We start from the raw sequence: 115,343 nt of genomic DNA, 5'->3' as shown, positions 1-115,343 counted from the left end.
CAACTCTTCGTTGAACAGGATGCCGTTGATCTCGGCTGCATCCTCGGCAACGCTGTCGAGCACGATGTTCAGGCCGCAGTGACCGGCGAACGCCATCTCTACAACGCTGGTCAGCAAGCCGCCGTCGGAACGGTCGTGGTAAGCCAGCAGGTGGCCGTCGGCATTCAGGCCCTGGATCACGGCGAAGAAGGCTTTGAGGTCTTCCGCATCATCCACGTCCGGCGCGTGTTTGCCGAGTTTGCCGTGGGTCTGCGCCAGGATCGAGGCGCCCATGCGGTTCTGGCCACGGCCCAGGTCGATCAGGATCAGATCGGTGGTGCCCTTGTCCATGCGCAGTTGCGGGGTCAGGGTCTGGCGGATATCGGTGACCGGGGCGAAGCCGGTAACGATCAACGACAGCGGCGAAGTGACGCTCTTGTCGCTGCCATCTTCGTTCCAGCGGGTGGCCATGGACATGGAGTCCTTGCCCACCGGGATGGTGATGCCCAACTCGGGGCACAGCTCCATGCCGACCGCTTTTACGGTGTCGTACAGGCGCGCATCTTCGCCCGGATGACCGGCGGCCGACATCCAGTTGGCCGACAGTTTGATGTCGGACAGCTTGCCAATACGGGAAGCAGCGATGTTGGTGAGGGTTTCACCAATGGCCATGCGGCCCGACGCCGGGGCGTCCAGCAGGGCCAGCGGCGTGCGCTCGCCCATGGCCATGGCTTCACCGGTATACACGTCGAAGCTGGTGGCGGTGACGGCAACGTCAGCCACTGGAACCTGCCATGGGCCGACCATTTGGTCACGGGCAACCAGGCCGGTGATGGTGCGGTCGCCAATGGTGATCAGGAAGCTTTTGCTGGCCACGGCCGGGTGGTGCAGCACGCGTTCGATGCTGTCGGCCAGTTCCAGTGTGCTTGGGTCGAAATCATCGCCCAACTCGGCTTCACGTACCGCCGAGCGGTGCATGCGTGGGGCTTTGCCCAGCAGCACTTCAAGGGGCATGTCTACCGGGCTGTTGCCGAAGTGGCTGTCGGTGACAGTCAGTTGCGGCTCGGCAGTGGCTTCGCCGACCACCGCAAACGGGCAGCGCTCGCGCTCGCAGATGGCCTGGAAGCGTTCGAAGTCCGCCGGGCCAACGGCCAGTACGTAACGTTCCTGGGATTCGTTGCTCCAGATTTCGTGCGGGGCCATGCCCGGCTCGTCGTTTGGAATATTGCGCAGCTCGAAACGGCCGCCACGGTCGCCATCGTTGACCAGCTCCGGGAAGGCGTTGGACAAACCGCCCGCGCCGACGTCGTGGATAAAGCTGATGGGGTTCTTGTCACCCAACTGCCAGCAACGGTCGATGACTTCCTGGCAACGGCGTTCCATTTCCGGGTTTTCGCGCTGTACGGAAGCAAAGTCCAGGTCTGCCGAGCTGGTGCCGGTGGCCATGGAGGAAGCCGCGCCGCCGCCCAGGCCGATCAACATCGCCGGGCCGCCAAGCACGATCAGCTTGGAGCCGACCAGGATCTCGCCCTTCTGCACGTGGTCTTCACGGATGTTGCCCATGCCGCCAGCCAACATGATCGGCTTGTGGTAGCCGCGCACTTCATCGCCACGGGGGGTGGTGATGGACTGCTCGAAAGTACGGAAGTAACCGGTCAGGGCCGGACGCCCGAATTCGTTGTTGAACGCGGCGCCGCCCAGCGGGCCTTCGATCATGATGTCGAGTGCGGTAACGATGCGCTCAGGCTTGCCGTACGGCACTTCCCACGGCTGTTCGAAGCCTGGGATCTGCAGGTTGGATACGGTGAAACCGGTCAGGCCAGCCTTGGGCTTGGCGCCACGGCCGGTTGCACCTTCGTCGCGGATCTCGCCGCCCGAGCCGGTGGCTGCGCCCGGGAACGGGGCAATTGCGGTCGGGTGGTTGTGGGTCTCGACCTTCATCAAGATATGCACCGGTTCCTGCACCGCGCCGTACTGGCGGGTTTCAGGGTCCGGGAAGAAACGGCCGGCGACGCTGCCGACGATCACCGAGGCGTTGTCTTTATAAGCCGACAGAACGCCTTCGCTGTGCATCACGTAGGTGTTCTTGATCATGCCGAACAGGCTTTTTTCCTGGCTCTGACCATCGATATCCCAACTGGCGTTGAAGATCTTGTGCCGGCAGTGCTCGGAGTTGGCCTGGGCGAACATCATCAGTTCGATGTCATGGGGGTTGCGCTGCAAACCGTTGAAGGCGTTGACCAGGTAATCGATCTCGTCTTCGGCCAGGGCCAGGCCCAGCTCGGTGTTGGCCTTCTCGAGGGCGGCGCGGCCACCGCCCAGCACGTCAATCGCAGTGAGCGGCTTGGGCTCGGCGTGGCTGAACAGGCCGGCGGCCTGTTCCAGCTGGCTGACGATGATCTGGGTCATGCGGTCGTGCAGGCTGCTGGCGATCAGCTCGGCTTCGGCATCGCTGAACTGGCCAGCCACGTAGAAGGCGATCCCGCGTTCCAGGCGCTGGATTTTTTCCAGGCCGCAGTTGCGGGCGATATCGCTGGCCTTGCTCGACCAGGGCGAGATGGTGCCAAACCGCGGCAGAACCAGGAACAAGCGGCCGGTCGGCTCTTGAACGGGAACGCTGGGGCCGTACTTCAGAAGGCGTGCCAGCACTTGCTGTTCGTCGGCGGTCAAAACGCCGTTAACGTCGGCGAAGTGAGCAAATTCAGCATACAAGCCAGTGACAGCTGGAACCTTCTGGCTCAGTTGCTCAAGGAGTTTGCTGTGGCGAAAGGCAGAAAGGGCAGGAGCGCCGCGCAGGATCAACATCTTCGGGACAGCCTCGGGAAGGGGGTGTGCTTTGAGGCCGTGCATTCTAGCGTAAACCTGCGCCAACGGCACCCGAAACGGCACCACTGGCCGCTGCCGAACGTCAGTTGGCCGCGATTGCACGGTATCGGGGCGTTTTCCAGGGTCGCCGGTGCAGTTTTTTTAACCGTCACAATTGCGCCCCAGGCCACGTTTCTGCGGGCTGCAGCACAGTTTCGCAGGCGCTAGCAGACAACGCCCATGCTGTCGAGATATGGCGCCGTGGGCCGTTTGCGTATACTGCGCAGATGTTCTCCCCAACTGCTTTGCGCCCGCGATGTGCCAAATGGCTCCTCGCCACCGGACTCTTCCTGATGCTCAGCGCCTGTGTTGATAAGCCCAGCACGCTCGAGCGAATCAAGGAGGATGGCGTATTGCGGGTGATTACCCGAAACAGTCCGGCCACCTATTTCCAGGACCGCAACGGCGAAACCGGTTTCGAATACGAACTGGTCAAGCGCTTTGCCGACGACCTGGGGGTGAAACTTGAAATCGAGACCGCCGACAACCTCGACGACCTGTTCGGCCAGTTGGGCAAACCCAACGGCCCGGTATTGGCCGCCGCCGGCCTGGTCAGCAGCGAACAGCGCAAACAGCAGGTGCGCTTTTCCCACGCGTACCTGGAAGTCACCCCGCAGATCATCTACCGCAACGGCCAGTCCCGCCCCACCAACGCGGCAGACCTGGTAGGCAAGAAGATCATGGTGCTCAAGGGCAGCACCCACGCCGAGCAACTGGCCGAGCTGAAAAAGCAGAACCCTGCGATTGAATACGAAGAGTCCGACGCGGTTGAAGTGGTCGACCTGCTGCGCATGGTCGACGAAGGGCAGATCGACCTGACCCTGGTCGATTCCAATGAAGTGGCGATGAACCAGGTGTACTTCCCCAACGTACGGGTGGCCTTTGACCTGGGCAACGCCAGCAACCAGAGCTGGGCGGTGGCTGCAGGTGAAGACAACAGCCTGCTCAACGAGGTCAACAGCTACCTCGACAAGGTCGAGAAGAACGGCACCTTGCAGCGCCTCAAGGATCGTTATTACGGGCATGTCGATGTACTGGGCTACGTTGGCGCCTACACCTTTGCCCAGCATTTGCAGCAGCGCCTGCCCAAGTACGAGAAGTTCTTCAAGACCTCGGCCAAGGAAGAAAAGGTCGATTGGCGGCTATTGGCAGCCATTGGCTACCAGGAATCGCTGTGGCAACCGACGGTCACCTCCAAGACCGGCGTGCGCGGCTTGATGATGCTGACCCAGAACACCGCCCAGGCCATGGGCGTGTCCAACCGCCTCGACGCCCGACAAAGCATCAAGGGCGGTGCCAAGTACCTGGCGATGATCAAGAGCGAACTGGACGACAAGATCCTTGAACCTGATCGCACCTGGTTTGCGCTGGCGGCCTACAACGTCGGCGGCGGCCACCTCGATGACGCACGCAAGCTGGCACAAAAAGAAGGCCTGAACCCGAACAAATGGCTGGACGTTAAGAAAATGCTGCCGCGCCTGTCGCAGAAGCAGTGGTACAGCAAGACCCGCTACGGCTACGCCCGTGGCGGCGAACCGGTACATTTCGTGGCCAACATCCGTCGTTACTACGACATCCTGACCTGGGTGACCCAGCCGCAGCTGGAAGGCAACCAAGTGGTGGAAGGCAACCTGCACGTCCCGGGCGTGGACAAAACCAAGCCGCCGGAAGACACCCCCCAACTCTAGCCCCCAGGCTTGCTGTGGCTGTGGCAAACAGGCTTGTTTGTGGCGAGCGGGCTTGCCCCGCGCTGGGCTGCGAAGCAGCCCCCAATAAGGCCACCGGATTTCTGCCTGACAAACCCCGATTGCCACAAGGGGCGTGGCATGTGCCGAAGCTCTGGCAACACAACCCAACACTCTGAAGACCACAGTCCTATTGTGAAAACCACTCTTACTGTGGCGAGCGGGCTTGCCCCGCGTTGGGCTGCGAAGCAGCCCCAATAAGGCCACCGGATTTCTGCCTGATAAATCCCGATTGCAGGTTTTGGGGCCGCTGCGCAGCCCAACGCGGGCGATGCGGCGTTCCGACAAGCCCGCTCGCCACAGGGGGCGCGGCATGGATCGAAGCTCTGGCACCACACCCCAACACCCTGAAGACCACAGGCTTACTGTGAAAACCACTCTTACTGTGGCGAGCGGGCTTGCCCCGCGCTGGGCTGCGAAGCAGCCCCAATAAGGCCGCTGAATTTCTGCCTGATAAACCCCGATTACAGGTTTTGGGGCCGCTGCGCAGCCCAACGCGGGGCAAGCCCGCTCGCCACGGGAGGCCGTTTGCCGCGGAGGCTGGCTCAGATTGATCGAATGCGGTCAGCTCAGGCCTGTGATCAGATGCACTACCCCGCCTGTCAATATCATCACGGCAGTAATTCCCGCTGCCTTCAGCCCCATTTCATCGACCAGGGTCGGGTCTTGTAGCTGCACACGGATCCGCGTCAAAGCCACTCGCTGTTGCGACTTCAGGTTTGTCGCCCCGCCCAGCGCACTCAACACCGCCGGCGCCAACATCGCATCAGCCGCAGGCTCGGCGTTCGGCGTTTCGGCCACCAGGTCCGGAGTCAGGGCTTTCCAGAACGCTTGCTGTAGTTTCTCGAACATGCTCAATGCTCCACGACAGGTAAAGTTTCTACAGTCGCCGTGTGGTAAAGGCGCAAGGCCTCGCGCACTTGGGCGGCTTCCTCCAGACCTAGTACCTGGCGGGCGATGATCTGGCAGTCCGCCAGGTCCAGCTCACGCACGGTGGCCTTGATACTGGGGATCAGCGGCACGCTGACGGACAGTTCGTCCACCCCCAGCCCGATCAGCATCGGCACCGCCAGCGCTTCGGACGCCAGCGCGCCACATACGCCCACCCACTTGCCGTGGGCATGGGCGGCCTTGACCGTGGTGGCGATCAAGCGCAGCACCGCCGGGTGAAAACTGTCGGCCTGACTGGCCAGGCGTGGGTGGTCGCGGTCCATGGCCAGGGTGTATTGGGTCAGGTCATTGGTGCCAATGGAGAAAAAATCCACATGGGGCGCGAACACATCCGCCATCAAGGCTGCCGATGGCACCTCGATCATGATCCCCAGCTTCGGCAGCTCGCTAAGCCCCAAGGCCAGCGCTTGCTCCTCCAGGATCTCGCGGGCCTGGCGCAGCTCCGACAGTAGGCTGACCATCGGCAACATGATGTGCAACCGCGCCAGGCCGGCGCTGGCCAGGATTGCCCGGAACTGCTCGCGCAACAGCTCGGGACGTTCCAGGCACAGGCGAATTCCGCGCAAGCCAAGAAAGGGGTTGGTCTCGCTGTCCATCGGCACATAGGCCAAGGGTTTGTCACCGCCCACATCAAGCGTGCGCACCACCAGATTGCGCTCGGTGCCCAGGACACCAGCAATGGCGCTGTAGGTCTGGGCCTGTTCCTGCGGGCTCGGCGCGCGGTTGCGGTCCAGGTAGAGAAACTCCGAGCGCAACAGCCCGACCCCCTCGGCCCCCAGCGCCAGGGCTTGCTGCACTTCTTGCAGCGAAGCGACGTTGGCGGTCACTTCAATATGATGACCATCGCGGGTGGTGGCGGCCAAGGCGGCCTGCTGCAGATCGCGCTGGTGGCGCACAACCTGCTGCTCGCGCGCGGCCCGCAGCGTCTCGATCACTACCGGGTCCGGGTCGAGGTGCAGTTCGCCTTTGTCGGCGTCCAGCAACACTGGCTTGCCATCGGGCAATGCCAGGACCTGGGCCGGCACACCGCAAATCGCCGGCAAGCCAAGGGCGCGAGCAAGAATGGCGACGTGGCTGGTGGCCCCTCCGGCAACGGTGATAAACCCCAACACCTTGCCCGGGTCGAGGCTGGCGGTTTGCGAAGGCGTCAATTGCTCGGCAATCAGGATGGCCTGCTCCGGCAAATCCCAGGCGCCGTCCTGGACCCCGAGGATCTGCTTGAGGACCCGCTGGCCAACATCCGCCATATCGGCGGCACGCTCGGCCAACAGTGGGCTGCCCGATTGCTCGAACAACGCAGCGGTGGCGAGTGTGGCGCTGTTCCAGGCGAAGGCCGCGCTCTTGCCTTGGGCGAGCAGGCCGTGGGCGTGTTCTAGTAGGGTCGGGTCTTCGAGCAATTCCTGATGGGCACGGAAAATCTGTGCCTGGGCGCTATCCCCGGCCTTGTCCTGCAGCGCTTGCAGTGCTTGGGCGGCAGCCTGTAAACCACACGTCAGAGCGGCACGTTCTGGCGTCTCGCCAGCGCCCTTTTCAGTCACGCTCAGCTCAGGCTCGGCGACCTGCACCACGTGGCCAAACGCCGAACCTGGCGATGCACACACGCCCCGCAATACCGTTGCCGATGACAGCGGGGCGATGGCTTCAGCCACCACCGCCACCGCTTCGCCGCACCCGTCGGCCAACAGCGCGACCAACGCCTCGATCGCCGCCGCCGCATCCGCCCCCGCCGCACTCACTTGCAGGGTATCGCCGCGCACCGTCTGCAAGCCCATGATCGCCACCAGTGATTTGGCGTTGGCGCTCTGGGTTTGCTTGTGCAGGCAGATGCTCGCTTTGAAACCTTTTGCGGCCTGGGCCAGCACCGCCGCCGGACGGGCATGCAGGCCGTTGGCATTGGGCAACGTCAGGGGCTTGGAAAACAGGGCCTCGCCCTCTTCTTCCGAGTCATTGGCGGCACGTGTTGCAGGCGTCACGTGCAGCAACGGTTGCCCGGCTTCAACCAGCCCCGTGTCCGCCGCCAGCAGCGTAAATGGCTCGCCGCTGACCACCAGCATCAGGGTCAGCAAACTGCGGGCATTGAGTGCGATGTAGTCGGCATCAAACTCAATCAGCGGCTGCCCTGCCGCCACCCGCTGGCCCTCCTCGACCAACCGGGTGAACCCCTTGCCCGCCAGGTTCACGGTATCCAGGCCGATATGCATCAGCACCTGCACGCCGTGGTCGTCAGTGACGCTGACCGCATGACCACTGTCCTGGATATTGCTGATCACCCCGGCCAGCGGTGCGCAGAGGGTCTGCGAGGTGGGATCGATACACACGCCGTCGCCAATCAGGCGGCTGGAGAACACCGGATCCGGCACCTGGTCCAGGGGCAACAGCACGCCCGCCAGGGGCGCCAGCAGTTCCAGGGGTTGAGTTGTGGTCATGACTTCACCTGCTGTTTTGTTCTGTAAAAATCAAAGGGGTGACGAAGGTTTATTTCCACCAGTATTCGACCTGCACACCGAAGTTGGAACCGTGCCGCGCACTGCCGTAGGAGCCGCTGTCGGACAACGCCGAACCCGCCGCCAGTTCATTGGCCGCACGCTTGGCCGCTTCGTTCCAGGTGGCATAGGTGTAGTACAACCGCACTTCCGGCCGCGCCCAGAAATCCGGGCCTTTGGGCGACCAGGTCGGGGCGAATGTGAACTTGCTGAGCTTGCGCGTGCCGCCGCTGGCATCCACTTGGTCATGGCCCAGTTCGGTGACCAGCTTGAACTGTTCGCTGATGGCATACGCCGGGCGCACACCAATGGACATCCAGGTTTGGTCCTGGCTGCCAGGACGCACATCTTTCTGGTACACCGCCTCGACCTGGCCGCCAAACCGCGGGGTCACTTGCCAGTCAAAAAACTCCACCGCGCGGTAGCTTTTGCTGCTGCGTTCCAGTGCCGTGTTGCCGGTGTAGCCAAGGCCAGTGCCCGGCCCTTCACCGTACTGCAGGGCAAACTTGTTCTTGCCGCCGAGAAAGGCCGCCTGCACATGCTGGGCTGTGAGGGCCCAGCCGCTGTGGGTATCGCGCCCGCCAGCCTGTTCGATATAACTCAGGCCCAGCTCCAGCTCCCCGCCGGGGTTAGTCTTGAAGCCGGCGACGTTGAAGTCGTGACGGGTGGCGTATTCCTTCTGGTACAGGTTGTCCTTGCGCGACAGGGCGTAGCTGTATTTCAGATCGCCAATCAGCACGTCCTCGATACCGCCGCCGGTGGCGCTCTGGTTCCAGTAGTAGAAGTCGGAAATATGGATGTCATTTCGTTTGTAGTAGCGCCGGCCGGCCCACAGTGAACCGCCGTTGAGGCTGGGCATGTTCGACCACTGCGCATACATCTGCGGCATGCGGGCCGAACCATTGTTTTCGCCCTGGAACTTCAGCTCGCGGTCGTACTTGTTGTACAGCGAGGCCATGGCATCGACGCTCAGCACCGAGCCGTCATCGAAGGTGAACAGGTCCTGGCGTAACTCCAACTCGGCATACTGTTCGCATTCGTTGCCCAAGCGGTATTTGGATTGGGCGCCCGGCAGTTGGAAACACTGCTGCGGGCCGCTGCCGGTCGAGGTGCCGGCGCCGCTGCGCAGGTAGCCTGCGAATTCCAGGGCGTGGGCCGCCAGGGGCAGGGTCAGACAGGATGCAGCGAGGCCCAGCTTTATTGTTGTTTTCATGAAGCGCTCCTTTTTCTTATTGTGTGTAACGCGATTCTGTAGGAGCGAGCTTGCTCGCGAAAATCGTCAACGATGACGTGGGCATTGCGGATGCACGCGGCGCTTTGAAGTTTTTCGCGAGCAAGCTCGCTCCTACAAAAAGGGGAATCTCAGTCGGTCAGGTGCAGCACAAAAGACTCGTATGGGCGCAAGGTGATGCTGTCGGTGCGCACCGGGCAGTCGGGGTAGTTGCTGATCAGCAGCCGTTGCGCGCTCGCTGCGCTGATCACGTGGTCCGGCAGCTGGATTTCGCAGGGCTGGCCATAGAAGTTGTTCAGCACCAGCAGGCGCTCGCCATGGCCTTCGCGCAGATACGCCCAGACCTTGGCGTGATCGAGCAGCAGCTGGCGGTAAACGCCCTGCTGAATCAGCGGTTCAAGGCGACGCAAAGCGATCAGCGCCCGGTAGTGATGCAGCACCGAATCCGGGTCATCCAACTGGCTCTGGACATTGATCTGCGCCGCATTGGCCGGGATGCCAATCCACGGTTCAGCGCTGCTGAAGCCGGCATTGGCCTGGTCGTCCCATTGCATTGGCGTGCGCCCGTTATCGCGGGACTTTTGCATGATGGCAGCCATGCTTGACGCTTCGGACTCACCCGCATCGCGCTTGAGGCGATAGATATTCAGGGTCTCGACATCGCGGTATTGCCCGATCTGCTCGAAGCCCGGATTGGTCATGCCCAGCTCTTCGCCCTGGTACACAAACGGCGTGCCCTGCAGAAAGTGCAAGGCGGTGGCGAGCATCTTGGCCGAGACCACGCGGTACTCGCCGTCATCACCAAATCGCGAGACGACCCGCGGCTGGTCATGGTTACACCAGAACAGCGCATTCCAACCGCCACCGGCCTGCATGCCCAGTTGCCAGTCAGAGAGAATCTGCTTGAGTTGCAGGAAGTCGAAGTCGGCGCGCACCCATTTTTGCAGGTTGGGGTAATCGACTTTCAGGTGATGAAAGTTGAAGGTCATCGACAGCTCTTTCGACTCTGGGCGCGAGTAGCGAATGCAGTGCTCGAGGCTGGTGGACGACATCTCGCCAACGTTGATCAAGTCGTGGCCTTCGAAGACTTCGCGGTGCATTTCCTGCAGGTACTCATGCACGTGCGGGCCGTCGGTGTAGAAGCGCCGGCCATCGCTGTTGTCTTCGGGAAAATCCGCCGGTTTGGAAATCAGGTTGATCACGTCCAGGCGGAAACCGCCCACGCCTTTGTCACGCCAGAAGCGCATGAGTTTGTAGACTTCGGCGCGCACCTGGGGGTTGTCCCAATTGAGGTCAGCCTGGGTGTGGTCGAACAGGTGCAGGAAGTACTGGCCGGTCTGCGCTTCGTATTCCCAGGCCGAGCCGCCGAACTTGGATTCCCAGTTGTTCGGCTGGTCGCGCCAGATGTAGAAGTCGCGATACGGGTTGTCGAGGCTGCTGCGAGCCTGCTGGAACCATTCGTGCTCGATGGAGGTGTGGTTGACCACGATGTCGAGCATCAGCTTGATCCCGCGCTTGGCGGCTTCGCTGATCAGCAGGTCGCAGTCGGCCATGGTCCCGTAGCTGGGATCGATGGCGTAGTAGTCGCTGATGTCATAGCCGTTGTCGCGCTGGGGCGAGCGCAGGAACGGGGTGATCCACAGGCAATCCACGCCCAGCCATTGCAGGTAGTCGAGCTTGTCCACGATGCCCAGCAGGTCACCGGTGGCGTTACCCGCGTGGCTGTGGAAGCTCTTGGGGTAGATCTGGTAGATCACCGAGTGTTGCCAGTCTTGCATGGTGGGTTCCTTCAGTTGATTTTTGTGCTGGCCTTGAGGGCCTCTTCGCGAGCAAGCCCGCTCCCACAAGGGGGAACGCATTTCAAATGTGGGAGCGGGCTTGCTCGCGAAGGCGGTAGTTCAGGCGACCCGGTATCCAGGCCGGACAATCTTCATGCTCAACCCACAGGTCAAAACAAACGGCACCACAATCGCCACCGCCATGCCGATCACAAACATTGGGATGTACTGCGGGATGATCGAGATAAACCCAGGCAAGCCGCCCACGCCGATGGCCGAGGCCTGGACCTTGTTCAGCGAGAGGAAAATGCTACCCAGGGCCGAGCCGAGCAACGCGGCGTAGAACGGGAACTTGAAGCGCAGGTTTACCCCGAACATCGCCGGCTCAGTGATGCCGAAGTAGGCAGAAATCGCCGAGGTCGAAGCCATGCTTTTGTCCCGCGCATTGCGGCTCATGTAGAACACCCCGAGTGCCGCGCTGCCCTGGGCCAGGTTGGACATGACAATCATCGGCCAGATAAATGTGCCGCCCTGGGTCGAGATCAGTTGCAGGTCCACGGCGAGGAACATGTGGTGCATGCCGGTGATCACCAGCGGTGCATACAGCAGGCCGAAAATCGCCCCGCCGACCATCGGCGCCAGGTCGAACAACGTGACGACGCCTTCGGTGATCAGGATGCCGAGGTGCCGGGTGACCGGGCCGATGATCGCCAGGGCCAGCACGCCGGTGACGACGATGGTGGTGATCGGCACGACGAGCAATTGGATGGCATTGGGCACGCGCGCCCGCAGCCATTTTTCAATCACGCTCATGACATAGGCCGCCATCAGGATCGGCAGGATCTGCCCCTGATAACCCACTTTCTCGATCTGGAACCAGCCAAAAATATCGAAGTACGGCAGGCTCTGGCCGTCGAGCCCGGCCACTGCCTTGCCATAGTTCCAGGCGTTGAGCAGGTCCGGGTGCACCAGCATCAGGCCGAGCACGATGCCGAGGATTTCACTGCCACCAAAACGCTTGGCCGCCGACCATCCCACCAGCGCCGGCAGGAACACGAACGAGGTGTTGGCCATCAGGTTGATCAGGCTCCACAGGCCATCCAGGTTCGGATAGGCCTCCAGCAAAGTCTGGCCCTCGATGAACATGCCTTTGGCGCCCATCAGGTTGTTGATGCCCATCAGCAGGCCGGCAATGATCAGCGCCGGCAGGATCGGCATGAACACATCGGAGAACACCCGAACCAGGCGCTGCAGGGCGTTGGTCTTGTCGGCGCCCTTCTTCTTCACATCGGCGATGGTGGCGGCAGCCAGGCCGGTCTGTTCGCGTAGGGCGGCGTAGACCTTTTCGACTTCGCCGGGGCCGATGACGATCTGGAACAGGCCGCCGGTGAAGAACGAGCCCTTGACCAGATCGACCTGGTTCAATGCACTGGCGTTGACCAGGCTCGGGTCCTTGAGCGCCAGGCGCAGGCGCGTCACGCAGTGGGCGGCTTGCTCAAGGTTGTCGCTGCCTCCGAGATTTTCGAGGATCTCGCGGGCAATAGTTGAATAGTCGTGGCTCATGCTTGTTCTTCCACTTTAGATTCTTGTTATTGGCAGCACGCCGAGGGCAAAAGTACTCGTACAGACGAGTTAAAGCAACAACTCGTCTGTACGAGTTACAAAAATATCCAATAACCTCTTTCCTGCAGGAGCGAGCTTGCTCGCGAAGAACCTGAGGGCAACGCGGGCTGTCCGGGTTCTCGCGTTATCGTTGACGTTTTTCGCGAGCGAGCTCGCTCCTACAGGGATTGGCGATATCTGAGGGTCCAATGGACAAAGCCCGCCTCTGCCACTAAGGTTCCTGCCTTGAACGCAAACGCGGCACAGAGCCCTCTCCATGAGTAAATACAACCAGATCTACACCGATCTGCTTGCCAGCATCACCACCGAACGCCTGCAACGCGGCACGCGCCTTCCCTCTGAAACTGAACTGATGGACGCCTACCAGGCCAGCCGTGGCACCGTGCGCCGGGCCATCGAGCAACTGCAGGAGCGTGGGTTCGCGCAAAAAATCCATGGCAAGGGCACCTTCGTGCTGTCAGCCAACCCGATTGAGTTTCAACTGGGCGGCATCGTCAGCTTCCACGAAACCCACGCCGACCTGGGCGATGACGTACGCACCGAAGTGGTCGAGTTCACCCAACTCCCGCTGGAAGGCTCGCTGCTGCAACATATCGAGGCCGAGCCCGGCACCCTGATCACCCGCATCAAGCGAGTGCGGCGCATTGGCGGCAAACGGGTGATCCTCGACATCAACCACTTCGTCGCCGACCTGATCCCGGGCCTGGACCAGACGATTGCCGAACAGTCGATCTACGCGTTTATCGAACAGACATTGCAGCTGCAAATCAGCTATGCCCAGCGCACCATCGAAGCCCTGCCCCGCAGCAAGGACGATCAGGCGCACTTGGACCTCGACGGCCAAAGCCACGTGATTGTGGTGAGTAACCAGACGTTTTTGCAGGACGGGCGGCAGTTCGAGTACACCGAGTCGCGGCATACGTTGGATAAGTTTTACTTTTCGGATATTGCGCGGCGCTGAAGCAGGAACGAGGAAAAGCCCTGTGAACACTCCATACAAATGGAGTGAACAGTTACCGCAAGCCATCGGCGAGTCACGGGATGACGTCCCCCAGCTACACAGGGACAACGGCACGGATCTCATAGAGGAAGAAAACCATGCTCACGAAGAGCCTGTTACTGAGTTTTTGCACTGTGTTATTGATTGGCTGCACAGGCAGAGGCTTTCAACCGCCGCCGCCGGAATTTACCAATTGGAAGAAGACCGGGGTCACTGAAAAGGGCGTCAAGAGCGCGATGACCGCATGCGGCTATACCAACCTAACAGGGACGGGAGACCGTACGCCGATTGACCAGGTACTCACGCAGTTTTATTGCATGAAAGACGCAGGCTTCAAACGCACAGACAACATTGACCTGTGCAAGGAAGGTCGCATCGGCGAATCACCGGTGTGCGAAGGCCGCCGGTAAACCAGTACGGCACCGCAGCTGGGCAGTTGCGCCACGAGCCTGGGTAGCCCCCAAAAAAGCCAAAAGCCCGCAATTACGCGGGCTTCAGGGCATTTCTTGTTAATGGGTGCCGGGCAATACCGGACGCCCCATCATTCCCACTCAATCGTCGCCGGTGGCTTGCTCGACACGTCATACGTCACGCGCGAAATACCTTCGATCTCATTGATGATACGGCCGCTGACGGTCTCCAGCAGTTCGTACGGCAGGTGTGCCCAGCGGGCGGTCATGAAGTCGATGGTTTCTACGGCACGCAGCGCCACGACCCAGGCGTAACGGCGGCCATCGCCTACAACGCCAACCGATTTCACCGGCTGGAACACCACGAATGCCTGGCTGACCTTGTGGTACCAGTCGGCCTTGCGCAGTTCTTCGATGAAGATGTGGTCGGCACGACGCAACAGGTCGGCGTATTCCTTCTTCACTTCACCCAGGATGCGCACGCCCAGGCCCGGGCCCGGGAATGGGTGGCGGTAGACCATGTCGTACGGCAGGCCCAGTTCCAGGCCCAGACGGCGGACTTCGTCCTTGAACAGTTCGCGCAGCGGTTCTACCAGCTTGAGGTTCATTTCCTCAGGCAGGCCACCCACGTTGTGGTGGGACTTGATCACGTGGGCCTTGCCGCTCTTGGCGCCAGCCGACTCGATCACGTCGGGGTAGATGGTGCCCTGGGCGAGGTACTTGATGTTGTCCAGTTTGTTGGACTGGGCATCGAAGACGTCGATGAAGGTGCGACCGATGATCTTGCGCTTCTTCTCAGGGTCCGACTCGCCGGCCAGGTTGTTGAGGAACTGGTCCTCGGCATTGGCGCGGATGACCTTGACGCCCATGTTCTCGGCGAACATGGCCATCACTTGCTCACCTTCGTGCAGGCGCAGCAGGCCGTTGTCGACGAAGACGCAGGTCAGTTGGTCGCCAATCGCCTTGTGCAGCAGTGCGGCAACCACGGAGGAGTCGACGCCGCCAGACAGGCCCAGCAGCACGTTGTCGGTACCGACCTGGGCGCGCACGTTGGCGATGGCGTCTTCAGCGATTTTCGACGGGGTCCACAGGGCTTCACACTCGCAGATGTCGAGGATGAAGCGCGACAGGATGCGCCCGCCTTGCTTGGTGTGGGTCACTTCCGGGTGGAACTGCACGCCGTAGTAACGACGCTCGTCGCTGAACATGCCGGCGATCGGGCAGCTCGGGGTGCTGGCCAGGATGTGGAAGTCTTCCGGCATCTTGGTGACCTTGTCACCGTGGCTCATCCAGACGTCGAGGCCGAACAGGCCGTCGGCGTCGACGTGGTCTTCGATGCCGTCCAGCAGGCGGCTCTTGCCGACCACGTCGACGCGGGCATAACCGAATTCACGCAACTCGGAACCTTCGACCTTGCCGCCCAGTTGCTCGGCCATGGTCTGCATGCCGTAGCAGATACCGAAGACCGGCACGCCCAGGTCAAACACCGCTTGCGGGCAGCGCGGGCTGTTGGCTTCGTGCACGGACTCGGGGCCACCGGCGAGGATGACGCCTTTAGGAGCGAATTCGCGGATCGCTTCGTCGTCCATATCGAACGGATGCAGTTCGCAGTACACGCCGATTTCACGCACGCGGCGGGCAATCAGTTGGGTGTACTGGGAACCGAAGTCGAGGATCAGGATACGGTGGGCGTGAATGTCGAGGGCCATGAAGTCAGTCTCGTCTAATGAATCAGAAACAACTCGGGGCTGAAAGAACAGCCCCGGTTACTTAACGTTTTGCTGGAAGCCTCAACCTACGCGGTAGTTTGGCGCTTCCTTGGTGATCTGCACGTCGTGGACATGGGATTCAGCCATGCCGGCGCCGGTGATCCGTACGAACTCTGGCTTGGTGCGCATTTCTTCGATGTCGGCGCTGCCGGTGTAGCCCATCGAGGAACGCAGGCCGCCCATCAGTTGATGGATGATGGCGCTCAGGGTGCCCTTGTACGGCACACGGCCTTCGATGCCTTCCGGGACGAGCTTCTCGGCGCCTGCCGAGGAGTCCTGGAAGTAGCGGTCGGAAGAACCTTGCGCCTGGGACATGGCACCCAACGAACCCATGCCGCGGTAAGCCTTGTAGGAACGGCCCTGGAACAGTTCGATCTCGCCTGGCGCTTCTTCGGTACCTGCGAACATCGAGCCCATCATCACGCAGGAAGCACCGGCTACGATGGCCTTGGACAGGTCACCGGAGAAACGGATGCCGCCGTCGGCGATCAACGGAACGCCAGTGCCTTCAAGGGCAGCGGCGACATTGGCGATGGCGCTGATTTGCGGCACGCCCACACCGGCGACGATACGCGTGGTGCAGATCGAGCCAGGGCCGATACCGACCTTGACTGCGTCGGCGCCGGCTTCGGCCAGGGCCTTGGCAGCTGCGCCGGTGGCGATGTTGCCGCCGATCACCTGCACGTCAGGGAAGTTCTGCTTGACCCAGCGTACGCGGTCGATCACGCCTTTGGAGTGACCGTGGGCAGTGTCGACCACCACCACGTCAACACCGGCAGCGACCAGGGCCGAAACGCGGTCGCCGGTGTCTTTACCGGTGCCCACGGCGGCGCCAACGCGCAGACGACCTTGGTCATCCTTGCTGGCCAGCGGGTAAGCCTTGGCTTTTTCGATATCGTTGACGGTCATCATGCCCTTGAGGGCGAATTTGTCGTCGACGATCAGCACGCGCTCGATGCGGTGCTTGTGCAGCAGTTCACGCACATCGTTCTTGTCGGCGCCTTCCTTGACAGTGACCAGACGCTCTTTAGGCGTCATCACTTCACGGACGGTGACTTCAAGACGGTTTTCGAAGCGCACGTCACGGGAAGTGACGATGCCGACCAGGTCGCCATCATGCAGCACTGGAACACCGGAGATGTTGTGCAGGCGGGTCAGGTCGAACAGGTCGCGTACGGTGGCGTCGGCTTCGATGGTGATTGGATCTTTCACCACACCGGCTTCGTAACGCTTGACCTTGCGCACTTCGGCAGCTTGCTGCTCGATGGTCATGTTCTTGTGGATGATGCCAATGCCGCCTTCCTGAGCCATGGCGATGGCCAAACGGGCTTCGGTGACGGTGTCCATGGCAGCGGAAACCAGGGGAATATTCAGCTCGATGCCACGGGTTAGGCGGGTCTTGAGACTGACTTCGTTAGGAAGCACCTCGGAGTAACCGGGCACTAGGAGAATGTCGTCGAATGTCAGAGCTTCTTGGCTGATACGCAGCATCGCGGGGGCTCCCGAGCGGGAAAATGGAAGCGCGCCATTATATACATGCGCCCTGTCGGGCTCAATGTAAAACTCTGACAAACTTGGTAATACTGATAGATGGGTAAAACGCACCGCTTATCTGTAGGAGCGAGCTTGCTCGCGAAGATCGTGAAGGCACTGCGCAAAACCAGACAGCCAGCGTTATCGTTGACGATTTTCGCGAGCAAGCTCGCGCCTACAATTCGACTTTGACCCAACTCATCTTCTGGTCGAGCCAGTCGGCAAATTCGTCGATAAAGCTCTGTTTGAAGCCCGCTTCCGCCCAGTTGTTGAAGATGAAGCCCAGGTTGGAAAAGCCGCATTCCTGCAGGAACAGGAAGCCGTTGATGTCATCTTCATGCCCACACAGCGGGCAGGTGAAGTTGTCGGTATGGCCGGGCATCCAGTCTTCGAGGCTCTCGAACAGGGCTTCGCCCACTTCTTTAAGGCACTCCGGGCAGCCGGCTTCTTCGAGAAAACCCTTGGCCGGGGTATAGATGCAGCGTTTGTAGATGATTTCCAGGCCATTGACCGGTTCATTGAACGGCAACGCCTCGGGGTGCAGCACCACAGCGCGGGCGCCGTCGGCCAGGGCATAGCCCATGCGGTTGCCGGTGCGGCCACAGGTGGTCAGTTCTTCCTTGATGATGTTCTTGCGCACCAGCCAGCGCACGATGGCCCGGGCGCGGGGTTCGTGGACGGGCAAGGTGGAGATTTTCGGGACAAGGATGCTTTGGGAGTTCATGGGAGTCCTGCGGTGTGGCGTCTGGCGCCTTCGCGAGCAAGCCCGCTCCCACATTCGACTGCATTCCTACAGGAGAAATGCAGTCGAATGTGGGAGCGGGCTTGCTCGCGAAGAGGCCCTAAAAGCTGGCAGCTTAATCCCTGACACCCAGAGGTCAAGTACTCAAATACCGCCCAATCAACGCTATGCCACTGGCCAGCACCAGCCACGTCACCAACCGCACAAACGCCTCGCGGGACATGCCCAGGGTCAATCGCCGCCCCGCCCACAGCCCGAGGGCCATCGCCGGCAGCAGGCACACCGCCAACATCAGCAACGGCAACTCGGCATACACCCCGGCGATCAAAAACAAACTCAGGCGCACCACCGTGCTCGCGCTGATCAACGCACTTTGGGTGGCTCGCGCACCGTCCTTGGGCAGGCGGCTGTTCAGATAGATCGCATATAAAAAGCCGCCACTGCCAAACAAGGCCCCGAACAGTCCGCCCACTACGCCCATGGGTACCGACCAGCCGGCAGCCAGGGCTGTGGGCTTGGCCTTTACCGCCAGGGTGTAGATGGCATAGGCGCTGATAAACAGGCCCATCAACAGCAGGAGCAGGTCCGAATGCAGGTTGAGCAAGAAGATCACGCCGAGGGTGCAGCCAATGGCCATGCACGGTAGTAAGCGCAACAGCTCCGGCTTGACCACGTCCCGCCGCGATTGCAGGAGGTTGCCAAAGGCCGCGACGAAATCCAGCAGCACCAGCAACGGAATGATCTTCGACAGCGGCATAAACATAATCAGGATCGGCCCGGCCACCAGCGCCGTGCCAAAGCCGGCGATGCCAAACACGATATAGGCCAGGGCGATCCCCAGGCCGATCACCAACCAGTCCACCGGACCAAACGACCACTGCCCCATCAATTCAACCAGACTCATGAAATATTCCTTGTCAGCGATGGCCCTCACTTTAGCCAAGCGAGTGGGTTGCGACTAATATCTTCAAAGCCCTCAACCTATCTCGAAAAGGCATGACTCGTGATTTCCATCCGGCAACTGCGTTACTTCGTCGAAATCGTCGAGAGCGGCAGTTTCAGCGCCGCTGCCGAACGGCTGTTTGTCGCACAATCGGCCCTCAGCCGGCAGATCAAGGAGCTGGAAAACCTCCTGCAAACCCCACTGTTCGAGCGCACCGCCCGGCAACCGCGCCTGACGGCCGCCGGCGAAGCGTTCTACCCACGGGCACGCAACCTGCTGGGCGAATTGCACAAGGCCAGTGAACTGGCGACCCAGGTCGGCCACGGCCAACTCGGCACCCTGCGCCTGAGCCACTCCAGCACGGTGCCCATGAGCGGGCGTGTCCTGCGCGGGATCAGCGCCTGGCTGGAGCAGTGTCCCGGGGTGTCGATGGATATTGTCAAACTGTCCTCTGAAGCGCAGTTGGAGGACATTGCCGACGGTCGGCTGGAGGTCGGCCTGCTACGCCTGCCGGTGCTGCGCCAGCGCGAAGGGGTGCGCATCGTGCCGCTCTATAAAGAGCCGCTGTTGCTGGCTGTGCCTCCTACCCACCCTTTGGCCCGCCACGCCTCGGCCATTGAACTGGCGCAATTGAAAGACGAAGCCTTTATTTCGATCCCCCACCCGCAACGCGGTGGCCTGAGTTACCTGTCAGCCGAGTTATGCATGCGTGCCGGATTTTTCCCCAAGGCCGCGCGGGTGATGTCGCGCAAGACCACCCAGTTGCAGTTGATCCAGGCTGGGTTTGGCATTGCCCTGCTGCCCGAGTCGATGCGTGATATCGCCCCGGCCAACATTCACTTCCTGCCCCTGGCCGATCCTGATTGCCACAGCACGGTGGCCCTGGCCTGCGCGCAGGCGCCGAGCACGCTGGTTGCGCAGTTCTGTCAAACATTGGCCGAATGCCTATAAACTGCCGCCCATGACTAAAGATCTCCTGCCATGATTAAAGACCCGTTTGCCCGCCTGGGCATGGACCGCGAAGTCCTGACTGTCAGCCAGCTCAACGGCCGCGCTCGGGTGTTGCTCGAGGACGTGTTCACCAATATCTGGGTCGAAGGCGAGATCTCCAACCTCGCCCGCCCGGCCTCTGGGCATGTGTATTTCACCCTCAAGGACAGCGGCGCGCAGGTACGGTGTGCGCTGTTTCGCAACAACGCCGCGCGCGTGCGCCAGGCATTGAAGGATGGCCTGGCGGTCAAGGTGCGGGGCAAAGTCTCGCTGTTCGAGGGGCGTGGCGACTACCAGTTGATCCTCGACACTGTAGAGCCAGCCGGCGATGGTGCGCTGCGCCTGGCCTTCGATGCATTGAAGGAAAAGCTCAGCGCCGAAGGGCTGTTCAGGGCCGAGCGCAAGGTGCCGCTGCCGGCCCATCCGCGCCGCATCGGCATTATCAGTTCACCCACCGGCGCGGTGATTCGCGACATCATCAGCGTGTTCGGCCGCCGTGCGCCGAATGTGCAACTGACCCTGATCCCCACCGCCGTACAGGGCCGCGAGGCCGTGGCGCAGATTGTCCGCGCCCTCAAGCTGGCAGATGCCCGGGGCTTTGATGCGCTGATCCTGGCCCGTGGCGGCGGCTCCCTGGAAGACCTCTGGTGTTTCAACGAAGAAGCCGTGGCCCGTGCCATCGATGCCTGCGTGACGCCCATCGTCAGTGCGGTCGGCCATGAAACCGATGTATCCATCAGTGACTTCGTAGCCGACGTACGTGCCCCCACGCCCTCGGCTGCCGCTGAGTTGTTGGCGCCGGACGCCAGCCATCTGGTCCGCCAGGTCGAAAACCTGCACCGGCGCCTGGTGATGCTGATGCGCAATCGCCTGAGCCATGATCGCCTGCGCCTGGAAGGCATGGCCCGGCGCCTGCGTCACCCCGGTGAGCGTCTGCGCCAGCAGGCCCAGCGCCTGGATGACCTGGATATGCGCCTGCGCCGGGCGTTCGAGCGCAGCCTCAATACCCGTCGCGAACGCCTGATCCGCCTGGAAACCCGCCTGGCCGGCCAGCATCCGGGGCGCCAACTGGCCCTGCTGCGCCAGCGCCTGGACAGCCTCGCCGAACGCCTGCCCCGGGCCATGCGCGAAGGTCTCAAGGCACGGCGCCTGCAACTGCAAAGCCAGGTGCAAACGTTACAGGTGGTCAGCCCTCTGGCGACCTTGGGCCGTGGCTACAGCATCCTGCTGGACGAGCGCGGCCAGGCCATTCGCAATGCCGCGCAAACCCACACCGGCCAGCGCCTGACTGCGCGCCTCGGTGAAGGCCAACTGCAAGTGCGGGTGGAAGACAACCACCTGACACCCGTCACCCTTTCATTACTGGATTGATTGATGCCTCGTCTATTTAGCCTGTTGCTGCTGCTGTGCCTCGCTTTTAACGCCCACGCCGACAGCTACATAACCCGCACCCTGAACAAGCCGGTGCCCGGTGGTGTCGCCGTGGTCGACCTGGGCCCTGGCGCCGACGCGCCAAAAGCCACGTATCAGGGCAAACCGGTGCTGGTGGTCAAGGAACAGGACAACTGGCTGGCGATTGTCGGCATCCCGCTGACGGTCAAGCCCGGCAACGAGCGCATCAGCAGTGGCGGACGTACCCTGCCGTTTATTGTCGGGTTCAAGAAATACCCGGAACAGCGCATCACCCTGAAGAACAAAAGCCAGGTCAACCCCGAGCCTGCGCAACTCAAGCGCATCGAGGGCGAGTTGGCCGTGCAGCTCAAGGCTTATCGTAGCTTCAGCCCGAACCTGCCGAGCAACCTGGTGCTGGACAAACCAGTGAACGGCCCGCTGTCTAGCAAGTTCGGCGTGCGCCGCTTCTTTAACGGTGAAGAGCGCAACCCGCATTCGGGCCTGGACTTCGCGGTGCCCGCTGGCACGCCGATCAAGACCCCGGCCAATGGCAAGGTCATTCTGGTGGGTAACTACTTCTTTAACGGCAATACGGTGTTTGTCGACCATGGCCAGGGCTTTATCAGCATGTTCTGCCATATGTCGAAGATTGATGTGAGGGTGGGCCAGCAACTGGTGCGTGGAGCGGTGGTCGGCAAGGTCGGTTCGACGGGCCGGGCGACCGGGCCACATATGCATTGGAATATCAGCTTGAATGATGCGCGAGTGGACCCGGCGATCTTTATCGGAGCGTTCCAGCCTTGATCTGATCGCGGGGCATACTGGCGTCATCGTGGGCTTGCACGCGGTGACGCCAGATCAGGCTCCACTGATTGCGCATCTGCAAACCCTCACGCAAATAAAACAAAGCTTCCAGACATTACCCACCATAAAATCTCGTTTTATCGAGCAATAGCAGAACTTCTCTCAATTTTTTCCGACTGCTTGCCATCTTTCACCCCGGCGGTTAGGGTTGGACCTATGAAAACCTCTCACACCCTCATTCAGCTTCGCCAGCACCGCAGCCTGTGCCTCGTCAGCGCACGACTGCCAGGCTGAATCGAACGGCCTCATCCCCGGTTTTATCTCTAATAAACGCTTTATGGCAGGCCGCCTTCTCTCGGCCCTACAACAAGGATTCTCCTGATGAGCATGCTCAAAGACCCGTCGTCGAAATACCGCGCATTCCCGACCATTGATATCCCGGATCGCACCTGGCCATCGAAGACCATCACCACCGCGCCGATCTGGTGCAGCTCCGACTTGCGCGACGGCAACCAGTCGTTGATCGAGCCGATGGACGCCGTGAAGAAACTGCGTTTCTGGAAAACCCTGGTCTCGGTGGGCGTGAAAGAGATCGAAGCCTCGTTCCCGGCCGCTTCGCAGACTGACTTCGACTTCGTACGCACCCTGATCGAAGACAACCATATCCCCGAGGACACCACCATCCAGGTGCTGACCCAGGGCCGTGAAGACTTGATCGCGCGTACTTTCGAATCCCTGCGCGGCGCCAAGAAAGCCATCGTGCACTTGTACAACGCCACCTCGCCGTCCTTCCGCCGTATCGTGTTCAATCAGGACAAGGACGGGATCAAGGCCATCGCGGTCGACGCCGCCAAGCTGTTCGTCAAGTACGCCGCCCAGCAGCCGGAAACCCAGTGGACTTTCGAGTACTCGCCAGAGACATTCAGCGCCACCGAGCTGGAGTTCGCCAAGGAAGTATGTGACGCAGTGATCGAGGTGTGGAACCCGACGCCCGAGCACAAGATGATCCTCAACCTGCCGGCTACCGTGGAATGCGCCACGCCGAACATCTATGCCGACCAGATCGAATGGTTCGGTCGCCATATCAACCGTCGTGACAGCGTGATCATCAGCCTGCACACCCACAACGACCGTGGCACTGGCGTCGCCGCCACCGAGCTGGGCCTGATGGCGGGTGCCGACCGTGTCGAAGGCTGCCTGTTTGGCAACGGCGAGCGTACTGGTAACGTCGACCTCGTCACCGTCGCCTTGAACCTCTACACCCAGGGCGTAAACCCTGAGTTGGACTTCTCCGATATCGACGGCGTGCGCAAAGTGGTCGAGGAGTGCAACCAGATCCCGGTGCACCCACGTCACCCGTATGTCGGCGACCTGGTCCACACCGCGTTCTCCGGCTCGCACCAGGATGCCATCCGCAAAGGCTTCGCCCAGCAGAAACCGGATGCCTTGTGGGAAGTGCCGTACTTGCCAATCGACCCGGCCGATATTGGCCGCAGCTACGAAGCGGTGATCCGCGTCAACAGCCAGTCGGGCAAAGGCGGTATCGCTTACCTGCTGGAACAGGAATACGGCATCAGCTTGCCACGCCGCATGCAGATCGAGTTCAGCCAGGTGGTACAGGCCGAAACCGACCGCGTGGGCCTGGAGATGACTGCTTCGCAAATCCATGCCCTGTTGCAGCGTGAATACCTGCAAGCCAACACCCCGTACGCGCTGGTCAGCCACCGCCTGCAGGAAGAGAACGGCAACAGCTCGGTAGAGGTTGAAGTCTCCGGCAAGGGCCAGGGCGAAACCAACCTGCGCTGGCACGGCAAAGGCAACGGCGCGCTGGAAGCGTTGGTGGCCGGCCTGCCGATTGGTGTCGAGATCATGGACTACAACGAGCACGCGATTGGCGCAGGTACTAACGCCAAGGCTGCGGCTTACATCGAACTGCGGGTGAACGGCGAGCGTCCGGTGCATGGCGTGGGGATTGATGAAAACATCACTACGGCCAGCTTCAAGGCCGTGTTCAGCGCGCTGAACCGCTCGTTGAGCCAGCAGGAAGCGAAAGCGGCGTAACTGACCGCTGAAAAGCCAAAGGCCCCTGGATGCGAATCCAGGGGCCTTTTTACTTTGGGGCTAGGGCGAGGCTGATGGCCCTTTCGCGGGCAAGCCCGCTCCCACAGGGGAATGCATTCCAAATGTAGGAGCGGGCTTGCCCGCGATAGCTATCTCCCATACACCAAAGATTTATCAGACAAACTGAAAGCTATCGGCATCCAGGTTCGCCGGAAACCTCTGGCGATACTCAGCCAATTGCGCCGCCTCCAGGCAGACCTTGAACACCCCGTCCGCCTCCCCGGCGCTCAACAGGCTTTCGCCCTGGAAGTCCAGGACCTGGCTGTCCCCCGTGTAAGCAAAACCCTTGCCGTCGGTGCCTACCCGGTTCACCGCCGCTACATAGCACAAGTTCTCGATGGCCCGCGCCGGCAACAGGCGGTTCCAGTGTTGACGCCGCGCGCCCGGCCAGTTGGCGGTGTACAGCAGCAGATCAGTGTCCTGTGCATCACGACTCCACACCGGGAAGCGCAGGTCGTAGCAGATCAGCGGGCGAATCCGCCAGCCCTTGAGCTCGAACTGCACCTGGCGCTCGCCGGGGGTGTAGTGATTGTGCTCGCCGGCCATGCGAAACAGGTGCCGCTTGTCGTAGTGCAACACCTCGCCATCGGGCCGTGCCCACAACAGGCGGTTGCGGTGAGTGCCATCGGCGGCCTGGATAATCACGCTACCGGTGATCACCGCGTTGTACTTGCGCGCCTGGGCCTTGAGCCAATCATGGGTCGGGCCGTTTTCCGCTTCGGCCAGGGCTTCGGACGCCATGGAAAAACCGGTGGTGAACATTTCCGGCAGCACGATCAAGTCGGCGCCCCTGGCTTGCTCCAGCAGCAACTCGAAATGCTCCAGGTTAGCCTGGCGGTCATGCCAGGCCAGGGTGGTCTGAACCAGGGCGATGTTCAGATCGGGTAACGCACTCAGATCACGCATAGTTTCTCGGCTGCTTGGCGCAGCGTCTCCTCGCGTTTGGCAAAGCACAGGCGCACCAGGCGCTGGCCTTGGGGTGGGTTCTGGTAGAACACCGAGACCGGAATCGTCGCCACGCCATGTTCGCGGGTCATCCACAGCGACATGGCCACGTCATCCAGATCCGGGCGAATCTGTGAGTAATCCACCAGTTGAAAGTAAGTACCGGCCACCCGCGTGAAACTGAAACGCGAGGGGGCCAGTAGATCGCAGAACAAGTCGCGCTTGGCCTGGTAAAAAGCCGGCAACTCCTCAACGTGTTCAGGGTGCTCGGCCATGAAGTCGGCCAGGGCGAACTGCAACGGCGTCACGCCGCAGAAGCTGACGTATTGATGCACCTTGCGCAGCTCCGCGCTCAAGGCCACAGGCGCAACCACGTAACCGGTCTTCCAGCCAGTGACGTGGTAGGTCTTGCCAAAGGAGCTGACCACGAATGCGCGCGGATACAGCTCTTCGTGGGCCAGGACGCTGACGTGGGCCACGCCATCGAATACCAGGTGTTCGTAGACCTCGTCGCTGACCAGATAGATATCGCGGTCACGGATCAGCTCGGCCAACTGATCCAGCTCGACGCGACTGATCAGGGCGCCGCTGGGGTTGTGCGGGGTGTTGAGGATGATCATGCGCGTGCGCGGTGATAGCGCGGCCTTGATCTGCTCGAAATCCAGGCTGAAGTCCACCAGCCCCAATGGCACATGCACACAACGACCGCCGGCCAACTCCACAGAGGGCTCGTAGCTGTCGTAGCACGGGTCGAAGACGATGACTTCATCACCGCTGCGGATCACCGCCTGGATCGCACAGAAGATCGCCTGGGTGGCGCCGGGGGTGATGGTCACCTCGCTGTCGGGATCAACCTGCACGCCGTAGCTGCGGGCGACCTTGGCCGCCACTTGCTGGCGCAGGGCTGGTAGACCGGTCATTGGCGCGTATTGGTTATGGCCGCTGTCAACATGTTTGCCCACCGCGTCGAGCAAGGCCTGGGGGCCATTGAAATCGGGGAAGCCCTGGGACAGATTCAGCGCGCCGGTTTGCGCAGCGAGTTGCGACATGGTGGTGAAGATAGTGGTGCCGACGTTTGGCAGCTTGCTGGTGATCATGCGGTGGGCCCCTGACGGTGAGTTACAAGTTGTAAGCTGCAAGCGCCGAGGGGTCAATCGCGAGGCACAAAAAAGGGCTCATTCAGAGCCCTTTTTTGGGTAACGCCTAACTGGTATAGGTACTGGCTTGCCTGGGTAGCGGTGGGTCAGTCAGCAAGTTGGTGTCTGATCTATCGCTATCGCGGGCAAGCCCGCTCCCACACAAGCCAGCCCCAACAGTTAGCGGCGGTCTTTACGCTTTTTGTCAGCCTTCTTGTTGTGGCTCATCAAGCGACGTTTCTTGTTCACTTGGCGGTCAGTCAGGCTGTTCTTGTTGCCTTCGTACGGGTTCTCGCCACCTTTGAACTCGATGCGGATCGGCGTACCGACCAGCTTCAAGACACGACGGTAGGTGTTTTCCAGGTAACGCACGTAGGACTTTGGCACCTTCTCGATCTGGTTACCGTGGATCACGATAATCGGCGGGTTGGCGCCACCCAAGTGAGCGTAACGCAGCTTGATCCGGCGGTTGTTGACCATCGGCGGCGCGTGTTCGCCCACTGCGTCTTCAAGGATCTGGGTCAGGCGGTTGGTCGGCCAGCGGGTGACCGCAGACTTGAACGAGTTCTGAACGGACGCGTAGAGGTTGCCCACGCCGGTGCCGTGCAGCGCCGAGATAAAGTGGATATCGGCGAAGTCGACGAAGAACAACCGACGTTGCAGCTCGACCTTGACGAAGTCACGCTCGCTCGGGGTCATGCCGTCCCATTTGTTGATCGCGATCACCAATGCCCGACCGGCCTCCAGGGCAAAGCCCAGCAGGTTGAGGTCGTGGTCGACCACGCCTTCGCGGGCGTCCATGACGAAGATCACCACGTTGGCGTCTTTGATCGCCTGCAGGGTCTTCACCACCGAGAACTTTTCAACTTCCTCGTGGATCTTGCCGCGCTTGCGCACACCGGCGGTGTCGATCAGCGTGTACTTCTCGTCGTTACGCTCGAACGGGATGTAGATGCTGTCGCGAGTGGTGCCGGGCTGGTCATAGACGATAACCCGGTCTTCACCAAGCATGCGGTTGACCAGGGTCGACTTGCCCACGTTCGGGCGGCCGATGATAGCGATCTTGATACCGTCTTTTTCGCTGGGGCCAGGAATGCGCTTGGCTTCCTCGCCTTCAGCAACGATTTCTTCTTCGCCGTCTTCTTCCTCGACGTCATCCTTGGGGAAATCGCGCAGAGCGATTTCCAGCATCTGGGTGATGCCGCGACCGTGGGCACCGGCGACCGGGATCGCGTCACCCAGGCCCATCGGGCTGAATTCGGCGCGGGCCGCTTCAGGATCGATGTTGTCGATCTTGTTGGCGATCAGATAGGAACGCTTGTTGCGCTTGCGCAGGTGCTCGCCGATCATCTGGTCGGCAGCGGTGTAGCCCGCGCGGGCGTCCACCAGGAACAACACGACATCGGCTTCTTCAATGGCCAGCAGCGACTGCTCGGCCATCTTTTCGTCCATGCCATGCTCGTCACCGGAGATACCACCGGTGTCGACAATAATGTAGGAGCGCCCTTGCCACTTTGCCTCACCGTATTGGCGATCACGGGTCAGACCGGACAAGTCGCCGACGATAGCGTCGCGAGTCCTGGTCAGGCGGTTGAACAAGGTGGACTTGCCGACGTTAGGTCGGCCCACCAGGGCGATTACGGGAACCATGCGGCTCTCCACTGCGTTATTTCAGAAAATACAAAAGCCGCTGCAAGGCAGCGGCTGGTGCTCGGGGCGGCATTTGAAATGCCACATGCCCTGCACAACACTGATCACTGTAGGAGCGAGCTTGCTCGCGAAGAACGTCAACGATAACGGGTTTAACCTGATTAAACGTGTGTTCCTCAGGTCCTTCGCGAGCAAGCTCGCTCCTACAAAAAGCAAAAAGCGTTGTGTCAGGGCCGCCTGGGGGGTTACCCCAAGCATAGTTCTTACTTGATGGTCAGGGCTTCCAGCTTGCCGCTGTTACCAAACACATAAAGCATGTTGCCTACCACCAGCGGACGCGCACGCAGGCCGTCGCTGTCGATACGTTCACGGCCGACAAAGCGCCCGTCCACCTGGCTCAGCAGATGCAGGTAACCTTCCAGGTCGCCTACCGCTACATAGCTGGAGAACACTTCCGGAGCCGACAGTTGACGGCGAGCCAGCGAGTCGTTGCTCCACAGGGCTGTGGTGGAACGCTCGTCGATGCTTTCAACGGTACCGGATGCCAGGCTCACGTAGACGCTGCCAAACCCTTGGGCGACACCGGCGTAGCTGGAGGCATCACGCTGCCATAGGACACGACCGCTTTGCAGATCCAGCGCCGCAACGCGGCCCTGGTAAGTGGCGACGTACAGGGTTTCACCCGACAGCAGCAAGCCGCCGTCGATGTCCACGACACGGTCCAGCTCGGAACGACCTTGCGGAATGGCGACCCGCGATTCCCAGGCCGGCACGCCGTTCTGGGTATCCAGGGCAACCACTTTACCGGTCGAAAGACCTGCCAGCGCCAGGTTATTGGTCACAACCGGACCACTGGTACCGCGCAACGTCAGCACCGCTGGGGTGCTGTCGTACAGCCAACGCTGTTCACCGGTGTTGGCGTCGAGGCCAATGACACGGTCATCCTGGGTCTGCACCACGACGATATCGCCGTTGGTGGCAGGCGGTGCGAGGACTTCACTGGTCACGCGAGCGCGCCATTTCTCTTCACCATTGCTCGAATCCAGGGCCACGACTTCGCCTTTCAGCGTGCCGATCATCACCATGCCGTAACCCACGCCAACGGCGCCGGAAACCGGTAGTTCGAGATCTTTCTTCCACTTGACGTCGCCGTTCATGCGATCCATGGAGATCACGACGCCCGTCACGTCAGCGGCCACAATGTTGTCACCGTCGATTGCCGGTACCAACATGTTGTAGGTATCACCCTGGCCGTCACCGATGGAGCGGCTCCACTGCTTTTGCAGGACCACTTCTTCCTTGAAGCTGGTCAGCTCGGCCGGAGGCAGTTCTTTTTTGCTGTTGCTGCTGCAACCCGCGGCCAAAACGGCCAGAGCCAGCAATGCTGCATGTTTCCAACGGATCACGTCACGCATCCCCTTTGGCCAAGTCGTCCAGCTTGATTTGTAAGCCACCGACCGCTGCTTCATCAGACAGCGCAGCCTTGGCTTTTTGGTACGCAGCATTGGCTTCGTCGGTACGACCCAATTGGACCAGCAGGTCGCCCTTGAGCTCTTCGCGAGTGGCTACAAATGCCTTGTCAGCATCGCCGTCGAGCAGTTTCAGTGCTTCGTCGGCCTTGTTCTGTGCAGCCAGGACCTGGGCCAGGCGCTGACGTGCGATTTCACCCAGGGTCGGGTTGCTCGGCTTGTCGGCGATGGCTTTGAGCTCGGAGGCTGCGTCATCCAGCTTGCCGGTATCGACCGCGACTTTCGCGACGAACAGGCTGCCGTATTGGGCGTAGGTGCTACCGCCAAATTCGTTTTTCAGCTTGCCGGCCAGGTCCGCCACTTGGGCCGGATCAGGCTTGCCAGTAGGGGTCAGCGTGGTTTCCAGCAGTTGCTGATAGAGCATCGAGGCGCCTTGCGACTGATTGCTCTGATACTTCTGGAACGCCTGCCAACCGAACACCACCACCAGCGCCAGCAGGCCGCCAGTTACCAGGGGTTTGCCGTTACGCTGCCACCAGTCTTTGAACTCGGCCAGCTGATCATCTTCAGTACTCGACACCCCAATACTCCTTAATCGCTAAATTCGGCTGTTTGACAGCTTCAACCCTGCACGATGCAGGTGGCCAAGTGCGCGGCAAGCGCATCAAAGGCAATGCTTTGTTGTTCGCCCTGGCCACGCAGGGGTTTGACACTTACCACTTGCTGGGCCAGTTCATCGTCGCCCAAGATCAGCGCGTACAACGCGCCGCTCTTGTCGGCTTTCTTGAATTGGCTCTTGAAGCTGCCAGCGCCGGCATTGACCTGCAGGCGCAGGCTCGGCAGTTGGTCGCGCAACTGTTCGCTCAAGGCCAAGCCAGCCAGTTCGGCCGCCTCGCCAAAGGCGCACAGGTACACGTCCACCTGACGGGAAATTTCTTCAGGGATCTGCTCCAGGGTTTCCAGCAGCAGGATCAGCCGCTCGATGCCCATGGCAAAACCCACGCCCGTGGTCGGCTTGCCGCCCATCTGCTCGACCAGGCCGTCGTAGCGACCACCGGCACACACCGTGCCCTGGGCGCCGAGCTTGTCGGTAACCCACTCGAACACGGTCTTGCTGTAGTAATCGAGGCCGCGCACCAACTTGGGGTTGATCACGTAGGGAATGCCGGCCGCATCCAGGCGAGCCTTGAGGCCCTCGAAGTGGGTACGGGATTCGTCGTCCAGGTAGTCGGCCATTTTCGGCGCGTCGACCAGCACGGCCTGGGTGTCGGCGTTCTTGGTATCGAGGACGCGCAACGGATTGGTCTTCAGACGGCGTTGACTGTCTTCATCGAGCTTGTCCAGGTGGGCCGACAGGTACTCGACCAGGGCCTCACGGTAACGGCCACGGGATTCGCTGGTGCCCAGGCTGTTGAGTTCAAGCTTGACCGCGTCACGAATGCCCAATTGGCCCCACAGGCGCCAGGTCAGCACGATCAGCTCGGCATCGATATCCGGGCCATCGAGGTTGAAGACTTCGCAACCGATCTGGTGAAACTGGCGATAACGGCCTTTTTGCGGGCGTTCGTGACGGAACATCGGGCCGATGTACCACAGCTTCTGGGTCTGGCCACCACCGGTGATGCCATGTTCGAGCACGGCGCGCACGCAGGCAGCGGTACCTTCCGGACGCAGGGTCAGGGAGTCGCCGTTGCGGTCTTCGAAGGTGTACATCTCTTTTTCGACGATGTCGGTCACTTCACCGATGGAGCGCTTGAACAGCTCGGTGAACTCGACGATTGGCATGCGGATCTGCTTGTAACCGTAGTTATCCAGCAGGCGCGCGACCGTGCTCTCGAAATAGCGCCACAGGGGCGTCTGTTCGGGCAGGATGTCGTTCATGCCACGGATGGCTTGCAGAGACTTGCTCACATCAAATCCTTAAATTCGTTCAATCAGCCGCGAGCGATCAGCGCTGCGTCTGCGGCGACCTTCTCGGCCGCTTTGTCGCGGATCAGCTTTTCCAGATGATCCACCAGATTGTCATTCGTCAATTTCTGCGACGGCTTGCCGTCGATGTAAATCAGGTTCGGGGTACCACCGGTCAGGCCCACATGCGCTTCTTTGGCCTCACCTGGCCCGTTGACCACACAACCGATGACCGCGACATCCAGCGGCACCAGCAGGTCTTCCAGGCGTACTTCCAACTCGTTCATGGTTTTCACCACGTCGAAGTTCTGCCGCGAGCAACTCGGGCAGGCAATAAAATTGATGCCACGGGAGCGTAGATGCAGGGATTTGAGAATGTCGTAGCCGACTTTCACTTCCTCTACCGGGTCCGCCGCCAGGGAGATACGAATGGTATCGCCAATCCCGTCGGCCAGCAGCATACCGAGACCCACCGCAGATTTCACTGTGCCTGAACGCAAACCGCCGGCTTCGGTGATGCCCAAGTGCAACGGCTGCACGATTTCCTTGGCCAACAAGCGGTAGGCTTCTACGGCCATGAACACGTCGGAAGCCTTTACGCTGACCTTGAAGTCCTGGAAATTCAGGCGCTCAAGGTGCTCGACGTGGCGCAGTGCGGATTCGACCAGGGCTGCCGGAGTAGGCTCGCCATATTTCTTTTGCAGGTCTTTTTCCAGGGAACCGGCATTGACGCCGATACGGATTGGAATCCCGCGATCGCGGGCAGCGTCGACCACGGCACGCACCCGGTCTTCGCGGCCGATGTTACCCGGGTTGATGCGCAGGCAGTCGACGCCCAGTTCGGCTACGCGCAACGCGATCTTGTAGTCAAAATGGATATCGGCGACCAGCGGCACCTTGACCAATTGCTTGATGCGGCCGAAGGCCTCGGCAGCGTCCATATCCGGCACGGAAACCCGCACGATATCGACACCTGCGGCTTCCAGGCGGTTGATCTGGGCCACAGTGGCCGCCACATCATTAGTGTCGCTGTTGGTCATGCTCTGTACGGCGATGGGGGCATCGCCACCCACCGGCACGGAGCCAACCCAGATCTTGCGCGATACGCGACGTTTGATTGGAGATTCGCCGTGCATGACTATTGTCCCAACTTCAGGCGAGCGGTCTCGCCACTGGTGAACGGCGCCACGTCCACAGGCTGGCCGTTGTAGGCCACTTGCGCACCACGGGCAAAGCCCAGACGCAGCGTCAAAGGAGGCTTGCCGACCTGCTCAAGCGTATCTCCCTTACGCTTCAAAGCACTGAACAGGACTTTGCCATTGCCATCGGTGACTTGTGTCCAGCAGTCAGCGACGTAGGTAATCTGGAGACGGCCATCGCCGGCCACGCTGGCAGGCGCCTGGGCGACAGGGGCAGCGACCGTAGGCGCGACTGGCGCGACCGGTGCTGGTGCTGGTGCTGGTGCAGCGGGAGTCGGGACCGCAGTGGCCGGAGCCGGGGTTGCCGGCGCGGCGGGAGCCGATGCAACGGAGGCCGGAGCCGATTCAGTGCCGGCTTCGACGGGCGCTTGACCCGCTTGCAGGTCAAGGTTGGTTCCAGTTGCGGCCTCACCCTGGGCCACAGCCTGGTCTTCCGGCTCGTCCAGGGGGTGGATCTGGGTGGTGCCGTCGGCGCTTTCGACTTCGACGTGCTCCAAGGCATTGCTGATCAGGTCCTTACTGCGCAGCGAGGTCTGGTCCTGCCACCAGATGAAGCCACCACCGATCACTGCAATCAGCAGCAACAGGCTGACAATTCGCAAAATAGTGTGGGAAACGCGCACCGGCTCTTCAATACGACCGAGACCGTGCACGTTGCTGCCCTGGGAGTCGGTACCGGTGAACTGGTCGAATTGCTGGACCAGGATGGCCTGGTCGGTGCCCAACAGCTTGGCGTAGGCACGGATATAACCGCGGGCGAAGGTATGCCCGGGCAGTTTGTCGAACGCGCCGTTTTCCAGGTTGCCCAGGGAAGTGGTGGTCAAATTGAGCTTGAGGGCCACTTCTTCCAGTGACCAACCATTGCTTTCGCGGGCCTGACGCAAGGTCTCGCCTGGGTTAACGCGATTAGCGGCTACAACTTCCGGGTGCGCGGCTTTCATCATTGCTCCGACAGGTATTGCTGATATTCCGGCGTACCGGGATAGAGTCGTTCTAGTTGCTGGCCAAAACGTGCGGCCTTGTCGCGTTCTTCATGAACCGTGGCCAGGCGCACACCAAGCAATAGACTACGTGCATTTTGCCCACTGAGCAGGCTAAAACGCTCGTAATAGTCACGTGCCGGCACATAATGCCTGTCTTCAAACGACAACTGGGCCATTTCAAGCAAGGCCCGTGGCTGGCGCTGGTTCAGGTGCAGGGCTTTTTCCAGTTGCTGGCGGGCGTTTTCCCGCTGGCCAAGGCGCACAGACGTCACCCCAAGGTTCTCGAAAACCCGCGAACGTTCAGGATATAGGGTATCAGTGGCTGCCTGCTGGAAATAACCGGATGCTTGTTCATAACGTTCCTGCTGGAACAGGAAGCTGCCGTAGTTGTTGAGCAGGCGCGGATCATGGGGGCGAACCGCCAGGGCTTTCTGGTAATACTGGTCGGCCAGCTCGGGCTCGGCCTGGGCCTGGAACACCAGGGCCAGCGCCGCATTGGCGTCGGCATCCTGGCTGTCGAGGGCCAGGGCCTTTTGCAGCGGCACCTTGGCCTGCTCGCTCAACCCCTGGCGCAGGTAGCCTAGCCCCAACTGCACATAGGCAGCACGCGCTTCATCACGGCCCTTGCCGGTTTGCAACGGGCTGTCAGAGCCCGATGAAACACAGCCAACCGAGAGGCTGGCAACAAGCAAAAGCAGCGCAAGGCGCAAGGGCATAGAGATCCTCTCTCAGATTCGATTCACAGCAATTTGCGGCAAATCGTCGGCGGCGTTCAGTTCACGCACGGCGATATAACGCTCGCTGCGACGGGTGCGATCCAGCACCTGTCCTACCAATTGGCCACAGGCGGCGTCGATGTCTTCACCACGGGTGGTGCGCACAGTCACGTTGTAGCCTGCCTGGTGCAGTTGATCCTGGAAACGGCGGATGGCGTTGTTGCTCGGCCGCTCGTAGCCAGAATGGGGAAACGGGTTGAACGGAATCAGGTTGATCTTGCACGGGGTGTTCTTGAGCAACTCGATCATCTCGACCGCGTGTTCGACCTTGTCGTTGATGTCCTTGAGCATGGTGTACTCAATGGTCAGCACGCGCTTCTCGCCCAAGGTCGCCATGTAACGCTGGCAGGATTCGAGGAGCATCTTAAGCGGATACTTCTTGTTGATCGGCACCAATTGGTTACGCAATGCGTCATTAGGTGCATGCAGCGACAACGCCAGGGAGACGTCGATGTGCTTGGCCAGCTCATCGATCATCGGTACCACGCCGGAGGTCGACAGGGTTACACGGCGCTTGGAAATGCCGTAGCCCAGGTCGTCCATCATCAGGTGCATGGCCGCGATCACGTTGTCGAAGTTCAGCAGCGGCTCACCCATGCCCATCATCACCACGTTGGTGATGGCACGGTCGACGGTTGCCGGGACGCTGCCAAAGGATTTGTTGGCAATCCACACCTGGCCGATCACTTCGGCGGCAGTGAGGTTGCTATTGAAGCCTTGCTTGCCGGTGGAGCAGAAACTGCAGTCCAGGGCACAGCCTGCCTGGGACGAAACGCACAAAGTGCCGCGCTTGCCCTGGGGAATGTAGACGGTCTCGACGCAACTGCCGGACGCCACGCGCACCACCCATTTACGGGTGCCGTCGCTGGAGATGTCCTCGCTGACAACCTCGGGACCACGAACCTCGGCAATAGCCTTGAGCTTGTCGCGCAGGGCCTTGCTGACGTTCGTCATGGCGTCGAAATCGTCGACACCAAAGTGGTGAATCCACTTCATTACCTGACCGGCACGGAAACGCTTCTCCCCGATTGAGTCGAAGAATTTTTCCATTTCCTGTTGAGTCAGACCCAGCAGGTTGGTTTTTACAGTCGATGTAGTCATGGATTCACCTTCACTCTTAAGCCGATGCTTAGCGAGTGGTTACTTCAGTAGCTGCGAAGAAGTACGAGATTTCGCGAGCAGCAGCGGCTTCGGAGTCCGAACCGTGTACAGCGTTGGCGTCGATGGAGTCAGCGAAATCAGCACGGATGGTGCCGGCAGCAGCTTCTTTAGGGTTGGTAGCGCCCATCAGCTCACGGTTCAGAGCGATAGCGTTTTCGCCTTCCAGAACCTGTACAACAACAGGGCCGGAGATCATGAAGGCAACCAGGTCGCCGAAGAAACCACGAGCGCTGTGCTCAGCGTAGAAGCCTTCAGCTTCAGCCTTGGACAGTTGCTTGAGTTTCGAAGCTACAACCTTCAGGCCGGCTTTTTCGAAACGAGTGGTGATCTCGCCGATGACGTTTTTTGCAACAGCGTCAGGCTTGATGATGGAGAAAGTACGTTGAACAGCCATGGTGTAACTCCAGAAACGGTAATTTGCGAAAAATTAAACCCGCGAATTATACGCGGGTTCTTGGGTATTGCCTAACTGCGTGAGGGAGGCTTCAGTCCTGTTCTTCTTTCCAGGCAGTCTGGATAGCTTCAAGAACCTTTTCACCGCCGCGATCCCGCTCATCTTCAAACCCTGGCAAGGCCATGACCATGTCACGCAAAGCTACAAAGTTCAGCGAATAGGGATCCATATCCGGATGGCCGTCGGCCAGCAGGATAGCGATCTCTTGCACATCAACCCATTTAAGACTCATGACACTTCCTTGAATCAGTGCGGTGCTTCGGCCGCATGGTTGAGCGAATACTTCGGAATTTCGACGGTGAGGTCTTCAGTCCCCACCTTGGCCTGACAGCTCAGGCGCGAAGTCGGTTCCAGGCCCCATGCCCTATCAAGATAGTCCTCTTCCAGCTCATCGGCCTCTTCGAGGCTATTGAAACCTTCGCGGATAATGCAGTGACAGGTGGTGCAGGCATTGACGCCACCACAGGCACTCTCGATCTCGATGTGGTTGTCATGGGCGACTTCGAGAAGGGACTTGCCGGTCTCAGCCTCCACGACCATACCGTCCGGGCAATGCTCGGCGTGTGGCAGAAAAATGACCTGCGGCATCAGTTATTCCTCAATTTCATTCAGGTTGCGTCCCGCCAGGGCGGCTTTCACCGTCTGGTTCATACGACGGGCGGCAAAGGCATCGGTTACTTGTGAAAGGCGCTTGGTCTGTTGTTCGATGGCATAACCATCGGAGCCTTTCATCAATTCGGCCAGTTCCTGCATCTGCAGGTCGATGACCAGGCGTTCCTCGGCATCCAGCAGACGATCTCCGTCCGCCTCAAGTGCGCCCTGCACCGCTTCTAGCAGGCGCTGGGCATCGACTTGCTGCTCACGCAGCACACGGGCGACTTTGTCATCACCGGCGTACTGGAACGAATCCTTGAGCATCTTGGCGATTTCGCCATCGGTCAGGCCGTAGGACGGCTTGACCTGGATGCTGGCCTCGACGCCCGAACCCAGCTCACGTGCAGCAACACTGAGCAGACCATCGGCGTCGACCTGGAACGTCACACGAATCTTCGCTGCACCCGCGACCATGGCCGGGATGCCGCGCAACTCAAAGCGTGCCAGGGAGCGGCAGTCGCTGATCAGCTCACGCTCGCCTTGCAGCACATGAATCATCATGGCCGTCTGACCATCTTTGTAAGTGGTGAAGTCCTGGGCGCGGGCGACGGGAATGGTGGTGTTGCGCGGAATCACCTTTTCCATCAAGCCACCCATGGTTTCCAGGCCCAGGGACAACGGAATTACGTCGAGCAGAAGCAGTTCGCCACCATCTCGCTTGTTGCCAGCCAGGGTATCGGCCTGGATCGCAGCACCAATGGCCACCACTTGATCCGGATCGATTTCGGTCAGCGGCTGACGACCAAAGGCTTCGGCCACCGCTTCGCGAACCCGTGGCACACGGGTCGAACCGCCAACCATGACCACTGCGCCAACTTCTTCCAGCTCGATACCGGAGTCACGCACGGCACGGCGGCAGGCTTTCAGGCTACGAGCAACCATTGGCTCGATCAGCGCATCGAAGGCTTCACGGGTCAGTTGGGCCGACCATGAGCCGTAGGAAACCTCAACAGATGCAGCGTCAGTCAAGGCTTCCTTGGCTGCGCAGGCCGTTTGCAGCAGATTGCGCTGGGCGCCTGGATCGAGGTCGGCGGACAAGCCGGCGCTGGTGATGATCCAACCGGCAATGGCGTGGTCGAAGTCGTCACCACCCAGGGCACTGTCGCCACCGGTGGCCAGGACTTCGAAGACACCGCCGGTCAGGCGCAGGATGGAAATATCAAAGGTACCGCCACCCAGGTCGTAAATGGCGACCAGGCCTTCGGCCTGCTGGTCCAGGCCATAGGCCACGGCAGCAGCGGTCGGCTCGTTAAGCAAGCGCAAGACATTGAGTCCGGCCAGTTTCGCCGCATCCTTGGTGGCTTGGCGCTGGGCATCATCGAAATATGCCGGAACGGTGATCACCGCCCCTACCAGCTCGCCGCCCAAGGTGGTTTCGGCGCGCTGGCGCAGGACCTTGAGGATATCGGCCGACACTTCCACCGGGCTTTTCGGGCCTTGGATGGTGTCGATAAACGGCATATGGGATTCACCGCCGACAAAGCGGTACGGCAGTTGATCACCCAATTGCTTGACGTCGGACAACCCACGACCCATCAAGCGCTTGACCGACAGCACGGTATTCAGCGGATCGGTAGACGCGGCCAGGCGGGCCGACTCGCCCACTTCGGTGCGATCAGCGTGATAGCGCACGGCGGACGGCAGGATCACCTGGCCATCAGCATCGGGCAGCGGCTCGGAGAGACCGCTGCGCAGTGCGGCGACCAGTGAATTGGTAGTACCCAAGTCGATGCCAACCGCCAGGCGACGCTGGTGCGGTTGAGGACTTTGGCCGGGTTCGGCGATCTGCAGTAGAGCCATGGTAATCAGGTCTTATCTGTCTATCAGGCGTGCAATCTGTGCAGCACTGGGTTAATCGTCGAGGCGCTCTTCTAACTGGCGCACTTCGTAAGTGAGCTTGTCGAGGAACTGCATGCGCCGCATCAGGCGTTCGGCCTGTTCACGCTGCGCTGCATCATCCCAACAGGCTGCGAAGCTTTCGTTGAGTTCATCCTGGGCCACTTTCAGACGCCGTTTGAAGACCGCGACGCCAGCCAGATCGGCCTCGTCCTGCAAGTCTTCGAGCTCCTCACGCCATTGCATCTGCTGCATCAGGAAATCAGGGTCATGGACCGTAACTTCCAGCGGCAGCTCGCGACCACCCATGGCGAGCAGGTAACGCGCGCGCTTGGGGGGGCTTTTGAGCGTCTGATAGGCTTCGTTGAGGCTGGCTGACTGCTCCAGCGCCAGGCGTTGCTCACGCTCGGAGGCGTCGGCAAAGCGATCCGGATGCACTCCACGCGCTAATTCACGGTAGCGCGTGGCAAGCTGCTCGAGGTCCAGGCGAAAACTCGGCTGCAGCTCGAATAAAGCGAAATGACAAGGAGTACCCACAAATAGCCTCAGATGTTGAAGCTTTCGCCGCAGCCACATTCACCGCGTACGTTGGGGTTGTTGAACTTGAAGCCTTCGTTCAACCCTTCCTTGACGAAATCAAGCTCGGTGCCGTCCAGGTAGGTCAGGCTTTTAGGGTCGATGATCACTTTCTCGCCGTGACTTTCGAACACCTGGTCTTCCGCAACCACCTCGTCGACGAACTCCAGCACATAGGCAAGGCCGGAACAGCCCGTGGTGCGCACACCCAGACGAATCCCCTCACCTTTACCGCGCCCATCCAGGGAGCGTCGCACGTGCCGCGCAGCCGCTTCTGTCATGCTGATAGCCATCGTTGACTCCTTACTTGTCGCCAAATGCTTAGATCAAGCCTTTCTTCTGCTTGTAGTCGCGAACGGCCGCCTTGATGGCGTCTTCCGCGAGTACCGAGCAGTGAATTTTCACTGGCGGCAGAGCCAGTTCTTCGGCCAGCTGAGTGTTCTTGATGGTCTCAGCTTCATCCAGAGTCTTGCCTTTCATCCACTCGGTCGCCAGGGAACTGGAGGCGATGGCCGAACCGCAGCCGTAGGTCTTGAACTTGGCATCTTCGATGATGCCCTGCTCGTTGACCTTGATCTGCAGGCGCATGACGTCGCCGCACGCCGGAGCGCCGACCATGCCGGTGCCGACATCAGGATCTTCCGCGTCCATCTTGCCGACGTTGCGCGGGTTTTCGTAGTGGTCGATGACCTTTTCGCTGTAAGCCATGGTACTCAATCCTCACTCATCAGGGCCGCTCTGGAACCCTGTAGAAACGCCTGCGTTTTCCGCCACGTTCCTACAGAGCTTGGGTGGCGGCTTCTATATTTAGTGTGCCGCCCACTCGATCTTGGAAATATCGACACCGTCTTTGAACATGTCCCACAGCGGCGACAGAGTGCGCAGCTTGGTGACCGCTTCGCAGACTTTCTGCGCGGCGTAGTCGACTTCTTCTTCGGTGGTGAAACGGCCGAACGTAAAGCGGATGGAGCTATGCGCCAACTCGTCGTTGCGGCCCAGGGCACGCAGGACATAAGACGGCTCAAGGGAGGCCGAGGTGCAGGCCGAACCGGACGAAACCGCCAGGTCCTTGAGCGCCATGATCAGCGACTCGCCTTCGACGTAGTTGAAGCTCAAATTCAGGTTGTGCGGTACACGGGCGGTCATGCTGCCGTTGATGTACAGCTCTTCAAGGTTCTCGACCTGCTTGTAGAAGCGATCGCTGAGGGCCTTGATACGCACGTTTTCGGCAGCCATGTCTTCTTTGGCTACGCGGAAGGCTTCGCCCATGCCCACGATCTGGTGGGTCGCCAGGGTGCCCGAACGCATGCCGCGCTCGTGACCGCCGCCGTGCATGGTGGCTTCGATACGCACGCGAGGCTTGCGGCTCACGTACAGCGCGCCAATGCCTTTGGGGCCGTAGGTCTTGTGGGCCGAGAACGACATCAGGTCGACTTTCAGCTTGGACAGGTCAATATCGACCTTGCCGGTGGACTGGGCAGCATCGACATGCAGCAACACGCCTTTGGAGCGGGTCAGCTCGCCGATGGCGGCGATGTCGTTGATGGTGCCGATTTCGTTGTTCACGTGGATCACGGAAACCAGGATGGTGTCTTCACGCATCGCGGCTTCAATCATCGCCGGTGTGACGATACCGTCGGTGGTCGGCTCAAGGTAGGTAACCTCGAAACCTTCACGCTCCAGTTGGCGCATGGTGTCGAGGACAGCCTTGTGCTCAATCTTGGTGGTGATCAGGTGCTTGCCCTTGGTCGCATAGAAATGCGCAGCGCCCTTGATTGCCAGGTTGTCGGACTCGGTGGCACCGGAAGTCCAGACGATTTCACGCGGGTCGGCATTGACCAGGTCTGCGACCTGGCGACGAGCGTTCTCCACCGCTTCCTCGGCCTTCCAGCCAAAAACGTGGGAACGAGAGGCCGGGTTGCCGAAGTTTCCGTCAACCAGCAGGCACTCGCTCATCTTTTGCGCGACACGCGGATCAACCGGGGTGGTCGCTGAGTAATCAAGGTAAATCGGCAATTTCATGGACTTTCTCCTAAATCAGGCTGGCAGGCGTGCCGTTAGCTCTTCGGCTGTCACTCGACGGCGGACGCTTCAATCTTGTCCAGGCGCGGCGCCTTGGTGTTGCATCGGCGCTGGTCCTGACGCTGGGCTACTTCCTGCACCTCACGGCGAGTCACAAGATCAGCCAAGCTGATACCACTCAAAAACTCATGGATCTGCAGGCTCAGATCACACCACAAGTGGTGCGTCAGACAGGTGTCGCCGGCATGGCAGTCACCCAGGCCCTGGCACTTGGTGGCATCGACGGATTCATTCACCGCGTCGATCACCTGGGCGACCTGAATGCCCTGCATGTCGCGGGACAACTGATAACCGCCGCCCGGGCCACGCACACTGGAAACCAGGTTGCTGCGGCGCAACTTGGCGAACAGTTGCTCAAGGTAAGACAGGGAAATGCCTTGGCGCTCGGAGATATCGGCCAGGGACACCGGCCCGTTTTGCGCGTGCAGGGCCAGGTCAAGCATGGCGGTCACCGCGTAACGGCCTTTTGTAGTCAGTCTCATGGACAAGTACCAAGGTGTTTCAGAATGGGAGCAAGTATGCGATTCCCGAGTATTTAAGTCAACTATAAGACCTAGTACTTTAGTCAGGAATACCCGTAAAAAGGGCGCGCGAATCATAGCAGGATGGGGTGGGAACGAACAGCGGCGCCGGACAACCTGCATTGCCAGACACGCAGAAAATCAACTGCGGGAGCGGGCTTGCTCGCGAAAGCCGTGGGTCAGCCACTCTATTCGGTGACTGAGACACCGCTTTCGCGGGCAAGCCCGCTCCCACAGGGTTTTGCAGTGACTGCAAGGGCTCAACCAGCCTTGGTGACCGCGGCCTCATCCTTGATCTCGGCGAAGTCTTCTTCGCGCAACTCAGGCAGATCCTTCGCACAGTAGGGGCTACCCAGATCCTTCAGCGCGCCGCACATGCCGTCCAACTTGCCGTCTACCGCTTGTAGATGGTCGAGCAGCAGGCCAATGGCTCGCGCCACCGGGTCCGGCATGTCTTCACTGACGCCATAGGCATCAAAGCCGATTTTCTCAGCCATGGCCTTGCGCTTGGCTTCCTGCTCATCACCGACTTCCGGCTTGACGATGATCCGCCCGGGAATCCCTACCACCGTGGCGCCTGGCGGCACCGCTTTGGTGACCACCGCATTGGAGCCGACCTTGGCCCCGGCACCGACGGTAAACGGACCCAGGACCTTAGCGCCCGCCCCGACGACTACGCCATTTTCGAGGGTCGGGTGGCGCTTGCCCTTGTTCCAGGTGGTGCCGCCCAGAGTCACGCCCTGGTACAGGGTCACATCGTCACCAATCTCGGCGGTTTCACCGATAACGATGCCCATGCCATGGTCGATAAAGAAGCGACGACCCACCTTGGCCCCCGGATGAATCTCGATCCCGGTCAGCCAGCGACCGAAGTTCGACACCAGCCGCGCCAGCCACTTCCAGCCCATGCCCCACAAGGCACCCGATAAGCGGTGAATCCAGATCGCGTGCATCCCGGGGTAGCAGGTCAGCACTTCAAAGGCGTTGCGCGCCGCCGGGTCACGGTGGAAAACACTCTGGATATCTTCTCGCAAACGCTCGAACATTTTTTAATCCTTCCGCTTAAGAAGCTCGCCACGGGCCGCTTTCTGGGTTTCCGTGAGGATGCCACGCAATATATTCATCTCTGCCCGGCTGACCGAGCTGCGTCCGTAAAGCCTGCGCAGGCGCGCCATCAAGTGCCGTGGTTTTTCCGGATCGAGGAATTCGATGGCCACCAGGGTTTGCTCCAGGTGCTCATAGAATCGTTCCAGCTCATCCATAGTGGCCAATTCGCCACTTTTGGTGGATGCAACCTCATCCTTCTCCATTTTGCTGGGCTGGCCTTGTGCTGCCAACCAGGCCATGCGCACTTCATAACTCAACACTTGCACCGCCGCCCCGAGGTTCAGCGAGCTGAATTCGGGGTCTGATGGAATGTGCACGTGAAAATGACATCGCTGCAGCTCGTCATTGGTCAACCCGGAGTCTTCACGACCAAATACCAAAGCGATTTCGGCGCCGCCGGCCGCCTCTTCGACCACTTTGGCCCCGCATTCGCGAGGATCAAGCAGCGGCCAGGGGATGCGGCGGTCGCGGGCGCTGGTGCCGAGCACCAGGTTACAACCGACCAGGGCATCTTCCAGACTGGCGACGACCTGGGCTTTTTCCAGGATGTCATTGGCGCCGGAGGCGCGAGCGTCGGCCTCATGGTGTGGGAACACACGCGGCTCCACCAACACCAGGCGCGTCAGCCCCATGTTCTTCATGGCCCGCGCCACCCCGCCGATATTGCCGGGGTGACTGGTATTGACGAGGACGACACGAATGTTTTGCAGCAAGGGAGGCGCTCTCGGACACGGGAAAGGGGAGCAAATCTTACAGAACAGCCTAAGGTTATGCCATGAAAGCGAACGTCGTCCTTCACCTGAAGAAAGTTTCTGCTAGAATGCTCGGCTTTCTTTAACAACCTTAGGTGACACATCCATGCAGCCCATGCTGAATATCGCGCTGCGCGCCGCCCGCAGCGCCAGTGAATTGATCTTCCGCTCCATCGAGCGCCTGGATACCATCAAGGTCGACGAAAAAGACGCCAAGGATTATGTATCCGAGGTGGATCGCGCCGCCGAACAGAAAATCATCGACGCCCTGCGCAAGGCCTACCCTACCCACGGCATCCTCGGTGAAGAAACCGGCCTGCACAAAGGTAGCGGTGAAGGCGAAGACTACCTGTGGATCATCGACCCACTGGATGGCACCACCAACTTCCTGCGCGGCATCCCGCACTTTGCCGTGAGCATTGCCTGCAAATACCGTGGCCGCCTGGAACACGCCGTCGTACTCGACCCGGTTCGCCAGGAAGAATTCACCGCCAGCCGTGGCCGTGGCGCCCAGTTGAACGGTCGCCGCCTGCGCGTCAGCGGTCGCACCAGCCTGGACGGCGCCCTGCTGGGCACCGGCTTCCCGTTCCGTGATGACCAGATGGACAACCTGGAAAACTACCTGGGCATGTTCCGCGCCCTGGTTGGCCAGACCGCCGGCATCCGCCGCGCCGGTGCAGCCAGCCTGGACCTGGCCTATGTCGCCGCTGGTCGTTTTGACGCGTTCTGGGAGTCGGGCCTGTCCGAGTGGGACATGGCAGCAGGCGCCCTGCTGATTCAAGAAGCCGGCGGCCTGGTGAGTGACTTCACCGGCGGCCACGACTTCCTGGAGAAGGGTCACGTGGTTGCAGGCAACACCAAATGCTTCAAGGCAGTACTGACGGCGATCCAGCCGCACCTGCCGGCTTCACTGAAGCGTTAAGCGAGCGAGCACAAAAAAGCACCCCGAGGGGTGCTTTTTTTATATCTGGGATTTGGCCATTGCCTCAATTTCAGCGACGACATAAACCACATGTGGGAGCGGGCTTGCTCTCGAAAGCGGTGGGCCAGTCACCCTATTCGGCGACTGATCCACCGCTTTCGCGAGCAAGCCCGCTCCCACATTTTGAACTTCACCAGACTTGGTATTACTGCTGATTCTGGCCGAGGATCAGGCGACCCTCTTTATCCACAGGGATCTGGCTACCAGGATCACGCTCCATACGCACCGATCCTTCTTTACCATCCAGGTTGTAACGCACGTCATACCCGACAACCTTGTCGCTGATGTCGTTAACGGTGTTACAGCGCGTCTGGGTGGTGGTGTAGGTATCACGGTTCTGCATGCCTTCCTGAACCTTGTTACCGGCATAACCGCCGCCCACTGCGCCAGCTACGGTGGCGATCTTCTTGCCATTACCGCCGCCGATCTGGTTACCCAACAGACCACCTGCCAGGGCGCCAACCACGGTACCTGCGATTTGATGCTGATCCTGCACCGGACGCTGCCGGGTCACGGTGACGTCCTTGCAGACCTCACGGGGGGTTTTGATCTGGGTCTTGACCGGCTGCACTGCCAGCACTTGCGCATACTCAGGGCCGCTTTTTACCAGGCTGTAGGTGGCAACAGCACCCCCGGCAGTCACACCGACAGCACCCAATACCGCACCAACCAGTAACGACTTGTTCACGTGAACCTCCTGACCATCACAAGCGGACTGAAACGTCCGCGCTATACCCAGCCTTGGAGCAAAAAAAAAGGCGCGAGTTCAATACTCGCGCCTTCTTTGTAACAGCAGGTCAACAAGCACCCATCAAGGGCGGTCGTCGATCTCCTTGTCTGTCGCAACAGGAGGAATCAGGTCTTCGCTGTTGAGGTTCAGCCAGATCAACACCACGTTGGCGATGTAGATCGACGAGTAGGTGCCCGCCAGGACGCCGATAAACAGCGCCAGGGAGAAGCCCCACAGGTTGTCGCCACCGAAGATCATCAGCGCGGCAATCGCCAGCAAGGTGGAGATCGACGTCGCCATGGTACGCAACAGGGTCTGGGTGGTGGAGATGTTGATGTTCTCGATCAACGTCGCCTTGCGCAGCACCCGGAAGTTCTCGCGAACCCGGTCGAATACCACGATGGTGTCGTTGAGGGAGTAACCAATGATCGCCAGCACCGCCGCCAGTACTGTCAGGTCGAAGGTGATCTGGAAGTACGCCAGGATCCCCACGGTTACGATTACGTCGTGGATCAGCGAGACAATGGCACCGACCCCGAACTTCCACTGAAAGCGGAAGGCCAGGTAGATCATGATGCCGGCCAGCGCCATCAGCATGCCGAGGCCGCCCTGGTCGCGCAGCTCTTCACCTACTTGCGGGCCGACGAACTCGACGCGCTTGACCGACGCCGGGTTGTCGCCGCCGACCTTGAGCAAGGCCTCGGCCACCTGGTGCCCCAGTTGCGGATCTTCGCCAGGCATACGCACCAGCAGGTCGGTGGTCGCACCAAAGCTCTGCACGATCGCCTCGTGATAACCGGCCTCGTTCAGTTGGGTACGCACCTTGGTTACGTCGGCCGGCTTCTCGTAGGTCAGCTCGATGAGCGTACCGCCGGTGAAGTCCAGACCGTAGTTCAGGCCCTTATGGAACCAGCTGAACAACGCCAGGACGGTAAGGAGCACAGTGACGCCGAACGCAACGTTGCGAACGCCCATGAAGTTGATTGTACGTAACATGGCAGCCCCTTAAATCCACAACTTCTTGAAGTCACGCCCGCCAAAGATCAGGTTGACCATTGCGCGGGTCACCAGAATGGCCGTGAACATCGAGGTAAAGATACCGAGGGACATGGTCACCGCAAAACCCTTGACCGGGCCGGTGCCCATGGCAAAGAGAATCCCGCCGACCAGCAAGGTGGTCAGGTTGGAGTCGAGAATCGCGGTAAATGCCCGGCCGAAGCCTTCGTTGATTGCCCGTTGTACGCTCATGCCCGCCGCGATCTCTTCACGAATCCGCGAGAAGATCAGCACGTTGGCGTCCACCGCCATACCCATGGTCAGTACGATACCGGCAATACCCGGCAGGGTCAGTGTAGCCCCCAACAGCGACATCAAGGCCAGCAACATGACCATGTTGCCCGCCAGCGCGACGGTGGCGATCACACCAAAGAAGCGGTAGATGGCGATGATGAACAGGGAAACGAACAGCATGCCCCACAGCGCCGCATCGACACCCTTGGTGATGTTGTCGGCACCCAGACTTGGACCAATGGTGCGCTCTTCAGCGAAGTACATTGGCGCAGCCAGGCCACCGGCACGCAGCAGCAGGGCCAGCTCGGAGGATTCACCCTGGCCGTTCAGGCCGGTGATACGGAATTGAGCACCCAGCGGCGACTGGATGGTCGCCAGGCTGATGATCTTCTTCTCTTCCTTGAAGGTCTGCACCGCGACGTCTTTCTCGACGCCATTGACCATTTGCTTGACGTAGGTGGTCACCGGGCGTTGCTCGATGAAGATCACCGCCATGCTGCGACCGACGTTGCTGCGGGTTGCGCGGCTCATCAGTTCGCCACCATGACCATCCAGGCGGATGTTCACTTCAGGCGTACCGTGCTCACCAAAACCAGCCTTGGCATCCGTCACCTGGTCACCGGTGATGATCAGGCTGCGCTCGATCTGCGCCGCCGGGCGATTGCCCTCACGGAACTCGAAAGACTCGGAAGTGGCCTTGGAAGCACCCGGCTCGGCGGCCAGACGGAACTCAAGGTTGGCAGTCTTGCCGAGGATCCGCTTGGCTTCAGCGGTGTCCTGCACGCCTGGCAGCTCAACCACGATACGGTTGGCGCCCTGGCGCTGAACCAGAGGCTCGGCCACACCCAGCTCGTTGACGCGGTTACGGACCGTGGTCAAGTTCTGCTTGATGGAGTATTCACGGATTTCCGCCAGCTTGGCCGGGGTCATCGCCAGACGCAGCACCGGCTGACCATTGAGGTCGGCAGGCACAATGTCGAAATCGTTAAAGCTCTTGCGAATCAGGGCACGCGCCTGTTCACGAGCGGCTTCGTCAGCAAAGCCCAGTTGGATGGCACCGTTGAGCTGCGGCAGGCTGCGATAGCGCAGGCGCTCTTTGCGCAGCAGGCTCTTCACATCGCCTTCGTAGACTTTCAAGCGTGCATCGAGGGCTTTGTCCATGTCCACTTCCAACAGGAAGTGCACACCACCGGACAAGTCCAGACCCAGTTTCATCGGATGTGCGCCGATGCTCTTCAGCCATTTTGGCGTGGTCTGTGCCAGGTTAAGCGCGACTACGTAGTCATCGCCCATCACCTTGCGCACGACATCCTTGGCCGGCAATTGGTCTTCCTGCTTGGTCAGGCGCAACAAGCCGCCCTTCGCATCAGCTGCCAACGTTGCCGCCTTGACCTGGATTCCCGCGTCGGTGAGCGCTTTGCTCGCACGGTCCAGATCAGCCTGATTGACCTGCAGCGAAGTGCTGGCGCCAGTGATCTGGATCGCAGGGTCATCAGGGTAGAGATTGGGAGCGGAATAAATAAAACCGATCGCCAGCACCGCCAGGATCAGTACGTATTTCCACAGAGGGTATTTGTTCAGCATCACGCCGCCCGCTTATGACGCGGGGCGCCTTGCGCGCCCCGTCGATTGGTAAAAGTTGTTACTCAGATCGCTTTCAGCGTGCCTTTTGGCAGCGTGGCGGCAATGGCGCCTTTCTGGAACTTCATTTCAACGGTGTCGGAGACTTCCAGGACCACGAAAGCGTCGGAAACCTTGGTGATCTTGCCAGCGATACCACCGGTGGTCACCACTTCGTCACCTTTCTGCAAGCTGCCCAGCAGGTTTTTCTGCTCTTTGGCGCGCTTGGCCTGTGGACGCCAGATCATCAGGTAGAAGATGACCAGGAAGCCGACCAGGAAAATCCACTCGAAACCACCGCCCATAGGACCGGCAGCGGCCGGTGCAGCGGCGTCAGCCATAGCGTTAGAGATAAAAAAGCTCATTTAGCACTCCAGTTGCAAATAGTGAATCTTAGGGTCGGGAAACTCAGTCCAAGGGCGGCACGGGCAGCCCGCGCTTGGCATAGAAGGCATCGACAAAGGCGGCCAATGTACCCTGTTGAATAGCCTCGCGCAAACCAGCCATCAGGACTTGGTAGTGACGCAAATTGTGGATGGTATTCAACATGCTACCCAGCATTTCCCCGCATTTGTCCAGATGGTGCAGATAAGCACGGGAGAAGTTCTGGCAGGTGTAGCAATCACAGGTGGGATCCAGCGGCGAATCATCATGGCGATGGAACGCGTTACGGATCTTCAGCACGCCTGTATCAATGAACAGATGCCCGTTGCGGGCATTACGGGTTGGCATCACGCAATCGAACATGTCCACACCGCGGCGCACACCCTCTACGAGATCTTCGGGTTTGCCAACGCCCATAAGGTAACGAGGTTTGTCAGAAGGCATCAGGCCTGGCAGGTAGTCCAGCACCTTGATCATCTCGTGCTTGGGCTCGCCCACCGACAGGCCGCCAATGGCCAGGCCATCGAAGCCGATCTTGTCGAGGCCTTCCAGCGAGCGCTTGCGCAGGCTTTCGTGCATGCCGCCCTGGACAATGCCGAACAGCGCGGCGGTGTTGTCGCCGTGGGCATTCTTCGAACGCTGGGCCCAACGCAACGACAGCTCCATGGAAATCCGCGCCACATCTTCATCAGCCGGGTACGGCGTGCATTCGTCGAAAATCATCACGATGTCGGAGCCCAGGTCACGCTGGACCTGCATCGACTCTTCCGGGCCCATGAACACCTTGGAACCGTCCACCGGCGAGGCGAAGGTCACGCCCTCCTCCTTGATCTTGCGCATGGCGCCCAGGCTGAACACCTGGAAACCACCTGAGTCGGTGAGGATCGGACCTTGCCACTTCATGAAATCGTGCAAGTCGCCATGCTTCTTGATCACTTCCGTGCCCGGGCGCAGCCACAGGTGGAAGGTGTTGCCGAGGATGATCTCGGCGCCAGTGGCGACGATGTCACGCGGCAGCATGCCCTTGACGGTGCCGTAGGTGCCGACCGGCATGAACGCCGGGGTCTCCACGGTGCCACGGGGGAAGGTCAGGCGACCGCGACGGGCTTTGCCGTCGGTGGCCAACAATTCAAACGACATACGACTCATAGTTGTTCCTCTGGGCCGCGCGGCGCCGGATTACGGGTGATGAACATCGCATCACCGTAGCTGAAAAAACGGTACCCGTTATCGATGGCGGCCTGGTAGGCGGCCATGGTCTCGGGGTAACCGGCAAATGCCGAGACCAGCATCAACAGCGTGGATTCGGGCAAATGGAAGTTGGTGACCAGGCAATCGACCACATGGAACGGCCGGCCTGGGTAGATAAAGATATCGGTGTCGCCACTGAACGGCTTGAGCACACCATCGCGCGCCGCACTCTCCAGGGACCGCACACTGGTGGTGCCCACTGCGACCACCCGCCCACCGCGCGCCTTGCACGCGTTGACCGCGTCCACGACGTCCTGGCTGACTTCCAGCCATTCGCTGTGCATATGGTGATCTTCGATGTTATCCACACGCACCGGCTGAAACGTCCCGGCCCCCACGTGCAGGGTCACATAGGCGCTTTCGACACCCTTGGCGGCAATCGCATCCAGCAGTGGCTGGTCGAAATGCAGCCCGGCAGTCGGCGCCGCCACCGCACCAAGGCGCTGGGAGTACACCGTCTGATAGCGCTCGCGATCCGAATCTTCATCGGGGCGGTCTATATAAGGAGGCAACGGCATATGGCCGACACGCTCCAGCAGCGGCAACACTTCCTCGGCAAACTTGAGCTCGAACAACGCGTCATGCCGCGCGACCATCTCGGCTTCGCCACCACCATCAATCAGGATGCTCGACCCTGGTTTGGGCGACTTGCTGGAGCGCACATGGGCCAGCACACGATGGCTGTCCAGCACCCGCTCCACCAGAATTTCCAGCTTGCCGCCGGAAGCTTTCTGGCCAAACAGCCGCGCCGGAATCACCCGGGTATTGTTGAAGACCATCAAGTCGCCTGGGCGCAAATGCTCAAGCAAATCAGTGAATTGACGGTGTGCAAGGGCACCGCTGACCCCGTCCAGGGTCAACAGTCGACTGGCGCGACGCTCGGCCAAAGGGTGGCGGGCGATCAGCGAATCCGGGAGTTCAAAACTAAAGTCAGCAACGCGCATGATGGGGTTCGTCTAGCAGGGCCGGGAAGTCTAGCGGAAATAGTGAAAATAGACCATGAAACGTGATTGACCAACGGTAATCACCTCTCTATACTTCGCCGCCATTGAGCCCTGATGGCGGAATTGGTAGACGCGGCGGATTCAAAATCCGTTTTCGAAAGGAGTGGGAGTTCGAGTCTCCCTCGGGGCACCATATAGCAGTATCTGAAAGTCTCTACCAGACTCTCAGCAACAGAGAAACCGGCCACTTGAGCCGGTTTTTTTGTGTCTGGCTATCTACCTCTGTATCCCCTTATCCAGCGTATCAAGCTAGAGACGCTCACTTGGCTCGAAGGATGGGAGATCACAATCGAGGAATCGGTAGCAATCAACTCGTGGTGATACTCGCCTGCGACAATGCGGATGGGCGCTCGGCGCGCCCGATCCGGATCAGACGAAGAAGGATAAGGCGCCGGTGACCAAGGCCAGCGCAGTGATGACTAGCGATGTCAGCACTGCCCATTTGAGGGTGGCCTTCTGGAAGTCGCCGATATCGCGATCGACCATGCCCACCAGAAGCAGGGTCGAGGCCACCAACGGACTCATCAGGTGCACCGGTTGTCCCAGCACCGAGGCGCGGGCGATTTCAATCGGGTCGATGCCATAGGCGGCAGCCGCGTTGGCGAGGATCGGCAATACCCCAAAGTAATAGGCATCGTTGGACAGCACGAAGGTCAATGGCATGCTGGTCAACGCGACCACCAGCGGGAACCAGTGGCCCCACGCTTCGGGGATAAAGTCGACCAAGGTCTGCGCCAAGGCGTCGACCATCTTGGTGCCGGAGAAGATCCCAGCAAAGATGCCAGCGGCAAATACCAGCAGTACCACGGTCATGGCGTTGCCCGCATGGGCGAGGATGCGCTCTTTCTGCAACTCCAGCTGCGGGTAGTTAATCATCAGTGCCGCGACGAAACCGATCATGAACAACAAGGCGGAGTGCATGACGCCCAGCACCAAAGCCGTCATGACGGCGATCACCAGCATCAGGTTGATGTAGGCCAGCCTTGGGCGCTTGTGCGGATTGTCGCCGAGGATTTCCTTGATGTAGCAATTGCCGCCACCAGACTCCAGAGCAATGTTGCCGATGCGTCGACGCTCGACGCGGCCCAGCAGGTAGGCGGTGAATACCACCCAGGCGGCGCCCCCGATCACAGTTGGCAGCATTGGAATGAAGTACTCGGTCGCATCCAGCCCAAGCGCGGCGATGGCGCGTGTTGCTGGGCCTCCCCAGGGACTCATGCCGCTCATGATGCTCAGTGACAACATGGCCAGCGTGGCAAGGATCATCGGGTTCATGCCAATGCGCTTGTACAGCGGTAGCATGGCGGCGCAGGTAATCATGTAGGTCGTGGTGCCGTCGCCATCGAGCGCTACCAGCAGCGACAACAGCGCGGTGCCGATGGCAATCTTGATCGGGTCACCATTGACGCGCTTGAGGATCTTGCGAATCAGCGGATCGAACAACCCGGCATCGATCATCAGGCCGAAGAATAAAATGGCGAACAGTAGCAGCGCCGCCGAAGGCGCTACCATCTTCAGGCCATCGAGCATCATCTTGCCCAGCTCGGGGGCGAAGCCACCGATCAGCGCGAAAACAATAGGTACCAGAATAAGCGCAACGATTGGAGACAGGCGTTTACTCATGATTAGGTAGGTGAAGGTCACCACCATGATCAGGCCCAGAAGTGCGAGCATGGTCTTTTCTCTTGTTTTTATTGTATGTGCGGTCGCCTACAGACAGACGACCCCCTAGGCCACTCGACACCGTTGGGATGTGGTGGGGTTCTTAAGTCAACAATGGGAAATGGAAGCGGTTTTCGCCGTCTCGCCTTACTGCAAATGGTCGAGGCCGGGCTGGGTGTGTCGGCCATGCTCAGCGCCGACCATCCGATCCTGGTCAGCGTGCCGCTGATCGCCCCCCAAGTGCCCCCCTCGGGGCCGGTCTATCGCCGCGAGGCATCGCTGTCGCCAGCGGCAGAGACGTTCGTGTCGATCCTGTCGGATAAATGGCCCTACCGGTAAGCGACGAACTTTACCTTTCGCTCGGCGCAACACAGAGGAGAAACCGAGCGCTTCCATGGTTCATTCACCGCCAAGGCCAAGGTTGTCGGGCCGGCGCTTTTCGATGGTGAACTTCAGCAGTGCTGCGCTGCGGAACAGGCCATGTGCGAACTTCCCGTAGGGCAGTGTGATGAACAGTGCCATGACCGTGCCCAGGTGGATCGCCAGCAGGATCGCCATCGCCGCGGTATCGCGCAAGCCCAGCAGCGCAAGGCCAGTGGCGCTGACCAACAGCAGCAGCAGGATGAAGGCCCTGTCCATTGGGCGCTGGGCAACATCACCCTGCTCCGGCGAACGGCGAAAGTTCATCACCAACAGCCCGGCCGGCCCGACAATCAAGCCAATGCCGCCCAAGGTTCCGAGCAGCACCGGGGCACTCAACAGCGCATACGGAGCCTGCAAGCCCAGCAGGTAGTGATACCCGGTGGCCACCGCCGTGGCGGCAAAGCACAGCATAAACCCGTAGAAGGTGAAGTGATGGAAGCGCCGACGCCAGAGCGTGTAGCGATCATCGGTGTTGTTGCAGCCCTGGCCATGCCCACCGTCCAGGTACTTCAGGGTCAGTACCGCGCTTGATGCCTCAAGCACCGCTCCCTTGGCCGGTTTCCCCAGCGCATCGGCAGGCGAGACCGAGCGCCAGAAGCGGCGCAATGCAATGATCAACGCCAGACTCGCGGCAGCGAAGACACTGCCGAACATCAGCGCTAGGGTGTTGTGCGGGAAGATCGCATAAAAATTCCCTGCCAAGCGACCGGGCAGCAGCGTGCCGTTCATGAACAAGGTCAATAGCAGGAACAGCGACAGCGCCACAGCCAATGCACTGACGACATAGGTGCCATTGTGACGATACAGCCGTCCGAAGAGCGACGGCCAGGCGTACTCGGCGTAGGTCTGCCCGCGGACCTTGGCCATCGCCTGTGGCACATTGACGGCGAACTCGTGGGGCTGCGCATACTGGCAGGCATGCAGGCAAGCACCGCAGTTGTGACATAGGTTGGCCAGGTAATGGATGTCGGCCTTGCCGAACTCCAGCCTGCGGGTCATCGCGGGGAATACCGCGCAAAAGCCCTCGCAATAACGGCAGGAGTTACAGATCCGCATCTGCCGGTCTACTTCCTCCTCCTCCAAGTTCAACACCTGGATCAATTCGAGGGTCGGCTTGGCAGGATCATGCATGCGTGGGTTAGGCAGTTGCGCGGTCATGGCGATTCTCTTCTTTTGGATATTCGTGACCTACCGCAGCCGCGGCGCTGGTCCCGGCGATGCGGCCGAAGGCGGTGCCGATGGACATGCCGACGCCAGCCGTGTACCCCTTGCCCAGCACGTTGCCCGCCATCATTTCGCCGGCAACGAACAGGTTCGGGCTGGGTCGCCCGTCGAAATGGACGGCGGCAGTTTCATCGGTGCGTAGCCCCAGATAAGTGAAGGTCACGCCAGGACGCAGCGGGTAACCGTAGTAAGGAGGCGTATCGATCGGGCGCGCCCAGTGGCTTTTCACCGGCTGCAAACCTATGGTGTGACAGTCGTCCAACTGGGTGTGATCGAAGGTGCCCACCTGGCAGGCTCGGTTGTAGGCGCGCACGGTTTCGACGAAAGCTTGCACAGGCAAACCGAGCAGGCCGGCCAGCGCCTCCAGGCTATCGGCGGTGGTGCCAGGAAACACTGGCGGCATGAAGCGACCGAGGGCTTTCTGGTCGATGACCGAGAACCCCACCTGCCCAGGTTGATGGGCCACCAGACGCCCCCAGATGGCATAGCGCTTGGGCCAGAAATCCTCGCCTTCGTCGTAGAAGCGCTGACCGTCGCGATTGACCACCACGCCCAGCGACACACAATCGATACGTGTGCAGATACCACCGTCGTACAGCGGTGCGCGGGCATCAATCGCCACCATGTGCGCCTGTGTCGGGTCGCCAATCGTGTCGGCGCCCTTTTCGATCATGCGGCGCAACAGGACCCCATCATTAAAGCGCGTCCCGCGAATCAGGAAATTATCCGAAGGCCACTCCCCTCGCTCGTTCTGCCCCCAAGCCTCGCGCAACCATTCTCGGTTGGACTCGAAACCACCGGCGGCAAGCACGCAACTGCGTGCCTCGATGCGCTCGGAGGAAAGCTGCCGTCCCTGAACCTCGCGCGACGGCACGTGGACCGCAACGAAGCGTCCGTCCTGCAGTTCGATGTCGGCTACAGGCGTGTCATAGCGAATCTGTACCCCGAGGTTCTCTGCACTGCGAAAATAGGCGTTGATGAGCGCCTTGCCTCCACCCATGAAGAAGGCATTGGTGCGTGCGGTGTGTAGCGCGCCAGACAACGATGGCTGAAAGTGCACACCGTGACGGCGCATCCAGTCGCGGCAACTAGAGGAAGCGCGAATCACCAGACGCGCGAGCTTTTCGTCAGTTTCGCCCCCGGTGACCTTCAGCAAGTCCTGCCAGAATTCTTCTTCCCCGTACGCCTCGACCAGCACATCCTGCGGAGCATCATGCATGCACCGCAAGTTACGCGTGTGTTGAGAGTTGCCACCCCGCCAGGCGCGGGGCGCCGCCTCAAGCAGCATCACGCTGGCCCCGGCCTCTCGCGCCATCAGCGCGGCACAGAGGGCGGCATTGCCCCCTCCGATTACAAGCACATCGATCATTTCGCCTCCAGGTCACAAGGAGTCGAATGTTCGTATGCTCCTCGTGAGCATGGACTCTATTGAATGCACGGAGGACGCGAAACGCGATTACCGAGGGGGGGCGTTCAGTTTTTCTAAAGGGTATGGGCGACTGGACCCGCCGACGGGGTCACAGCAAGGAGGCCCCAGGCCATCGGCCTTGTTCAACCAGATCCCGAGCGACCTCTTGTAGGACGATGCGTGTCGCCAATGCGGCCGGCGAAAGCTCGTCATCGGTCAGGCTGACGATCACATTGCGACGCTGCGCCTGTGCTTCATCGATGGCAAACACGCGCAAGCCCGCCTGATGCGCCCGGGCCACGGTTGCGCCGGGCTGGATGGTGGCAGCATGACCTGCACAGACACAGTCCATCAACAGTGACAGACCATCGGCCTCCATGAGGATGTTGGCCTCAAGCCCGGCCCGCTCTAAGATCGAGCGCAATGTCGTACGCAGTCCATGTTGTGGGCTGGGCATCACCAACTGCAGCGTAGCGATCTGTTGCAACGTAAGGGCCTCGCCCCAATCGGCCTTGACCAGGGAGGGGGGAACCAGAACGAACAGCCGCTCCTTGAGCAGCGGGCGGACGTCCAGCCGAGGTCCCGCCTCCGCTTGGAACAGCACCGCCAGGTCAAGGTGCCTGGCATTGAGTTGGTTCATCAGGTAGCCCGATAGCATTTCCACCAGATGCAGACGGATATCGGGATAGCGCTCGCGCATCCTGTCGATCAACGCCAAGCCAAGAATAGATGCGGTGGTCGGTGCGAGCCCAACGCTAGCATAGCCGCTCATACGCCCGCTTTGCGCCGCAAGGACAGCATGCTCCGCCTGGCGAAGCGCCAGGCGCGCATGATATTCGAACGCCAGGCCCGCCGCCGTCGGTGAGACGCCGGTGCTCGAACGCGTCAACAATCGAGTACTGACCTCGCTCTCCAACTTCGACAATTGCTGACTCAAGGCAGAGGCGCCGACGCCAAGCTCGAGCGCAGCCCGGCCAAGGCTCCCGTATTCCAATACACTCAGGAAATAACGAAGTTGGCGTAACTCCATACAAGTCTCTTTCAGCAATAGGGGGTTAGTCTGCAATCATTTTGAAAGTACTTAGACCACATGCTCGGCTGCGCTTCATCGATGTGACGCTACGGTGATTTGACTCCACCGATACTGGACAGGAGTGGGAGCATAACACCGAGGTGAGCTACGTCTTCCAGACGTGCCTGAATATCTTTGTCTGCCCCCCTCCCCGCCACCAAGCAGTACCGGCTCGGCATCGCTGAAGATGGTTCGCCATCGACTACCCCACCGCCACCCAATGCCCCCCCCCCGCCCACATCGTGAAATTTCTGCCTCGACGCTTCAAACCCCTTGCCCTTGATCGGGCTGGGTTGTTCGAACTCTTGCAGCAACGCCTTGAAGTCACGTTTCTGATCAACGTCAGGCATGGGCACCGCGCTTAACAGCCGTTTGGTGTAGGGATGCTGTGGGTTGTGCAATACGTGATCACGGCGGCCGATCTCGACTATCTGGCCGCCATACATCACCGCGACGCGATGGCAGATGCGCTCGACCACGGCCATGTCGTGGGAAATGAACAGGTAGCTGAGTCGATGCTGTTCGCGCAGCTGTTCCAACAACTCCAGCACTTGGGCCTGCACTGATACGTCGAGGGCGGAGACGGACTCATCGGCGATGATGACTTTGGGGTTGAGCGCCAATGCCCGGGCAATGCAGATACGTTGGCGCTGCCCGCCCGAGAACTGGTGCGGGTAGCGGTACATGGCGTCCGCCGGCATATCGACCTGGCGTAACAGTTCGGCGACACGCTCCTGTCGTTGCGCCAGTGGCAATTGGTCATGGATCAGCAGCGGCTCGCCTACCAGCTCCAGGATGTTTTTGCGTGGGTTCAGGGCCGCGTAGGGGTCTTGGAAGACCATTTGGATATCGCGGCGCACGGCCTGCAGTTGGGCGCCGTGCAAGCCGTTCAACTCTTTGCCGAACAACTGCACGCTGCCTTGATAGGCCAGCATATTCATCAGGGCCTTGCCGGTGGTGGACTTGCCACAGCCGCTCTCCCCGACCAGCCCCAGGGTTTCGCCTTGGCGCAGTTCAAAGTTGAGCCCTTCTACCGCGTGCACCTGTTTGTCTTCTTCGAACCAGCCCATGCGCACAGGAAAACGCACCGACAAGTCGCGCACCTGCAAGACCACCGGTTGCTGGCTGACGTCGCCCGGCTGACCCGCCGTGCCCAGCACGGGCACCGCCGCGAGCAATTTACGGGTGTAGTCGGCCTGAGGTTGGGTGAACAACTGGCGCACGGGCGCTTGTTCTTCGGTGCGGCCATGGTTCATCACCACCACCTGGTCGGCCATTTCGGCGACCACCCCCATGTCGTGCGTGATCATCAGCAAGCTGGTGCCGTAGACCTGTTGCAGTTCGCGCATCAGTTCCAGGATCTGCGCCTGGATGGTCACGTCCAGCGCAGTGGTTGGTTCATCGGCGATCAGTACCTTGGGCCGACAGAGCATGGCCATCGCGATCATCACGCGCTGGCGCATGCCACCGGACAGCTCGTGGGGATACTGCTGCAGACGTTTTTCCACCTGTGGCATACGCACTGATTCAAGCATCTCCCGGGCGCGCTGGCGCAGTGCCTGACGCCCTAGCGGTTCGTGCCGGCGTAGCGTTTCTTGCAATTGCTGGCCGACAGTCATCAGCGGATTCAGCGACGTCATCGGCTCCTGGAAAATCATGCCGATCTGCTTGCCGCGCAGCCGTTGCAACTCGCGCTCGGGCACACCGATCAAGTCGCGCCCTTCAAAGCTGATCGCGCCTTCGGCCACCCGCACCGCCTTGGGCAACAGCCCCATGATCGCCAGCGACGACAGCGATTTGCCGCTGCCTGACTCCCCGGCAATGCACAGTGTCTGGCCGGCGAACAGGTCGAAGCTCAGGTGATCGACCACGCGCCGGGAGTTGGCCCCCATGCCGACATCGATGGACAACTGCTGCACCGACAAAATCGGCTGGGAGGTCCCGTTACTCATCAAAGCTCCTCACGCGTGAAGCGATAAACGCCAAGTCGTTGGCGATGAACAGCCATCAGGCAAATACGATTTTCGGGAAGTAGAAAGACACGACCCAGTTGGGTAGGTCGACGATCTCGCTGATACGCAAATCGCCACATACCGAACACAACATGTACGCCTGCTCCGCGGGCATGTGGTGCTCACGGCACAGCCAGTCGATGGTGTTGCTGACGGCCTGACGCGCGGCTTGCATCAAGTCCGGACCGATGCCGGTGAAGGCTTCGTAGCCCGCACCATCCAGATGACGGGTCACGGGGCCTGGGGTGCTGAAGCGCGGTGTTGCCAGCGGGGCGTTCTTGATCAGGTCCAGCTTCACCACCACGTCCATTGCGCTCTCGATCGCGGTGCCGCACACCTCACCATCGCCTTGCGCCGCGTGGGTATCGCCAATCGACAACAAGGCGCCGCTGACCTCCACCGGCAGGTACAACGTGGTGCCGGCCGACAGGTCGCGGATGTCCAGGTTGCCGCCAACCCGGCGCGGTGGCACCACCGAGTGCAAGCCCGCCAACGCTGGCGCCAGGCCAATGGTGCCGGCGAAGGGCTTGAGCGGCACCTTGGCGAAATCACTGAAGGCCGCCGGGCTCAGGGCCACTTTGTCGTAGTGCCACAGCACCAGGGCCGGGTCCGTGAACTGGTCCGCAAGCAGACCAAACCCCGGGATGTTGGCCGTCCAGCCAAAGCCACTGGGCTTGAAGCTGTCGAGGGTGATTTTCAACACATCGCCAGGCTCGGCTCCCTCGACGAAAATCGGCCCGGTGACCGGGTTGATCGTGTCGAACGGCACCTTGGTGACATCGCTCACCGTCGATTGCGGCGTGAAGAAGCCATTGGACGAATCGCGACAGCAGAACTCCAGCATGGCACCTGGCGCCACCCGGGCGGTCGGCTCGATGCTGTTGTCCCAGCCAAAATGGCTGTTGACGCTGTGAATGGTCTTGACCAGGCAGTTCTGGCACATAGGGAGAAAGCTCCACGTAAAGACCACGCCCGGAAGGCGTGGTGGCAGGCCGGCTGCGCTTTATTTCAGGTAGATGTAGTTGTAGTTGACCGGGATGTGCACCGGATCGACGTACAGCGCGTCGCTGCCGCCCATGCGCGAAGAGCGCACGGTGAAGCGCTGTTCGTTGAAGATCGGCACCCACGGCGCATCAGCCATCACATCGATGAAAATCTTCTTCCACAGTGCAGTCCGCTCGGCCTGTTGCTCCGGCTTGGCCATGCTGTCGGCCTTGGCGGCCAGCGCATCCAGGTTCTTGTTGCAATACAGCGCCCAGTTCCAGCCACCGTCCACCGCACTGTCACAGCCCAGAATCGGCCCGTAGAAGTTCGAAGGGTCGGGGAAGTCGGCAATCCAGGCCATGCCACCGGACCACACCATCGGCGCCTGATCCTTGGAACCGCCTGCCGCAATCACGTTGGCCTGCGCCAGGGACTTGATCTTCACACGCACCCCGACCTTCGCCAGGTCTTGCTGGATAGCCTGGGCGATACGCGGTTGCGGGTCGGTGTTCATCACGTACATCTCGGTGTCGAAGCCCTTGTCGAAACCGGCTTGGGCCAAGAGCTTCTTCGCGCCTTCGACATCGTAGGCGTAGCCTTTGTATTCCTTGTCGTAGCCCGGCATCGCTGGCGGCAGCGGCTGGTTGGCCGGGACCGCACGGCCGTTGATGATGCGCACAATGCGGTCTTTGCTGATCGCCATGTTCACCGCCTGGCGCACCTTGAGGTTGTCGAACGGCGGCAGTGTGGTTTTCAGGGTCAGGTAGCCGGTTTGCAATTGATCACCGGTGACCACCAGGCTCTTGAACTTGGGATCGTTCTTGAACTCGAGGAACTTGGCCGGCGGCACACCGTCGCCCGCGATGTCGACCTCGCCCTTCTGCAAGCGCAAGAGCGCGACCATCGGATCCTGGCCGACCTCAAAGGCGATCGTGTCGAGGTGCGGCAGGCCCGCCTTGAAGTAGTCCGGGTTCTTCTTGAACAGAATCTGTTGCCCCAGCTTCCACTCCGCCAGGCTGTAGGCGCCGGTGCCCACCGGGTGTTTGCCGAAGTCGGCGCCCCACTTCTCGACTTCCTCCTTGGGTACGACAAAGGAGAAGTTGACCGCCATCACTTGTAGAAATGTGGCATTCGCCGACTTGAGCGTGATCTTGACCGTGTAATCGTCGACGACCTCAATGCCCGGCATGTGCTCAGCCTTACTGGCCGCCATGTCTTCATAGCCCACGATCGAACTGAAGAAGCCCGCACCCGGGCTCTGGGTTTTCGGGTTGACGGTACGCTCCAGGGAGTACTTCACGTCGCTGGCCTTGAGTTCGCGACCATTGTGGAACTTCACGCCTTTTTTCAAGGTGAAGGTATAGACGGTACCGTCGCCGGAGATGCTGTAGTCCGACGCCAGGTTCTTGGTCAACTCCGTGGTACCGGGCTTGTAGTCCATCAGCCCGTCGAACAGGCTTTTGATCATCGACCAGTTCTGCCAGTCATAACCAATGGCCGGGTCGAGGGTAGCCACATCGTTTTGATAGGTAATGACGGCGGCGCCACCGTCTTTGGCGTTTGGATCAAAGTCATCGGCCAACAGATTGCCGGTAAACAACGCAGCCGCGATGGCCAAGGATAATGCTTTGCGATTCATGCTCCAGCCCCTTACCTATGGTGATGTTGCTAGTGTTTTTTGATGTCGATACGCGGGTCGACCCAAGGGATCACCAGGTCGGCGACCAGGTTGCCCAAAACGATTGCCACCGCAGAAACCGTGGTCACCCCGACAATCACCGGGATGTCGACTTGCTGGATCGCCTGCCATGTCAACTGACCAATCCCCGGCCAGCCGAAGACCGACTCGACCACCACCAGCCCGCCCATGAAGATGCCGATGTCGATGCCGATCATCGGAATTACCGGCACGATGGCATTGGGCAGAACATGGCGCAGCACCACGCGTACGCGGCTCAAACCCTTGGCCCGGGCGGTGCGGATGAAGTCTTGGTGCAGCACCTCGATCATTGAGGAGCGCACCATGCGTGAGTACCAGCCGCTACCGAGAATGCCCAGGGTCAGGGCCGGTAACAGCAGGTGTTCGAAACCGCCGTAACCGCCCATGGGGAACCAGTCCAACTGCACGGCGAAGAAGTACAGGAACAGCATCGCCGCGATGAACTGCGGGGCCGATACGCCGATGAACGAGAGGGCCATCAAGGCTTTGTCGGCCCAACTGTCGCGGCGCAATGCAGCGATCACGCCGAGGCTGATGCCAATCAGCAACTCGAAACCTATACCAGCGGCCATCAACTCCAGGGACGGACGTAAGCGCGCGCCGATCAGTTCTGTCACCGGGCTGCGCTGGATGTAGGAGCGCCCGAGGTCGCCCTGCACCAGGTTGCCCAGGTAATTGGCGTACTGTTGGTAAAACGGCAAGTCGAGTCCTAGCTGCGTGCGGATCCCGGCCACCACTTCGGGCGTGGCACTGCGCCCGGCAATCTGGCGTGCCGGGTCAGCCGGCAGCATGAACAGCAGCAGGTACGTGATGAAGGTCACGCCCAGCAGGATCAACAGCGAGTAGCCGATGCGACGACTGATGAAGGCCAACATTCAGCTTCTCCCTTGCAGGGTGGGATCGAGTTCATCGCGCAGGGCATCGCCCACCAGATTGAACGCCAGCGATAACAGGACAATCGCAATGCCGGGGAAAAACACCAGCCACGGCGCCGAGGTGAAATAGGTCTGGCTCTCGAAAATGATGTTGCCCCAACTGGGTGTCGGCGGTTGGACCCCCACGCCCAGGTACGACAAGGTGGCCTCCAGCAACACAGTGGTGGAGATGCCCAGGGTGGCCCAGACCAGGATGGTCGGCAGCAAATGAGGCAACAGATGAGAGAACAGAATGCGCAGCGAACTGGCTCCCAGGGTTCGCTCTACGGCGACGAAGTCACGGGCACTCAGGGCGATGGTTTCGGAGTAGATCACCCGGGCGATCTGCACCCAGTTGACCATGGCGATCACCAGCGCGACGATCCACACGCTGGGCTGGAAAATCGCTGACAGCGCAATCGCCAGGAGCAAGGCCGGGAACGCCATCATCAAGTCGGTGAAGCGCATCAGCGTGCTGCCGACCCAGCCACGCAGGAAGCCTGCGCTCAGCCCCACCAGCGTGCCGATCAGCACCGCCAGGCCGTTGGCGAGCAAGCCGATGAACAACGACGTCCGTGCGCCATAGATCAGCCGCGACAGCAGATCACGGCCGAGTAGATCGGTGCCCAGCAGGTAGGGCATATCGGGAGGCAGCGGCGCGCCTTCCAGCGACAAGCCTTCGACAAATTGCTCGGACGGATCGTACGGGCTCATCCACGGTGCAAACAACGCCAGCAACACGACAATCACGATGTACAACAACGACAACGCCACCGCCGGACGGCGAACCAAGGCACGCAACACCTTCATAGTTGGCCCCTGCTCGGTTGCAGGCGATCTGCCGCCATCTCTGCACAGAGGTCGTCCAGGCTACGGTTCAAGTGCATGGACAGGCTGCGTAGGCGCTCATAAGCCTCACGCTCATCAATCTGCTGCTCGACCATCAGCCGTGCCAATGCCTGGGCGAGCAGCGGCCGTGCCAGGAGTCGTTGTTGCAGCGCATTGATGGTCTGTGCGTCGCTGTCGAGTCGCTCACGCAAACCGAACGCCATCATCAACGTGGTGTAGACCGAACCTTGGGTGATGGGCTTGTTCAGCAATGCCGTCGCCCCCAATTCAATGGCGCGCTGGATATGCGAAAGGGTTTCGTGGGATGTCAGCGCAACAATGGGCACGCCGGCAGCGTTCAGACGTTGCAGAGTGGTGGGGCTGGCGAAGGGCTCCAGCTCAACGATGGCGGCAAAACACCCCTCGAGCGAATCATCGGCGTCCTCAAACAACTCCTGTGCGGTAATACCCAGCCGCTGCAGGCTCTTGTGCAGATTAGCCAGGCTGCGGGGCTCGCAGTCGATCAACAGCAACCGACCCGCTTCAAAGTCCGGGCGCTTGAACAGGCTCATTTGACGATCCTCAGGCGGGGCGCTGGCGCAACGGCGCGCAGGCGTTGAAACTCACTCAGGTCGGTGGCGGTCAGGTATGGGTCGGCCGGTAGTGGCTTCGTCGCACTGTGCAAGACAACGAAGCGTCCCGCCCGCAGCTCAGCGATATGGCATGGCTGGCTGCTGTGATTGTTGCGCTCGGAGATGGCCAGGGTGCCGAACACGCTGTCCTGAGGGTGGTCGTACACGTAGCGGCAGATCCCTTCGGGGTCGTCGCTGCCACACTGATCCAGTGCACGGGCAAAGAGGTGCAGGGCCACGTACATCCCGGTGTAGAAATGCGAAATCGGATATACCCCATGCAGCATGTGCTGCTGCTGACTGAACGCGGGGGCGATTTCTTCAAAGAACGGACCGCACGACAGCACACGCAGGCTGCGCAGGTCGCCAACGTCACTCAACTCAGCCTCGGTCAGGTTGCAGCTCAACACTGGAAGGTTCCAGCCAACGGCGTGACAGGCGGCATCCAATTGCTGCAAAAAGGCGTAGGAAGACTTACCGATCAGGTTGTTGAGAACAAACGCAGGGCGCTCTGCCAGCAGCGTCTGGATCAACTCGCCGAAGGGCGATGCATCCAGATGGATATAGCGCTCCAGTAGCACCACGGCCCCTGCCACTTCGAGCACTTCACGGGCAACGCGATTGCTTTCCCAGCCCCAGCTGTAGTTCGATCCCAGCAGCACGGCACGCTTGCCAAACGTCTGCAGGGCATAGCGCAACAAGGGGATCAACGTCTGATTCGGACACCCTCCCAGGTAGAGCACATGCTCACTGCTCTCGAACCCCTCATACGGGCAGGCGTACCACAACAGACCGGCGTTCTGCTCCAGGTCCGGAATGATCTCCTTGCGACTGGCGGAGGTGGTCGTACCGAAGATGTGCCGGACCCCAGACTGCATCAACTCGACAGCCCCTTCGCTGTACCGCTGCAGAACGCCTCGTGGATTGCGGTGAGTGGCCTGCAGGACAAAGTCATATCCAGGGTTGCCATTGATTTGCGCGAGCGCGTGGGTGGCCCCGGCCAACGCATTGCGACCAACACTTTTGTAAGTGCCCTCGGTGGAGAGCAGCAGCCCAACCTCGATGGTACGACGCATCATTTTTCCCAAAAAAAAAACCTGATCGACCAGCGAACTGGTCAATCAGGCTTCATTACCTGGCGCTCAAGGCGTGCGATGTCTGTCGGCAAGACTTAATGGCATGGCCAGGCTTGCTCGTGGATATCGCTATGAAAAAAGCGTGCCATCTTTACAGTGCCACGGGAGCTGGGGCTTGCCACAATGTCCAGGGGACGCGTCAGCACTGAATTGGAACGCATTGGTGGTTCTGGGCTTCACAATAGTGCACAGCAGATCGCGCAAACTTTCACCGACTCCAGGCGAGACTCATCCGTACCGGTGTAACGTAAATTCCCACGCAGTTGCCGATGCCTTACCAGAATGCGGCAATACGAGACAAACACTTGTCGGAGTTGGTGGTATGCAATCTTGCAACTGGAGACTTAAAGTCTTGCCGAGGTGTCTTTTCGACCGCCCAAAACAAAACCCCAACTGCTTTCGCAATTGGGGTTTCGGAATTTAATCTTGACGATGACCTACTCTCACATGGGGAAACCCCACACTACCATCGGCGATGCATCGTTTCACTACTGAGTTCGGGATGGGATCAGGTGGTTCCAATGCTCTATGGTCGTCAAGAAATTCGGGTACTGAGTCGTGGCAAGAATGCCTCGCTTCAGCAAATTGGGTATGTAATAGAATTCGGTGTTTGCAAGATCGAACTTTCGGTTCATTTCGTCTTCACACACCGCAATCTGGCCTTTCGACGCAAATTGCTTGGGTGTTATATGGTCAAGCCTCACGGGCAATTAGTATTGGTTAGCTCAACGCCTCACAGCGCTTACACACCCAACCTATCAACGTCGTAGTCTTCGACGGCCCTTCAGGGAACTCAAGGTTCCAGTGAGATCTCATCTTGAGGCTAGTTTCCCGCTTAGATGCTTTCAGCGGTTATCTATTCCGAACATAGCTACCCGGCAATGCCACTGGCGTGACAACCGGAACACCAGAGGTTCGTCCACTCCGGTCCTCTCGTACTAGGAGCAGCCCCTCTCAAATCTCAAACGTCCACGGCAGATAGGGACCGAACTGTCTCACGACGTTCTAAACCCAGCTCGCGTACCACTTTAAATGGCGAACAGCCATACCCTTGGGACCGGCTTCAGCCCCAGGATGTGATGAGCCGACATCGAGGTGCCAAACACCGCCGTCGATATGAACTCTTGGGCGGTATCAGCCTGTTATCCCCGGAGTACCTTTTATCCGTTGAGCGATGGCCCTTCCATACAGAACCACCGGATCACTAAGACCTACTTTCGTACCTGCTCGACGTGTCTGTCTCGCAGTCAAGCGCGCTTTTGCCTTTATACTCTACGACCGATTTCCGACCGGTCTGAGCGCACCTTCGTACTCCTCCGTTACTCTTTAGGAGGAGACCGCCCCAGTCAAACTACCCACCATACACTGTCCTCGATCCGGATAACGGACCTGAGTTAGAACCTCAAAGTTGCCAGGGTGGTATTTCAAGGTTGGCTCCACGCGAACTGGCGTCCACGCTTCAAAGCCTCCCACCTATCCTACACAAGCAAATTCAAAGTCCAGTGCAAAGCTATAGTAAAGGTTCACGGGGTCTTTCCGTCTAGCCGCGGATACACTGCATCTTCACAGCGATTTCAATTTCACTGAGTCTCGGGTGGAGACAGCGCCGCCATCGTTACGCCATTCGTGCAGGTCGGAACTTACCCGACAAGGAATTTCGCTACCTTAGGACCGTTATAGTTACGGCCGCCGTTTACCGGGGCTTCGATCAAGAGCTTCGCGTTAGCTAACCCCATCAATTAACCTTCCGGCACCGGGCAGGCGTCACACCCTATACGTCCACTTTCGTGTTTGCAGAGTGCTGTGTTTTTAATAAACAGTCGCAGCGGCCTGGTATCTTCGACCGGCATGAGCTTACGGAGCAAGTCCTTCACCCTCACCGGCGCACCTTCTCCCGAAGTTACGGTGCCATTTTGCCTAGTTCCTTCACCCGAGTTCTCTCAAGCGCCTTGGTATTCTCTACCCAACCACCTGTGTCGGTTTGGGGTACGGTTCCTGGTTACCTGAAGCTTAGAAGCTTTTCTTGGAAGCATGGCATCAACCACTTCGTCACCCAAAGGGTAACTCGTCATCAGCTCTCGGCCTTAGAATCCCGGATTTACCTAAGATTCCAGCCTACCACCTTAAACTTGGACAACCAACGCCAAGCTGGCCTAGCCTTCTCCGTCCCTCCATCGCAATAACCAGAAGTACAGGAATATTAACCTGTTTTTCCATCGACTACGCTTTTCAGCCTCGCCTTAGGGACCGACTAACCCTGCGTCGATTAACGTTGCGCAGGAAACCTTGGTCTTTCGGCGTGGGTGTTTTTCACACCCATTGTCGTTACTCATGTCAGCATTCGCACTTCTGATACCTCCAGCAAGCTTCTCAACTCACCTTCACAGGCTTACAGAACGCTCCTCTACCGCATCATCCGAAGATGATACCCGTAGCTTCGGTGTATGGTTTGAGCCCCGTTACATCTTCCGCGCAGGCCGACTCGACTAGTGAGCTATTACGCTTTCTTTAAAGGGTGGCTGCTTCTAAGCCAACCTCCTAGCTGTCTAAGCCTTCCCACATCGTTTCCCACTTAACCATAACTTTGGGACCTTAGCTGACGGTCTGGGTTGTTTCCCTTTTCACGACGGACGTTAGCACCCGCCGTGTGTCTCCCATGCTCGGCACTTGTAGGTATTCGGAGTTTGCATCGGTTTGGTAAGTCGGGATGACCCCCTAGCCGAAACAGTGCTCTACCCCCTACAGTGATACATGAGGCGCTACCTAAATAGCTTTCGAGGAGAACCAGCTATCTCCGAGCTTGATTAGCCTTTCACTCCGATCCACAGGTCATCCGCTAACTTTTCAACGGTAGTCGGTTCGGTCCTCCAGTTAGTGTTACCCAACCTTCAACCTGCCCATGGATAGATCGCCCGGTTTCGGGTCTATTCCCAGCGACTAGACGCCCTATTAAGACTCGCTTTCGCTACGCCTCCCCTATTCGGTTAAGCTCGCCACTGAAAATAAGTCGCTGACCCATTATACAAAAGGTACGCAGTCACCCAACAAAGTGGGCTCCCACTGCTTGTACGCATACGGTTTCAGGATCTATTTCACTCCCCTCTCCGGGGTTCTTTTCGCCTTTCCCTCACGGTACTAGTTCACTATCGGTCAGTCAGTAGTATTTAGCCTTGGAGGATGGTCCCCCCCCATATTCAGACAAAGTTTCTCGTGCTCCGTCCTACTCGATTTCATGACTAAGAGATTTTCGCGTACAGGGCTATCACCCACTATGGCCGCACTTTCCAGAGCGTTCCGCTAATCTCAAAGCCACTTAAGGGCTAGTCCCCGTTCGCTCGCCACTACTAAGGGAATCTCGGTTGATTTCTTTTCCTCAGGGTACTTAGATGTTTCAGTTCCCCTGGTTCGCCTCTTACGCCTATGTATTCAGCGTAAGATAACCATCTTATGATGGCTGGGTTCCCCCATTCAGACATCTCCGGATCAAAGTCTGTTTGCCGACTCCCCGAAGCTTTTCGCAGGCTACCACGTCTTTCATCGCCTCTGACTGCCAAGGCATCCACCGTATGCGCTTCTTCACTTGACCATATAACCCCAAGCAATCTGGTTATACTATGAAGACAACATTCGCCGAAAATTCGATAATACTCAGTTACGAGTAACTCACAAATTTTACCTTAGCCTGATCCGTTACCAGTGAAAGTAACGTTCAGTCTATCTTTCTATCACATACCCAAATTTTTAAAGAACGAACTAGTCAAAGACTAGAAATCAACATTCACCATCACAACGATGGAATGCTCATTTCTAAGCTTTATACAAACAGAAGCAGTAGTGGTGGAGCCAAACGGGATCGAACCGTTGACCTCCTGCGTGCAAGGCAGGCGCTCTCCCAGCTGAGCTATGGCCCCGTATTTCTACAGGCGTTTCCCACACAAAATTGGTGGGTCTGGGCAGATTCGAACTGCCGACCTCACCCTTATCAGGGGTGCGCTCTAACCAACTGAGCTACAGACCCAATTTCGGGCTGCTTCTTTTCGTCTTCTTCAATGAATCAAGCAATTCGTGTGGGAACTTATGGAGCAGCTGATGTCGTCGATTAAGGAGGTGATCCAGCCGCAGGTTCCCCTACGGCTACCTTGTTACGACTTCACCCCAGTCATGAATCACACCGTGGTAACCGTCCTCCCGAAGGTTAGACTAGCTACTTCTGGTGCAACCCACTCCCATGGTGTGACGGGCGGTGTGTACAAGGCCCGGGAACGTATTCACCGCGACATTCTGATTCGCGATTACTAGCGATTCCGACTTCACGCAGTCGAGTTGCAGACTGCGATCCGGACTACGATCGGTTTTGTGGGATTAGCTCCACCTCGCGGCTTGGCAACCCTCTGTACCGACCATTGTAGCACGTGTGTAGCCCAGGCCGTAAGGGCCATGATGACTTGACGTCATCCCCACCTTCCTCCGGTTTGTCACCGGCAGTCTCCTTAGAGTGCCCACCATGACGTGCTGGTAACTAAGGACAAGGGTTGCGCTCGTTACGGGACTTAACCCAACATCTCACGACACGAGCTGACGACAGCCATGCAGCACCTGTCTCAATGTTCCCGAAGGCACCAATCTATCTCTAGAAAGTTCATTGGATGTCAAGGCCTGGTAAGGTTCTTCGCGTTGCTTCGAATTAAACCACATGCTCCACCGCTTGTGCGGGCCCCCCGTCAATTCATTTGAGTTTTAACCTTGCGGCCGTACTCCCCCAGGCGGTCAACTTAATGCGTTAGCTGCGCCACTAAGAGCTCAAGGCTCCCAACGGCTAGTTGACATCGTTTACGGCGTGGACTACCAGGGTATCTAATCCTGTTTGCTCCCCACGCTTTCGCACCTCAGTGTCAGTATCAGTCCAGGTGGTCGCCTTCGCCACTGGTGTTCCTTCCTATATCTACGCATTTCACCGCTACACAGGAAATTCCACCACCCTCTACCATACTCTAGTCAGTCAGTTTTGAATGCAGTTCCCAGGTTGAGCCCGGGGATTTCACATCCAACTTAACTAACCACCTACGCGCGCTTTACGCCCAGTAATTCCGATTAACGCTTGCACCCTCTGTATTACCGCGGCTGCTGGCACAGAGTTAGCCGGTGCTTATTCTGTCGGTAACGTCAAAATTGCAGAGTATTAATCTACAACCCTTCCTCCCAACTTAAAGTGCTTTACAATCCGAAGACCTTCTTCACACACGCGGCATGGCTGGATCAGGCTTTCGCCCATTGTCCAATATTCCCCACTGCTGCCTCCCGTAGGAGTCTGGACCGTGTCTCAGTTCCAGTGTGACTGATCATCCTCTCAGACCAGTTACGGATCGTCGCCTTGGTGAGCCATTACCCCACCAACTAGCTAATCCGACCTAGGCTCATCTGATAGCGCAAGGCCCGAAGGTCCCCTGCTTTCTCCCGTAGGACGTATGCGGTATTAGCGTCCGTTTCCGAACGTTATCCCCCACTACCAGGCAGATTCCTAGGCATTACTCACCCGTCCGCCGCTCTCAAGAGAAGCAAGCTTCTCTCTACCGCTCGACTTGCATGTGTTAGGCCTGCCGCCAGCGTTCAATCTGAGCCATGATCAAACTCTTCAGTTCAAACATCTTTGGGTTTTTAAGAAACCCTAAACTTGGCTCAGCAATCGTTGGTTACATCTTTGATTTCTCGCGGAGTAACTTGTGATGCTGATAATCCTGTTGACTATCAGTCTGACTCCACAAGCACCCACACGAATTGCTTGATTCAGTTGTTAAAGAGCGGTTGGTTAAGATCTTTCGTCTCAACCGAGGCGCGCATTCTACAGCAGCCTCATTTGCTGTCAAGTGGTTATTTTCAGAAGTTCTCGAGGTTTTTCTCAACAACTTCAACCACTTGCGCTTCCGATCTCTCGTTAGCGGGAGGCGAATAATACAGGATTAAAACACGTGGTCAACCCCCACCTGAAAATTCTTTCCCAAGCGCCTGGGTTGTCATTATGAAACATCCAAGGCAGCCCCTCGCAACCTCAGCAAGCGCGGCTAGGCGCCCGCATGCCGGTATGGCTGACTCTATCGCTTACCGAATTCCCCTGAGCCTCCATCCAGTGCCTGACTTGTCGAGCAACGCCGCCTACACACAACGCCTCAATGCAGTACTCACCTATATAGAAGCCAATCTCGAAGGTGACCTGTCCGTGAAGGCGTTAAGCCAAGTGGCGAACTTTCGGCGTTTCACTTCCATCGGCAACTCACCGCCTTCGTCGGCTTACCTGTTTCGCGCTATGTGCAGTTGATGCGGCTACGACGCGCAGCGCATTGCCGGGCCTCCACCTGGTATTACTCGGCACTGGAAGCAGCGTTCGATGCAGGGTCGCCACGCGGGCTCGACGGACCACATCGGCGAGACGATCTACCCGATCTATCGCGACTAGCTGCCCACCAGTGGCGAGGAACTGCGGGACCACCCGCTGTTCTTTGACTATCTCAGCGTTTATCCCGAGACCCCGCAGGATCAATGGCAGACTGATATTTATGTACCGCTGCAATAACCGCACAGACACCCACCGCCACATCCAATTTAATCTATACAAATCAAGCCATTAATGCTTTAAAGAAAGACCTTGAAACTCAAGGTCTTTTTTTTGCCTGCAGAAAAATGACCACCCCCGCCGCACTCCATAGGAGAGGACCCAGGACCATGGAATTGACGCTCGAAGCCGTTGCTCTATTCGCCCTCAAACTGGTGCATGAGACCGAAGATGGCAGCCCGATCCTGCGCGACGATCTGGTCATGGATGGTTACGAGCGGGAGGTGTTTGGATTGTTTGTGCGCAGTGGCGACCTGCCAACCATCCAGCGCAAGGTAGATGAATGCACCAAGCTGGCCCTGGCGACCTTGGGCGGAGCCGACACGGTGTTGGGCCGAGAGCTGCAAAAGCTTGCGACTGACGTCCAGCAAGCCTCGACACTAGAGGAACTCAATCCCCCAATCGAAGCACTCAAGGACTACCTCAAGGCAATCCTCTAGCGCCCTCCCAGACACACAAGGACCGTCCAATGATCGACTTCAACAACAAAGGCTTCTTCAAACTCAAGCAAAACAACGAGTATGCCGAACGGGTTGCTTCACTGTTGCTCGATGACGAACAAGTAGTCGATGCCTACAAAGCCATGCGCGACGGCGTGGTGTTCACCACCAAACGCATCATCGCCGTTAACGTGCAAGGCATCACCGGCAGCAAGAAAGACTTCACCTCCCTGCCCTACAAAAACATCGTCGCGTACTCGGTGGAAACCTCCGGGACGTTCGACCTGGATTCGGAGCTGGAGATCTACTTTTCGTCGCTGGGCAAAGTAAAGTTCGAGTTCACGGGCAAAACCTCGATTGTCGAAATTTCCAGGCTGATCTCTAAACATCTGCTGGGGTGATCGGACAGCAATACCCCCTGCGGTTGCCAACTGTTTCATTGCTCTGGCTCCCAGCCCGATCGCTGACGTAGGATAAGTACTTCAGCCCAAGGAGCGTCACGGATGAGCGCCACTCCCCCCCAATCGTTCTCTCTGGCGCTGCGCTCTTATTCCGGGCAGATCGAGCTGCACGAGCACGATTTTCATCAAATCGTCCTCCCCCAATCCGGGTCGATGGAGATTGAGGTCGACGGATGGGGTGGCAAGGTCGATGCGAGCCAGGGCGTAGTGATTGCCGCCGGCGCCCGACATACGTTCCTGGCCAATACCCGCAATAGCTTCCTGGTTCTGGACGTGTTGATGCCGCGCGCTGAAGAAAAGCAGGCAAGCACCACGCAGTTTCTTGATCCGCTGCATGACAAACGCTTTTTTGCAGTCCGCCCCCAGATCCGGCATTTACTCGACTACGCGAACAATAACGGATCATGGTTGGTCAACTCGCCCGCGATGGCCCAGTCATGGAGCCATTTGCTACTGGGCACGTTGCTGCAACCCGACGCGGCCCCGAATGATCCCGGGCAATTCATTCTCGCCAGGGCGCTGGCCTACATCGAGCAGCACCTGAGTACGCCCCTGACAGTGCATGACATTGCCCGTAACGCGGGCACCAGCGAGCGGCGGCTGTATGTCTTGTTCGGACAACACCTGAAACGAACCCCGTTTACCCACATCGCGACCCTGCGCTTGAATCTGGCCGTCGACCTGTTGCGCCAGACCTCTCTGTCGATCATTGATATTGCGCACCGCGCCGGTTACGCCGATCAGAGTGCATTGAGCCATGCCCTGAAGAAAGCCCGCAACCTCACCCCGGCAGCGGTGCGTAAACAAGCGCGAGATCACTGAAAACAGCAGGCCTGAACATTTTTTTGGCAGGCCCGATCAATACGCGCCCCTCGAAACTTTTCTATTGTCCCGGCACAAGGATCATCTAAAGACGGGGCCTGCATGACCACTTCCAACGCATCCGCCACCCTTACCAAGGGTGCCGCAGGGGCCACCTTGATTGGGGTCATTGCAGTGTTTTTGTGGGCGTGCCTGGCGCTGCTGACCACTTTAACCGCTGGAATCCCGGCCTTTCAGTTGCTGGCATCGAGTTTCGCCGTCGCGTTCGTGGCAAGCCTGTTGATGCTTGGCATGCGCGGCGCAGGAGGGTTCAGCAGTTGGCGTCAGCCCTGGTACGTGTGGGCAACGGGTTTCGCCGGCATTTTTATCTATCACTCACTGTATTTTTTTGCCCTGAAGGCCGCGCCGGCGGCTGAAGCCAGCCTCATTGCATACTTATGGCCGCTGCTGATCGTGCTGCTGTCGGGATTTTCCACCGGCGAGTCACTGCGCAAGCGCCAACTGCTGGGCGCTTTGCTCGGTTTGGCAGGGACAGCCTTCATCATGCAACAGCGCGCCCAAGGCGAAAGCCTGACGATGCCGATTGTCGGTTACGCCGCAGCCTTTGCCTGTGCCTGGGTCTGGTCGATTTACTCGGTGGTGAACCGGCGCTTCAGCAATGTCCCCAGCAGCATCATCGGCGGCATTTGCGGTCTGGTCGCAATAGCCGGACTGCTCTGCCACCTGGCATTGGAAACCACGGTGCGGCCTGACGCGGGCCAATGGGCGGCAATCGTCGCCTTGGGTCTTGGCCCGGTCGGCTTGGCCTTTTTCGCATGGGATCACGCAACCAAGCACGGCAACCTGGCGATGCTGGGCGCCTTGTCTTATCTGGCGCCGCTGTTCTCCACCCTACTGCTCATTGCTGTCGGGCAAAGCGACGCCAAGCCGATCCTGATTATCCCAGCAGTGTTAATCATCGCGGGGGCCGTCATTGCCACGTCCCGCTCACGCAAAACCTCACGCTGATATCGACCCACCAAGGAGATAGACAAATGGATTTGATCGCTTCGCAAGATACCGTGAGGATCGAGAGCAGCAGTCCCAGTTTTTCCGTCGCGCCCACGCGGCCCTTGCTCAGTCACCTGGGACAGCCATCGTTACTGAGCAGCCGTACCGGCATCCGCCGTCGTGCCAATGGCGAAGCCCCTCGTGTATTAATGTTTGTTCCGCCTTACACACGCCTGATCGAACCCACGCCAGACGACAGCGCGTTCGCCCGCATTGGTATTGATACGTTTGAAGTCATGAAGCGTGCCGGCACCCCCATCGGTCTGTTGCGCATCGCCACCGTCGCCCGGCGCGCGGGTTACGAGGTGCAGATTGTCGATGCACCCTTTGCCGGCTGGTCCCAGGAGTCCAGCCTGGTCAAGGTGGACCAGGGGCATCTGATCCGCTACGGCCTGACCGATGCGCAGATGCGCGAGATCATCGAAACCGCACAGCCCGATATTGTCGGCATCCAATGCAACTACACGGTGCAATGGGGCAATGCACGGGCACTGGCTGAACTGGTAAGGAACATCGACCCCAACCTGGTCCTGGTCACCGGCGGTGCCCATTCCAGTGGCGATTGGAAAAACGCGCTGCTGGATTCGGCCTTCGACTTTGCGCTGATCAACGAAGCCGACCGCGCCTTCACGCTGCTGCTCGACGCCCTGACCCACGAGGGCACAGACATCAATGCCGTACCTGGCGTGGCCTACCGCGACAGGCGCGGGCAACTGGTTCGCCCCACCCACAAGTCCAGCTATCTGAGCATCGTCCCCAAGCGCCAGGACCTCGACGAGCGGCTTGGCCTGATGCCGTTGCCAGACTTCAGCTTTCTGAACATGAACCATTACCTGCAGCCCTACCACTCCTCGGGCGCACGGGTGCGCAAGTACGGTGCCTGGGCGCAGATATTCTCCACGATTGGTTGCAACGTGAACTGCAACTTCTGCTACATCCCGAAAATCAATGGCCCTTGGCGCGCACTTGGCCTTGATTGGTTTGACTTGCACTTGGCCGACCTGGTCAAGCAAGGCGTGACCGAGGTCTTGATCGAGGACGATCACCTGATGCACGACCCGCTGTATGCCATGGAGGTCGGTCGCCTGCTGAAAAAGCACGACTTGCCATGGGTTGAGGAAGGCGGCTTGAGCCTTTTCAACCTGATCCTGCTGCACCTGGGGGAGCGCTTTATCGCCCAGATGGATGAAAAGGAGCGCAAGAGCCCGCAATACCGCAATGTGATCGAAGCGGTCAAAGGAGGACTGACGGCAAGGGAATTCATTCGCTCGATTGCCGAAAATGGCTGCTACAACATCTACCTCGCGGTAGAGAGCGCGAACGAGGACGCCCTGGTCAACTCCAACAAATCCCGACTCAATGCCATTCAACACTCCACATTCGAACTCATAGAAATTTTCACCGAACACGGGATTCAAGTCACCGGCGGGTTCATGCTGGGGTTCGTCAACCCTCCCGCGGGGCCTGGGCAAAAGCCTTTTGTAGAAAGCCTGGAGTTGATCGACCGGACCATCGATTACGCCGTCAACCTGATGGGCGCCGGCATGGCCTATGCCAACCCGTTTATCGTCACCCCGATCCCCGGGACGCCGATGTGGGAGTACCAGCAGCAATTTGTCGTGCGCCATTACGACAACGGCTGGTCCCATGAGAAAGCCACCATGGCGACCGATCAATGGAGCGCCGAAGCTATCGAAAAAGCCCGCATGGAATTGCTGGTCAGGGCCAATGGCGCTGATCGTGTCAGGGAGATGGTGCGCCGAGGCACCTGGCCCGTAGACGCTTGATGCAAGGGGTTGGAGCTTTCGGCGCCGAGGCGCAGTGAGCGCTGGAAGCATCCAACCGTCAAATCAGTTCAATCACCGACCCCGCACTTGTCCATTCAGGCCCACTATCGGCCCAACCAATCCATCCCCCCCCCCAATCTATCGATTTGAGCTCTCCCCCCACCCTCCCCCGACTATTGGCGCGACTTCCAACAACAAAAACCAGGAACACGCCATGACTGCCCGATTCCACAACCCGGTGGACACCCGCTTCGGCTGGGGCTGCCTGCAAGATTTGGCCGGTATCACCGCACAGCAGACTGTCGCCCTCGTCACCTTTCCCGAAGCCCGTGCGCTGGGATTGGTAGAGAGGATTCAGGCACTGCTGGGCGAGCGCTTGGTGTATGTGATCGAGGATGTGCAGCCCAACCCCGATGTCGCTCAATTGCGTGACACCTATGAACGCTTCTGGCAGCAAGCCGGGAGCTGTGACGTGGTGCTGGCCGTCGGGGGTGGCAGTGCAATTGATACGGCCAAGGCATTGATTGTCGGGACCGAGTCCGGGCAGTTCGATGAGTTGCTGGCGTTGTTGGCGACCGGCCAACCGTTTGTGCCGGCCCATTGCAAGACATTGATCGCGGCGCCGACCACTGCGGGTACCGGCAGTGAAGTGACGCCCTGGGCGACGATCTGGGATTCGGCCAGCCACAAGAAATACTCCCTGCACCTGGACTGCACCTGGCCAAAGGTAGCGATTGTTGATCCACAGTTGATGCTCACGGTGCCAGCCGGGGTCACCGTATCCACAGGGCTCGATGCTTTATCCCACGCCCTGGAGTCGATCTGGAATATCAACGCCAACCCGGTTTCCGACACTTTTGCGGTGTCCGCCATCGAGGACATCCTGGAGTGCCTGCCGCAACTGCGGCGCGACCTTGGCAATCCAGAGTTGCGCTCACGCATGGCCTTGGCGGCGCTCAAGGCCGGCCTGGCATTTTCCAATACCAAGACCGCCCTGGCCCACTCCATTTCCTACGAAATGACCCTGCACCACGGCCTGCCCCACGGCATCGCCTGTTCCTTCACCTTGCCGTTGGTGCTGGGGCTGGCGTGGGGGCATGACGCGGCGCGCGATCAAACGCTGCGCCGGGTGTTCGGCGATGACCTGGATAAAGCCCAGACCCAGTTGCGCAACTTCCTGCACAGCCTGGACGTAAAAACCGAGTTCGCCGACTACGGCGTCACGCCCACCGAGGCCGCCGCGATGATCCGCTACGCCCTGCAAGGGGCACGCGGCAAGAACTTTATCGGTTCCCAAACCGCCTAGGCGGTAACGCAATTCAGTCTTTCCTCTTGCACCTGTAACGGGTGCCACCCCGTCGCTGCGACTTCGGGGGCGAATAACAATAAGGAAAACATCATGAATCGTGCACACACCCTGCCTGTCCCAGCCGTTCGCTCGGCGTCGTTCCGCGTTGCCCAGTGGCGCATGCTGCTGGCGGCGATGTTTTGTTACCTGTTTTTCTACACCGGGCGCCAGACTTTCGGTTTCGCCATCCCGGGGATACAGGCCGAGTTCGGCCTGACCAAGGAGGTACTGGGCTGGATCTCGGCCGCCATGCTCTGGGCCTATGCCATTGGCCAGGCGATCAACGGCAACCTGGCCGACAAATTCGGCGGCCGACGCATCATGACCCTCGGCGCGGTGCTGTCGTGTGGCGCCAACTGGGTCACCAGTTTTGCCAGCGGTTTTGCCGGGCTGATCCTGCCATGGGGCATCAACGGTTACTTCCAGGCCCTGGGCTGGGCGCCGGGTAGCCGCTTGATCTCCAATTGGTGGAGCGCCAGCGAGCGCGGCAGGGTCTATGGCTTCTATGTGTTCGCCGCCGGTTGTGCGTCAGTGCTGTCCTATGTGACCTCCATCGTGGTGCTGGAAGTGCTGCACCTGGAATGGCGCTGGATCTTCCGCCTGCCGGTCCTGCTGATGCTGGCCGGGGGCATCCTGTTTTACCTGGTGGCCCGTGAACGCCCGCAGGATCTTGGCTTCGAACCCCTGGCCGATACCGGCGTGGCCAACGCCGAAGACAAGGGCCATGAAGTGGCCCACGGCGAAGAAGAAACCTCGGCACAGCGCTACAAAGCCGTGCTGAAAAACGCGCGCCTGATCATCGCCGCCGTGTCCCTGGGCTTCCAGAACGCTGCGCGCTACGGCTTGATCGTGTGGGTGCCGGTGCATTTTCTTGGCGCCAACTGGAAAAGCGGCGACAGCATGATCGATCCCAAGTGGATCACCGTCGCCCTGCCGGTCGGTATGGCCGTCGGCGCGCTGAGCAATGGCTGGGTATCCGACAAGCTGTTCGGCTCCAAGCGCTACCTGGCGATCATGCTCTATATGTTCCTCGGCGCCGCCACCAGCCTGTGGATGTGGAGCCTGCCGCCCCATAGTGCAATCGGCCTGGTGGCCTTGTTTTTGTGCGGGTTCTTTGTCTATGGCCCGGCGTCCAGCTTCTGGGCGCTGTGCCCGGACTTGGTAGGCGCCAAGCGCGCAGGCACCGCGACCGGTGTGATGAACTTCTCGTCTTATCTGTTTGCAGGCCTGGCGGAACCGCTGATCGGCAGTATGCTCGACAGTACCGGCAATACGTCGCTGATCTTCATCGTCGTCACCTCAGCCTGTCTGTGCAGCGCGGTAGTGGCCTTGTTTATCCGCCGTTGATGCCCCTGAACAGGACACGTTATGTACCAGTACCACAAGTGGCTACGTTCCTTTCATGCGGTGGCGAAGACCGGCAGCTTCACCCTTGCCGCCGAGTACTTGAGCGTCGGCCAGCCAACGGTCAGCGAACAGGTGAACGCCCTGGAAAAGCAGTTCTCGGTGGAGTTGTTCCACCGTCGTGGGCGCTTTATCGAGATGAGCGCGGCCGGCCACGCGCTCTACGGAATCACCCAGGGCCTGTTCGGCCAGGAGGATGAGGCCATGCAATTGCTGCACAGCTTCAAGCAGCGCAAGACCGGGATGTTGCGCCTGGGCGCGGTGTCGCCGCCGATCGCCATGAACCTGACGTACGAACTGATGCAACGCCACCCGGACATCGAGCTGGAAACCTCGTTTTCCCCGGAGAAGGAAACCCTCGACCGCCTGTTCAACTTTGATATCGACGTGGCCATCCTGGCCCTCTCGGAATTTGACCAACGCTTCGATACGCAGCTGTACCGGCGTTATCCGATCATCGCCGTGGTGCGCAACGACCACCCCTGGGCGGCACAGAAAGAAGTGCACGTCGCACAGATCAGCCAGGAGCGCTGGGTCATGCGCGAGCGCAGCTCACGCACCCGGCAGTTGGTGGAAGAAAGCTGCAAGCGCCTGGGTGTGGACCTCAACTGCGTGATGCAGCTCAACAGCCGCGAGGCCATCGTGCATGCCATCGCCAAGGGCATCGGCATCGGCTTTGTGTCGGCGGTGGAGTACGCCGAAACACCGGGCACTACCCCGATCACCTTTGTCGATCACCCGTTTTCCATCGACTACCACCTGTGTTGCCTGGGGATCCGGCGCAACCGCCCGATGATCGCCGAACTGTTTGAGGCCAGCCCCATACCGGCCACCTGAATCGCCTGATTTTTTTGCACGCAACCGGCTTACCTCGTTTATCGGGGGACGGCCCACCTATACCCGAAACTGGAGATTGCTCATGCATTACCAACCACCTTCCAAGCTGCAAGCCGTAGTCCTGGACTGGGCCGGCACCGTCGTCGACTTCGGCTCCTTCGCCCCCACGCAGATTTTTGTCGAAGCCTTTGCCGAATTTGGCGTCGCGGTATCCCTGGAGGAAGCGCGCGGCCCTATGGGCATGGGTAAGTGGGATCACATCCGCACCCTGTGCAATCAGCCGCAGATTGCCGAACGTTATCGCGCCGTATTCAACCGCCAGCCGACCGATGAGGACGTCACCGCCCTGTATGAGCGTTTCATGCCCCTGCAGATCGAGAAGATCGCCCTGCACTCGGCGGTGATTCCCGGCGCACTGGAGGCGATTGAAAAATTGCGGGTCCAGGGCTTGAAGATCGGCTCCTGCTCGGGCTATCCGGCGGTAGTGATGGCCAAAGTGGTTGAACTTGCGCGGCAGAACGGCTACGTGGCCGATCATGTGGTGGCCACTGACGAAGTGCCCAACGGTCGCCCGCATCCCGCCCAGGCCCTGGCCAACGTGATTGCCTTGGGCATCAGCGATGTGGCGGCATGCGTCAAGGTCGACGACACTTGGCCGGGTATCCTGGAAGGACGCAGTGCCGGCATGTGGACGGTGGCGCTGACCTGCTCCGGCAACGCGCTGGGCCGGACTTACGCGCAATACAAGGCGATGCCGGCTGCGGAACTGGCTCAGGAGCGTGAGCGTATTACCCAGATGTTTGAGGGTTCGCGACCGCACTACCTGATCGACACCATCGTCGACCTGCCAGCGGTGATCGATGACATCAATGCGCGACTAGCGCGTGGTGAAACACCCCAGGGCACCTGATCCTGCCAGCCTGCTCGTCTGTGGCGAGCGGGCTTGTCGGAGCGCCGCATCGCCCGCGCTGGGCTGCGTAGCAGCCCAAACCAGCCGCTACGGAATATCTGATGCACCGAACTCGACTCGTTAGGGCTGCTACGCAGCCCAGCGCGGGACAAGCCCGCTCGCCACAAAAGGCATGCCAGCCCTGACAGACGCGATGAATGATGTTTGGGCTATTGCGTCTGAAAGGTCTCAAGATACGCCAGCAGATTCTCGATCTTCTGCTGATCGCTGATCCCCCAGAAAATCATGCGGGTGCCGCTCACCACTTTCTTCGGGTTCTCGATATAGGCGGCAAGCTTTTCCCGCGTCCACACCACACCTGAGTTTTTCATCGCGTCGGAATACTGATAATCCGCCGTGGTGCCCGCCAGCCGCCCGATCACTCCATTAAGCTGTGGCCCGAAACCGCCGCGTGCGTTCAACCCGACACTGTGGCAACCGCCGCAGGTCTTGGTGAACAACTTGCCACCCACCTCGACATCACCCGCTGCCGTCGCCGAAGTGTTAAAGAGCGCGGCAGTGAGCAAAAGAGTCAGTAAGGCAGCGGGTTTCATCAGGGGCTCCAGGTCGGGGCTTCAAAAGCAAAGGCGGCAATTATGCCTGCGGTTTACTTGTCCTCGTCCACGTTATTGAAGCGCCACCGGTTGATTTGCCAAAGCAGGGCTGGCTGTAGGCGTTCTCTCTTATGTTTTCCCCGGCTGAAAAAGTGCGTTTGCAGGTCCAGGAAGTGCCAATCGCGCCCAACCTGACAAAACATTTAGACACAGCCATTCAATTGCCATCACTCTCCCCCTCTGTTTGCATGCGCACTTTCCCTCAGCACGTCAGTTCAGGAGAGATCGATGAGAACCATGGTGGTCGGTGCAAGCAAAGGTTTGGGCAGGGCCTTTATGGAAGGCCTGGGTGGGGTGGGAGATACCTTGATCGGTGTCTCGCGCAGCCGTCCCACTGGCTTGGTATCCAGCACCGGCGCCGAAGTGTCGTGGGTAGAAGCCGACCTTGGTCAACCAGCGCAGGCCGCGCAGCTCATCGAGCAAGCAGTGGTACAGGACGGCCTCGACACACTGATCTACAACCTGGGCATCTGGGAGGATCGGGCGTTCGATGAGGCCTACAGCTTCCTCAAGGATGAAGACACCCAGGTGCAAGCCATCGTCAGTTGCAACATCACCGCGCCTCTGCTGCTGATCAAGCGCCTGCTGCCCGTACTGTTAAAAAGCCCCAACCCACGCATCATCCTTACCGGCTCGACCTCGGGCCTGCCCCAGAGCGGGCGCCCGGAAGTCACGTTTGGCGCGTCGAAATTCGCTTTGCGCGGCATGGCCGACGCCCTGCGCGAAGGCTATCGGCACCAGCGCCTGGGCGTGACTTGCCTGAATCTGGGCTACCTGAATACCGAGGACCCGTTGAGCACATCCCGACTTGAGGCTGAACAGCGCGGCGACGGGCAGTTGATCCCGGTACACGACGTGGTGCAGGTGGTGCGCATGGCCTTGAGCCTGTCATCGGCCAGCTTCGTCAAGGAGCTGACGTTGCCGGCCCTGCTCGATGAACGGTTCTGACTGAACAGACCGACTCTTCAGACCACCATGTAAAGCGCCATCAGGCACAACGGCACCAGCAGCAGCCCCAGCAACATCATGAACACCACACTCATGGCGTTGACCCGGGGCGTTCCAACATGACTGACAAACCCCATGCACAGGCGTCGCAGCAGCTCCGCGCCCCTGGCGAACTGGTAGGCCACGGTGATGGTCAGCAGTGAGAGGGTTCCGGTGACCGCGCAGTAAAACAGGATCGGCTCAGGCATGAAGTAGCTGGAGACAAGCCCTTCGGACGTGGCATAGATAAACGTCACGGGCTGAAACAGCGAAATCGAATACAGCACATCGCGCAAAGGACTGAACGTGATCGTCGGCCGCACTTCGTCGGCGGGCAACATGGCGTACAGCTCGTTCATATCCGACCAGCGAAACCAGTAAACCGCCGCGCTGAACAGCAGGTACGCCAATGCAATCGTCGCCGAAAAACACCACAGGAACCGCCACGAACCAAAACCGCGGCGCATCCCCACATTGATGCTCCATTTCGTCAATTGGATGGTCACGCAATCGATCACGATCGCTACGAGCAGGCCCTTGCTATAAAAGTCCTTGATCGCTTGCAGCACATTGGGCGGCGGCGGCACATTGAACACGTGCTCAGGGTTTTTAAACAGGTAGATATCCAGCAGCCACACGACAAAAAACACCAGCGACACCAGCAAGGTGTACAGCGGGATGCTGATCAACTGACGCCTGGCCAGCAACGTGCGCCCGAACACCCGCTGAAAAAAACTGGCCCACAGCTGGGCGATCCCGATAGACCAGTCGCGGCCAAGGCTCATGCCCCTCAAGGTCTTGAGTATTTCCAGGCGGCTTTTTTTGGTGGAAAACGCCACTGCCACCAACACCCCGGTACAGCCGAACAAAACGGTGGCAACCACGATCAACGCGCCGATCATTTCTTTCACACTGGCATTCCTTGCTGTGAGTTTTCGCGGCCCGCATCCTGACTTAAGCCACCCATGGTTCGCAAGCAACGACCGTTTGCACATGCCGTAGATAGCGGCAAGCGACCACCCATCGAATAAAAAACATCCAATCGAACCTATCCACAGGCGGGCCACTCCACCTTATTCAACCCGGATGGTGGAGTAAGGATCATGGCTCAGCCATCGATATTGGTACTGGAAGACGACGAGATTATTCGTTCGTTGATGGTAGATGTGCTGGAGGATTTCGGCGCAGTGGTAACCTCTTTCCCCTCGGCGGATGAAGGGATGATTTTCCTGGAGAGGAGCAGTGATCCGGTAGACCTGATTGTCAGCGATATCCAGATGCCCGGCCTGCTCAACGGGTATGACCTGAGCAAGGTCGTGGCCCATCGCTGGCCATCCTTGCCGGTGGTATTGACCTCAGGCAATACGGGCATGGCCGCGCAATTGGGTAGCACGGTGAAGTTTTTGCCCAAGCCCTGGAGCACTGAGCGGCTGATCGACTGCGTGCAGGCTGCGCTGGTGCAAGGGAAACCTCTGCACTAGCGGCGCACTATCTAGGCAATCGAACTTCGCGGCAGCGTGTGAGGTCTGTTTTTGAGTATCTGGCTATTTTTCTGACGATAACGTCAGATTTTTCGTTATGACTTCTCAGGTACGGACGATCGGGCATATAGAATTGTTGCCTACCCTTCACTCACGCGTCAGCCATGGCCCGCCCTGGCTGCCCCATCCGAGTTCCCTGCATGCATCCATCGGCCCATGACGTCGAGGCGCCCTCCCTGCTTGAAGCCTTGCGCTCAGGCACAGCCCAGCTCCATGTGGCCCTGGAAAAACGTTTGCCGTTCTTTTCACCGAGACTGGATGCCGACTGGTATGGCCGCCTGCTTGCGGCCTACTACGGTTTCTACAATCCGATGGAATCGCGACTGTACGACAGCGCGTTAATTCCTGTGGGATTCGACCAGACGCTGCGAGTGAAAACACCAACCCTGCACAGTGACCTGATTGCCTTGGGCCTGGCTAACCCAGCGATTGTCGCCCTGCCCCTCTGCCCGAGCCTCCCTCCTCTCGGCACGCCGGCCGCCTGCCTGGGCGTGTTGTATGTGCTCGAAGGTGCGACCCTTGGCGGCCAGGTGCTGCGCCGGGAGATGGCCCGGCGCCTGGCGCTGGACACCAGCAATGGCGGCGCCTTTCTCAATGTTTATGGCGCCGAGACGGGTCGGCGCTGGAAAGACTTTCTCGACTACCTGGGCCACGTCCCGCTGGACGACCTTGGCCGTCAGCAGGCGGCAGACGCGGCGTGCGCGACATTTCGCTGTTTTGAGCAATGGCTCGACAGCCAGGAGGTACTGCTATGAAACCCGATGACTTTGAACAATTGCTGGCCAACTGTGCCGACGAGCCGATCCGTTTCCCCGGCGCGATCCAGCCTCACGGCGTGCTGCTGACCCTGCGCGAACCAGACCTGCAGATCGTGCAAGTCAGCGCCAACGTGGCCAGCCTGTTCAATCACCAGCCCGACGCCTTGCTCGGCCAGCCGCTGGATACGCTGCTGGGCACGCCAAACACCCACGCCGTGCGCCAGATGGCCAGCCAACCCAGCTTTATCGACGCCCCGGCGCTGCACGTTACCCTCAACGGTGGCCAGTTCGAAGGCCTGTTGCATCGCCACCAAGGCGTGCTGGTGCTGGAGTTCGAGCCGCTGCACAAGCACTTTCAGCCCAAGTCCCAGAATGGCCATGCCAGCAACCTGGGCAAGATGCTGCAACGGTTGCAGTCGGCGAAAACCCTGCAAGCCTTGTACGAAATCAGCGTGAGCGAAATCCAGGCCATGACCGGCTATGACCGGGTACTGATTTATCGCTTCGAAGAAGAAGGCCACGGACAGGTCATCGCCGAAGCGTCCGCGCCCTCCATGGAACTGTTCAACGGCCTGTTCTTCCCGGCGTCCGACATCCCCGAGCAAGCCCGCGAGTTGTACCGCACCAACTGGCTGCGGATCATCCCCAATGCCGACTACGAGCCGGTACCGCTGCTGCCCAAGCTGCGCCCGGACACCGGACAGCCGCTGGATTTGAGCTTCGCCACCCTGCGTAGTGTGTCGCCGATCCACTGCCAATACATGAAGAACATGGGGGTGCTGTCGTCCATGAGCATCTCGCTGATGAAAGGCGACAAGTTGTGGGGCCTGATCAGTTGCGGTAACCGCGAGCCGCTGCATGTGCCCAACGACCTGCGTACCACCTGCCAGACCATCGGCCAGGTGCTGTCGTTGCAGATCAGTGCCATGGAAGCCCTGGACATCAGCCGCCAGCGTGAAGAAAAAGTCGAAGCCCTGGACGTGCTTAACCAGGCGATGAGCAACTCATCGGACGCTGTGTTCGACGGCCTGGCCCAATGCCCGCAGGTCCTGATGGACCTGGTGCAGGCCGGCGGCGTGGCAATCATTGAAGGCCAGCAACTGCACCGCTACGGCAACTGCCCGGAGCCGGCGCAGATCCGCGCCTTGCATAAATGGCTGCAAGAAACCGGGCAACCGGTGTTTGCCAGCCATCACCTGTCAGCGGTCTACCCGCCCGCAGCGGATTATCAGCCGGTAGCCAGCGGCGTCCTGGCCATGAGCTTGCCCAAACCGGTGGACAACGGCGTGCTGTGGTTCCGCCCGGAAGTCAAAGAGAACATCCAATGGAGCGGCGACCCGAAGAAACCGCTGGCCCTGGAAAAATCCGACACGGGCCTGCGCCTTCGCCCACGCACCTCGTTTGAAATCTGGAAGGTGGAAATGGCCGGCATCTCCAGCAAGTGGAGCCCCGGCGACCGCTTTGCCGCCAACGATCTGCGCCGTTCAGCCCTGGAAAACGACCTGGCCCGCCAGGTCCTGCGCGAACAACAGGCCGTGCGCGCCCGGGATGAGCTGGTAGCCGTGGTGTCCCATGACCTGCGTAACCCGATGACCGTGATCTCGATGCTCTGCGGCATGATGCAAAAGGCTTTCAGTTCCGATGGCACCCACACCTCGCGGCGGATTTCCTCGGCCATCGACACCATGCAGCAAGCCGCTGGGCGCATGAATGTGTTGCTGGAAGATTTGCTCGATACCTCAAAGATCGAAGCGGGCCGCTACACCGTAAGGCCGGTGCCGTTGGACGTCAGCCAGATCTTTGAAGAAGCCTACTCGCTGCTGGCGCCCCTGGCCCTGGAAAAGGGCGTGGACCTGTCGTTCAACAGCGAGCCCGGCCTGCAAATCAACGCCGACCCTGAGCGTTTGTTCCAGGTGCTGTCGAACCTGATCGGCAACGCCATCAAATTCACGCCACGCCAGGGCAATATCGGTATTTCGGCGATGAGCAATGGCGAGGAGATTGTGTTTTCAGTACGTGACTCCGGCGAGGGCATTGCCCCTGACCAACTGCCCCACGTGTTTGATCGCTATTGGACCCTGAGCGAAAACAATCCCACGGGCAGTGGCCTGGGGTTGTATATCACCCAGGGTATCGTCAAGGCCCACGGCGGCCGGATCGAAGCCCAAAGCGAGCTGGGCCGTGGCAGCGAGTTCCGCTTTACCGTGCCCAAAGTGCCGAAACAATCACACATATGATCGGGCATGCTGTGGCAGGCCTGCTTGCCACGGCATTGTCAGCGTCGTATTCATATTTTGAAGTGAGGTGTTTATAGCTCGGTCATCAACCGTCTAGGTAGCGTTGGCGTCGCCATGGCAAAGCCAGGCGTTCTTACAGAGGAATTACCGATGATCCCTACTATCACACCCTCCGTCGTACACCTGCATCAGTACCCCGCGCACTCGGACGAACCTGCCCTCACGCGCAACAAACGCTCCCTCGACCAACCCTTCGCCGCAGGCCCGACCAATGACGTCAACAGCCTTTCGGCCAACGACCGCCGCAAGAGCACCGGCACGCTGGACAGCCTAGGCCGTGGCAACCTGCTGTAGATAATCCAGGCAGGGGCCCCGCCCCTGCCGCTTTGACAAAACACCGACATCCACTGCGTTAACCTTTGCAATCCTCCCCCGCACAGAGCCGTTTTTTCATGCTGCAACCCGATACATTGCCCGCCGTCCTCGCCGGCCCCTTGTTGCGTCGCCTGGAACCCGGGCGCCTGGTGTTGTGGCTAGTGGGCAGTCGAGCGCTGGCATTGACCCTGCGATTGCAGTTCACCCAGCAAGCGCGCCAACAGTCGCTGGATATCGAGCTCGACGCCACCCGCTGCCAGGTGATCCCTGTGGGCCGCGCAGCGTTTATCCACCTGATCGATGTAGCGCTGGACACGCCGCTTCCCCAGGACGTGCCCATCAACTATGACCTGCTGACCCATGATGGAGCCGGCATCGCCGAGTGGGCGCCGCACCTGCTGTACGCCAATGCCCAGACCCCGGATTTCATCCTGCACAGCCGTATCCGCCAGTTGCTGCACGGCTCTTGCCGCAAACCCCACCATTACGCCGATGAAGGCCTGCTCTGCGCGGATCGCCTGTTGGCCGAAGATCGCAGCCTGGCCCAGCGCCCAGCCCTGTTGATGATGAGTGGCGACCAGGTGTATGCCGACGATGTCGCCGGGCCGATGCTGCGCGCCATTCATGGGCTGATTGCCCGCCTGGGCCTGTTCGATGAACACCTCGATGGCGCAGTGGTGGACGACAGCACTCGGCTCTACGACCACCCCGCCAGCTACTACCATCGCGCCGACCTGTTGCCGGCCCTGGAGAGCAACGAGACCCTGCGCGAACGCTTTTTTGGCGGCGTGAAGAAACCGATCTTCACCAGCAGCACCGCCGACAACCACCTGGTAACTTTCGCCGAAGTCATGGCGATGTACCTGCTGGCCTGGTCGCCGATACCCTGGACCCTGATCGCCCCGCAACCGCCCACGCGGTTAGCCCTTGAAGAACGGGCACGCTACGCCCGCGAACAGGTGCCTGTGGATAAGTTTCGCGATGGCCTGGCCGGCGTGGCCCGGGTCTTCGCCCATGTTCCATGCCTGATGATCTTCGACGATCACGACATTACCGATGACTGGAACCTCAGCGCCCAGTGGGAGCAGACCGCCTACGCCAACCCCTTCTCCAAGCGCATCATCGGCAACGCCTTGCTCGCCTATATGCTTTGCCAGGGCTGGGGCAACAACCCTGACGCCTTCGTCCAGCTCGTGGAAAAAACCCTGGCCCTGACCGCCACGGCCCAGGATCACGACAATCATCTGCACGCCCCCAGCCAGGACCAATTGCTGGAAGATCTCCTGAAATTCCAACAGTGGCACTACGTGCTACCCACCACTCCCGCACTGGTGGTCATCGACACCCGTACACGGCGCTGGCGCAGCGAGTTCACCCTCAAGCAACCGTCCGGCCTGCTGGACTGGGAAGCCTTGAGCGAATTGCAACAGGAACTGCTGGACCACCCGTCGGCAATCATCGTTTCGCCCGCGCCGATCTTCGGCGTCAAGCTGATCGAAACCGTGCAGAAAGTCTTCAGTTGGTGCGGCTACCCGCTGTTGGTCGATGCCGAAAACTGGATGGCCCACCGTGGCGCCGCGCAAGTGATCCTGAATATCTTTCGCCACTCGCGCACCCCGGGTAACTACGTGATTCTCTCGGGGGATGTGCACTACTCGTTCGTCTACAAGGTACTGATACGCCATCGCAATGTCGGGCCGCATATCTGGCAGATCACCAGCAGCGGCATCAAGAACCAGTTCCCGCCGCGCCTGCTGGAATGGTTCGACCGCCTCAACCGCTGGCTGTACTCGCCGCGCTCCCCCCTGAACTGGCTGACCCGTCGCCGCCGCATGCAGGTGGTGCCGTATATCCCGGAACATGCCGAAGCCGGCGAGCGCCTGTGGAACAGTGCCGGCATCGGCCAGGTATTCTTCAACGAGCAAGGCCAGCCTGAGGCGATCTACCAGCACAATGCCAATGGTGCGCCGCCCACGCGCATGGTAGAGCCGCAATAGCCTGGAGGTCGCAAATAATGGCACTTAGCCATAAATTTGCAGCCTCTTCTATGCAGGTAAACCTCGTTGTACAGTAGGCCCAGCCACGGAGTATCGGCGTTAACACCTGACTGGCCACAGTGAGCCAGCACCCTCGCAGGGAGCGCGCAGATGGGCGATATATCCGATAAGGATCCGTTGAAAGGTGAGCTTTTCGACGTCAATGCCGACCTGGTCCATGCCATCATGGAACTGGTCAGCGATGGAATCTGGGATTGGAATGCCAACACCGGGTTTGTCTATCGCAACCCCGGCTGGTACGAAATGCTGGGCTACGATCCCCATTCCCTGGAAAATACGGTCTTCACCTGGGAAAGCGTGATCCATCCCGACGATTACCCCCATGTGATGAAAGTCTTCGATGACTACATCAATAGCCGCACCCCCCACTATCGAGCTGAATACCGCTGTCGAAAAAAAGACGGCACATGGCTGTGGATCGAAGACCGTGGCTACATGATCGCCCGCAACCCTGATGGTTCGGTGTGGCGCATGGTCGGCGCGCACCGCAGCATTCACGAGCGTAAACGCTCCCTGGAACAGCTTGAGCGGCGCAACCAATCCCTGGAAGCACTGGTAGCCGAACGCACCCGCGAACTGTCGCGGGTCAATCAGCAACTGCAATTGCAACTGAACGAAAACCGCTCCCTGGCCGAGCGCGATACCTTGACCCGCATCGCCAATCGCTATCGCCTGGAACAAGCCTTGCTGCAAGAGTGCGAACGCGCCCAACGGTTTCGCCTGCCGTTGGCGGTGATTGCCATGGATGTCGATGACTTCAAGCCGATCAACGACCAGCACGGACATGCCGTGGGCGATGCCACCTTGTTGCAAGTGGTCGAACGCCTGGAGCATTGCGTGCGCAAGGGTGACCTGCTGGCACGTTGGGGTGGCGATGAGTTTATGGTGATCATGCCCAAGAGCACGGTGGAAGCCGCCATGGGACTGGCCGAGCGTATCCGCCGGGCAGTCCTCGAAATCCCCCCCGTGGGAGAGTTCAAGGTGACCTTGAGCCTGGGGGTCGTACAACGCCTCAACGACGAGTCGCCCGCCAACCTGATGGCGCGGGCAGACCAAGCGTTGTACCGGTCCAAGGCTGCGGGCAAGGACCGGGTTTCACAATAGCCCTGTGGCGAGCGGGCTTGCCCCGCGCGGGGCTGCGCAGCAGCCCCATCCAATCGCCGCAACATGTCAGACCCAACCGGGCGCCAGGTTTTAGGGCGGCTTCGCCCCCCAACGGGGGACAAGCCCCCTCTCCACATTCACCGCGCCAGCCTGCCAACTGCGACCAGAGCGCCCGTTGTGGCGAGCGGGCTTGCCCCGCGCTGGGCTGCGCAGCAGACCCATCCAATCGCCGCAACATGTCAGACCCAACCGGGTGCCAGCTTTTAGGGCGGCTTCGCCACCCAACGAGGGACAAGCCCCCCTCTCCACATTCACCGCGCCAGCCTGCCGACTGCGACCAGAGCGCCCGTTGTGGCGAGCGGGCTTGCCCCGCGCTGGGCTGCGCAGCAGCCCCCATCCAATCGCCGCAGCGTGTCAGCCCCCCACCGGGACCCAGATTTTAGGGCGGCTTCGCCCCCCAACGGGGGACAAGCCCCCTCTCCACATTCACCGCGCCAGCCTGCCGACTGCGGCCAGAGCGCCCGTTGTGGCGAGCGGGCTTGCCCCGCGTTGGGCTGCGCAGCAGCCCCATCCAATCGCCGCAACATGTCAGACCCAACCGGGTGCCAGGTTTTAGGGCGGCTTCGCCCCCCAACGGGGGACAAGCCCCCTCTCCACATTCACCGCGCCAGCCTGCCGACTGCGACCAGAGCGCCCGTTGTGGCGAGCGGGCTTGCCCCGCGCTGGGCTGCGCAGCAGCCCCATCCAATCGCCGCAACATGTCAGACCCCACCGGGACCCAGATTTTAGGGCGGCTTCGCACCCCAACGAGGGACAAGCCCCCTCTCCACATTCACCGCGCCAGCCTGCCAACTGCGGCCAGAGCGCCCGTTGTGGCGAGCGGGCTTGCCCCGCGCTGGGCTGCGCAGCAGCCCCATCCAATCGCCGCAACATGTCAGACCCAACCGGGTGCCAGCTTTTAGGGCGGCTTCGCCACCCAACGAGGGACAAGCCCCCTCTCCACATTCACCGCGCCAGCCTGCCGACTGCGACCAGAGCGCCCGTTGTGGCGAGCGGGCTTGCCCCGCGTTGGGCTGCGCAGCAGCCCCATCCAATCGCTGCAACATGTCAGACCCCACCGGGACCCAGATTTTGGGGCGGCTTCGCCACCCAACGGGGGACAAGCCCCCTCTCCACAGCTGACCTCCTGCCCAGCAGCCCCCACTCCCCCAGGGCACAGGCTTTTTTTGCCAATGCCTGCGCGCTAGTAACGCGCATCCACCGGCTTGCCGCCGTTCGGCCAGTCCTTGACCTTGTCCGGGAAGTCCGGGCGTGGTTTTTGCGAGAAGTAGGCGGCAACGTCCACCGCTTCCTGGTCCGACAAGCCACCCTGGCCCAACGGGAATTTTTCATGGAAGCCGATTGGCATGTTGCGTTTGACGAACGCGGCCGCAGTGTAAGTGCGGGCCATGCCGGCCCCGATGTTGAACGACTGGTCGCCCCACAACGGTGGGTACACCAGGGTGCCGTCCGCTCGGGCCAGGCCCTCGCCGTCGTTACCGTGGCACACCGCGCATTGCTTGGCGTAGACCTGTTCGCCATTGGCCAGGTCGGGCTTGATGGCCGGGTCGATCTTGCCGACACCACGGCCAGCTACCTTGTCCTCGGGCTTGGTGTTGTTTTTCATCCAATCGAAGTACGCCACCATCGCCAGCATATCCGCCGATTGTGGCGGCACCGGTTTGCCATTCATCGAGCGGCGGAAGCAACCGTTGATGCGTTCTTCCAGGCTCACCACCTTGCCAGCACGCGGGGCGTAGCTGGGGAAGAAAGCCGACACGCCCACAAACGGCGAGCCATCCGCCACGGTGCCGGCATTGAGATGGCAACTGGTGCAGTTCAGCGAGTTACCGACATTGTCTGGCAGCAGCTCCTTGGTTTGCAGGTGCAGACGCATGCCACGTACCACTTGGTCGGCATTCGGCGCCGCCAGTAGGTTGGCCAGGCGCGGCGTCTCGAACGCCGAGGAGTCGGTGCTCACCGGGTTGAGTTGGTCACGCATTTTCTTCACCTGGGCGGTGCTGATCGGCGACCCCTCGTTGCCCCAGCGCGTGCGCACAAAGGTGAGGATTTCCGCCACTTCGTTGTTCCCCAGGCGCGCAAAGCCCGGCATGGTGTAGACCCGTGGATGGGCTGCAGTCTCGGCGGTTTCCCAACCGGTGAGGGTGATGTGCAGCAGCGAGGTCGGGTTGCTGGCAACCACGCCGGCGTTGCCGGCCAATGCCGGGAACAACCCCTTCACGCCCGCGCCGTCGCTGCGATGGCAATCACTGCAGAACTGCATGTAGCCCAGGCCGCCACGGCTGGTGAACAAGTCCTTGGGCAGTTCGGTGGGGCCTTTGGCGACGGCCGGCATCGGCAGGTCGTCCTTGCCCGGTGGCAGGGATTTCAGATAGGTCGCAATGGCCGTCAGGTCGGCATTCGTGAAGTGCTGGGTACTGTGCTGGATCACATCCACCATGTTGCCCGACACGGTGGCAAAGCGGTTCTGCCCGGTCTTGAGCAGTTGCACGGTGTCGTCCACCGTCCATAGGTTGCGCAGACTCAAGGCGCGCCAATGCTCGACGGTTTCCCCGCCCAGGTAGTGCTCGCCGCCGCTGCCGGTGTCGCTCATGGCTTTTTCCTGGAAGGCGATGCCCCGTGGGGTATGGCACGAGCCGCAATGGCCGAGACTCTGGACCAGATAGGCGCCCCGGTTGAGCACTGCATCTCGGGTCGGGTCGGGCTGGAACGGTTGTTTGTCGAGGAACATCAAATTCCACAACGCCAGGCCCCAGCGCTGGTTGAACGGGAAGCCCATGTCGGCTTCGAGGTTGGCCTGTTTCACCGGCTTGACCTCTTGCATCAAGTAGGCGAACAGGGCGCGCATGTCCTCTTCGCTCATCTTCGCGTAGGACGGATACGGCATCGCCGGGTACAGGTTCATACCCGCCGGCGTCACGCCTTCGCGCATCACGCGATCGAACTGTTCGAAGCTGTAGTTACCGATCCCAGTCTCGCGGTCCGGGGTGATGTTGCTGGAATAGATGGTGCCCATGGGCGTGCTCAGCTCCAGGCCACCCGCCATCTCGGGGCCTTGCTTGGCGGTGTGGCAGGCGATGCAGTCACCGAGTTGGGCAACGTATTTGCCCTGGGCGATCAGTTCGGTATCGGGTTTGGCGGGTTCGTTGGCATACAGAGGAAGCGCAAGACACAGCGTCGCCCCCATCAAGGCCAAACGTGACAGAGAAAGGGCCATCGCATTATTCCTTTAATAACCTGGCCTGGGGGTTGGCCCCTGGGTACAGGTTTATCTTCGTTTTTATGAGGTCATCAGGCGGACAACCGGGGCTTTGTAAGCCCCGGTTTGTTGTAGCGGATTTTCGAGAGTGGCCCGTTGATATGGATCAGGGCCGGGGAAGGTTCAGGCGTTTTGCAGGTATTGCGCAGCGTCGAGTTCGATCATCACCGGCTGGCGGCTGCCGGCCAGGGTTTGCAACAGCTCATGCAAGGCCTGTGGCGTGGCAGCGGTGTGGTGCTCAACATGGCAGCTGCGGGCCATCGCGGCAAAGTCCGGGGTCAAGATATCCACGCCCAGCGGGGTGATTTCCCGGGCTTGCATGTAGTCGCGGATCTCGCCGTAGCACTGGTTGTTCCACACCACCAGGATCACGCCGATACCCGCCTCACGGGCCGCGATCAGTTCGTTGCTGGCAAATTGCAGGCCGCCATCGCCCACCAGCGCCACCACCGGTCGCCCGGGCTTGGCCAGCTTGGCGCCAATAGCCGCCGGCAACCCGTAGCCGAGAGTGCCGTAGCCAGTGCCGGCATTGAACCAACTGTTGGCCGCCGGCGCCTGATAGCCCACCGCGCCCTGATACACCGGCTGGGTCGAATCGCCGACGATCAACGGGTCGACCAGGCTGTCGCGCAGCAAGTCCAACAAGCCTTGCAGCCCCTGCTGCTTAGCGTTCCAGGTCTCGCGTTCCAGGCGGTTGACCCGCTGCACGCTGTCCTGCGCCCAACGCCCGCTCGGGGCTGGCGGGCGGACCTCATCCAGCAGCGCCTGCAACCCTTCGCGGGCATCGCCCACCAGCCCGACATGAGCCCGTTGCACGCCCATGACTTGCATCGGGTCGATATCCAGGCGGATCAGCGGCGCCTTGAATTTCAGTGGGCCAAGGCCGAAGAAGTCGTAGTCGGTTTCCCCAAGCTCCGTGCCCACGGCGAGGATCACATCGGCTTCGTCAAACAGCGAGCGGCCATGTTTGGATGACTGCACGCCGTCCAGCAACAAGGGGTGGCCCATGGGCAATAAGCCACGGGCATTGGTGGTCAGGGCCACCGGCGCTTGCAGGCGCTCGGCCAGTTGCTGCAGCACTTCGGCGCAATCACGAGCCCCACCGCCGGCGAGAATCAGCGGCCGTCGCGCATCGTTGAGCAAGTTCAACGCTGCACGCAGCGAGGCTGGCGCGGGAGCCGGTGCACCCGGCAGGCTGCGGGGCATCAGGTTGAGGTCGATGGCCGGCATATCCAGCACATCCAGGGGGATTTCCAGATGCACCGGGCGCGGGCGCGCGCACTTGAATACGGCAAAAGCCCGCGCCAGCAGTTCCGGCAATTGCTCCGGCGACTGCAGGGTATGGCTGAAGGCACACACACCGGCGACCATCGCCCGTTGATCCGGCAACTCGTGCAAATGCCCATGGCCCAGGCGCAGATGTTCGCGGCGGTTGGTGGTGGAAATCACCAGCATCGGCACCGAGTCGGCATAAGCCTGGCCCATGGCGGTCAGAATATTGGTCATACCGGGGCCGGTAATGATGAAACATACCCCCGGCTTGCCACTGGCGCGGGCGTAGCCGTCGGCCATAAAGCCGGCGCCCTGTTCATGGCGTGGGCTGACATGGCGCAGGCGGCTGCCGTGCAGGCCGCGATAGAGCTCGACGGTATGCACGCCGGGGATGCCGAACACGGTATCTACCCCATAACCTTCCAGCAGGCGAACCAGGGACTGGGCGCAGGTGGTCATTGCTCATTTCCTTCTTATTGTTCTGTGTCGATTGGCCAGACCTTAGGGCGCACCCGGAGGGCGGACAAGCAAAAAATTTACCGGCCATTGGCAAAAAAAATTCACGGATTGCCTGGCGTCAAAGCCCGCCGCCCAGCTGCGACTTCACCCACTCGCCAAACGCCTGCACCACCGGTCGTTCGACTTTCTGGTGATCGGCCACCAGGTAATAGCCACGGTTGGATTCGATCTCAGTCTCGAACGGTCGCACCAGCAAGCCCCTGGCCAGGGCCTCGCCGCTGATCAGGTTGTCGCCCATGGCGATGCCCTGGCTGGCGATGCACGCCGACTGCACAAAGTGCGCATCGGCAAACACGATGCCGCGCTGCACATCGACATTCGGCGCTCCCGCGGCGGCCAGCCAGACGCGCCAATCGGAGTAGTCGATCATGTGCAGCAAAGGCGCGCCCGCCAGGTGTTCCGGGTTCTTCAGGCCACCCATGGTGTTGACCAAGCGCGGGCTGCAGACCGGGAAGTAACGCAGCGAAACGATCTTCTGCACATGCTGGTTGGGCCAGTCGCCCATGCCGTAGGCGATAAACAGATCGGCGCCGTGGTCGCTGGTATCGTCTGGCGTGCGCGGTGAAATCAGGTGCAATTCGACCTGTGGATAAAGTGCCTGGAAGTCGGCGATATGCGTGCACAGCCAATAGGTGGCAAAGCCCGCCGGGCTGCTGATGCACAGGCGCCCGCTGACCTGCTGGCCATCGAAACGCTGCCCGGCCTCAAGAATATTGGCCAGCAATCCGTGGATATCCCGGGCATAGCGCTCACCTTGCCAGGTAATGCGGATATTGCGCCCGGTGCGCTCGGTCAGGGCAAAGCCCAGGGTTTGTTCCAGGCTTTTGATCTGATGGCTGATGGCGCTGGGGGTGAGGTTCAGCTCGAGGGCGGCCTCGGACACGCTGCCCAGCCGGGCCACCGCGTCCAGCGCCCGCAAGGCGGTCATGGAGGGGTAACGCATGGATGTTCACCTGCTCAAAGATACCCGCACCATAGCCGTAATCGGCCGTCAGACATAGCCACCGGCAAAGCGGACAGTTGAATTAAATTTCAAGATCGACGGAAAAATGCTCGATTGACCTCAAGTGGCCAGTGGCTATTCTCGACCTTCAGCACGGCACGCCCAAACTTGCCGGCGTTGGTCGTCAACGATGACATGGGCAGGCTGGATAAACGTGGTGTTCTTGCGTTTTTCGCTGGCAAGCCAGCTCCTTCAGGGGGCGGTGTCCAGGTTGATCAATTTACAAAAATAAAGAGGGAAAACCCTTGAACCCAGTCACCCCGGTGGTCGCCATTGATGCTCTGCACAAGAGCTACGCTGCGCACCATGTTCTCAAAGGCATTTCCCTGCGCGCCAACGAAGGCGATGTGGTGTCGCTGATCGGTTCCAGCGGTTCGGGCAAAAGCACCCTGCTGCGTTGCATCAACCTGTTGGAAATCCCTTGCAGCGGCAGCCTGCGCATCAACGGCGAAGAAGTGCGACTGAAAAAGGACCGCGCCGGTAACCCGCTGATCGCCGACCCGGATCAAGTCGCTCGCCTGCGCACACAACTGGGCATGGTGTTCCAGAGTTTCAACCTGTGGCCCCACCGCACCGTGCTGGAAAACGTCATCGAAGCACCGGTGTATGTGCTGGGTGAAGACCGCAAGGACGCCATCGCCCACGCCGAGCACCTGCTGGAAAAAGTCGGCCTGGCCAGCAAGCGCGATGCCTTCCCCGCCTTCCTTTCCGGTGGCCAGCAACAGCGCGTAGCCATCGCTCGTGCCCTGGCCATGCGCCCGCGCGTGTTGCTGATGGACGAGCCCACCTCGGCCCTGGACCCGGAGTTGGTCGGCGAAGTGCTGAAGGTGATCCAGGGCATCGCCGAAGAAGGCCGCACCATGATCCTCGTCACCCACGAAATGGCGTTTGCCCGCGATGTATCGAGCAAAGTCATGTTTTTGCACCAAGGGTTGGTTGAAGAAGAAGGCACGCCACAACAAGTCTTCCAGAACCCCACCAGCGAGCGTTGCCGCCAGTTCGTCATGGCCCAGGACAATCGCGTTTGAACTGCCGCTTCCATCCTTCAAAACAATAACTTCGAAAGGGTCAAGCCATGCACAACTCTCTGAAATCCCTCGCCGCCGGCTGCGTGCTCGCCGTGCTTTCCCACAGTGCCGTTGCCGCCGACAAAATCGTCTTTGGCATCGCCCTGGAACCTTACCCGCCGTTTTCCGAAAAAGCCGGCAATGGCGCCTGGAGCGGCTTCGAACCGGACCTGATCAAGGCCCTGTGCGAACGCATGCAAGCCCAATGCCCGCTCAAGGAAGTGTCCTGGGACGGCCTGATTCCGGCACTGCAATCGAGCCAGATCGATGTGATCCTCAACTCCCTGAGCATCACCGAAGAACGCGAAAAGGTCATCGCCTTCACCGCCCCGTACTACCAGACCCCAGCCATGTGGGTCGCCGACAAAAGCCTGGAGCTGGTCACCACCCCCGAGGGGCTCAAGGGCAAGTTGATCGGCGTGCAGGGCTCGACGTCCAACGCCACGTATCTCAAGGCCTACTACGCCAAGGGTTCGACCCTGCGCTACTACAACACCCAGGACGACATGACCGCCGACCTGCAAAGCGGACGGATCGACGTCATGCTGGCAGACGCCCTGACCATCGAGCCGATGCTCAAGTCCGCTGCCGGCAGCGGCCTGGCCGACAAGGGCCTGGCGCCCAAGGATCCGTTGTTCGGTTCCGGCATCGGCGCCGCTGTGCGCAAGGGTGATGACAGCCTGCGCGAGCAGCTCAACACCGCGCTGGCGGCGCTGAAGGCTGACGGCACCTACGACAAAATTCGCAGCCGCTATTTCAGCGTCGATATTTCCGCGCAATAACGTCCAACGGAACGCGCCATGATTTCTTTGTCCGAACTCACCCAGCTGTTCGTCGCCGACGGCTGGCTCAACGCCCTGCTCCAGGGGGCGGTGGTGACCTTGCAGATTTCCGCCGGGGCCTTTGTGCTGGGCCTGGGCATCGGCCTGCTGGTGGCCATGATCAAGCTCAAGGGCCCACGCTGGATGGTGCGCCTGGCCAACCTGTACACCACGCTGTACCGCGCGGTGCCGGAGTTGCTGCTGATTTTGCTGCTGTATTACGCCGGCACCGACCTGCTGAACATGGCGATGGCCGCCATGGGCCGCGACAGCGTGACGGTCAATGGCTTTATCGCTGCCGTGCTGGTGCTGGGCATTGTCCAGGGCGCCTATTCGGCGGAGATCATTCGTGGCGCGATCCAGGCCATTCCCGTCGGCCAATTGGAAGCAGCGCGGGCCTTTGGCATCGAGCGCTGGTTGCTGGTACGCCGGGTGTTGCTGCCCAGCATGCTGCCGTTTGCCATGGCCGGCCTGTCGAACCTGTGGCTGGTGCTGGTCAAGGACAGCGCGCTGATCAGCATCGTCGGCTACAGCGAGCTGCTCTCGGTGGGCAAGCAGGCGGCCGGTTCCACCAAACATTACCTGGTGTTCTACCTGGCGGTGGCAGCGGTGTATTTCATCATCACCCTGATTTCCAACGGCGCCTTCCGGGTGTTCGAGCGACGGATCAACCGCTGGATGCCGCAGCACTAAGGAGCGCAGTGGATGGATTTTTCTTGGATCAACAGTTTTGGCAACGAGCTGCTGCACGGCCTGGGCATCACCCTGAAATTGCTGGCGTTGTCCGGGGTGTTCGGCTTCTTGCTGGCGGTGCTGGTGGCGTTGGGGCGCTTGTCGTCCAACCCGCTGATCAGTGCGCCGCTTCGCGCCTACACCGCGGTATTCCGGGGCACGCCGCTGCTGGTGCAGATCTACATCCTGTATTACGGGGTGGGCAGCGTGTTTGCCAGCTACCCGCTGATTCGCGGCAGCTTCCTCTGGCCGTACCTGCGTGAAGGTTTCTGGTACGTGGCCCTGGCGCTGATTTTGTGTGTCGGCGCCTATGTCGGCGAAGTACTGCGCGGCGCCCTGCGTGCCGTGCCCCGGGGCGAGCTGGAAGCGGCGCGGGCCTTTGGCATGAAGCGCCTGATGGTGCTGCGCCGGGTCTGGCTGCCACGGGCGCTGGAACTGGTAAAGCCGACACTGGTGGGCGAGACCGTGCTGCTGCTCAAGGCCACCGCGCTGGCTTCCACCGTGGCCGTCACCGACTTGCTCGGCGCCGCCAACCTGGTGCGTGCGCAGACCCTGCGGGTGTACGAACCCCTGCTGGCCGTGGCGGTGATCTACATTGTCCTGGCGTTCGTGATCGAACACGTCTTCTCGCGCTGGGGCAAAGTCCCGCAGCGCCAGGCTTGAATCAATTTAAGGAGAACAAGGATGCGTTATTCACCGTTTGTCGAGCGCATTAGTGGCGAGTCCGTCAGCGCCTGGGATATTCACTACGCCGCCGTCGAAGCCCGTGGTCGTGGCGAAGATGTGATCGTGTTGAGCGTCGGCGACCCGGACTTCGCCACCACCAGCGCCATCTGCGAAACCGCCGTCGACGCCCTGCGCGCCGGCGACACCCACTACACCCACGTACTGGGCCGGCCGGCGCTGCGCGAGGCGATTGCCGCCAAGCAAAGTCGCCTGCAGGGCATTGCCGTACAGGCCGAGAACGTGGCCCTGGTGGCCGGCGCGCAAAACGGCCTGTTCGCCACCTCGCTGTGCCTGTTCAGCCAGGGCGATGAAGTACTGGTGCCGGAGCCGATGTACCTGACCTACGAGGCGTGCATCCACGCATCCGGTGCGCGCATCGCAACCATCGAGCAACCGGCAGCCAATGGTTTCCGCCTGACCCGCGCAGCCCTGGAAAAGGCCATTACCGACAAGACCCGGGGCATTGCCCTGGCCACGCCCTGCAACCCCACCGGCAACGTCTATAGCCGTGAAGAGCTGGAGCTGGTGGCCGAAGTCGCCCGCGAGCATGACCTGTGGGTGATTTCCGATGAAGTCTACGGCCAGATCACTTACGACCAGCCGCACCTGAGCATCGCCTCGCTGCCGGGCATGGCCGAGCGCACCGTGGTGCTCAACAGCCTGTCGAAAACCCACGCCATGACCGGCTGGCGCGTGGGCTGGGTGGTAGCGCCGACCGCGTTGGTGGGCCACCTGGATAACCTGCTGCTGTGCATGCTCTATGGCTTGCCGGGGTTTATCCAGGAAGCGGCGATCAAGGCCCTGGAGCTGGATGACGAAGTGGTCAGCGATGCGCGCACGGTGTATCGCCGCCGGCGTGACCTGGTGGTAGCGGGCCTCGGCGGCATTGCCGACCTCGATTGCCGCGTGCCCCAGGCCGGGATGTTCATGCTGGTGGACGTGCGCCGCACGGGGCTGTCGAGCATGGACTTTGCCTGGCAGTTGTTCCGCGCCACCGGCGTCTCGGTGCTCGATGCCCAGGCGTTTGGCGCCAGTGCCGAGGGCTTTGTGCGCATCTCCTTTACCGTCGCCGACGACACCCTCAAGGACGCCTGCCAGCGCATTGCCGGGTTCGTCGAGGGCCTGAGAGCCAACCGCTGATTATGTGAACACCAGGATTGATGTGGGAGCTGGCTTGCCTGCTCCCACTGATCTTTGCTCGTCTTGAATATTGAGGTTTCCCCCGTGACCGCTTCCGACCAATTCACTTCCACCCACTCCGTTGTCGGCGAGCACGCTGACCTGGTGTTGCACCATGGCCGTTTCTACACCCTCGACCCAAGCCAGCCGTGGGCCGACGCGGTGGCGATTCGCGGGGGACGTTTTATCGCAGTGGGCACCCTTGCCGACCTGCAACACCTGATCGGCCCGCAGACCCGCCAGCACGATCTGCTGGGTGCATTCTGCATGCCCGGCCTGCACGATATGCACACCCACCCCGACCTCGCCCTGGCCCCGCGCTACAGCGATGACCTGGACGTGGGCATCGAAGACCCCACCCCCCGAACAACTGGCGGCGGCGATCCACGCCTACGCCGATGCCCACCCCGGCGATGGCTGGATCTACGGCCAATACTGGGTGCGCTACACCTTCCGCGAAGCCGGGTTGACCCCAGGTCGCGAATGGCTCGACAGCATCATGCCGGATCGCCCGGTGGCGCTGCTGGACCGCATGTGGGGCACCATGATGGTCAACTCCTGCGCCTTGAAACTGGCCGGCATCGACCGCCATACCGCTGACCCACGCAATGGCTACATGGAGCGCGACGAACTCAGCGGCGAGCCCAATGGCCTGATGATCGATGGCGCCTACGCGCTGATCCACGCGGCCATGCCGCCCACACCGGTAGCGGTGCTGCGCCGGGCCTATCGCGACGGCGTGCATTTCCAGAGCTCACGCGGCGTTACCGCGACCAAGTACGTGCACGTCTGCGAGCGGCGCCTGGATGCCCTCAAGGAACTGGACGACGCCGGCGAATTGAGCCTGCGCGTGGAAGCGGCGATCAGTTGGCAGGACGATATCTTCCCGGTGCGCCGGCGCTGGGAACTGCTCGGTGGCGAGCGTCACTACTATCGCAGCGCCCGGCTCAATGCCAACGCCGTGAAGTTCCACTTCGACGGCACCGTGGAACCCAAATCTTCGTACCTGATGACGCCCTGGGCCGCCGATTCCACCTGGCGTGGCAAGCTCAACCTGACCCCGGAACATATCACCGACATGGTGGTGGACATGGACCGGCGCGGCCTGCGGGTGATCGCCCATTGCACCGGCGACGGCGCGTCCGATGTGTTCCTCGATGCCGTGGCCGAGGCGCGGCGAGTCAATGGCGACAGCGGCATTCGTCACCAATGCGCCCACAGCACCCTGCTGCATCCGGGCAACCTCAAGCGCTTCAAGGCGCTGAATGTGATCGCCGAGTTCTCCCCGGCGGCCTGGTACCCGACGCCGTTTGCCAGCGGCGCCCGCTCCGGTTATGGCGCCGAGCGCCTCAAGCGTATCTACGATTTCAAAGGCGTGCTGGCCGAAGGTGGCCTGGCGGTGATGGGTACCGACTGGCCGGTGGCTTCGATTGACCCGTGGCTGGCCCTGGAAACCATGGTCACCCGGCAGAACCCGTGGAACCAGGAACCGGACTGCTTCGGCGAGCCGATCACCCTGGAACAGGCGCTGCAAGTGGCAACCCTCAACGGCGCCCACGCCATGGGCCTGGAGCATTCCACCGGCAGCCTGGAAGTGGGCAAGTGCGCCGACCTGATCGTGATCGACCGCGACCTGTTCGCCCAACCGGCGCGCAACTACATTCACCAGACCCAAGTGCTGCTGACCTTTGTCGATGGCCGCCCGGTCTACGACCGTCTCAACGCGTTTGCAGACACGGCATTGCAAGCCGTGTGGCAAGGCCTGCCACCGGTGATCGAATGAATAACGACAGCATTGCCGTCACAGTGGTCTCGGGCTTTCTCGGCGCCGGCAAGACCACCCTGCTCAACCGCATCGCCCAGCAGCCGCAACATGGGCGCATGGCGGTGATCGTCAATGACTTTGGCGAGCTGAATATCGATGCGGCGATCATCGCCGAAGTCACCGATGCGGTGTTCAGCCTGCAGAACGGCTGCATCTGCTGCACCGTGCAAGAGGACCTGCTGGCGCAACTGGTGAGCCTGAGCCAACTGCGCCCGCGCCTGGATCGCATCGTGATTGAGTGCAGTGGCGTGTCCGACCCGCAGCGCATTGTGCAAACCCTGGGTTATCCACAGCTCAAGGCGCACTTGCATCTGGATACGGTGATCACCCTGGTGGACGCCAGCGGTTATGCCGCCCTGGAAGGTGAGTTCGCCCGCTTGTCCCGCGCTCAGGTGGCCTGTGCCGACCTGGTGCTGCTGAACAAGGCCGACCTGGTCAGCGCCGCCGAACTGCAAAGCCTGCGCGCAACTATCGGTGCGCGCACGCGGGTGATCAGCACCGTGCAGGCGCAGATCCCCGACGCCCTGCTGCTGGGCGAACGCAGCCCGCGCAACGGCTTTACTCCCGTGCCAGCGCCGCACCATGAACTGTTTGAAAGCTGGACCTGGCAAGGCACCCAGGCCCTGCCGGCCAAGGCCTTGCGCGACTGGCTGGGGCAACTGCCCAAGGACGTGTTCCGCCTTAAAGGCCTGGTGCATTTGCAGGGCAACGACCAGCCCTTCTGGTTGCAACATGTGGGCAACCGCAGCCAGTTCACCCTGGCCAGCGGCGAGCATGCGCAGAATTGCGCACAACTGGTGTTCATCGCCCGACGCGGCAGCGGGCTGCGAGCACAGCTAGAGATGCAATTGCAGGAGATGCAGGGCCTGTAGACGCGGATGACGATGAAGGCAGAGTGCCGCCTTGACCTTGCTACCCTGGCCCTTGAAAATGCCCGACGCTTTTTCGTCTCCCCGCTTACAGAAGTAGTGAAATTTCAATGTCTGATTCCCGTACCGAAGAATCCGTAGTCACCTTGCAATCCAAAGCTGAATACGAAAACGCCATCAATCTTTCACAGCATGTGCCAGCGGCCAAGAACATCAGTGAAATGGTGCTGGACGCGTTCCATACCTCCAAGGAAAGCGACCAGATCCGCGAATTGCGCGTGGCCATCCGCCAGGCCCACGACGCCTTTGACGATGACAAGGCCTACGACCTGATGGGCCAGCTCAAGCAGCTCAAGGACGCCGAAGCCGCCGACAACGCCGCCCTCGAAGACCTGAGCAGCAAGTTCTCGATCAGCCGCATCCTTTCCAGCTTCAAGGACGACCCCGAGTTCCAGGAACTGGTGTATGGCCTGGCGCTGAAAGTGCTGAACCAGACCCACCAGGCCATCAGCAACCCAAGCGCCGGCAAAGGCAAGGCCGCACGGGCGAAGAAGGAAGTGGAAGTGTTTGTGATCAGCAAGGACGGGATCAGCGTAACGCTGCCGTTGCGCACGCCACGCTCCAAGCTCAATGTTGACCGCGAGGCGCTGGAATTCCTCGGTTTCAGCTTTGTGGGTGAAGGCGATGAGGCCGAGCTTGAGAGCGAAACCTTTGTGGATAACTCCGGTGCCGAGCAGCCACTGACCCGCAAGAGCATCGTCAGCGCGCTGCAACAGCAGACGGCGTTTGACGGTTACAGCATCGCCCAGCAATAAGCCGCCGCACCACCTCTCTAATGTGGGAGCGGGCTTGCTCGCGAATGCGCAGTGTCAGTCACTTTATTTGTTGATTGATACACCGCTTTCGCGAGCAAGCCCGCTCCCACAGGGGTTCTGCGGTACTTTCAGAGTTCAATAAAAAGCCCCGCTCTTCTCTCGAAGGCGGGGCTTTTCATTGCATCCCAACTCAGTGGGCGTAAGTCAGCAGCAACTCTTTCGGCACCTGGAAATCCAGGGACATCATCACGCTCAAGGCGGTGATGGTGAAGATCGAGAAGACGAACAACTTGCGCGCCCAGACGGTGTCATCCACCGCCTTGTAGCCGGTCCAGGCCATGTACAACCAGTACATGCCCATGGCCGCGGCGACGGCGAGGTAGCTCATGCCGGCGTAGCCACTGAAGGTCAACATCAAGGTCGCCACGAGGAAGGCCAGGATGTAGAGCAGGATGTGTTTCTTCGCCACCTGGATGCCGCGCTTGACCGGCAATACCGGAATCGAAGCCGCCAGGTAGTCGTTGAAACGGAAGATCGCAATGGCGTAGGAGTGCGGCATCTGCCACAGGCTGAACATCACCAGTAGCACCAGCGCGGCCATGTCGAAGCTATTGGTCACAGCCACGTAACCAATCACCGGCGGCATCGCCCCCGACAGACTGCCCACCAGCGTGCCGTGAACCGACTTGCGCTTGAGGTACAGGCTGTAGAGGCCGACGTAGATGACAAAGCCGATCACGGCAAACAACGCCGCCAGCGGATTGGCCACCGTGTACAGCAACGCCACGCCGGCAACACCGAGGACGGTCGCGAAGATCAGTGCCAGTTTCAGGGAGATAAGGCCCTGGACCAGCACGCGATTCTTGGTGCGCTCCATCTTGATATCGATGTCACGGTCGATGCAGTTGTTGAACACGCAACCGGAGGCCACAACAAGGGAAGTGCCGATCATTGCCGCCAGGAAGATGGCCAGATCGACATGCCCCTTGGAGGCCAGGAAGAAACCGCCTGCCACAGAAAGCACGTTACCGAAAATGATCCCCGGTTTGGTGATTTGGATAAAGTGCTTAAGCGACATCGGGTCTTACCTCACTTCGCCATCATGTAGGTGTGGATGCTGAACATGATCCACAACGACAGGCCAACCAGCAGCAGGATCACAATGGCCGTGAACACAAACGCAATCACGTTGTTGCGCTGGGCCTGGGAGCGATCCAGGTGCAGGAAGTAATACAGGTGGACAACCACCTGGATCACCGCAAACAACAGCACGATTGCCAATGTGGTGGCTTTCGGCAGGGTTGGGTACATCACCAGGCCGAACGGGATGATCGTCAGGATCACCGACAGGATGAAGCCGATAGCGTAAGACTTTACGCTGCCGTGGCTCGCATCATGGCTGTCATGGGAGTGTGCATTAGCCATTACAGAGTCCCCATCAAGTAGACAACGGTGAAGACGCAGATCCAGACCACGTCCAGGAAGTGCCAGAACAGGCTCAGGCAGCTCAGGCGGGTCTTGTTGGTCGACGTCAGGCCATGCTTGTTGACCTGGTACATCATGATCGCCATCCAGATCAGACCGGCGGTTACGTGCAGACCGTGGGTACCGACCAGGGTGAAGAACGCCGACAGGAAGCCGGAACGGCTAGGCCCGTAGCCTTCGGAGATCAGCAGGTGGAACTCGTTGATCTCCATGGCGATAAAGCCAAGGCCGAGCAGGAAGGTCAGGCCCAGCCACTTGAGCACGCCTGCCTTGTTGCCACGGAAGAACGCCAGCATGGCGAAGCCGTAGGTGATCGAGCTGAACAGCAGCAAGGCGGTTTCGCCCAGTACGTAATTCAGCTCGAAGATGTCGTGGCCCGACGGGCCACCCGCTACGTTGTTTACCAGTACCGCGTATACCGCAAAGATCGATGCAAACAGGATGCAGTCGGTCATCAGGTAGAGCCAGAAACCGTATACGGTCATCTCGCCCGCGTCGTGGTGATCATCGTGCCCATGGTCATCGACATGGGCGTGTCCAGCATTGGTCACTAAGTTCGACATGGTTTAAGCCTGTTCCAACGAGGTTTCAACACGGTTGGCCGGAATCTTCTTCTCGGCTACCAGGCGAGCGTGCTGCTCGGCTTCGATGCGCTCGATCACGTCGACCGGCACCATGTAGCCTTGATCATCACGAGCCGCGTGGATCACGAAATAGATCACGGTGCCAGCCAGGCTTGCGATAGCCAGCCACCAGATGTGCCAGATCATCGCGAAACCGAAGACCGTCAACAGCGCGCCCATCACCACGCCAGTGGCGGTGTTGTTCGGCATGTGGATCGGCGAGTAGCGCACAGGACGCTGATACGCCGTACCGTTTTCCTTGGCTTCGGTGAACGGGTCGATGGTCTCGGCCTTAGGCAGCACGGCGAAGTTGTAGAACGGCGGTGGCGACGAGGTCGACCATTCCAGGGTGTGTGCATTCCATGGATCGCCGGAGTCGCAGGCGTTTTGCTTGCGGTCACGGATACTCACGTACAGCTGGATCAACTGGCAGGCGATACCGACAGCGATCATCACCGCACCGAACATGGCGACGTACAGGTACGGCACCCACTCAGGGTTGGTAGTGGCGTTCAGACGACGAGTCATACCCATGAAGCCCAGTGCATAGAGCGGCATGAAGGCGACGAAGAAGCCGGTGATCCAGAACCAGAATGCAGCCTTGCCCCAGCCTTCGTGCAGCTTGAAGCCGAACGCTTTCGGGAAGTAGAAGCTGAAACCAGCGATGTAGCCGAATACCGCACCACCGATGATCACGTTATGGAAGTGAGCGATCACGAACAGGCTGTTGTGCAGTACGAAGTCAGCACCCGGGATGGCCAGCAGTACGCCGGTCATGCCGCCGATGGCGAAAGTCACCATGAAGCCCAGGGTCCACAGAACCTGGCTGGTGAAGCGCAGACGGCCGTGGTAGATGGTGAACAGCCAGTTGAATAGCTTCACCCCCGTCGGGATCGAAATCAGCATCGTCGCCAGGCCGAAGAAGGCGTTGACGCTGGCCCCCGAGCCCATGGTGAAGAAGTGGTGCAGCCAAACCATGAAGCCCAACACCGAGATCGCGCCGGAAGCGTAGACCATCGAGTGGTGACCAAACAGGCGCTTGCCGGTAAAGGTCGAGATCACTTCGGAGAAGATACCGAACGCTGGCAGGATCAGGATGTACACCTCAGGGTGACCCCATGCCCAGAACAGGTTCACGTACATCATTGGATTGCCACCAAGTTCATTGGTGAAGATGTGGAAATCCATGTAACGGTCAAGCGTCAGCAGCGCCAGGGTAGCGGTCAGGATCGGGAACGAAGCCACGATCAGGACGTTGGCCCAGGTGCAGGTCCAGGTGAAGATCGGCATGTCCATCAGTTTCATGCCTGGGGTACGCATTTTCAGCACGGTGGCCAGGAAGTTGACCCCCGTTAGCGTCGTACCCAACCCGGATAGCTGTAGCGCCCAGATGTAGTAATCCATCCCCACGCCCGGACTGTATTGCAGCCCCGACAACGGCGGATAGGCAACCCAACCGGTCTTGGCGAATTCGCCGACGCCCAGGGACAGGTTGATCAGCACGACGCCGGAAACCAGCAGCCAGAAGCTCAGGGAGTTGAGGAACGGGAACGCAACGTCACGCGCACCGATCTGCAGCGGCACTGCCAGGTTCATCAGGCCGGTGAAGAAAGGCATCGCCATGAAGATGATCATGATCACACCGTGGGCGGTGAAGATCTGGTCATAGTGTTCAGGCGGCAGGTAGCCAGGCGAACCTTCGGTGGCCATGGCCAACTGGGTCCGCATCATGATGGCGTCGGCAAAACCGCGCAGCAGCATGACCATGGCGACGATGATGTACATCACGCCGATTTTCTTGTGGTCGACCGACGTCAGCCACTCGGTCCACAAGTAGGTCCACTTCTTGAAGTAGGTGATTGCCGCAAACAGCGCCAGGCCACCCAGCGCGATCATGGCGATGGTCACCATCACGATCGGCTCGTGGAATGGGACCGCTTCCCAACTTAATTTACCAAACATCGTTTACTCCTCTGCCCCGGCAGCTGAATGCGAATTTGCGTCCGTCCCTTCCACAGCAGCCACTTCTTTCTTCTCGTGCTTGACCGGCTTGCCTGGCTTCATCCCTTCATACTTATCGATGATTTTCTGAAACAGGTCCGGCGTGTACGAGGAGTACAGCTCTACAGGGTTGTTCTGGCTTGGCTTGGCAAGGGCTTCGTATTCAGCTTTTTCAAGCTGTTTTGGTGAGCTCTTGGCTTCTTGTACCCAGGCGTTGAAGTCTTCCTGGGAGGTGGCGATTGCTTTGAATTTCATGCCGGTAAAGCCCGCGCCGCTGTAGTTGGCGGAGATACCGTCGAGCTCGGCGTTCTGGTTGGCAATCAGGTGCAGCTTGGTCTGCATGCCCGCCATCGCGTAGATCTGGCCACCCAGGCCCGGGATGAAGAACGAGTTCATCACCGCATCCGAGGTCACTTTGAAGTTGATCGGGGTGTTGGCCGGGAACACGATCTTGTTGACGGTGGCGATCCCTTGCTCGGGATAGATGAACAGCCACTTCCAGTCCAGCGCGACCACTTCGATAGTGATTGGCGGCACGTCGGATTCCAGCGGACGGTAAGGGTCCAGCTCGTGGGTCGACTTATAGGTGATGTAACCCAGGGCGATGATGATGAGTACAGGGACCAGCCACACCGCGATCTCGATCTTGGTGGAGTGCGACCACTTCGGCGCGTAGGTGGCCTTGGTGTTGGACGCGCGGTATTTCCAGGCGAACGCGAAGGTCATCACGATGACCGGCACCACGACCAACAGCATCAGCAAGGTTGCAGTGATGATCAGGTTACGTTGCTCCACGCCGACCTGACCCACAGGGTCGAGCAGCGTCCAGTTGCAGCCTCCCAGCAATAACATGCCGAAAAGCGGCACTATGCCTAGTAATCGGGTGTACCTGTTTTTACTCATCTCACGACCTCTAAAGCAGCTTGCGCAATGCAGTTGGGTTTTGATCGCCAACACTTCACCCTGCCAAGGGTTGGCATTTCTCTTCGATTGAATAAGGGCCTGCCCGGCGCTTCATGCGCTGATCGACACGTCCAGGTCTGGCGGTGATTTCTTATTCGATTTCGTTGGTCAAAGGCCTTGTTACAGACCAATTCCATTTGGTGCGGATAGTTGAAAGGCTGCCGGCACCTGGGGTCGCATGAAGCAATGTTTTCGCCTCTCGACCGCCCTATTTGCTCAGGGTTGAGCAGCACCGGACACTCAGTGCGGGCGATTGTAGTTAGCTAGCGATGTATAAACCATGACTTATAAAGAAATAATTTTTATCGATTCCAGCAATAATCCTGCGCCATTGTTGCAAAGGTTCGGGATCGTATCGCGTTTGATTCTCAACAAAAACCACAAAAAATGCCGTGTTATTGCCCATTGTGTCGCACCCAAGGGGTCCTTCCCGGGTCACCAAACCCCAGGCAAGCCCGCTAAAAACAAGGCATTGGTAGATCCCCGCAAGTTCTGTAACGCACGCCGTTCGCGGCTCGGCCACAAGCAGAAAGTGACAGGTAAAAGCAACTGCTGGCGGGGGGATTAACCGTTAAAACCAGGGGTAGGAAACCTCCTGCGGCACCTTCACTGTGACAACGTGTCGCACTTCGCGCACCGCCAATCTTGTCCAGCGTCACGGTTCATTCACAAAATGCCCGCACACAGAAAAGCCCCGGCCTGCATCAGCAGGACCGGGGCTTTTTGTAGGACGATTTAAGCCCTGTGCTTGCGATTGCGGTAAATGCCCAGGGGCACCAGGATCGCCGTTAACACGAACGCCACCAGCGCCCACTGGGCCAGGGACAAGCCCAGTACCGGCGGGTACGGCGTGCTGCAGAAACCATCGACCTGGAAGCCCAGGGGGAAGATCTTCGCCAGGGGCAAGTCATCGACAATCGGCTGCAGTACATCGACACCGCAACTGATGGCCGGATAGAACTGGGTATACACATGGTGCCCGGCGGCAGCGACACCACCGAGGGCGCTGAGCACCACCAGCACTTCAAAGACCGTGACACTGCGCTGGGTGCGCATCGCCGCGCCAATAAAGGCAAAGAGCGCAATCAGCAACAAGGCATAACGCTGCAGGATGCACAGTGGGCATGGCGCTTCACCCAGCACTATCTGCATATAGAGCGCGCCACCGATCAGCGCCAGGCAGATAATCCCCAGCAACACCAAAAAGCGCCGCTCACGCGCTAACCGCATTTCGTCAATCATCCCCGTTTCCCTTTGCCTAATGATGGGTGTGCCAATGGCCGCAAGTTTACACGCAGGAGGTGAAAATTTAGCAGTAGGCAGCGGGAGGGTAGGCAAAACGGGTTAACGGCACATTAATGTGGTGGTCTTTCGGGCCTCTTCGCGAGCAAGCCCGCTCCCACATTTGAATGTATTCACAGATCAAATGTGGGAGCGGGCTTGCTCGCGAAGAGGCCAATGCGGTGTTGAAGAGCGGCCGCTTATTCCAGCGCCGCCGCCGGCCCGAAGAACTCATACCGGCTCTGCTTTTCAGGCACACCTAAAGCCTTGAGGTGACGTTTGATCGCACTCATAAACCCTTTGGGCCCAAGGAAGTAGGCATCCACATCACGCTCCTCAGGCAACCACGCCGCCAGCTGCTCCTGGGTCAGCATGCCGAGTTTGTCCGCCGCCGGGCTGATGCCGTCGTCTTCGGCGTAGCAGTAGAAGCGCTGCAGTTGCGGGTGATGCGCGGCCAGGGCATCGACCCAGTCGCGAAACGCATGCACGCCACCATTGCGCGCGCAGTGGATAAAATGCACCGGGCGCTCGGTCGCCAACGCCGCTTCCAGCATCGGCAGGGTTGGCGTGATGCCCACACCGCCACTGATCAGCACCAGGGGTTTGTCGCTGTCCACCAGCGTGAACTCCCCCGATGGCGGGAACAGGTCGATGGTCGCCCCCACGTGCATCTGGTCATGCAGGTAATTGGACACGCGCCCGCCCGCTTCGCGCTTGACGCTGATGCGGTACAGGCCCGCGTCGGTACGCGCCGACAATGAATAGTTGCGGCGCACTTCTTCGCCATCGAGGATCAGCTTCAGGCCGATGTACTGGCCGGGCTCGGCGGCGAGGATCGGGCCGTTGTCCACCGGGGCAAAGTACAAGGAGATGATTTCACTGCTCTCCTCCACCCGCTTGACCAGCAAAAACGGGCGCGCCCCGCGCCAGCCGCCAACGGCCTGGGCTTTTTCGTCGTAGATGGCACTCTCTGCGCCGATCAGGATATCGGCCAGTTGCCCGTAGGCTGCGCCCCATGCACTCATCACTTCAGGGGTGGCGATTTCATCACCCAACACCTCGGAAATCGCCCGCAGCAGGCAGTTGCCGACAATCGGGTAATGCTCCGGCAGGATTTGCAGGGCCACGTGCTTATTGATGATCTTGGCCACCAGATCGCCCAACTGGTCCAACTGGTCGATGTGCCGCGCGTACATCAGCACACCATTGGCCAAGGCGCGAGGCTGGTCGCCGCTGGCCTGGTGGGCCTGGTTGAACAGCGGGCGCACTTCGGGGTACTCGGACAGCATCATGCGGTAGAAGTGGGTGATCAGGGCTTCACCACCGCTTTCGAGCAGCGGCACAGTAGATTTGACGATGGCACGGTCTTGAACGCTAAGCATGGGGAGACTCCTGAGCCTTTTAGGCTTCTGAATGATTGCCTTGTGATACTCAGCATTCGTGCCAACTAATAATTCCTTATTTATCAAAGATTTAATTTATATGTAGTCAATATGACTTCACGCACTTTATAGTCATTCGGACTACAAGGAGTCATTATGACTGCACACTCCCTGCTCACCACCCTGCTGCCATTGGTAGCCGACCTGTCCCGCGAACTGCCGGAAGGCGAGCGCTACCGACGCCTGCTGCAAGCCATGCGCACCCTGCTGCCCTGCGATGCCGCCGCGCTGTTGCGCCTGGACGGTGAATGGCTGGTGCCGCTGGCCGTGGACGGTCTGAGCCCGGACACCTTGGGCCGACGCTTCAAGATCAGCGAACATCCGCGCTTTGCCGTGCTGCTGAGCAGCCCCGGCCCCACCCGCTTTGATAGTGACAGCGAACTGCCCGACCCCTACGACGGCCTGGTCGATGGCCTGCATGGGCATCTGGAAGTGCACGACTGCATGGGCTGCCCGCTGTTTGTCGACGACCATCCCTGGGGTCTGCTGACCCTGGATGCCCTCGACACCGAACGCTTCGAACGTGTCGAACTGGACGCCTTGCACGCGTTTGCCAGCCTCGCCGCCGCCACGGTCAATGTCGCCGAACGCATGGAACACCTGGCCCTGCGCGCCGAGGACGAACACCAGCGTGCAGAAATCTATCGCCAGGCCAGCGGCCAGCAGCACAAGGAAATGATCGGCCAAAGCAAGACCCACAAACGCCTGGTGGAAGAAATCAAGCTGGTGGGCGGCAGCGACCTGACCGTGTTGATCACCGGCGAAACAGGGGTCGGCAAGGAGTTGGTGGCCCAGGCCATTCACGCAGCCTCGCCCCGTTCGGAGAAACCGCTGATCAGCCTCAACTGTGCAGCGCTGCCAGAGACCCTGGTGGAGAGCGAACTGTTCGGCCACGTTCGCGGCGCGTTCACCGGCGCGCTGAACGAACGGCGGGGCAAGTTCGAACTGGCCAATGGCGGCACCTTGTTCCTCGATGAAGTGGGTGAGTTGTCGCTGACGGTCCAGGCCAAGCTATTGCGGGTGTTGCAAAGCGGGCAGTTGCAGCGACTGGGTTCGGATAAGGAGCACCAAGTGGACGTGCGCCTGATCGCCGCCACCAACCGTGACTTGGCCGAAGAAGTGCGCAACGGCCGCTACCGCGCCGACTTCTATCACCGCTTGAGTGTGTACCCGCTGCAAGTCCCGGCCTTGCGTGAGCGCGGGCGCGATGTATTGCTGCTGGCAGGGTTTTTCCTTGAGCAGAACCGCTCACGCATGGGCCTGGGCAGCCTGCGCCTGACCAGTGATGCCCAGGCGGCATTGCTGGCTTATGGCTGGCCCGGGAATGTGCGGGAGCTGGAACACTTGATTGGCCGCAGCGCGCTGAAGGCCCTGGGCAATTGTCGGGAACGACCGAAGATCCTCAGCCTCAGCGCCAAGGACCTGGACTTGCCCAATGAGTCTGCCCCCTTGATAGAAGAGCCCGCCGAGCTTGCGCTGGTGAACGGCGACCTGCGCCAGGCCACCGAGCATTACCAAAGACAAGTCATCAGCGCCTGCCTGGAACGCCATCAGCACAACTGGGCCAGCGCCGCCCGCGAACTGGGCCTGGACCGCGCCAACCTGGGGCGCATGGCCAAGCGCCTGGGCCTGAAGTAGCGCCGATCAAACTGTGGGAGCTGGCTTGCCTGCTCCCACATCAGATTTGCTTCGGCTCCAACAGCGGACTCACAGGCGTAATCGCCCGGGGCTTACGAAACACCAACACATTCCCCAGCATCACCAGCACCAACCCACCCAGCGCGGGGGCGGTCCACTGGTAGCCTTCGAGCAGCGCCGAGACGTTCAGCGCCACCACCGGGAACAACACCGTGCAATACGCCGCTCGCTCCGGGCCCATGCGGCCGACCAGGGTCAGATAGGCGGTGAAGCCGATCACCGAGCCCGGAATCACCAGGTACAGCAACGAGCCGATGTAGCGGGTGTTCCATTCCATACCGAACGGAATGCCCTGGACCACGCAATAAAGGGCCAGCATCGAGGCACCGTAAGCCATCCCCCAGGCGTTGGTGGTCAACGGCTTGAGTCCGGCTTTCTGTTGCAGGCTCGACAGCATATTGCCCGCCGAAAAACACAGGGTGCCCAACAGTGCCAGGCCCAGGCCCATCAGCGTCTCGGGGCTGGCGCTATGCCCGGCCAGTTCCGGCCAGAACAGCAAACCCAGGCCCATCAAGCCCAGGCCGCCGCCCAACAGAACATTGCGCGCGACTTTCTGGCCGAAGAACACTCGGGCATTCAACGCATTCCACAGCGTCGCGGTGGAGAACACCACAGCCACCAGGCCACTGGGGATCCACTGGCTGGCGGTGAGGAAGCACATGAAGTTCACGCAAAACAGGCATAAGCCCTGGGCCAGGCAGATCAGGTGCCCACGGCGGTTCATCACCTGTAACTTGCGACTGAGCAGCAACAACACAAACAGCACCAGTGCCGCGAGGCCGAAGCGATAGACGATGGATGCCGCAATCTCCACCACGCCCAGCTGCCATTTGAGGGCGATCCAGGTCGTGCCCCAGATCAGCACGGTCAGTAAGTACAGGGATAGGTTCATGGCGCACTCCAGTGGTTGAGCCACAGTTTCACCCCGACGGGTTGCCCGGCACTTGCAGATTCTTGCGCTTTTGTCGGGCCGAGGGATCACAGCACCAGCCGCCGGGAGTAGGATGCAAGGCGTCGGAGAGAACCCCATGTCTGCACTGGAAAACCTACAAGTCTTCAAAGCCCTGAACAGCTCGCCCAACGCTCGCCTTGAGCTGAGTGCCGAGCTTGGTGACGGCTTGTCTGCAGCTTTATGGAGTAACCACCACGATTCCCAGGACTACGAGGCACCCAGCCATCACACCTTGTCTTGCTATGTCGGCGGTGGCACCGAGACATTTCGCCGTGGCCAGCCCGGCACCAAGGGCGGCCCCGACAAATTGTGCATCCTGCCCGCCGAGCATCAGTCGGCCTGGGTGATCAACGGCGAAATCCGCCTGGCCCACGTGTACTTCAGCCCGGAGCAATTTGCCCTGGGTTGCGTCACCCTGCTGGACCGCGAACCTCGGGCGTTGCAACTGCGTGAAAGCACGTTCCTGGAAGACCCGCAGCAGGCCGGGCGTTTTCACCAATTGATCAGCCTGAACTGGCAGGAGCCCGCC

Annotated in this window: 95 protein-coding genes, 3 tRNA genes, 3 rRNA genes and 4 pseudogenes (2 of these 105 running past the window's edge); 39 read left to right on the top strand and 66 right to left on the bottom strand. The window is 60.0% G+C overall.

What is annotated here, in order from left to right; translation table 11 throughout:
• Positions 1-2,784 carry the 5' portion of a phosphoribosylformylglycinamidine synthase gene (purL, locus tag JTY93_RS05270; RefSeq protein ID WP_133715846.1) on the bottom strand. Its footprint begins 1,113 nt before the window's first position, so only the first 2,784 of its 3,897 coding nucleotides appear in the window; the start codon lies at positions 2,782-2,784; the stop codon falls past the left edge of the window.
• A 287-nt stretch (positions 2,785-3,071) separates the two neighbouring features.
• Between purL and mltF the strand changes: the two genes are divergently transcribed.
• The gene (gene mltF / locus JTY93_RS05265; protein WP_205476061.1) at positions 3,072-4,532 is read left to right on the top strand and encodes a membrane-bound lytic murein transglycosylase MltF; all 1,461 of its coding nucleotides are present in this window, start codon (positions 3,072-3,074) and stop codon (positions 4,530-4,532) included.
• Positions 4,533-5,153: 621 nt separating this feature from the next.
• On the opposite strand, the gene JTY93_RS05260 is transcribed toward mltF, so the two are convergent.
• The 5 genes from JTY93_RS05260 to treP form a co-directional block, all read right to left on the bottom strand.
• Complete coding sequence (locus tag JTY93_RS05260) at positions 5,154-5,441, bottom strand: PTS sugar transporter subunit IIB (protein WP_169997278.1); 288 nt, start codon at positions 5,439-5,441, stop codon at positions 5,154-5,156.
• A gap of 2 nt (positions 5,442-5,443) precedes the next feature.
• The gene (gene ptsP / locus JTY93_RS05255; protein WP_205476060.1) at positions 5,444-7,966 is read right to left on the bottom strand and encodes a phosphoenolpyruvate--protein phosphotransferase; all 2,523 of its coding nucleotides are present in this window, start codon (positions 7,964-7,966) and stop codon (positions 5,444-5,446) included.
• Between the two features lie 49 nt (positions 7,967-8,015).
• On the bottom strand, positions 8,016-9,236 hold the full coding sequence (locus tag JTY93_RS05250) for a maltoporin (protein WP_205476059.1): 1,221 nt from the start codon (positions 9,234-9,236) through the stop codon (positions 8,016-8,018).
• A gap of 149 nt (positions 9,237-9,385) precedes the next feature.
• Entirely contained in the window at positions 9,386-11,032 is a 1,647-nt protein-coding gene (gene treC / locus JTY93_RS05245; protein ID WP_205476058.1) for an alpha,alpha-phosphotrehalase, read from the bottom strand.
• A gap of 120 nt (positions 11,033-11,152) precedes the next feature.
• Complete coding sequence (treP, locus tag JTY93_RS05240) at positions 11,153-12,595, bottom strand: PTS system trehalose-specific EIIBC component (RefSeq protein WP_205476057.1); 1,443 nt, start codon at positions 12,593-12,595, stop codon at positions 11,153-11,155.
• Positions 12,596-12,911: 316 nt separating this feature from the next.
• Between treP and treR the strand changes: the two genes are divergently transcribed.
• Positions 12,912-13,616, top strand: a complete 705-nt coding sequence (treR, locus tag JTY93_RS05235; protein ID WP_205476056.1) for a trehalose operon repressor — start codon at positions 12,912-12,914, stop codon at positions 13,614-13,616.
• Positions 13,617-13,753: 137 nt separating this feature from the next.
• Positions 13,754-14,065 (top strand): hypothetical protein, encoded by a 312-nt coding sequence (locus JTY93_RS05230; protein ID WP_169997262.1) that lies wholly within the window; start codon positions 13,754-13,756, stop codon positions 14,063-14,065.
• Between the two features lie 131 nt (positions 14,066-14,196).
• On the opposite strand, the gene guaA is transcribed toward JTY93_RS05230, so the two are convergent.
• The 4 genes from guaA to JTY93_RS05210 all read right to left on the bottom strand — a co-directional run bounded on the left by guaA (position 14,197) and on the right by JTY93_RS05210 (position 19,013).
• Positions 14,197-15,774, bottom strand: a complete 1,578-nt coding sequence (gene guaA / locus JTY93_RS05225) for a glutamine-hydrolyzing GMP synthase (protein ID WP_032890732.1) — start codon at positions 15,772-15,774, stop codon at positions 14,197-14,199.
• 81 nt (positions 15,775-15,855) lie between these two features.
• Positions 15,856-17,325: an IMP dehydrogenase gene (guaB, locus tag JTY93_RS05220; RefSeq protein ID WP_016977684.1), complete on the bottom strand. Its 1,470-nt coding sequence runs from the start codon at positions 17,323-17,325 to the stop codon at positions 15,856-15,858.
• Between the two features lie 217 nt (positions 17,326-17,542).
• Complete coding sequence (locus tag JTY93_RS05215) at positions 17,543-18,091, bottom strand: hypothetical protein (RefSeq protein WP_005791157.1); 549 nt, start codon at positions 18,089-18,091, stop codon at positions 17,543-17,545.
• Between the two features lie 154 nt (positions 18,092-18,245).
• Entirely contained in the window at positions 18,246-19,013 is a 768-nt protein-coding gene (locus JTY93_RS05210; RefSeq protein ID WP_205476055.1) for a sulfite exporter TauE/SafE family protein, read from the bottom strand.
• A 99-nt stretch (positions 19,014-19,112) separates the two neighbouring features.
• Here JTY93_RS05210 and JTY93_RS05205 point away from each other — a divergent pair, with 99 nt between their 5' ends.
• The 4 genes from JTY93_RS05205 (at position 19,113) to leuA (ending at position 24,299) form a co-directional block, all read left to right on the top strand.
• On the top strand, positions 19,113-20,003 hold the full coding sequence (locus tag JTY93_RS05205) for a LysR family transcriptional regulator (protein ID WP_205476054.1): 891 nt from the start codon (positions 19,113-19,115) through the stop codon (positions 20,001-20,003).
• 30 nt (positions 20,004-20,033) lie between these two features.
• A complete protein-coding gene (gene xseA / locus JTY93_RS05200; RefSeq protein WP_205476053.1) occupies positions 20,034-21,413 on the top strand; it encodes an exodeoxyribonuclease VII large subunit in 1,380 nt (459 codons plus the stop codon).
• Between the two features lie 3 nt (positions 21,414-21,416).
• Positions 21,417-22,238, top strand: a complete 822-nt coding sequence (locus tag JTY93_RS05195; protein ID WP_205476052.1) for a M23 family metallopeptidase — start codon at positions 21,417-21,419, stop codon at positions 22,236-22,238.
• A gap of 381 nt (positions 22,239-22,619) precedes the next feature.
• On the top strand, positions 22,620-24,299 hold the full coding sequence (gene leuA / locus JTY93_RS05190) for a 2-isopropylmalate synthase (RefSeq protein WP_205476051.1): 1,680 nt from the start codon (positions 22,620-22,622) through the stop codon (positions 24,297-24,299).
• Between the two features lie 174 nt (positions 24,300-24,473).
• Here leuA and JTY93_RS05185 read toward each other — a convergent pair whose 3' ends face one another.
• From JTY93_RS05185 to trmJ, 21 genes are all read right to left on the bottom strand, one after another.
• Positions 24,474-25,265 (bottom strand): amidohydrolase, encoded by a 792-nt coding sequence (locus JTY93_RS05185; RefSeq protein ID WP_205476050.1) that lies wholly within the window; start codon positions 25,263-25,265, stop codon positions 24,474-24,476.
• Positions 25,253-26,401: a pyridoxal phosphate-dependent aminotransferase gene (locus tag JTY93_RS05180; RefSeq protein ID WP_205476049.1), complete on the bottom strand. Its 1,149-nt coding sequence runs from the start codon at positions 26,399-26,401 to the stop codon at positions 25,253-25,255. Before JTY93_RS05180 ends, JTY93_RS05185 begins: the two co-directional genes overlap by 13 nt.
• 219 nt (positions 26,402-26,620) lie before the next feature.
• The gene (der, locus tag JTY93_RS05175; RefSeq protein ID WP_169997242.1) at positions 26,621-28,090 is read right to left on the bottom strand and encodes a ribosome biogenesis GTPase Der; all 1,470 of its coding nucleotides are present in this window, start codon (positions 28,088-28,090) and stop codon (positions 26,621-26,623) included.
• Positions 28,091-28,353: 263 nt separating this feature from the next.
• Positions 28,354-29,505 (bottom strand): outer membrane protein assembly factor BamB, encoded by a 1,152-nt coding sequence (bamB, locus tag JTY93_RS05170; RefSeq protein ID WP_205476048.1) that lies wholly within the window; start codon positions 29,503-29,505, stop codon positions 28,354-28,356.
• Entirely contained in the window at positions 29,498-30,139 is a 642-nt protein-coding gene (locus tag JTY93_RS05165; RefSeq protein ID WP_029298536.1) for a YfgM family protein, read from the bottom strand. The genes bamB and JTY93_RS05165 overlap by 8 nt, the downstream gene beginning before the upstream one ends.
• 41 nt (positions 30,140-30,180) lie before the next feature.
• Positions 30,181-31,470: a histidine--tRNA ligase gene (hisS, locus tag JTY93_RS05160; RefSeq protein WP_029298538.1), complete on the bottom strand. Its 1,290-nt coding sequence runs from the start codon at positions 31,468-31,470 to the stop codon at positions 30,181-30,183.
• Between the two features lie 23 nt (positions 31,471-31,493).
• Positions 31,494-32,603, bottom strand: coding sequence for a flavodoxin-dependent (E)-4-hydroxy-3-methylbut-2-enyl-diphosphate synthase (gene ispG, locus JTY93_RS05155; RefSeq protein ID WP_169997238.1), 1,110 nt, complete (start codon positions 32,601-32,603; stop codon positions 31,494-31,496).
• A 2-nt stretch (positions 32,604-32,605) separates the two neighbouring features.
• Positions 32,606-33,607 carry a RodZ domain-containing protein gene (locus tag JTY93_RS05150; RefSeq protein ID WP_205476047.1) on the bottom strand — a complete coding sequence of 334 codons (1,002 nt, stop codon included), beginning with the start codon at positions 33,605-33,607 and terminating at the stop codon, positions 32,606-32,608.
• Positions 33,607-34,365: a type IV pilus biogenesis/stability protein PilW gene (gene pilW / locus JTY93_RS05145; RefSeq protein ID WP_205476046.1), complete on the bottom strand. Its 759-nt coding sequence runs from the start codon at positions 34,363-34,365 to the stop codon at positions 33,607-33,609. The genes JTY93_RS05150 and pilW overlap by 1 nt, the downstream gene beginning before the upstream one ends.
• A gap of 12 nt (positions 34,366-34,377) precedes the next feature.
• Complete coding sequence (gene rlmN, locus JTY93_RS05140) at positions 34,378-35,526, bottom strand: dual-specificity RNA methyltransferase RlmN (protein ID WP_029298546.1); 1,149 nt, start codon at positions 35,524-35,526, stop codon at positions 34,378-34,380.
• A 28-nt stretch (positions 35,527-35,554) separates the two neighbouring features.
• Positions 35,555-35,980, bottom strand: coding sequence for a nucleoside-diphosphate kinase (gene ndk / locus JTY93_RS05135; protein ID WP_017846179.1), 426 nt, complete (start codon positions 35,978-35,980; stop codon positions 35,555-35,557).
• Positions 35,981-36,071: 91 nt separating this feature from the next.
• On the bottom strand, positions 36,072-36,272 hold the full coding sequence (gene iscX, locus JTY93_RS05130) for a Fe-S cluster assembly protein IscX (protein WP_169997231.1): 201 nt from the start codon (positions 36,270-36,272) through the stop codon (positions 36,072-36,074).
• Between the two features lie 14 nt (positions 36,273-36,286).
• Complete coding sequence (fdx, locus tag JTY93_RS05125; RefSeq protein WP_029298551.1) at positions 36,287-36,628, bottom strand: ISC system 2Fe-2S type ferredoxin; 342 nt, start codon at positions 36,626-36,628, stop codon at positions 36,287-36,289.
• A gap of 3 nt (positions 36,629-36,631) precedes the next feature.
• Positions 36,632-38,494 carry a Fe-S protein assembly chaperone HscA gene (hscA, locus tag JTY93_RS05120; RefSeq protein WP_205476045.1) on the bottom strand — a complete coding sequence of 621 codons (1,863 nt, stop codon included), beginning with the start codon at positions 38,492-38,494 and terminating at the stop codon, positions 36,632-36,634.
• Between the two features lie 51 nt (positions 38,495-38,545).
• Positions 38,546-39,067: a co-chaperone HscB gene (hscB, locus tag JTY93_RS05115; protein WP_038446309.1), complete on the bottom strand. Its 522-nt coding sequence runs from the start codon at positions 39,065-39,067 to the stop codon at positions 38,546-38,548.
• Positions 39,068-39,075: 8 nt separating this feature from the next.
• Positions 39,076-39,399, bottom strand: a complete 324-nt coding sequence (gene iscA, locus JTY93_RS05110) for an iron-sulfur cluster assembly protein IscA (RefSeq protein ID WP_010565230.1) — start codon at positions 39,397-39,399, stop codon at positions 39,076-39,078.
• A gap of 28 nt (positions 39,400-39,427) precedes the next feature.
• Positions 39,428-39,814 carry a Fe-S cluster assembly scaffold IscU gene (iscU, locus tag JTY93_RS05105; RefSeq protein ID WP_003443374.1) on the bottom strand — a complete coding sequence of 129 codons (387 nt, stop codon included), beginning with the start codon at positions 39,812-39,814 and terminating at the stop codon, positions 39,428-39,430.
• A 99-nt stretch (positions 39,815-39,913) separates the two neighbouring features.
• Positions 39,914-41,128 (bottom strand): IscS subfamily cysteine desulfurase, encoded by a 1,215-nt coding sequence (locus JTY93_RS05100; protein ID WP_070994737.1) that lies wholly within the window; start codon positions 41,126-41,128, stop codon positions 39,914-39,916.
• A 50-nt stretch (positions 41,129-41,178) separates the two neighbouring features.
• The gene (gene iscR / locus JTY93_RS05095; protein WP_003210305.1) at positions 41,179-41,670 is read right to left on the bottom strand and encodes a Fe-S cluster assembly transcriptional regulator IscR; all 492 of its coding nucleotides are present in this window, start codon (positions 41,668-41,670) and stop codon (positions 41,179-41,181) included.
• A 299-nt stretch (positions 41,671-41,969) separates the two neighbouring features.
• Positions 41,970-42,755 carry a serine O-acetyltransferase gene (cysE, locus tag JTY93_RS05090; RefSeq protein ID WP_169997227.1) on the bottom strand — a complete coding sequence of 262 codons (786 nt, stop codon included), beginning with the start codon at positions 42,753-42,755 and terminating at the stop codon, positions 41,970-41,972.
• Between the two features lie 3 nt (positions 42,756-42,758).
• Complete coding sequence (gene trmJ / locus JTY93_RS05085; protein WP_070994736.1) at positions 42,759-43,529, bottom strand: tRNA (cytosine(32)/uridine(32)-2'-O)-methyltransferase TrmJ; 771 nt, start codon at positions 43,527-43,529, stop codon at positions 42,759-42,761.
• A 145-nt stretch (positions 43,530-43,674) separates the two neighbouring features.
• On the opposite strand from trmJ, the gene suhB reads away from it, so the two are divergent.
• Positions 43,675-44,490, top strand: coding sequence for a type III secretion system regulator SuhB (gene suhB, locus JTY93_RS05080; RefSeq protein WP_003175971.1), 816 nt, complete (start codon positions 43,675-43,677; stop codon positions 44,488-44,490).
• A 205-nt stretch (positions 44,491-44,695) separates the two neighbouring features.
• Here the strand turns inward: suhB and JTY93_RS05075 are convergent, their stop codons facing one another.
• The 6 genes from JTY93_RS05075 to queA form a co-directional block, all read right to left on the bottom strand.
• A complete protein-coding gene (locus tag JTY93_RS05075) occupies positions 44,696-45,238 on the bottom strand; it encodes a glycine zipper 2TM domain-containing protein (protein ID WP_205476044.1) in 543 nt (180 codons plus the stop codon).
• Between the two features lie 123 nt (positions 45,239-45,361).
• Entirely contained in the window at positions 45,362-46,276 is a 915-nt protein-coding gene (secF, locus tag JTY93_RS05070; protein WP_169997225.1) for a protein translocase subunit SecF, read from the bottom strand.
• Between the two features lie 9 nt (positions 46,277-46,285).
• Positions 46,286-48,154, bottom strand: a complete 1,869-nt coding sequence (secD, locus tag JTY93_RS05065) for a protein translocase subunit SecD (protein WP_205518981.1) — start codon at positions 48,152-48,154, stop codon at positions 46,286-46,288.
• Between the two features lie 62 nt (positions 48,155-48,216).
• Positions 48,217-48,555, bottom strand: coding sequence for a preprotein translocase subunit YajC (gene yajC, locus JTY93_RS05060; RefSeq protein WP_003175975.1), 339 nt, complete (start codon positions 48,553-48,555; stop codon positions 48,217-48,219).
• Between the two features lie 43 nt (positions 48,556-48,598).
• Positions 48,599-49,714 (bottom strand): tRNA guanosine(34) transglycosylase Tgt, encoded by a 1,116-nt coding sequence (tgt, locus tag JTY93_RS05055; protein ID WP_032858353.1) that lies wholly within the window; start codon positions 49,712-49,714, stop codon positions 48,599-48,601.
• Positions 49,715-49,719: 5 nt separating this feature from the next.
• Positions 49,720-50,769: a tRNA preQ1(34) S-adenosylmethionine ribosyltransferase-isomerase QueA gene (gene queA, locus JTY93_RS05050; protein ID WP_205476042.1), complete on the bottom strand. Its 1,050-nt coding sequence runs from the start codon at positions 50,767-50,769 to the stop codon at positions 49,720-49,722.
• Positions 50,770-50,877: 108 nt separating this feature from the next.
• Between queA and JTY93_RS05045 the strand changes: the two genes are divergently transcribed.
• A tRNA-Leu gene (locus tag JTY93_RS05045) sits at positions 50,878-50,962 on the top strand.
• 236 nt (positions 50,963-51,198) lie between these two features.
• Here the strand turns inward: JTY93_RS05045 and JTY93_RS05040 are convergent.
• A complete protein-coding gene (locus JTY93_RS05040; RefSeq protein ID WP_205476041.1) occupies positions 51,199-52,503 on the bottom strand; it encodes a CitMHS family transporter in 1,305 nt (434 codons plus the stop codon).
• Positions 52,504-52,641: 138 nt separating this feature from the next.
• Between JTY93_RS05040 and JTY93_RS05035 the strand changes: the two are divergent.
• Positions 52,642-52,830 (top strand): annotated as a pseudogene (locus JTY93_RS05035) (LysR family transcriptional regulator); the annotation flags it as partial.
• 60 nt (positions 52,831-52,890) lie between these two features.
• Here JTY93_RS05035 and tcuB read toward each other — a convergent pair.
• The 15 genes from tcuB to JTY93_RS04960 all read right to left on the bottom strand — a co-directional run bounded on the left by tcuB (position 52,891) and on the right by JTY93_RS04960 (position 70,483).
• Positions 52,891-54,072: a tricarballylate utilization 4Fe-4S protein TcuB gene (gene tcuB, locus JTY93_RS05030; RefSeq protein WP_205476040.1), complete on the bottom strand. Its 1,182-nt coding sequence runs from the start codon at positions 54,070-54,072 to the stop codon at positions 52,891-52,893.
• A complete protein-coding gene (gene tcuA, locus JTY93_RS05025; RefSeq protein WP_169389830.1) occupies positions 54,053-55,507 on the bottom strand; it encodes an FAD-dependent tricarballylate dehydrogenase TcuA in 1,455 nt (484 codons plus the stop codon). Before tcuA ends, tcuB begins: the two co-directional genes overlap by 20 nt.
• 148 nt (positions 55,508-55,655) lie before the next feature.
• On the bottom strand, positions 55,656-56,576 hold the full coding sequence (locus JTY93_RS05020) for a LysR family transcriptional regulator (RefSeq protein ID WP_205476039.1): 921 nt from the start codon (positions 56,574-56,576) through the stop codon (positions 55,656-55,658).
• Between the two features lie 89 nt (positions 56,577-56,665).
• Positions 56,666-58,570: an ABC transporter ATP-binding protein gene (locus JTY93_RS05015; protein WP_205518980.1), complete on the bottom strand. Its 1,905-nt coding sequence runs from the start codon at positions 58,568-58,570 to the stop codon at positions 56,666-56,668.
• Between the two features lie 55 nt (positions 58,571-58,625).
• Complete coding sequence (locus tag JTY93_RS05010; protein ID WP_205476037.1) at positions 58,626-59,573, bottom strand: acetamidase/formamidase family protein; 948 nt, start codon at positions 59,571-59,573, stop codon at positions 58,626-58,628.
• 60 nt (positions 59,574-59,633) lie between these two features.
• Positions 59,634-61,253, bottom strand: a complete 1,620-nt coding sequence (locus JTY93_RS05005) for an ABC transporter substrate-binding protein (protein WP_205476036.1) — start codon at positions 61,251-61,253, stop codon at positions 59,634-59,636.
• 29 nt (positions 61,254-61,282) lie between these two features.
• A complete protein-coding gene (locus tag JTY93_RS05000) occupies positions 61,283-62,209 on the bottom strand; it encodes an ABC transporter permease (RefSeq protein WP_038446297.1) in 927 nt (308 codons plus the stop codon).
• Positions 62,210-63,058 (bottom strand): ABC transporter permease, encoded by an 849-nt coding sequence (locus JTY93_RS04995; RefSeq protein WP_169997210.1) that lies wholly within the window; start codon positions 63,056-63,058, stop codon positions 62,210-62,212.
• Positions 63,055-63,648 carry an ANTAR domain-containing response regulator gene (locus JTY93_RS04990; RefSeq protein ID WP_205476035.1) on the bottom strand — a complete coding sequence of 198 codons (594 nt, stop codon included), beginning with the start codon at positions 63,646-63,648 and terminating at the stop codon, positions 63,055-63,057. Before JTY93_RS04990 ends, JTY93_RS04995 begins: the two co-directional genes overlap by 4 nt.
• A complete protein-coding gene (locus tag JTY93_RS04985; RefSeq protein ID WP_205476034.1) occupies positions 63,645-64,784 on the bottom strand; it encodes a transporter substrate-binding protein in 1,140 nt (379 codons plus the stop codon). The genes JTY93_RS04990 and JTY93_RS04985 overlap by 4 nt, the downstream gene beginning before the upstream one ends.
• A gap of 484 nt (positions 64,785-65,268) precedes the next feature.
• Positions 65,269-65,384: ribosomal RNA gene (gene rrf / locus JTY93_RS04980) — 5S ribosomal RNA — on the bottom strand.
• 149 nt (positions 65,385-65,533) lie between these two features.
• A 23S ribosomal RNA gene (locus JTY93_RS04975) occupies positions 65,534-68,430 on the bottom strand.
• Between the two features lie 249 nt (positions 68,431-68,679).
• Positions 68,680-68,755 (bottom strand) — tRNA-Ala (locus JTY93_RS04970).
• Between the two features lie 30 nt (positions 68,756-68,785).
• Positions 68,786-68,862 (bottom strand) — tRNA-Ile (locus JTY93_RS04965).
• A gap of 82 nt (positions 68,863-68,944) precedes the next feature.
• Positions 68,945-70,483 (bottom strand): 16S ribosomal RNA (locus JTY93_RS04960).
• The 16S, 23S and 5S rRNA genes sit together here with 2 tRNA genes alongside, the layout of an rRNA operon.
• Before the next feature lie 440 nt (positions 70,484-70,923).
• On the opposite strand from JTY93_RS04960, the pseudogene JTY93_RS28895 reads away from it, so the two are divergent.
• The 10 genes and pseudogenes from JTY93_RS28895 to phnX all read left to right on the top strand — a co-directional run bounded on the left by JTY93_RS28895 (position 70,924) and on the right by phnX (position 80,510).
• Positions 70,924-71,412 (top strand): annotated as a pseudogene (locus JTY93_RS28895) (GyrI-like domain-containing protein).
• 149 nt (positions 71,413-71,561) lie between these two features.
• Complete coding sequence (locus tag JTY93_RS04955) at positions 71,562-71,891, top strand: hypothetical protein (RefSeq protein ID WP_205480801.1); 330 nt, start codon at positions 71,562-71,564, stop codon at positions 71,889-71,891.
• Between the two features lie 29 nt (positions 71,892-71,920).
• Positions 71,921-72,292: a PH domain-containing protein gene (locus tag JTY93_RS04950; RefSeq protein WP_029300265.1), complete on the top strand. Its 372-nt coding sequence runs from the start codon at positions 71,921-71,923 to the stop codon at positions 72,290-72,292.
• A 102-nt stretch (positions 72,293-72,394) separates the two neighbouring features.
• Entirely contained in the window at positions 72,395-73,174 is a 780-nt protein-coding gene (locus JTY93_RS04945; protein ID WP_205480799.1) for a helix-turn-helix domain-containing protein, read from the top strand.
• 102 nt (positions 73,175-73,276) lie between these two features.
• A complete protein-coding gene (gene yddG / locus JTY93_RS04940) occupies positions 73,277-74,182 on the top strand; it encodes an aromatic amino acid exporter YddG (RefSeq protein ID WP_205480797.1) in 906 nt (301 codons plus the stop codon).
• 26 nt (positions 74,183-74,208) lie between these two features.
• Positions 74,209-76,011: a B12-binding domain-containing radical SAM protein gene (locus JTY93_RS04935; RefSeq protein WP_205480795.1), complete on the top strand. Its 1,803-nt coding sequence runs from the start codon at positions 74,209-74,211 to the stop codon at positions 76,009-76,011.
• 214 nt (positions 76,012-76,225) lie between these two features.
• Positions 76,226-77,317 (top strand): iron-containing alcohol dehydrogenase PsrA, encoded by a 1,092-nt coding sequence (psrA, locus tag JTY93_RS04930; RefSeq protein WP_205479727.1) that lies wholly within the window; start codon positions 76,226-76,228, stop codon positions 77,315-77,317.
• Between the two features lie 93 nt (positions 77,318-77,410).
• Complete coding sequence (locus JTY93_RS04925) at positions 77,411-78,706, top strand: MFS transporter (RefSeq protein WP_205479729.1); 1,296 nt, start codon at positions 77,411-77,413, stop codon at positions 78,704-78,706.
• A 21-nt stretch (positions 78,707-78,727) separates the two neighbouring features.
• Entirely contained in the window at positions 78,728-79,600 is an 873-nt protein-coding gene (locus JTY93_RS04920; protein WP_169999141.1) for a LysR substrate-binding domain-containing protein, read from the top strand.
• Positions 79,601-79,682: 82 nt separating this feature from the next.
• Positions 79,683-80,510 (top strand): phosphonoacetaldehyde hydrolase, encoded by an 828-nt coding sequence (gene phnX / locus JTY93_RS04915; RefSeq protein WP_205479731.1) that lies wholly within the window; start codon positions 79,683-79,685, stop codon positions 80,508-80,510.
• 209 nt (positions 80,511-80,719) lie between these two features.
• On the opposite strand, the gene JTY93_RS04910 is transcribed toward phnX, so the two are convergent.
• Positions 80,720-81,103 carry a c-type cytochrome gene (locus tag JTY93_RS04910; RefSeq protein WP_205479733.1) on the bottom strand — a complete coding sequence of 128 codons (384 nt, stop codon included), beginning with the start codon at positions 81,101-81,103 and terminating at the stop codon, positions 80,720-80,722.
• Between the two features lie 288 nt (positions 81,104-81,391).
• Between JTY93_RS04910 and JTY93_RS04905 the strand changes: the two genes are divergently transcribed.
• Positions 81,392-82,111, top strand: coding sequence for an SDR family NAD(P)-dependent oxidoreductase (locus JTY93_RS04905; RefSeq protein WP_205479735.1), 720 nt, complete (start codon positions 81,392-81,394; stop codon positions 82,109-82,111).
• Positions 82,112-82,128: 17 nt separating this feature from the next.
• Here JTY93_RS04905 and JTY93_RS04900 read toward each other — a convergent pair whose 3' ends face one another.
• On the bottom strand, positions 82,129-83,061 hold the full coding sequence (locus tag JTY93_RS04900; RefSeq protein ID WP_205479737.1) for a hypothetical protein: 933 nt from the start codon (positions 83,059-83,061) through the stop codon (positions 82,129-82,131).
• A gap of 192 nt (positions 83,062-83,253) precedes the next feature.
• On the opposite strand from JTY93_RS04900, the gene JTY93_RS04895 reads away from it, so the two are divergent.
• From JTY93_RS04895 to JTY93_RS04870, 6 genes are all read left to right on the top strand, one after another.
• Complete coding sequence (locus tag JTY93_RS04895) at positions 83,254-83,631, top strand: response regulator (protein WP_205479738.1); 378 nt, start codon at positions 83,254-83,256, stop codon at positions 83,629-83,631.
• 200 nt (positions 83,632-83,831) lie between these two features.
• Entirely contained in the window at positions 83,832-84,446 is a 615-nt protein-coding gene (locus JTY93_RS04890; RefSeq protein WP_205479740.1) for a biliverdin-producing heme oxygenase, read from the top strand.
• Positions 84,443-86,686: an ATP-binding protein gene (locus JTY93_RS04885; RefSeq protein ID WP_205479757.1), complete on the top strand. Its 2,244-nt coding sequence runs from the start codon at positions 84,443-84,445 to the stop codon at positions 86,684-86,686. Before JTY93_RS04890 ends, JTY93_RS04885 begins: the two co-directional genes overlap by 4 nt.
• Before the next feature lie 150 nt (positions 86,687-86,836).
• On the top strand, positions 86,837-87,040 hold the full coding sequence (locus tag JTY93_RS04880) for a hypothetical protein (RefSeq protein WP_169999125.1): 204 nt from the start codon (positions 86,837-86,839) through the stop codon (positions 87,038-87,040).
• A 98-nt stretch (positions 87,041-87,138) separates the two neighbouring features.
• On the top strand, positions 87,139-89,058 hold the full coding sequence (locus tag JTY93_RS04875) for an alkaline phosphatase D family protein (protein ID WP_205479759.1): 1,920 nt from the start codon (positions 87,139-87,141) through the stop codon (positions 89,056-89,058).
• Positions 89,059-89,208: 150 nt separating this feature from the next.
• Positions 89,209-90,222 carry a sensor domain-containing diguanylate cyclase gene (locus JTY93_RS04870; RefSeq protein ID WP_205479775.1) on the top strand — a complete coding sequence of 338 codons (1,014 nt, stop codon included), beginning with the start codon at positions 89,209-89,211 and terminating at the stop codon, positions 90,220-90,222.
• Between the two features lie 1,243 nt (positions 90,223-91,465).
• Here the strand turns inward: JTY93_RS04870 and JTY93_RS04865 are convergent.
• From JTY93_RS04865 to JTY93_RS04855, 3 genes are all read right to left on the bottom strand, one after another.
• Positions 91,466-93,499: a c-type cytochrome gene (locus tag JTY93_RS04865; RefSeq protein ID WP_205477076.1), complete on the bottom strand. Its 2,034-nt coding sequence runs from the start codon at positions 93,497-93,499 to the stop codon at positions 91,466-91,468.
• A 165-nt stretch (positions 93,500-93,664) separates the two neighbouring features.
• Positions 93,665-95,272: a 5-guanidino-2-oxopentanoate decarboxylase gene (locus JTY93_RS04860; RefSeq protein WP_205477077.1), complete on the bottom strand. Its 1,608-nt coding sequence runs from the start codon at positions 95,270-95,272 to the stop codon at positions 93,665-93,667.
• Between the two features lie 118 nt (positions 95,273-95,390).
• Positions 95,391-96,275 carry a LysR substrate-binding domain-containing protein gene (locus tag JTY93_RS04855; protein WP_169999115.1) on the bottom strand — a complete coding sequence of 295 codons (885 nt, stop codon included), beginning with the start codon at positions 96,273-96,275 and terminating at the stop codon, positions 95,391-95,393.
• 305 nt (positions 96,276-96,580) lie between these two features.
• Here JTY93_RS04855 and JTY93_RS04850 point away from each other — a divergent pair, with 305 nt between their 5' ends.
• From JTY93_RS04850 to JTY93_RS04815, 8 genes and pseudogenes are all read left to right on the top strand, one after another.
• On the top strand, positions 96,581-97,363 hold the full coding sequence (locus JTY93_RS04850) for an ABC transporter ATP-binding protein (protein ID WP_029300232.1): 783 nt from the start codon (positions 96,581-96,583) through the stop codon (positions 97,361-97,363).
• A 47-nt stretch (positions 97,364-97,410) separates the two neighbouring features.
• Positions 97,411-98,184, top strand: coding sequence for a transporter substrate-binding domain-containing protein (locus JTY93_RS04845; protein ID WP_205477078.1), 774 nt, complete (start codon positions 97,411-97,413; stop codon positions 98,182-98,184).
• Between the two features lie 18 nt (positions 98,185-98,202).
• The gene (locus JTY93_RS04840) at positions 98,203-98,916 is read left to right on the top strand and encodes an ABC transporter permease (protein ID WP_057437878.1); all 714 of its coding nucleotides are present in this window, start codon (positions 98,203-98,205) and stop codon (positions 98,914-98,916) included.
• Positions 98,917-98,928: 12 nt separating this feature from the next.
• Entirely contained in the window at positions 98,929-99,618 is a 690-nt protein-coding gene (locus JTY93_RS04835; protein WP_029300227.1) for an ABC transporter permease, read from the top strand.
• Positions 99,619-99,639: 21 nt separating this feature from the next.
• Entirely contained in the window at positions 99,640-100,821 is a 1,182-nt protein-coding gene (locus tag JTY93_RS04830; protein ID WP_205477079.1) for a pyridoxal phosphate-dependent aminotransferase, read from the top strand.
• Between the two features lie 84 nt (positions 100,822-100,905).
• Positions 100,906-102,643: pseudogene (locus tag JTY93_RS04825) on the top strand (amidohydrolase).
• The gene (locus tag JTY93_RS04820) at positions 102,640-103,557 is read left to right on the top strand and encodes a CobW family GTP-binding protein (RefSeq protein WP_205477081.1); all 918 of its coding nucleotides are present in this window, start codon (positions 102,640-102,642) and stop codon (positions 103,555-103,557) included. The pseudogene JTY93_RS04825 and the gene JTY93_RS04820 overlap by 4 nt, the downstream one beginning before the upstream one ends.
• A 107-nt stretch (positions 103,558-103,664) precedes the next feature.
• A complete protein-coding gene (locus tag JTY93_RS04815) occupies positions 103,665-104,369 on the top strand; it encodes a hypothetical protein (protein ID WP_169999105.1) in 705 nt (234 codons plus the stop codon).
• 190 nt (positions 104,370-104,559) lie between these two features.
• Here the strand turns inward: JTY93_RS04815 and cyoE are convergent, their stop codons facing one another.
• From cyoE to cyoA, 5 genes are read right to left on the bottom strand one after another with little or no spacing between them, the layout of a single operon-like run.
• Complete coding sequence (gene cyoE / locus JTY93_RS04810) at positions 104,560-105,447, bottom strand: heme o synthase (RefSeq protein WP_029300217.1); 888 nt, start codon at positions 105,445-105,447, stop codon at positions 104,560-104,562.
• Positions 105,448-105,458: 11 nt separating this feature from the next.
• Complete coding sequence (gene cyoD / locus JTY93_RS04805) at positions 105,459-105,794, bottom strand: cytochrome o ubiquinol oxidase subunit IV (protein ID WP_029300215.1); 336 nt, start codon at positions 105,792-105,794, stop codon at positions 105,459-105,461.
• Complete coding sequence (gene cyoC / locus JTY93_RS04800) at positions 105,794-106,417, bottom strand: cytochrome o ubiquinol oxidase subunit III (protein WP_029300213.1); 624 nt, start codon at positions 106,415-106,417, stop codon at positions 105,794-105,796. Before cyoC ends, cyoD begins: the two co-directional genes overlap by 1 nt.
• A gap of 3 nt (positions 106,418-106,420) precedes the next feature.
• Positions 106,421-108,439: a cytochrome o ubiquinol oxidase subunit I gene (gene cyoB, locus JTY93_RS04795; RefSeq protein WP_029300211.1), complete on the bottom strand. Its 2,019-nt coding sequence runs from the start codon at positions 108,437-108,439 to the stop codon at positions 106,421-106,423.
• A 3-nt stretch (positions 108,440-108,442) separates the two neighbouring features.
• Positions 108,443-109,381 carry a ubiquinol oxidase subunit II gene (gene cyoA, locus JTY93_RS04790; protein ID WP_169999158.1) on the bottom strand — a complete coding sequence of 313 codons (939 nt, stop codon included), beginning with the start codon at positions 109,379-109,381 and terminating at the stop codon, positions 108,443-108,445.
• Between the two features lie 27 nt (positions 109,382-109,408).
• Between cyoA and JTY93_RS29720 the strand changes: the two are divergent.
• Both JTY93_RS29720 and JTY93_RS04785 read left to right on the top strand, forming a co-directional pair.
• Positions 109,409-109,623 (top strand): annotated as a pseudogene (locus JTY93_RS29720) (hypothetical protein).
• A 98-nt stretch (positions 109,624-109,721) separates the two neighbouring features.
• The gene (locus JTY93_RS04785) at positions 109,722-110,009 is read left to right on the top strand and encodes a hypothetical protein (protein ID WP_205477082.1); all 288 of its coding nucleotides are present in this window, start codon (positions 109,722-109,724) and stop codon (positions 110,007-110,009) included.
• A 167-nt stretch (positions 110,010-110,176) separates the two neighbouring features.
• Here the strand turns inward: JTY93_RS04785 and JTY93_RS04780 are convergent, their stop codons facing one another.
• Both JTY93_RS04780 and hmpA read right to left on the bottom strand, forming a co-directional pair.
• Positions 110,177-110,683 (bottom strand): disulfide bond formation protein B, encoded by a 507-nt coding sequence (locus JTY93_RS04780; protein WP_205477083.1) that lies wholly within the window; start codon positions 110,681-110,683, stop codon positions 110,177-110,179.
• A 239-nt stretch (positions 110,684-110,922) separates the two neighbouring features.
• Positions 110,923-112,104: an NO-inducible flavohemoprotein gene (gene hmpA / locus JTY93_RS04775; RefSeq protein WP_205477084.1), complete on the bottom strand. Its 1,182-nt coding sequence runs from the start codon at positions 112,102-112,104 to the stop codon at positions 110,923-110,925.
• A gap of 156 nt (positions 112,105-112,260) precedes the next feature.
• On the opposite strand from hmpA, the gene norR reads away from it, so the two are divergent.
• Positions 112,261-113,802: a nitric oxide reductase transcriptional regulator NorR gene (norR, locus tag JTY93_RS04770; RefSeq protein WP_205477085.1), complete on the top strand. Its 1,542-nt coding sequence runs from the start codon at positions 112,261-112,263 to the stop codon at positions 113,800-113,802.
• A gap of 40 nt (positions 113,803-113,842) precedes the next feature.
• Here norR and JTY93_RS04765 read toward each other — a convergent pair whose 3' ends face one another.
• Entirely contained in the window at positions 113,843-114,754 is a 912-nt protein-coding gene (locus tag JTY93_RS04765; protein WP_205477086.1) for a DMT family transporter, read from the bottom strand.
• Between the two features lie 136 nt (positions 114,755-114,890).
• Here JTY93_RS04765 and JTY93_RS04760 point away from each other — a divergent pair, with 136 nt between their 5' ends.
• Positions 114,891-115,343, top strand: the 5' portion of a protein-coding gene (locus tag JTY93_RS04760; protein WP_205477087.1) for a helix-turn-helix domain-containing protein. The gene runs 432 nt beyond the window's last position; the window shows 453 of its 885 coding nt (coding positions 1-453); its start codon is at positions 114,891-114,893; its stop codon lies beyond the right edge, outside the window.

The organism is Pseudomonas hygromyciniae (genome assembly GCF_016925675.1).
Classification (GTDB): domain Bacteria; phylum Pseudomonadota; class Gammaproteobacteria; order Pseudomonadales; family Pseudomonadaceae; genus Aquipseudomonas; species Aquipseudomonas hygromyciniae.
This window is presented reverse-complemented; position numbering and strand designations above follow the sequence as displayed.

What these genes read in the sequence shown, in the direction of transcription:
- JTY93_RS04905 (WP_205479735.1), top strand. Translation starts at nt 81,392, where the DNA reads ATGAGAACCATGGTGGTCGGTGCAAGCAAAGGTTTGGGCAGGGCCTTT.
- JTY93_RS05185 (WP_205476050.1), bottom strand. Translation starts at nt 25,265, where the DNA reads ATGCGTGATCTGAGTGCGTTACCCGATCTGAACATCGCCCTGGTTCAG.
- JTY93_RS04765 (WP_205477086.1), bottom strand. Translation starts at nt 114,754, where the DNA reads ATGAACCTATCCCTGTACTTACTGACCGTGCTGATCTGGGGCACGACC.
- cyoC (WP_029300213.1), bottom strand. Translation starts at nt 106,417, where the DNA reads ATGTCGAACTTAGTGACCAATGCTGGACACGCCCATGTCGATGACCAT.
- secF (WP_169997225.1), bottom strand. Translation starts at nt 46,276, where the DNA reads ATGTTACGTACAATCAACTTCATGGGCGTTCGCAACGTTGCGTTCGGC.
- JTY93_RS05000 (WP_038446297.1), bottom strand. Translation starts at nt 62,209, where the DNA reads ATGTTGGCCTTCATCAGTCGTCGCATCGGCTACTCGCTGTTGATCCTG.
- queA (WP_205476042.1), bottom strand. Translation starts at nt 50,769, where the DNA reads ATGCGCGTTGCTGACTTTAGTTTTGAACTCCCGGATTCGCTGATCGCC.
- hmpA (WP_205477084.1), bottom strand. Translation starts at nt 112,104, where the DNA reads ATGCTTAGCGTTCAAGACCGTGCCATCGTCAAATCTACTGTGCCGCTG.
- JTY93_RS05250 (WP_205476059.1), bottom strand. Translation starts at nt 9,236, where the DNA reads ATGAAAACAACAATAAAGCTGGGCCTCGCTGCATCCTGTCTGACCCTG.
- JTY93_RS04865 (WP_205477076.1), bottom strand. Translation starts at nt 93,499, where the DNA reads ATGGCCCTTTCTCTGTCACGTTTGGCCTTGATGGGGGCGACGCTGTGT.
- JTY93_RS04955 (WP_205480801.1), top strand. Translation starts at nt 71,562, where the DNA reads ATGGAATTGACGCTCGAAGCCGTTGCTCTATTCGCCCTCAAACTGGTG.
- iscA (WP_010565230.1), bottom strand. Translation starts at nt 39,399, where the DNA reads ATGGCTATCAGCATGACAGAAGCGGCTGCGCGGCACGTGCGACGCTCC.
- JTY93_RS04875 (WP_205479759.1), top strand. Translation starts at nt 87,139, where the DNA reads ATGCTGCAACCCGATACATTGCCCGCCGTCCTCGCCGGCCCCTTGTTG.
- JTY93_RS04785 (WP_205477082.1), top strand. Translation starts at nt 109,722, where the DNA reads ATGACTTATAAAGAAATAATTTTTATCGATTCCAGCAATAATCCTGCG.
- ispG (WP_169997238.1), bottom strand. Translation starts at nt 32,603, where the DNA reads ATGCACGGCGAATCTCCAATCAAACGTCGCGTATCGCGCAAGATCTGG.
- iscR (WP_003210305.1), bottom strand. Translation starts at nt 41,670, where the DNA reads ATGAGACTGACTACAAAAGGCCGTTACGCGGTGACCGCCATGCTTGAC.
- JTY93_RS05210 (WP_205476055.1), bottom strand. Translation starts at nt 19,013, where the DNA reads ATGAGTCTGGTTGAATTGATGGGGCAGTGGTCGTTTGGTCCGGTGGAC.
- secD (WP_205518981.1), bottom strand. Translation starts at nt 48,154, where the DNA reads ATGCTGAACAAATACCCTCTGTGGAAATACGTACTGATCCTGGCGGTG.
- norR (WP_205477085.1), top strand. Translation starts at nt 112,261, where the DNA reads ATGACTGCACACTCCCTGCTCACCACCCTGCTGCCATTGGTAGCCGAC.
- JTY93_RS04945 (WP_205480799.1), top strand. Translation starts at nt 72,395, where the DNA reads ATGAGCGCCACTCCCCCCCAATCGTTCTCTCTGGCGCTGCGCTCTTAT.
- cyoB (WP_029300211.1), bottom strand. Translation starts at nt 108,439, where the DNA reads ATGTTTGGTAAATTAAGTTGGGAAGCGGTCCCATTCCACGAGCCGATC.
- JTY93_RS04950 (WP_029300265.1), top strand. Translation starts at nt 71,921, where the DNA reads ATGATCGACTTCAACAACAAAGGCTTCTTCAAACTCAAGCAAAACAAC.
- ptsP (WP_205476060.1), bottom strand. Translation starts at nt 7,966, where the DNA reads ATGACCACAACTCAACCCCTGGAACTGCTGGCGCCCCTGGCGGGCGTG.
- JTY93_RS05150 (WP_205476047.1), bottom strand. Translation starts at nt 33,607, where the DNA reads ATGAAAGCCGCGCACCCGGAAGTTGTAGCCGCTAATCGCGTTAACCCA.
- cyoD (WP_029300215.1), bottom strand. Translation starts at nt 105,794, where the DNA reads ATGGCTAATGCACACTCCCATGACAGCCATGATGCGAGCCACGGCAGC.
- JTY93_RS04880 (WP_169999125.1), top strand. Translation starts at nt 86,837, where the DNA reads ATGATCCCTACTATCACACCCTCCGTCGTACACCTGCATCAGTACCCC.
- JTY93_RS04830 (WP_205477079.1), top strand. Translation starts at nt 99,640, where the DNA reads ATGCGTTATTCACCGTTTGTCGAGCGCATTAGTGGCGAGTCCGTCAGC.
- JTY93_RS04815 (WP_169999105.1), top strand. Translation starts at nt 103,665, where the DNA reads ATGTCTGATTCCCGTACCGAAGAATCCGTAGTCACCTTGCAATCCAAA.
- iscX (WP_169997231.1), bottom strand. Translation starts at nt 36,272, where the DNA reads ATGAGTCTTAAATGGGTTGATGTGCAAGAGATCGCTATCCTGCTGGCC.
- JTY93_RS04840 (WP_057437878.1), top strand. Translation starts at nt 98,203, where the DNA reads ATGATTTCTTTGTCCGAACTCACCCAGCTGTTCGTCGCCGACGGCTGG.
- JTY93_RS04935 (WP_205480795.1), top strand. Translation starts at nt 74,209, where the DNA reads ATGGATTTGATCGCTTCGCAAGATACCGTGAGGATCGAGAGCAGCAGT.
- phnX (WP_205479731.1), top strand. Translation starts at nt 79,683, where the DNA reads ATGCATTACCAACCACCTTCCAAGCTGCAAGCCGTAGTCCTGGACTGG.
- xseA (WP_205476053.1), top strand. Translation starts at nt 20,034, where the DNA reads ATGATTAAAGACCCGTTTGCCCGCCTGGGCATGGACCGCGAAGTCCTG.
- ndk (WP_017846179.1), bottom strand. Translation starts at nt 35,980, where the DNA reads ATGGCTGTTCAACGTACTTTCTCCATCATCAAGCCTGACGCTGTTGCA.
- cysE (WP_169997227.1), bottom strand. Translation starts at nt 42,755, where the DNA reads ATGTTCGAGCGTTTGCGAGAAGATATCCAGAGTGTTTTCCACCGTGAC.
- JTY93_RS04885 (WP_205479757.1), top strand. Translation starts at nt 84,443, where the DNA reads ATGAAACCCGATGACTTTGAACAATTGCTGGCCAACTGTGCCGACGAG.
- JTY93_RS05015 (WP_205518980.1), bottom strand. Translation starts at nt 58,570, where the DNA reads ATGAGTAACGGGACCTCCCAGCCGATTTTGTCGGTGCAGCAGTTGTCC.
- JTY93_RS04985 (WP_205476034.1), bottom strand. Translation starts at nt 64,784, where the DNA reads ATGCGTCGTACCATCGAGGTTGGGCTGCTGCTCTCCACCGAGGGCACT.
- yddG (WP_205480797.1), top strand. Translation starts at nt 73,277, where the DNA reads ATGACCACTTCCAACGCATCCGCCACCCTTACCAAGGGTGCCGCAGGG.
- bamB (WP_205476048.1), bottom strand. Translation starts at nt 29,505, where the DNA reads ATGCGTGACGTGATCCGTTGGAAACATGCAGCATTGCTGGCTCTGGCC.
- JTY93_RS05230 (WP_169997262.1), top strand. Translation starts at nt 13,754, where the DNA reads ATGCTCACGAAGAGCCTGTTACTGAGTTTTTGCACTGTGTTATTGATT.
- JTY93_RS04845 (WP_205477078.1), top strand. Translation starts at nt 97,411, where the DNA reads ATGCACAACTCTCTGAAATCCCTCGCCGCCGGCTGCGTGCTCGCCGTG.
- JTY93_RS04835 (WP_029300227.1), top strand. Translation starts at nt 98,929, where the DNA reads ATGGATTTTTCTTGGATCAACAGTTTTGGCAACGAGCTGCTGCACGGC.
- JTY93_RS04895 (WP_205479738.1), top strand. Translation starts at nt 83,254, where the DNA reads ATGGCTCAGCCATCGATATTGGTACTGGAAGACGACGAGATTATTCGT.
- JTY93_RS04925 (WP_205479729.1), top strand. Translation starts at nt 77,411, where the DNA reads ATGAATCGTGCACACACCCTGCCTGTCCCAGCCGTTCGCTCGGCGTCG.
- mltF (WP_205476061.1), top strand. Translation starts at nt 3,072, where the DNA reads ATGTTCTCCCCAACTGCTTTGCGCCCGCGATGTGCCAAATGGCTCCTC.
- JTY93_RS05100 (WP_070994737.1), bottom strand. Translation starts at nt 41,128, where the DNA reads ATGAAATTGCCGATTTACCTTGATTACTCAGCGACCACCCCGGTTGAT.
- leuA (WP_205476051.1), top strand. Translation starts at nt 22,620, where the DNA reads ATGAGCATGCTCAAAGACCCGTCGTCGAAATACCGCGCATTCCCGACC.
- guaA (WP_032890732.1), bottom strand. Translation starts at nt 15,774, where the DNA reads ATGGCCCTCGACATTCACGCCCACCGTATCCTGATCCTCGACTTCGGT.
- der (WP_169997242.1), bottom strand. Translation starts at nt 28,090, where the DNA reads ATGGTTCCCGTAATCGCCCTGGTGGGCCGACCTAACGTCGGCAAGTCC.
- cyoA (WP_169999158.1), bottom strand. Translation starts at nt 109,381, where the DNA reads ATGAGTAAAAACAGGTACACCCGATTACTAGGCATAGTGCCGCTTTTC.
- JTY93_RS05195 (WP_205476052.1), top strand. Translation starts at nt 21,417, where the DNA reads ATGCCTCGTCTATTTAGCCTGTTGCTGCTGCTGTGCCTCGCTTTTAAC.
- tcuA (WP_169389830.1), bottom strand. Translation starts at nt 55,507, where the DNA reads ATGATCGATGTGCTTGTAATCGGAGGGGGCAATGCCGCCCTCTGTGCC.
- JTY93_RS05215 (WP_005791157.1), bottom strand. Translation starts at nt 18,091, where the DNA reads ATGAACTCCCAAAGCATCCTTGTCCCGAAAATCTCCACCTTGCCCGTC.
- JTY93_RS05005 (WP_205476036.1), bottom strand. Translation starts at nt 61,253, where the DNA reads ATGAATCGCAAAGCATTATCCTTGGCCATCGCGGCTGCGTTGTTTACC.
- psrA (WP_205479727.1), top strand. Translation starts at nt 76,226, where the DNA reads ATGACTGCCCGATTCCACAACCCGGTGGACACCCGCTTCGGCTGGGGC.
- JTY93_RS04860 (WP_205477077.1), bottom strand. Translation starts at nt 95,272, where the DNA reads ATGACCACCTGCGCCCAGTCCCTGGTTCGCCTGCTGGAAGGTTATGGG.
- JTY93_RS04910 (WP_205479733.1), bottom strand. Translation starts at nt 81,103, where the DNA reads ATGAAACCCGCTGCCTTACTGACTCTTTTGCTCACTGCCGCGCTCTTT.
- tgt (WP_032858353.1), bottom strand. Translation starts at nt 49,714, where the DNA reads ATGTCGTTTGAATTGTTGGCCACCGACGGCAAAGCCCGTCGCGGTCGC.
- hscA (WP_205476045.1), bottom strand. Translation starts at nt 38,494, where the DNA reads ATGGCTCTACTGCAGATCGCCGAACCCGGCCAAAGTCCTCAACCGCAC.
- JTY93_RS05260 (WP_169997278.1), bottom strand. Translation starts at nt 5,441, where the DNA reads ATGTTCGAGAAACTACAGCAAGCGTTCTGGAAAGCCCTGACTCCGGAC.
- cyoE (WP_029300217.1), bottom strand. Translation starts at nt 105,447, where the DNA reads ATGTCGCTTAAGCACTTTATCCAAATCACCAAACCGGGGATCATTTTC.
- JTY93_RS04855 (WP_169999115.1), bottom strand. Translation starts at nt 96,275, where the DNA reads ATGCGTTACCCCTCCATGACCGCCTTGCGGGCGCTGGACGCGGTGGCC.
- pilW (WP_205476046.1), bottom strand. Translation starts at nt 34,365, where the DNA reads ATGCCCTTGCGCCTTGCGCTGCTTTTGCTTGTTGCCAGCCTCTCGGTT.
- suhB (WP_003175971.1), top strand. Translation starts at nt 43,675, where the DNA reads ATGCAGCCCATGCTGAATATCGCGCTGCGCGCCGCCCGCAGCGCCAGT.
- JTY93_RS05020 (WP_205476039.1), bottom strand. Translation starts at nt 56,576, where the DNA reads ATGGAGTTACGCCAACTTCGTTATTTCCTGAGTGTATTGGAATACGGG.
- JTY93_RS04990 (WP_205476035.1), bottom strand. Translation starts at nt 63,648, where the DNA reads ATGAGCCTGTTCAAGCGCCCGGACTTTGAAGCGGGTCGGTTGCTGTTG.
- iscU (WP_003443374.1), bottom strand. Translation starts at nt 39,814, where the DNA reads ATGGCTTACAGCGAAAAGGTCATCGACCACTACGAAAACCCGCGCAAC.
- JTY93_RS04890 (WP_205479740.1), top strand. Translation starts at nt 83,832, where the DNA reads ATGCATCCATCGGCCCATGACGTCGAGGCGCCCTCCCTGCTTGAAGCC.
- guaB (WP_016977684.1), bottom strand. Translation starts at nt 17,325, where the DNA reads ATGCTGCGTATCAGCCAAGAAGCTCTGACATTCGACGACATTCTCCTA.
- treC (WP_205476058.1), bottom strand. Translation starts at nt 11,032, where the DNA reads ATGCAAGACTGGCAACACTCGGTGATCTACCAGATCTACCCCAAGAGC.
- treR (WP_205476056.1), top strand. Translation starts at nt 12,912, where the DNA reads ATGAGTAAATACAACCAGATCTACACCGATCTGCTTGCCAGCATCACC.
- yajC (WP_003175975.1), bottom strand. Translation starts at nt 48,555, where the DNA reads ATGAGCTTTTTTATCTCTAACGCTATGGCTGACGCCGCTGCACCGGCC.
- rlmN (WP_029298546.1), bottom strand. Translation starts at nt 35,526, where the DNA reads ATGACTACATCGACTGTAAAAACCAACCTGCTGGGTCTGACTCAACAG.
- JTY93_RS05040 (WP_205476041.1), bottom strand. Translation starts at nt 52,503, where the DNA reads ATGCTCGCACTTCTGGGCCTGATCATGGTGGTGACCTTCACCTACCTA.
- JTY93_RS04920 (WP_169999141.1), top strand. Translation starts at nt 78,728, where the DNA reads ATGTACCAGTACCACAAGTGGCTACGTTCCTTTCATGCGGTGGCGAAG.
- JTY93_RS04995 (WP_169997210.1), bottom strand. Translation starts at nt 63,058, where the DNA reads ATGAAGGTGTTGCGTGCCTTGGTTCGCCGTCCGGCGGTGGCGTTGTCG.
- JTY93_RS04870 (WP_205479775.1), top strand. Translation starts at nt 89,209, where the DNA reads ATGGGCGATATATCCGATAAGGATCCGTTGAAAGGTGAGCTTTTCGAC.
- fdx (WP_029298551.1), bottom strand. Translation starts at nt 36,628, where the DNA reads ATGCCGCAGGTCATTTTTCTGCCACACGCCGAGCATTGCCCGGACGGT.
- JTY93_RS05180 (WP_205476049.1), bottom strand. Translation starts at nt 26,401, where the DNA reads ATGATCACCAGCAAGCTGCCAAACGTCGGCACCACTATCTTCACCACC.
- JTY93_RS05010 (WP_205476037.1), bottom strand. Translation starts at nt 59,573, where the DNA reads ATGTGCCAGAACTGCCTGGTCAAGACCATTCACAGCGTCAACAGCCAT.
- JTY93_RS04780 (WP_205477083.1), bottom strand. Translation starts at nt 110,683, where the DNA reads ATGATTGACGAAATGCGGTTAGCGCGTGAGCGGCGCTTTTTGGTGTTG.
- tcuB (WP_205476040.1), bottom strand. Translation starts at nt 54,072, where the DNA reads ATGACCGCGCAACTGCCTAACCCACGCATGCATGATCCTGCCAAGCCG.
- treP (WP_205476057.1), bottom strand. Translation starts at nt 12,595, where the DNA reads ATGAGCCACGACTATTCAACTATTGCCCGCGAGATCCTCGAAAATCTC.
- JTY93_RS04820 (WP_205477081.1), top strand. Translation starts at nt 102,640, where the DNA reads ATGAATAACGACAGCATTGCCGTCACAGTGGTCTCGGGCTTTCTCGGC.